This is a genomic window from Demequina maris, from assembly GCF_000971155.1.
In the GTDB taxonomy this organism is placed as follows: domain Bacteria; phylum Actinomycetota; class Actinomycetes; order Actinomycetales; family Demequinaceae; genus Demequina; species Demequina maris.
Genome location: NZ_BBLX01000007.1, coordinates 1 through 112,274 on the forward strand (window position 1 = coordinate 1; position 112,274 = coordinate 112,274).

The window sequence follows — 112,274 nt, forward strand, 5'->3', positions numbered from 1 at the left end:
TGTCTGGTGTCACGACATCGTTCACTGATGTGTCGCGACATCGTTCACAGGCCTGGTGCTTCGACGATGGGCCATGGCGGATGCAGACAAGAACCGGGTCATCGTGCTGGCGGTCATCGAGGGCGGTCTGTCCGTCGCCGAGGCGGCGCAGCGGTTCAAGGTCTCCAGACGGTGGATCTACACCCTCGTGGCCCGGTACCGCGTCGAGGGTGCTGGCGGTCTTGAACCGCGCTCACGCGCCCCACGCACGTCGCCACAGGCCACGCCCGCACCGGTGCGGGCACGGATCCTGGAGCTGCGCGACGAGCTCACAGCCGAAGGACTCGATGCTGGGGCGGAGTCCATCGCGGACCGGCTCACACGCGAGGACCTGACGGTTCCGGCGACGTCGACGATCTGGCGGATCCTGCGCGGCGGCGAACGCGTCACGGCGCAGCCACGCAAGCGTCCCCGCTCGTCGTGGGCCCGCTTCGAAGCCGCCGCCCCCAACGGCTGCTGGCAGTCCGACATGACCCACTGGCACCTGGCCGACGCCACCGAGGTCGAGATCATCTCCTGGCTCGACGACCACTCCCGGTTCCTGCTGCACATCTCCGTCCATGCGGTCGTGACCGCGCCGATCGTGACCACCACGTTCCTGACCACCGCACGTGAGCACGGTCTACCAGCGTCGACGCTGACGGACAACGGGCTGATCTACACCACCCGGTTCGCCAACTACAAAGGCGGCCCCAACCACTTCGAGCACGTCATCGCATCCCTGGGCATCAAGCAGAAGAACGGCCACCCCGGCCACCCCCAGACCCAAGGCAAGATCGAACGCTTCCACCAGACCCTGAAGAAATGGCTCACGGCCAGGCCCGACGCCGACACGATCGACGCGATGCAACACGTGTTGCACACCTTCCAGCACGTCTACAACCACGAACGCCCTCACCGGTCGCTTGCCCGGCGCACCCCCGCGGAGGCCTACACCGCGCTACCCAAGGACCAGCCCTCGATCGAGCTCCTCGAGCGCCACTGGCGCGTCCGCCACGACATCGTCGACCCCGGCGGCACCATCACCGTGCGCTGGGCCGGGAACCTACGCCACCTCGGCATCGGACGCGCCCACCGCGGAACCGACATCGTGCTCCTCATGGCCGGCCGCGACACCCTCGTCATCGACCGCACCACCGGCGAGATCATCGCCGAACACCACCTCGACGAAACCCGCGACTACCAGCCCAAGAAACACCAAAGGCCCCTCCCGAAGGAGGGGCCTTTGTGAACGATGACCCGAGACATCTGTGAACGATGTCCCGACACATCACATGCGAGCGGGTGACGGGAATCGAACCCGCGCTATCAGCTTGGGAAGCTGAAGTTCTACCATTGAACTACACCCGCGAGCACCGCTCGGCGGCGGTGCGTCACCCCATTCTAGGGGGTCGCCGCAGCCTCCTCGCCCACGGCGCGCGGCGCATCGTCCCGCACGACCCGGTCCTCGCGCAGCCCCTCCCGATGGCCGAGCGCCTCGAGCCAGCGCACCAGCTGCAGGTGCACCTGCTCGGCGCCGCGCAGCCGTCCGTGCTCGAGAAGCGACGCGTCGAGCGACCAGTCCGACGGGTAGACCAGCAGCGGCCGCGTCTGCCATCCGCCCAGACCGCCGTGGCAGCCCACCAGCTCCTCGAAGGCCGCGACCTCGTCGAGGCCGGGCTCGTGCAGCGAGTTGACGTAGATGTCCGGCGCCTCGGGGAACGAGGCGACGCGCGCCATGTCGGTCGCGGCACCCGGGCCGAACGGCGCGAGCGGATCCTCGCCCTCGACCTCGCCCGTCGACAGCCGGTGCAGCCCGCGCGGGCCGATCGCCACGGGGCCCGAGGCCGCACGCACGACGATGAAACCGATGCCCGGGTGGGTGGCGAGCGTCTCCACGAGGCCCGGATGCTCCGCCTCGAGGTCCGCGAGCGCGAGCGGCTCCGGGGAGTCGGTGAACCAGACGCCGCCGAGGTTGCCGCTGCCGACGACCGCGAGCGCCGGCCCGCCGTCGCCCGCCGGGGACGATGCGGCGGCGCCCGCCTCGCGCCGCCTCAGCGCGCGCCTGGCCGCGCGGCCCGACACCGACTCCTGCGCCGCGGCCTCGCTTACGAGCAGCCGCACCCGGCCCCAGGTCTCCTCGTCGTGCGACGTGTCGAGCGCGCGTCCGCCGGTGTGCGCCGCCACGAGCTCCTCGAGCGTCATGCCGTAGCGCTGCAGGAACGTCGCCCCCTGGCTCTGGCCGTGGTCGGACACCAGGACGATGCGGTACTCGCGGGGAGTGATCCCGGCCTGTGCGACCTGCTCGAGCGTGCGGAGGACCCCGTCGAGGCCGTAGAGCGACGCGAGCGACTCGGGGCGCGTGACGCCCGCGTGGTGGGCGATCTCGTCGTAGTCGACGAAGTCCACGTAGATGGATCGCGCGCCCTCCATCATCGCCTCGATGACGAGGGCGACGTTGAGGTCCCTCAGGAGCACGTTGGTGATGCCGCGCAGCGCGACGTACGAGCCGCCGCGATGCACGCGCGGCTCGACCCCGCGCCACTCCTGGCGGCGTGCCTGCCACACCTCCTTCGCCATCTCGCCGAGCGTGCGCGTCAACGCGCGGGCGAAGCCCGCGGGGTGGGTGAAGAACGCCGCGTAGGAGCGCGAGGGTCCGAGCGACCGCTCGCCGCCGCGCATGCCGCTCATCGTGAGGAACGAGCGCTCCGCATCGCCGGAGAACAGGTTGGAGATCGACACGCCCTGGTCCGCGAGCAGGCCGCGGCCGTCGCTCACCCGCTCCTCGATGAGCGCCGCATCGTCGGGGCGGTTCGCGACGACCATGCGCCCGAGCGCGCGATCCCACCACCGGAAGGCGGGGATGCCGCGCGACGAGCCGTGGAGGATCCCCGCCTGGCTCACGGGCGTGGTCGACGGCACCCGCGCGGTCCACTCGGTCCAGGTGTGCGTGCCGCCACGGATCCAGCGCGCGATCGTCGGCAGGTTGCCCGCGCGCAGCTCCTGCTCGAGCAGGGGCGCGGACACCCCGTCGAGCTGCACGAACACCACGCCCGGCAGCCCGTCGGGCTCGGGGCGGTCGTCGTGCAGTGCCATGCGGGTCGCGTGCACGAGCAGGTAGTCGTGGGTGCTCACCGAGAACAGCCAGGACACCAGCGTCATGAGGACCGTCAGGATCCACGAGGCGACGAGCGCCCATCCCGGGCTCGCGACGTCGACGCCGGGAGCGAGCCACAGCGCCAGCCCGACGGTCGTGGCGTTGGCGAGCAGCGCGGCCACGAGCGCGCCCGCCCAGCCGAACCGGCTCGCGATCCGCAGCCACACGGGCTGCAGGACCCACGTGACGAGGGCGATCGCCACGGCCGCCAGCAGCGCCGCGATCCACCCGTCCGCAGTCACCCCGGGCGTGAGCGCGATGGCGGCCGCGACCACCACGGTCTGCACGGCCAGCTCGGCGGCGCGGGCCGCCCGCGCGCGCATCGTGCGCCGCTGCGCGCCCACGGCCTCCGCGAGCTCACGCTCGCGCTCCCCCTGGAACCACCGGCCCGCGCCGGGGGTCCAGGCGAGCGCCAGCGTGAGGCCCGCGCCCGCGGCGACGACGATGGCGGCGGGCAGGGAGCCGTCCGGCGTGGTCGCCTGGTGGATCGCCTCGAGCACGCGCAGTCCCGCGAGCGCGGACAGGACGATGCGCGCGCCGTTGGAGCCCCGCCACAGCGCGACGGCGGCGGCGATGAGGCCCGCGCCGAGCAGGCCGAGCGCGACGATGGTCGCGGTGGACGCCTCCGCGCGCCCGGTGCCGCCCGCGAGGGCGATGGTGCTGATGGCTAGGTCGAGCGCGCCGCCGAGCGCGGTGAGGGCGGCGAGCACGATCACGCCTGGTGGACGGCGTGCACGCGTCACGGACGGTCGCATGGGTCCATCATCGTCGTCGTCGGGCGCTGAGGGCCGAGGCCGGGCCCGCGCGCCGGGTCAGCGGTTCTGCAGCGCGTCGAGCCCCACCGCGACCGCGTGGATCAGCCGCGGGTCGTAGCGGTCGTCCTCGACGGTCACGCGGTAGGTGTCGCGCACGCCCCACTTGCGGACGATCGTCATGACGGGGGACCCGGCATCCTCGGTGGCGAACAGGAAGTCGTACGGCAGCAGGTCGAAGCCGATGCGCCGCAGGACCGCGTAGAGCGAGGACGTCTCCTGCCCCAGCACGCGCGGCAGGCCCTCCTGCTCCATGTACCAGGTGGTGAGGAGGAGCGACCGCCGGAAGTCCTTGCGGAAGCCGCCGAGGACCGTGCCGGCCTCGTCCCGCACGTCGACCACCGAGCTGAGGTCGAGGACGTTGCGCGCCTGGAGGGTGAAACGCACGTGCGCCTTCGAGTCGTCCGCGTAGAACGGCACCTCCTCGCGCAGCCGGCCGCGCTTCTGCTGGGCGAACGCGAGCTGCTCGACCGGGTTCCACGCCTCGTCCGCCCGCCAGACCTCGTAGCGGTTCACCATGAGGGTGATGCGCTGCCGCACGAGGTAGTGGACCGTCATGACCTCACCCTAGGAGCGCGCCGGAGGGGCCACAATGGCGGCATGCCCGCTCCCTCCGTGTTCCGCCTCGCCGCCGCGGCGGTCCTGGCGGTGCTGCCGCTCGCCGCCTGCGCCGGCGCGCCCGAGTACCCGATCGTGGCGACCGCGGCCGCGGCGGAGGTGCCGGACGCGTCGCTCGCGATGCGCTCGGTGGAGATCACCCTCGAGTCGGTGGGCGCGCAGGACGTCGTGGTCACCGGCGGCACCGTGTTCTCGCCGTACTTCGACCGGCTCGACGCCGTCGGGCTCAACATCGCCGTGCCCGCCGGCGGGGAGGTGACGGTGCGTCTCCCGCTCGGGATCGCCACGTGCCCGGCAGGCGAGGGCGGGTCCAGCGCGCAGCTGGTGCTGGAGTCGGGCGGGGAGGAGCTGCTCCAGTCGGTCGTCCTGAGGGACCGCCAGCTCGCCCGCCTCAACAAGAAGACCTGCGCGTTCCGGATCGACGACGAGGGCCTCTGAGCCGGATCCCTATTCCCGGTCGGCGAGATTAGCATCGTGCCTGGTAGATGGCCACTTTTTGCGGATCGCCCGGCGGGTGGCCGCGCATCGTCCCTGGAAGATCGACGTTGCACCTGTCGGCGGGCTCGCGCTCAGGCGCCCCTCGGCCGGATCTCCCGGCGGAGCGGACCGGTCCGCCGGAGAGCAGGGGAGGACATCAGCATGGCACTCGGTTCCGGCATCTTCCTGATCGTCGTCGGCGCGATCGCCGCGTTCGCGGTGGACGACGCGATCGACGGCGTGAACCTCGCGATGATCGGCTACATCTGCATGGCCGCAGGCGTGGTCGCGATCGTGGTCTCGCTCATCGCCAACGCGCAGCGCTCGCGCACCACGCACACCGAGGTGCGCGACGAGCACGTCGACCACCACCGCGTCGAGGGCTGAGCGCGACGCACCGCCCGGCCCCGACGGGCCGGGCGGTGCGACCGGCCTGGTACGCCGCCCTTGCGGCGCGGCCGCTTGACCCTCCCGTGAGGGGACGGTTCATGCTGACGGCATGCATCCGGGAGAGCTTCTCAGCATCGGTGAGTTCGCCGCGCTGACCCGTCTGACCGTCAAGGCGCTGCGGCACTACGACGAGCAGGGACTCCTCACCCCCGTGCGGGTCGACCCCTTCAGCTCGTACCGCTACTACGCGCCGGACCAGGTCCGCCGCGCGACCCTCATCGGCACCATGCGCCGCATGGATGCGCCGCTCGCCGTCGTCCGCGAGGTGCTCGACCTCGCCGACGGCCCCGAGCAGGCGGCGGAGGCGTTCTCCGCCTGGTGGGCCGCACAGGAGCGCCACCACGAGCAGCGTCGGGACATCGGCCGCTACCTCACCCGCTACCTGCGAAGCCAAGGAGCCGCCATGAATATCCGCACCCGCGCTGTGCCCGAGCGCACGCTCGCCGTCATGAGCCGCGAGCTCTATCAGCCGGAGCTCGAGCCGTTCATCATGGAGGCGTTCTCGACCCTGTTCGACCATGCGGTCGCGCACCCCGGCCTCCGGGACCTCGACACCACGGTCGAGCAGCCCACGTACGTGATCTATCACGGCTCGGTGACGCCGGACTCGAGCGCGCTCGTCGAGGCCTGCGTAGTCGTGAGCCCCGATGCGCGCCCCGCCGAGGGCATCTCGATCCGCCTCGAGCCCGCGCATGAGGAGGCGTACGCCTCGCTCACCCGCGACCAGGTGGTCTTCCCCGACATCCTCGACGCCTACGACGCCGTGGCGACCTGGGTGATGGCCCACGGCGCCGCCCACGACGACCTCCCCCCGCGGGAGGTGTACATCGCCGACGTGATGAGGGCAGACGCCGAGGACCTCGTCTGCGACGTCGTGTTCCCCTTCGTGCCCCGCTGACCGCGCGCATCGTCGCCGCCGGCCGTAGCCTGACGGGGACCGCTCAACCCGGGAGCATCCATGGCCACCGTCTCGACGTACCTCAACTTCGACGGCACCTGCGAGGAGGCCTTCGCGTTCTACCGCGAGGTCTTCGGCGGCGACTACGTCGGACCCGTCCAGCGGATCGGCGAGGTGCCGCAGCCGCCGGGCATGCCGGCGCTGACCGAGGAGGAGGGCGCGCGCATCATGCACGTCGCCCTCGAGACGGTCGCCGGGCACGTGATCCATGGCACGGACATCGTGCCGTCCATGGGGCACGTGCTCACGAACGGCAACGCGATGTCGATCAACCTCGAGCTCGACGATGAGGACGAGCTGCGCGACCTGTGGACCCGGCTGTCGGCGGGCGCGGACATCGAGATGGAGCCCACACCCATGTTCTGGGGTCAGCTGTTCGCCTCGTTCGAGGACCGGTTCGGCATCCGCTGGATGATGGTCGCGCCGCTCACCGAGGGCACCGGGCTGGCCTGACGGCCCGCGGGCAGGGCGTCAGCCCTCGTCGCCGTAGGTCTCCTCGATCGCGTCGAAGAACGCGTCGGACAGCATCTGGAAGTTGTCGCGGTCCAGCACGATCGGATCGCCCTCGTCGATCTCGAGCACGGTGGTGTCCGCGTCGAGCCCCGAGCCCTCGGGCGGCTCGAAGCGGCCGCCGTTGCCGTTGAGCGACTCCACGACGGCGCGCATCTCCTGCAGCGGTCCCGGGTCGTCGCCCTCGGCGTCGCGGCTTCGGTCCGAGAACATGCCCTCGAGCTGGCTCGCGACCGCGACGAAGTACTCGTCCTCGATCGCCTGGATCGCCGAGTCCATGGAGCCGTCGCCGGGCGCCTGCCCGCGGAGCAGGTCGAACGCCGCGACCTCGGCCTCGATGCGCCAGCGGCACGAGTCGATGTAGTCGCCGCTGTACTCGGTCACGTCATCCATGGCTCCACCTCCTGCGCATCGTATGACGCTCAGTATGGTGCGCCCGAACTGCCAACGCACAGAGGAGCCCCGGCGCTTCACGCCTGGTGCGCCTCGGGTCGCGCCCGGCCGCGGCGGGACGATGCGGGATCAGGGCTGCTCGGAGCGGTCCGCGAGCTGCTGGGCGAGGATGTCCTCGGCGGCCTGGGCGCGGCGCTCGCGCTCGGCCTCCTCGGCGGTGGGGTAGCGCACCCGCACGAAGGGCCGCGAGAGCTGGTAGCTCACGGTGAGGCGCGCGTCGCGCACGACCCACGCGGCCGCGCCCACCGCCACGATCAGGGCTCCGATCGCGCCCACGCCGATCGACCAGCGCGGGCCGAAGGTCTCCCCGATCCATCCCACGATGGGGGAGCCGATCGGGGTGCCTCCCAGGAAGATCATCATGTACAGCGCCATCACGCGCCCGCGCATGTGCGGCGTCGTCGTGGTCTGCACGGCGGCGTTCGCGGACGTGATCATCGTGAGCGCGGTGAAGCCCACCGGCACGCACGTGAGCACGTACAGGGGGTAGGTGGGCGCGAGCGCCATCATCGTGAGCGCGATCCCGAAGGCGAAGGCGGCGCCCACCACGAGGCGCAGGCGCGGGCGCTTGCGCCGTGCCGCGAGCAGCGCCCCGGACAGCGAGCCGATCGCCGTGACCGAGCCGAGGATGCCGTACTCGCCGGGACCCTTGTCGAACTCGGTGGCCGCCATCATCGCGCTCGTGAGCTGGAAGTTCAGGCCCAGCGCGGCGACGGTGCCGACGACCACGAGGATCACGACGATGTCGGGTCTGCGGCGGATGTAGCGGATGCCCTCGCGGACCTGACCCCGGCCGCGTGCCGCGCGCTCCTGGTGGTGCAGCTCGGAGGCGCGCATCATCGCGAGCGCCGCGATGGTGGCGCCGAACGTCGCCGCGTTGATGAGGAACACCCACCCGGTGCCGACCACCGCGATCAGCAGGCCCGCGACGCCCGGACCGATGAGCCGCGCGGCGTTGAACGACGCGCTGTTGAGCGCGACGGCGTTCGGCAGCGAGGACGACGGCACGAGGTCCGAGACGAAGGTCTGGCGGGCCGGCGCGTCGATCGCGGACACGACGCCGAGGCCGAGCGCGAACGCGTAGACGTGCCACAGCTCGACGTGCCCCAGGACGGTGAGGAGGCCCAGCCCGAGCCCCAGCACGCCCTGCCCGACCTGCGTCCAGATGAGCAGCTTGCGGTGGTCGACGCGGTCGGCGAGCACGCCTGCCCACGCCGACAGGAACAGGAACGGCGCGAACTGCAGCGCGGTGGTGACGCCGACCGCGACGCCCGACTCGTCGGTCAGCGCGGTCAGCACCAGCCAGTCCTGCGCGACGCGCTGCATCCACGTGCCCACGTTCGACACGAGGGCGCCGGCGAACCACAGCCGGTAGTTGAAGATGCGCAGGGACGCGAAGGTCTGTGACATGTCACCTAGGGGAACCGGCTGACGCGGGCGGTTCTTCCGCGGCGTCGCGTCGGCACGTGCGCCTCCGCCACCCTACGCCCGTCGGCCGACCCCGCCTCGCCCCCTCCGGACGCTCGGGACGGGGCGGGCCTGGCGCGCGGACGATGCGCAGCGTACGGTGGTGCGGGCGCGCCGCGAGGGTCGGCGCCGAGGAGGAACGTTGGAGCTCTAGGGACGCCGGACCACGAGTCTGGCCACGGTCATGCACCTTCCAGACCCCCCGCGGAGCTCCCTATGCACGCCCTCTCCCTCTCCCACGTCTCGTTCGCGTGGCCCGACGGCCGCGCGCTCTTCACCGACCTCACCCTTACGCTGCCCGCCGGGCTGACCGCGCTCGTCGGACGCAACGGCATCGGCAAGTCGACGCTCGTGCGGCTCGCGCTCGGCGAGCTCACGGCCGTCTCCGGCACGGTCGCCGTCCCGCCCGCGACGGCGTACGTCCCCCAGGGCGTCGCGCTCGCCACCGCCGCGACCGTGGCCGACGTCCTCGGCATCGGCGAGCGGGTGGCCGCCTTGCGGGCGATCGAGGCCGGGTCGACCGACCCGTCCGACTACGAGGCGCTCGCGGACGACTGGACGGTGGAGGAACGTGCCGTCGCCATGCTCGGGTCGCTCGGCCTGCCCGCCGGGCTCGACAGGCCCGTGGGCCGCACGAGCGGCGGCGAGGCGATGTTGCTCGCGGTCGCCGCCGCGATGCTCGACGCCCCGGACCTCCTCGTCCTCGACGAGCCGACGAACAACCTCGACGCCGAGGCGCGCGCGGCGCTCGCGGACGCCTTGTCCTCGCGGGACGGGACCACGCTCGTCGTGAGCCACGACCGCGACCTGCTCGCACGCGTCGACCGCATCGCGGAGCTGCGCGAGCGCGACGACCGCACCGTGGCGCTGCGCTGGTTCGGCGGCGCGCTCGACGCCTTCGAGGAGGCGCGTGCGACCGAGGGCGCCGCGGCGGCCCAGGCGGTCACGACCGCCACGGCCGCCGTCGCGCGTCACTCGCGCGCGCTCACGGCGCACGCGGACGGCGCGGGCCGCAAGCGGCGCGCGGGCGAGAAGGCGCGCGCCCAGCGGCGCGTGGTGGGGCTCGCCGCCGACGCGAAGCAGGGTCAGGCCGAGCGCACCGACGCACGCGTGCGCCGCGTGCACGAGGAACGGCTGGCGGCGGCCCGCGCCGGCCTCGCCGAGGCGCGGGCGGCGATCCCCCGCGACCGGACGATCCGGGTGGACCTGCCGGGGACCGCGGTGCCCGCCCGACGCCTCGTGCTCGAGACGGAGGGGCTCGTCACCCGCAACGGGGTGCGCCTCGATGCGATCGTCAGGGGACCCGAGCGCATCCATGTCCGTGGTCGCAACGGCTCCGGCAAGTCGACCCTGGTGGCGACGCTGCTCGGCGACCTGCCCGCCGTCACGGGGACCGCGCGCATCGGTGTCCCCGCCGGCGTGCTCCCGCAACGGCTGACGGGGCTCGACGAGGCGGCCTCCGTCGTCGCCAACGTGCGCCGCCGCGCCCCCGGCGCGGATCCGCAGGAGGTGCGCGACCTGCTCGGCCGGTTCCGCTTCCGTGGCGCCAGCGCCGAGGCGCGGCTCGGCGACCTGTCCGGTGGCGAGCGCTTCCGCGCCTACCTCGCGTGCGTGCTGCTCGCGCGGCCCGAGCCCCAGCTGCTGGTGCTCGACGAGCCCACGAACAGCCTCGACCTCGACTCCCAGGCCCAGCTGATCGACGCGCTCGCCGGCTACCGCGGCTCGCTGCTGGTCGCCAGCCACGACCAGGCGTTCGTCGAGGCGATCGGGCCGACGCGGGAGTGGGTCGTCGAGCCCGGCAGCGCGGTCCGTGACCGTCCGTTCGCGTGAAGCGCGCCTTCCCCGGCGCTACGCCTCGGTGCTACGCCCCGGCGTTCTGCAGCACGTCGAGCTGCTCGAGGCTGAGCTCGACGTCGACCGCCTCGACGCATTCCAGGTACTGGTCGAAGGTGCGCGCGCCGATGATCGGGATCATCGACGGCCAGTGCCGGGACATCATCCAGGCGAGCACCACCTGGTTGCCCGTCGCGCCGGTCTGCGCCGCGACGTCGTCGACGGCGCGGAGACGCGCGTCCGAGTCCGGGCCCGCGTAGCTGTGCATCGCCCAGAAGTGCCGGTCGCGCCTCGCATGGTCGCTGTAGAGGCCCTTGAGCACGGGAGAGTAGGCGACGAGCTGCAGGTCCGGGTAGGTGCGCAGGTAGTCGAGGTGCTCGGTGGTGACGATGCCCGGGTGGTGCAGGTCCGCCCGCGGCCGCAGGTAGCTGTGCTGCTGCTGGAACGCGACGGGCTGCGTCCAGCCATGCGTGTCGCACAAGGCGCGGATCTGCGCGAGGCGCCACGACGCGGCGTTCGACCAGCCGTACGCGCCGATCAGGCCCGCGTCGACCGCGCTCGCGAGGAAGCCGAGGGTCTCCTCGAGCGGGGTCGACCGGTCGTCGACGTGCACGTAGTACAGGTCGACGCTGTCGAGGCCCAGCCGGTCGAGCGACGCGGCGAGCGCCAGTCTCAGGGTGTCGGCCTCGGCGCCGACGTACAGCTTGCGCGCGAGGTCCCAGTTCGCGACGCCGTCCTCGAACACGTCCTCGACGGAGCTGAGCATCCCCGACCCCTTGGTGGCCATGAGCACGCTCGGGCGCGCGCCGGATCGCTCGAGCCAGCGCCCGAGCAGGGCCTCCGAGTGGCCGCCCAGCGACCCGGGGTCCTCCCACCAGCAGTAGCAGTCGGCGGTGTCGATCATCCCGGGCACGGCCGAGCCGTCGGGCGCGGCGAAGCGCGGCACCACCTCCGTCACGAAGTGGTCGAGGATGCGGCGCGACTCGTCCTCCGGGGTGCGCGTGCCCATGAGCATCGCGCCGACAGCGATCGGCGCGACGTAGGTGTCGGTGAGCCCGAGCCGCCGCGCGGCCGCGGGAGCGGGTCCGTCGGTCATGGTTCGACGCTACGTCCGTGCGAGCCGCGCCGCGCGGTGGGACGATGCTCGGGTGGGGTCGGCGGGGACCCCCGGGGGAGGTGCGTGATGCGGTACCTGCTGCTCGTGTGCGTCGAGGAGATCGCGGATCCCGTGGACGAGCCGTACGACGACGCCGCGGAGATCGAGCGCTGGGTCGCGGCCCACGACGGCAGCGGCGCGCGGGTGTGGGGCGATCGGCTCGCGGACGCGTCCGAGTCCCGCGTGGTCCGGATCCGGGCGGGCGGCACCACGGTCGAGCCTGGCCCGCTGCATCCCGCGCACGCCGCGATCGCCGGCCTCGACATCCTCGAGTGCGGCTCGCTGGACGAGGCGGTCGCGATCGCGCTCGACCATCCGATGGCGCGCGGCGGCGTCCTCGAGGTCCGCCCGTTCTACGACTGGACCGCCGGGTCCTGACGCCCGGCGCGGGCAGCGCATCGTCCCGCTAGCCTGGCCGTATGCCTTCGCTCCTCATCCTCGGCGGGACCGCCTGGCTCGGCCGCGAGATCGCGGCGCAGGCCGTCGCGCGCGGCTGGGACGTCACGTGCCTCGCGCGCGGCGTCTCCGGCGTGGTGGCCCCGGGCGCCGAGCTCGTCGTCGCCGATCGCGACGCGTCCGGCTGCTACGCGGAGGTCGCCGACCGCGACTGGGACGCCGTCGTCGAGGTGAGCTGGCAGCCGCGGCACGTGCGCGAGGCCGCCGAGGCGCTCGAGGGCCGGGCGCTGCACTGGACGTACATCTCGTCCGTGGCGGTGTACGCACCGACCCGCGCGGTGGTCGCCGAGGACGCGCCGCTGCGCGAGCCCGTGCTGCCCGACGTCGCGGTCGACGGCTCGCAGTACGACGCCGCGAAGGTGCGCTGCGAGCTCGAGACCGTGCGTGCGCAGCCCGACGCGTTGCTCGTGCGGGCCGGCGTCATCGTGGGCCCGGGCGACCCGACCGAGCGCTTCGCGTACTGGCCGCGCCGCGCGGCGCTCGCGGGCGAGGGGCCGATGCTCGTGCCCGCGCCGCCCGCATACCCGCTGCAGCTCATCGACGTGCGCGACCTGGTCGCGTGGCACCTCGTCGCGATCGAGGCGGGCCTGTCGGGCCCGGTCAACGCCGTCGGTGAGCAGCGCGCGGGCCTCGACCTGATCGAGCTCGTCCGCGAGGTCGCGGGCGCGCACGGCCCGCTCGTGAGGCCCGATGCCGCGTGGCTGCTCGAGCGCGGCGTGCGGCCGTGGAAGGGCGAGGGCTCGCTCCCGCTGTGGGTGCCGGACGACGGCGGGCCCGCGCGCACGGGGTTCCACGACGGGTCGCGCTTCCGCGACACGGGCGGGGTCCGCCGGCCGCTCATCGAGACGGTCCGCGACGTGCTCACGGAGGAGCGGTCGCTGGGCGTCGACCGGCCCGGCCTCGCGGGCCTGTCGCGCGAGCGCGAGCTCGCGCTGATCGCGGAGTTCGAGCGCGGCTGACGCCTACGCGGGCTCCCGACCGTCCGCGGCGACCGCCGCATCGTCCACCGTCGGGACCGCGCCCGTGGCGGGCTGCCGCGGCGGGCCCAGGTAGAGGATCGTCGACCCCTTCGGGGGGATGAACCGCTGGTCCGGGGAGAGCAGCCGCAGCCCTCCCGACGCGTCGACCGCGCCCAGCGGGATGGCCCCGGAGCCGCCGCCGACCTTGTCCGCGAGCTCGCGCAGCCCGTACTGGCGGGTGAGGTGCGTCGCGTGGACCCGCCAGCCCTCGGCGACGCGGTCGTCGAGCGTCGCGAGGTCCGTGAACCCGTCGAACGCGTAGGACGCGCGGCGCTCGAAAGTCAGCGCCCTGCGCTCCCCGGTGCCCTCGGCGGGCGCGATCTGGAACGACCGGTGGAAGCCGAACTCCGTGCCGAGGCTGCGCGCGACGAGCGCGTTGTAGTAGTCGTTGTCGGTCGCCGCGAGGACATGGCTGACGCCGGCCTCCTCGAGCCTCTCGTCGGCGTGCTCGGACAGCACCTCGCCGAAGTACGTGGGGACCCCCGCCATGCGCATCGGCTGGAGGCTCTGGTAGCGCCCGTCGGCGACGAGGACCGCCGCGCCCTGGCGTCGCACCGCCTCGGCGAGCGCGAGCCCGAAGCGGGACGCGCCCACCAGCAGCAGCCCGTTGCGGGCGCCGGTGGTGAGGCCCAAGCGGCGCGCGAGCGGCGCCAGCGTGAAGCCGTGCGCGACCACCGTCACGAGGATCACGAGGAAGACCGTCGGCACGAGCTGCGCGCCGTCCGGGTAGCCCGCGTCGACCATCGCCGGGCCGAACGAGCCCGCGGTCGCCGCCGCGACGATGCCGCGCGGCGCGATCCAGCCCAGCAGGATGCGGTCGGGCTTGGGCACGTCCGAGCGCAGCGTCACGAGGAGGATGGTCAGCGGCCGCACGACGACCATGAGCGCCAGGACGAACGCGCCGATGCGCCAGTCGAGCTCGCGGATGTCGCCCGCGTCGAGCGTCGCGGGGATGACGATGAAGAGCGAGCTCACGAGCACGACCGTGAGGCCCTCCTTGAAGTGCAGGAGCTGCTCGCGCTCGGGCAGGCGCATGTTGCCCAGCACCAGGCCCATCGCCGTGACCGCGAGCAGCCCGGTCTCGTCCTGGAGGCGGTTGCCCACGCCCGCGACCAGCAGCACCGTGACGAGGAGGAGCGGCGACTTGAGGTGCGCCGGCACCCAGCCGCGGCGGAACGAGACGCCGATGAGCGCGCCGACGACGGCGCCCATGCCGCCGCCCACGACCACGGCGAAGAGGAGGCCGGTGAGGACCGAGCCGACGCCGTCGTCCGACAGCGCGAACAGCTGGAAGGTCAGGAACGCGAGCGTGACGCCGATGGGGTCGTTGACGATCCCCTCCCACTTGAGCAGCGCCGCCGAGTCGCGCCGTAGGCCGGCCTGGCGCAGCAGCGGCGCGATGACCGTGGGGCCCGTCACCACGAGGATCGCGCCGAGCACCAGCGCGACGGGCCAGTCGAAGCCGCCGATCCAGTGCGCGGCCGCGGCGGTCAGCGCCATCGCGACGGGCGGGCCGAGGATGGTGAGCCGGCCGATGCCGCGACCGACCCGCCTGAACTCGGAGAAGCGCAGGCTCATGCCGCCCTCGAACAGGATGACGGCGACGCCGATGCCGATGAGCTCCGAGAGGTCGTCGTCGGGGATGTCGACCGTGACCAGGCCCGTGAAGGGGCCGAGCGTGAGGCCCACGGCGATGAGGATCACGATCGCGGGCACGCGCAGTCGCGCGGCGAGGAGCTGGGAGACCATCCCGGCCACGAGGACCAGGACGATCGATGCGGCGAGCGTCACGGTTCGAGACTAGGGCCGCGGCGGCGCCGCCGGGCGGTGGGGGTGGCGTGGGGGAGGCGTGTCACCGCACGTGTCGCGCGTCGACGTGCGCGGTGCGGGGACGGTTCGCGGCCAGGGTTGCCGTCCCGAGACCGGCCATCAGCGCGGCGAGCACGGTGAGGAGGCCGACGCGGTCGGCGCCGGTCGACGACAGCGCCGCGGTGTCCGCCGCATCGTCCGTCCCGTCTCCCGTCGAGCCGGTGGTGGTGGGCGTCGCGCTCGCGGCGCTCGTCGGCTCCGACGTGACCACCGCGGACTCGACCTCGGACGCGGTGGTGCCGCCGGTCTCGTCGACGCCCGTCGCGACCGGGCCGGCGGCGATCACCACCGGCGCGGCGGTGATCGCGGCCGGGTTGAGCCCCGCCATCGTCGGCCGCAGCGTCGCCGCGTAGGTGAGGCTGCCCCGCGCCTCGTCCGCCGCCCCGGCCACGTAGGTGGCCGTGACGGTGAGCGAGTCGCCGGATGGCAGCACCGCCCCGGCGGGCAGGAGCGAGCCCAGCGTGAGGTCCGCGCCGCCGTCCTCGGTCACGGTGGCGACCAGGTCGGGCAGCGACAGCGGGCTGTCGTTGCGCACGGTGAGCCGGTAGGTGACGGTCTCGCCGGCGTTGGCGAGCCCGTCGCCGTTGGTGTCCGCGAGGGTCCCGGTGACCGCGAAGCCGAGCGCGGGCGTCGCATCGTCCACGGGGATCGTCGGGAGCGACAGCGTCGCCGGCAGCCATGCGCCGCCGTAGAGCACCTCGCCGGTCACGCCGGCGAGGGGGAGGGCGCCGGCGGCGAGGGCCGCGAGCGTGACGGGCATCGGGGCGGAGTCCGCGCACACGCCGGCGTCACCACGCGCGAGCGCGACCGCGGCGCCGTCGCACGCGAGCGGCGCCCCGAGCAGGCGGAAGCCGTCGATGGGCACGTCGCTCGCGTTGGTGGCCGTGATGCCGGACAGCACCACCAGGTCGTCGACGACCGGCCAGGTCACCGGGGTGCCGCCCGCGGCGGCGAGGAAGCCCGCCGAGGCGTTGACCGTGAGCGCGAACGCGGGCGTCGCCGCCGCGACCGCGGGGGCGGAGGCGGTGGTGGTCGCGGATGCGCCCGACTCGCCGGCCGCGGTCACCTCGATCGCGCGCGCCGGCACCTCGCCGGCCACGACCTCCGCGGCGGTGACGGTGTGGCTGCCCACCGCGAACGGCGCGGAGGAGCCGCCGACGGCGAGGACGCCCGCGCCGGCACCGGCCATCCCGGCCGAGGTTGCGGCGAGCGACCCGACGGGCTCGGTCCCGGCGTTCATGACCGCGACGGAGTAGTCGACCCGGTCGCCGGCCGTCGCGAGGCCGTCGGTGGTGTCGCCGACGAGCTCGACGAGCGTCGCGGAGCCGGTCGCGGTGATCGCGGTCACGGGCGCGGGGTCGGCAAGGTCGACGGCGCTCGCGGTGACGCTGCCGGTCAGCACGACGTGGACCGGGGGCTCGTCCGTGATCAGGTCGAAGGTGGGCGCGAAGCCGGTGCCGTCGGCGCCCGCCGGGAGGACGGCGCGGCCGGTCACGGTGAACGTCGTGGTGTTGCTGCCGGACACGCGCATGCCGTGGGGCGCGTCGACGGTGTCGATCGCGAGGTCGGTGGAGGTGAGCGACGTGATCTCGGTGGTGCTGGTGCCGCCCGTGGTGGTGAGCGTGAACGTGTAGGTCAGCAGGTCGTCCCAGTCGCGCAGGCCGTTGCCGTTGTCGTCGCTGTACCCGGTGTAGGTCGCGGCGACGGTCAGCTTCGAGATCGTCGCGCTGCCGGCCGCGAGCGGCACGATCGCGACGGCGAGCACGCCCGCGGTGATGGCCGCCGTGCGCAGGCGCGGCAGCATTGCCTTCTTGCCCATCAGGTCGTCCCCCTCAGCCCCTCAGCCAGTCGGACCCTCGTGTAACGCCGTTATCGACACGAATGGGACCGGGCTTGAGCGGGGACGAGGCGTCAGTCCCAGAAGCCGCGGTGCGGCGCGGCGGCCTCCTCCTCGAGCAGCGGGCCGGTGACCTCGATCGCGCGCGAGCCGGCGCCCAGCACGTCCCGGCAGGGCAGGGCGAGGGTGGGGTTCTCGTCGTGCGCGCCGGTCATGGCGAGCAGGCCCGTCTCGGCGAGGCCGTAGACGACCGCGCCGATGCCGGACCAGTAGATCGCTCCCGAGCACATGGCGCACGGCTCGCAGCTGGTGACGAGCGTGCAGGCGGCCAGCTCGTCGGGGTCCAGCTGGTTGCTGGCGAGGCGGACGAGGTTGGTCTCGGCGTGGCCCGTCGCGTCGCGGTGGGTCACCACCGTGTTCTCGGCCTCGAGGACGATGCACCCCTCGCCGTCGACGAGCACGGCGCCGAACGGGTGGTTGCCGTGGTCCCGCGCGGCCTGGGAGACCGCGATCGCGCGGCGGAGGTGGTCGAGGTGGGCGGTCATGGGGTCAGCCTACGAACGGGCAGCCGGGTGCGCCCGCCACCTCTCAGGACGTGCGGGAGCGGCGTCAGACCCGTGCGAAGGCGTCGATGTCCTCCTCGAACTCGCCGACCACCTGCTCAGACACGGTCGCGCGCGTCGCGGACACCGCCGCGAGGTAGTGCGCTGTCGTGGGCCCGCCGCCGTCGCCGCCGTCCACCGCCGACTCGAGCGCCGCCTGGTTGGCGCGCCTCGCCGCGAACTCGATGTCGGCCGGCGTGAAGCCCGCCGAGGCGTCCACGACCGCCGCGACGTCGACATCCGCGGCAGCGGGCGGGATGAACCGCCCCCAGATCGCGGCGCGCGCCTCGGCGTCCGGCAACCCGATCGGGATGACGTAGTCGAAGCGGCCGTGGCGCAGGAACGCGGAGTCGAGCGAGCGGATGAAGTTGGTCGCGCACACGAGGAGGCGGTCGGGGCGCTCGCGGAACGCCGGGATGAGCTTGAGGAGCTCGTTGGTCACGCCCTGCAGCGGCGACGGCGGGTCCCCGCGTCGGTGCGACGCGATCTCCTCGACTTCGTCGATGAGCACCACCGCGTGCTCGAGCTCCGCGATCTGGTGGAACGTGTCCCGCAGCGCCCCGGCGAGGCCGGCCGGGTCCGCCGCGAGGCGCGACGGGAACACCTCGACGAAGGACCAGTCCAGCCGCGACGCGATCGCCTTCGCGAACGTGGTCTTGCCCGTGCCGGGCGGTCCGAACATCACGACCGCGCGCGGCGGCGCGACGCCGAAGCGGTCCGCGAGCGCGGGCTCCGCGAGCGGCAGCACCAGCCGCTTCTCGATCAGCGCCTTCTCGTGCCGCATGCCGGCGACGCCGTCCCACAGGCCGCGCGGCAGCACGCGGCCGCCGAGCTCCTCCAGCAGCGCCATCTCCTCGCGCTGCACGCGGATGCGTCGCTCCAGGTAGCGGACGGCCTTCTTCTCCGCGAAGCCGGCGTCGCGGAACGCATCGAGGTGGGTCTGCTCGGCCGGCACCAGCGCCGACAGGGTGCTCGGCCCCGCCTCGGCGACGCGGGTCTCGACGGCGGAGAGCAGGCCCGGTCCGATGCCCCGGCCGTGCCACGCATCATCCACCCCGTGGAACACGATCCACGCCTGGTTGTGCGCGCGCCGCGCGACGGCGGCGCCGACGATCTCCTCCTGCACGGTCGCCACGACCGCGATGTCCTCGGCGGCGGAGGTGAGCACCTCCGCGAGCGCGTAGACCGGCTCGACGCCGGCCGCGCGCGACTGCTCCCAGAGCCTCACCACGGACTCGAGGTCCTCGGCGTGGGCGTCACGGATGCGCCATGTGGGCATGGCCTCCTCCTTGCACGTCGTCGTACCGGGGACGCTCCGACGCTACCCCAGGGGGGTATGCGCGGGCGAGGGGCCGGCGCCCCTTGCGCTCAGCGCCGCCGTAGGCTGGTCGGGTTCGTCCGCCACCGTAAGGAGCCACCATGACGCTGCCCACGATCACCCGAGACGCGAACGGCGCGCCCAGCATCGACTTCGCCGGCGCCGAGAAGCCCGAGGGCCTCGTCGTCGAGGTCCACGAGGCCGGCGACGGTCCCGCCGTCGCCGAGGGCCAGCACATCACGGTCCACTACAGCGGATGGCTGTGGGACGGCGCGAAGTTCGACTCGTCGTGGGACCGCGGCGAGTCCATCTCCTTCCCCATCGCCTACGGCTCGCTCATCGACGGCTGGGTCGACGGCATCGTCGGGCAGCCCGTCGGCTCGAAGCTGCTGCTCGTCGTGCCGCCGGAGTCCGGCTACGGCTTCCGTCCCATGGGCCCGATCCCTGCCGGGTCGACGCTCGTCTTCACGGTGGACGTGCTCGAGGCCCGCTGACGGCGAGCCCGCCGTCCACGTCCGGGACGCTCCGCCCCCGCGATCGCGTCGGGGGCCGAGCGTCCCGATTCGTTCCCGGGGGTTGCGCGCCACCCTTGCCGGGGTTAACGTACAACCAAATGGTTGTAGAAACTAACCTGTCGGACGCCGAGGTCGACCGGATCTTCCGGGCCCTGGCGGACGCGACGCGCCGCGACATCGTCGAGCGCGTCCTCACCGGGGAGCAGTCCGTCAGCGCTCTCGCGGATCGGTACGACATGTCCTTCGCGGCCGTGCAGAAGCACGTCGCGGTGCTCGAGAGGGCGGGACTCGTGACCAAGCAGAACCGCGGCCGCGAGCGGCTGGTCCGCGGCAACCCCGATGCGATCCGCAGGGTCCAGGCCCTGCTCGACCGGTACGAGCGCCTGTGGCGCGCTCGCATCGACCGGCTCGACGCGCTCCTCGCGGAGCCCGAGCCCCCGTCCCCGCCGGCTCCAGGACAGGAGTAGCCATGCCCATCACGTCCGTCTCCAAGGACCCCGAGGCCCTCACCATGACGGTGACCGCCGACTTCGCGGTCCCCGTCCAGCGCCTGTGGGACGCCTATGCGGACCCCCGCCAGATCGAGCGCTTCTGGGGCCCGCCCGTGTACCCCGCGACCTTCCTCCGCCACGACATGGCGGCCGGCGGCCGTTCGCAGTACGAGATGCACGGCCCCGACGGCGACGTCTCCGCGGGCTACTGGGAGTTCCTCGCGGTCGACGCCCCGCGGTCGTTCGAGGTCGTGGACGGCTTCGCGCTCCCTGACGGCTCGCCCAACACCGAGATGCCGCACATGCGCATGACGTTCGACTTCAGCGAGACGCCCGACGGCTCGCGCCTGGTCACCACCACGTACTTCAACTCCGCGGACGAGCTCGAGCAGCTCATCGGCATGGGGATGGAGGAGGGCATGCGTCAGGCCATGGGTCAGATCGACGCCGTGCTCGAAGACCTCGAGGCCTTCGCCGCCGGCCGCGGCACCGTCTCGCAGATCCTCTCCGACACCCAGGTGCGGGTGTCCCGCGTCATCCGCGGCACGGTCGAGCAGGTGTGGCGCGCGCACCACGAGCCCGAGCTCATGAAGCGCTGGCTGCTGGGCCCGGAGGGCTGGACGATGCCGACCGCCGAGATCGCGCAGGCCGTGGGCGACCCGTACCGCTACGAGTGGGCGCCCGTGCCCGGCGGCCCCGCGGACGGCGCGCCGCCGTTCGGCTTCGAGGGCGAGCTGCTCGCCTCCGAGCCGCCGTACCGCGAGGTCACGTCCGAGCGCATGATCGGCATGGAGGGCCCGGGCACCACCAACGAGCTCACCCTCACGGCGCGCGAGGACGGCGGCACGCTCCTCACCCTCGTCATCACCTACCCGTCGCTCGAGCTCCGCGACATGATCCTCGGCACGGGCATGACCGACGGCATGGAGACCAGCTACGCCCGCCTCGAGGCCGAGCTCGTCGGGGTCTAGCGCCGCGCCACCACCACGGTCGCGCCGAGGTCCTCGTCCCGAGCGACCTCCGCCGCGAGGCCCGCGTCGCCGGCGGCCCTCGCGGTGAGCGCCACGAGCGCCTCGCTCGTCTCCACCACCGCGACCCCGCCGGGTCGGAGCAGCCGGGACGATGCGGCGAGCACCCCGCGCTGGAGCGCGGCGCCGTCCGCGCCCCCGTCGAGCGCGAGCGCGGGCTCGTGCTCGCGGGCCTCCCGCGGCATCAGCGGGATCTGCGCGGTGGGCACGTAGGGCGGGCACGAGGCGACCACGTCCACCGTGCCCGCCAGCCCGCCGAGCGCGGCGTCCAGGTCCGAGACCAGGGACGATGCGCCGAGCGGGGCGAGCGTGCGGGCCGCCAGCGCGACCGCGGCCGGATCGATGTCCGCGGCGACGACGCGCAGGTCGGGCCGGGCGTGGGCGACGGCGGCCGCGATCGCGCCGGCGCCGCAGCACAGGTCGACGACGAGCCCGCCCGCGGGTGCGAGGTCCGCGGCGAGCCGGGCGACCAGCTCGGTGCGTCGCCGCGGCACGAAGACGCCCGGCGCGACAGCGATCCGCAGCTCGGCGAAGGCCGCCCAGCCCAGCACGTGCTCGAGCGGCTCACCCGCGATCCGGCGGGCGAGGAGGCGTTCGCCGGCGGCGGGATCCGCCCCCGCGGCCTCGGCGATCAGCCGCGCCTCGTCCTCCGCGAACACGCAGCCCGCGGCCCGCAGCCGCGCCACCGCATCGTGCTCCGTCACGCTCGCACGCTACCGCTCGGGTGGCGGTCCGGGCGCGAGCGTGGACACTGGAGGGATGGACCCAGACCAGATCGACCCCGCCGGCGAGGGGCGCGTCCTCTCGCCGGACGATGGGGACTACCTGCGCTTCGAGCGCACGGTCGCGCAGCCGCCCGCCGAGGTGTGGGCGGCCCTCACGGACCCCGACCGCACCGCGGCGTGGGCGTTCCGCACCAGCTTCGAGCCGCGCGCGGGCGGCACGGTGACGATGTCCGACGGCGGCGCGGGCGAGGTGCTCGCGTGGGACGAGCCGCACTCGCTCGAGTACGCCTGGGACGGCTACGGCGGGCGGTGGCAGGTGCGCATCGCGATCGCCGAGCACGGCGACGGCGCGTACCTCACGTTCGACCACGTCGCACCCGACCCCAACAGCCCCGACATCGCCGCGGGCTGGCACTGGCACCTCGACCGGCTCGAGCACCACCTCGCGGGCGGCACGCCCGAGGCGGTCGAGTCCGACGCGCACTTCGAGGAGCTGCAGCGGCTCTACGCGCACGCCGAGGGCTGACGGTCAGTCCAGCGTCGCGCGCGCGAAGGCCCGCACCGACGCCCACGACGCGACCGCCGCGAAGGCCGCCGCGAGCACGAGGGACGCCGGGCCGATCGCCGCGGCCTCCTCGGGGCCGCCCGCGCCGGCCCACATCGCGGGCGCGATGTACGGCACCCAGGCGCCGGCCCCGACCATCGCGAGGATCTGGCTCGCGGCGGTCACCCCGACGATGGCGCCGGCCGCCCCGAGGTAGCCGCGCGACCTCACCGCGACCCACGCGAACGGCAGCGCCAGCGCGGCCATGAGCAGCCCCGCGACCCACACGCGCGCGAGCTGACCGGCCACCGCGGCGGTGAGCGACGCGGGGTCGACGGCGGCCAGGGTCGCCGCCGTGAGCGCCATCGCGAGCGTGAGGCACGCGCCGGCCCATGCAGCGATCACCAGGAGCTTCGCCCGCGCCACCGTCGCGCGCGGCACGGGCAGCGCGAACAGGGACCCGACCGTGCGGTCCGCCCATTCGCGACCCACGAGCCACGCGACGGCGAAGCCGACGCCGATCAGCGCGACCACCGAGACCACCTGGCCCGCGAGGCCCGCGACGGTCTCGCCGAACGGCCCCTCCCGGTACGGGGCGAGCTTGGCCGCCGAGGGCCCCGCCGCATCGGCCGCCCGCGCGAGCGCGACCATGCCGACCGACATGAGCGGCGGGAAGACGACCAGCAGCACGGTCGCGAGGCGCGCGGTGAGCGACCGCGAGAAGGTCGCGACCTGCAGGGCGAGCGCGGTCCTCATGCCAGCGCCCCCTGTCGGGAGTGTGCATCCTCGCGGTGATCCTCGTCCCACGCGCGCACCATCTCGAAGAACCGGTGCTCGAGGTCCGCCTGTCCGGGCTCGAGAGTGCCGACCACCCGGCCCGCGTGGACCACCGTGATCCGGTGCGCGATGCGCGAGACCTCGTCGAGGTGGTGGCTGGACACGAGGACGCCGGCGCCGCGGCCGGCGGCGGCGACGATCACGTCGCGCAGCAGGAGCACGCCGGCCGGGTCGAGCGCGTTCGTGGGCTCGTCGAGGATCAGCAGGTCGGGCGCGTGGGCGGCGACGCACGCGAGCCCGAGGCGTTGGCGGTTGCCCAGCGACAGGCCCCGCGCACGCCGGGCCGCCCACGGCCCCAGCTCGAGCCGTGCGATCCAGGACGATGCGGCGGCCGCGGCGGCATTCATGGGCAGGCCGTGCAGGCGTGCCGCGTGGACGATGTTCTCGCGCACCGACAGCTCCGGGTAGCCGAACGGCTGGTCGATCACGAAGCCGAGGCGGGCGAGCGTGGCGGGGCCGGCCGAGGCGGCCGGGGTGTCGAAGAGCCGCACCTCGCCCGCGTCGAGCCGGGTCTGCCCGACGACCGCCTTCATCGCGGTGGTCTTGCCCGCGCCGTTGAGGCCGATGATCGCGTGGATCTCGCCCGGCTCGACCGTGAGCGTCAGCCCGTCGAGCGCGCGCAGGTCGCCGTACGCGCGCACCGCGTCGCGGATCTCGAGCGCGGTCACGGCGTCGCTCCCGCGAACGCGGGGACGGGGGTCTCGGCGAGCGACGGCACCACGGTCGTGACCGCCTCCGCGACGAGCGCGCCGATGGTGCGGCTCGTGCCCTCGAGTGCCCACGAGAACAGCACGGTCGTGATCGCGGCGAGGCACGCGGCCGCGGCGATCCGCATCCCGGTCCCGCCGCCGGGGGGTGCGGCGGCCTCGACGATCGCGGCCTCGGTCGCGGCGGTGTTGGCCGCCATGCCGGCCTGCAGCTCGGGCTCGCGCGCGGCGATGGCGATCCCGCGACGGGCGGACGCGGTGGGCTCCTGGTCGAGCAGCGGCACGAGCGACAGGAGGCCGCGCGCGACCCGCTCGATCGCGGGGAGGTCGACCGGCTGGGCGGCCACGGCCGCGGCGATGACGGGGTCGAACGGGTCGTCGAGGAGCACCCGCTCCTTGGTGGGGAAGTGGCGGAAGAACGTCATGTGGCTGACGCCCGCGGCGGCCGCGATCTCCTCGACTGTGACCGCGCGGTAGCCGCGGGCCTCGAACAGGTCGAGCGCGGCGGACTGGAGACGGGCACGGGTGGCCTCGGCGCGAGTGGTCATGCCATTAGTGTTAGTCACTAACATCTAGTGCGCAACCGGTGCGGGCGCTACGGTGCCCGGATGGGTGACTACCAGGTGCTGGAGATGGGCGCGCTCGACGAGTGGCGCGGCCACCACGGCGGCTTCCAGCCGCACACGCTCCGCGACGGCCGCCGCGTCGTCGACCACGAGCTGACGATGCAGTACATCGGGATGACCGCGAACGCCTTCGTCCCCGGCGAGGAGGCCGGCTACTGGCACACGCATCGCGACATCGAGGAGCTCTACGTGTTCCTCGCGGGGCACGGGCAGATGGCGCTCGACGACGAGGTGGTCGACGTGGGACCCGGCACCGCGGTGCGCGTGGGCCAGGGGGTGTGGCGCACGTGGAGATGCGTGCCCGACAGCCCCGAGCCGATGCGGTGGTTCTGCATCCGCGCGGGCGGCGGCGAGCTGCCGCATCTGCCCGACGACGCGACGCGCGACGAGGGCCGCCCGTCGCCCTGGTGACGACGGACGGCCCTGCCGGGACGATGCGGCCGGTCAGGCCGCGGCGAGAGCCGGGGCCGGCGCGGTGTCCGCGGCCGGCGCCGTCCCGAGCTCCACGCGACGCGAGGGCAGGAGCGTGGCGACCGCGGTGGTGACGGCGAGGATGGCCGCGCCCCACAGGACGGCGGTCTGCGCCGCGTCGGTGTAGCCAGTGGGGGTGAGCTCGCCGCCCACGCCGGTGAACACCGCGGTCAGCACGGCGATGCCGAGCGCGACGCCGATCTCGCGGACGGTGGCGTTGGTGCCGGACGCCTTGGCGTGGTCCTCGTCCCGCATGTGCGCGAGCACGGCCGTGGCGAGCGGGGCGAACACGAGCCCCATGCCCACGCCGCAGGCCACGAAGCCGGGCACGAGCTCCCCGTACGCGACCGCCGGGTCGAGCGTGAGGCCGATCCACGCGAGGCCCGCGGACTGGAGCGCGACGCCCGCGGTGACGAGCGTGCGGGTGCCGACGCGGGGCGCGACGATGCCGGTGAGCGGGGCCACGAACAGCGGCGCCATGGTCCACGGCATGGTCATCGCGCCGGCCTCGAGGGGCGACTTGCCCTGCACCACCTGCAGGAACTGGATCAGGATGAAGACCGCCCCGAAGATCCCGATGGAGAACATCAGGCCCACCGCGTTCGCGACCGAGAACGACCGGTCGCGGAACAGGCCGAGCGGCAGCAGCGGGTCGCGCGTGCGGGCCTCCCACGCGAGGAAGCCGAGCAGCAGCACCGCGCCGCCGACGAGGCCCGAGAGCACCTGCGGCGAGGTCCAGCCCGCATCGTTCCCGCGCACGATCCCGAAGACCAGGCCGAACACCGCCGTCATGCCCAGCCCGAGTCCGACGAGGTCGAGGCGCACGCGGTCGCCGCGGGTCTCCGTGAGGAACGCGCGGATGAGCACCAGCGCGAGGACGCCCACGGGGACGTTGAGCCAGAAGATCGCGTGCCAGGTGAGGCCCTCGACCACGGCGCCGCCGATGAGCGGGCCCACCGCGACGCCGAGGCCGGCGACGCCGCCCCAGATGCCGATCGCGAGCGGGCGCATCCGCGCGGAGACGTTGGTCGACAGGATCGCCAGGGACAGCGGCATGAGGGCCGCCCCGCCGATGCCCTGGAGCACGCGGGCGGCGATGAGCGCCTCCGCGGTGGGGGCGAGCGCGCACAGGATCGAGGCGATCGTGAACAGCGCGACGCCGCCGGAGAAGACCCGGCGGCGGCCGAAGCGGTCGCCGAGCGCGACCGCCATGAGGATCATGCTCGCGAACGCGAGCGAGTAGCCGTTGATGAACCACTGCAGCTGCTCGAGCGTGGCGTCGAGGTCGGTCGCGAGGACCGGCAGCGCGTTGGTGACGACGAGGTTGTCGAGGCTCGCCATGAAGGCGGGGATCGACGCCGCGAGGACCACGAGGCCCACGGGCGTCCGGCGTGACGTGGTTGACATGTTCCCTCCCAAGGGTGGCGGTTCCGCCTGATGAGTAATCAATTGATTACTACATTCGACACGCTAGTAATCGCTTGATAACCTGTCAACATGAGCACCGCAGAAGGCCGCCTGACCAGCGACGACAGGCGCGAGCAGATCCTCGCCGCCGCCACCGTGGTGTTCGGGGAACGTGGCTACGCCGGCGGTACGACCGACGCGATCGCGCGGCAGGCGGGCATCTCGCAGGCCTACGTCGTGCGCATGTTCGGCTCCAAGGAGAAGCTCTTCCTCGAGGTGGCGCAGCGCGCGACCGGCCGCCTGCGGGCGGCGTTCCGCGAGATCATCGCCGGGTTCACGGGCGCCGAGTCGAACCTCGAGCGCCAGGTGCTGCTCGGGCGCGCGTACGGGGAGCTGGTCGCGGACCGCGGGACCCTGCTGACCCTGCTGCACCTGTTCGGTCTGGGCCAGGACCCCGTGTTCGGGCCCGAGGCGCGCGAGAGCTTCCTCGACGTCTACCGGATCATCCGCGACGAGGCGGGGTTCTCGGCCGAGGAGGCCACCCAGTTCTTCGCACGCGGGATGCTCAACACGATCCTGCTCGCGCTGCGCATGCCGGACGTCAAGGACGACCCGCGGGCCTTCGAGCTCCTCAGCTCCTCGATGGGCGAGCAGTGCGAGACGATCCTCGCGAGCTTCGAGGCGCAGGCCTCACTCGGCGCCTGACGCCGCCACCTCCGCGGCGGCCGCCGGCAGGCTGATCCGCACCGTGGTGCCGTCGCCCTCGATCGACTCGACCGCGAGCGTCCCGCCGTGCACGGCGACGATCGCCGCGGTGATCGCGAGCCCGAGCCCCGATCCGCCGGTGGCGCGGGCGCGGGAGTGGTCCCCGCGCACGAAGCGCTCGGTCGCACGCTCGGCGACCTCGGGCGCCATGCCCGGGCCGTCGTCGACGACCTCGACCAGGGCGGTGCCGTCGTCCTCCCGCACGCGCACGGTGACGTGATCGCCGCCGTGGACCGCGGCGTTCGTGACCACGTTGATGATGGCCTGACGGAGCCGGTCCGGGTCGCCCTCGATGGTGACGGGAACGGGGGCGTCGAGCGCGAAGACCACGCCCTCGCGGGCCGCGGTCGCGTCGCGCACGACCTCCTCGCACACCCGCGAGACGTCGAGCCTGATGGGAGACAGCTGCGGCTCCGCGTCGTAGCGCGCGAGCTCGAGCATGTCCTCGACGAGGCGGCGCATGCGGCCGGCCTCGGCCTCGGTCCGCGTCCACGCGTCGGCCACGTCCTCGTCGCGCGCGAGCGCGCCGCGGCGGTACAGCTCGGCGTAGCCCAGGACGGTCGTGAGCGGGGTGCGCAGCTCGTGGGAGGCGTCCGCCACGAACTCGCGCAGCCGCTCCTCCGAGCGGCGGCGCTCGTCGATCGCGTCGGTGAGCGTGTCGACCATCGTGTTGAGCGAGGACGCGAGCTCCGCCGACTCGCTCCCGCGGCCCGCGCCCTCGAGGCGCACGTCGAGGTCGCCGTCCGCGATCTGCTTGGACGCGTCGACCATGCGCCGCATCGGGGCGATGCCGAGGCTGATGACCCACCAGCCGACGACCGCCAGGCCCGCGAGGATCGCCACGAGGCCCAGCCCCTCGATCAGGACGAGGCGGCGGGTGGTGGCCTCCACCGAGTCGAGCGAGATCGCGGTGATGTCGGTGCCGAAGCTGGTGGCCTTGGCGAGCACGCGGTACTCGCCGTCGCCCTCCGACGCGGGCACGGTGACGTACAGCGAGCCGCTCGTCGGCAGCGTGACGCCGTCGAGCGAGGGGTACGAGTCGTCCGCGTCCGCGAGGTTGGGCGCGTAGAAGATGAAGAAGCGTCCCGAGCTGTCGACCGCGCCGCGCAGGACGTCGGACGGGCGCGACGCCTCGTCCACCTCGTCGGCGTTGTCGCCGTCGCCCGCCAGGCGCGGCTCGCTGCGGGACGCGACCGGCCCGGAGGAGGACGCGAGGCGCTCGTCGAGCTGGTTCACCAGGAACGAGTGGGTGACGATCGTGACGACGAGCGCGATCGCGACCGCGATCGCGGCGATGGCACCCAGCCCGATGAGCACGCGCGAGCGGAGGGTGAGGCCCTGCGGACGGGTCACGGCAGCCTCAGCGTGTAGCCCACCCCACGGATCGTGTGGATGAGCTTGGGGTCGACCGTGTCGACCTTGCGGCGCACGTAGCCGATGTAGGTCTCGACGACGCCCGGGTCGTCGTCGCGCGAGTAGCCCCACACGCCCTCGAGGAGCTGGCCGCGCGACAGCACGCGCCCGGTGTTCTGCATGAGGTGGCGCAGGAGGTTGTACTCGGTCGGGGACAGCTGGATCTCCACGCCGGCGCGGGTGACGCGGTGGGCGACGTCGTCGAGCTCGAGGTCGGCGACGCGGTAGACGTCCGAGGCGCTCGGCGCGCGCTCGACGCGGCGCGAGACGGCCTCGACGCGGGCGACGAGCTCGTCCAGGTTGAACGGCTTCTCGAGGTAGTCGTCGCCGCCGATGGTGAGGCCCTCGACCTTGTCCTTCGCGCTGTCGCGCGCGGTGAGGAAGATGATGGGCGTGCGGTCCCCGGACTCGCGCAGGCGGCGCGTCACCGCGAAGCCGTCAAGCCCCGGCATCATCACGTCGAGCACGATGAGGTCCGGGCGCTGCTCGCGTACGGCCTTGAGGCCGGCCTGCCCGTCGCTCGCGTCGGACACCTCGTAGCCCTCGTAGCGCAGCGCGGCGCAGAGCATCATGCGGAGGTTGTCCTCGTCGTCGACCACGAGGATGCGTCGTTCAGCCATGGCCCCAGTATCCCCGCACAACCTCACGGTTTGCTGGGAGGACCCTGGGCGTGGGCCCGGAGCGCCGTCCCCAGGAACCCCCGGGCTCCCTCTCAGCGTCCTCCCAGGTCCCGTCGGTTAACTCGAGGTGAACATCGGCCAAGGACGCCGATCCGACGCCCCAGAACCGAGAGGTCACCATGCCCTACTACGCCTTCATCGCCGCCGACCTGATCGCGGTCGCGGTCCTCGTCTTCGGCCTGTACTTCCCGCGCCACCGGCGCCGCGACCTCATCGTCGCGTTCCTGTCGATCAACGTCGGCGTCATGGGCGTCACGTACGCGATGACGAACGCCGACATCTCGCTCGGCTTCGGCATGGGCATCTTCGCGGTGCTGTCGATCATCCGCCTCCGCTCGACCGAGATGGACCACGCGGAGATCGCCTACTACTTCACCGCCATCGCGCTGGGCCTCCTCGGCGGCTTCCCCGCGCTGTCGCCCACGCTGAGCTTCACCCTCATGGCGGTGCTCCTGGGCGTCATCCTCGTCGGCGACCACCCGCGCCTGTTCTCGCGCAGCCGCCAGCAGCAGATGGTCCTCGACCAGGCCTTCACGACGGAGGAGGACGCGCGCAACCACCTCGCGCTCCTCCTGGGCGCCCGCATCGACCGCGTCGCCATCCGCAAGGTCGACCTGCTCAACGAGTCCACCGTGGTCGACGTCCGCTACACGCTCGACGCGGCCGCCGACGCCCCGCTCGACGACCGCATCGTCGCCCACGGCGCGCACGCCGAGGTGACGCGATGATCACCTGGGAGGAGCGCCTCGCGGCGCTGCCGGCCGTGAGCCTGGCCGAGCTCGAGACCGAGGCCGCCCTGCTCACCCGGGTCGACCGCAAGTACATCGTGTCGCCCGCGGTGTGGGCCGACGTCCTCGCCTCCGTCGACGGGCTCCGCACCCTCGAGATCAACGGCGAGCGGGCCTTCGGCTACGCGTCCGTCTACTACGACACCCCCGAGCTGGAGTCGTTCCGCGACGCCGCACGGCGCCGGCCGTCCCGCTACAAGGTCCGCACCCGCGAGTACCTCGACACCGGCGGCCGCGCGATCGAGGTCAAGCTCCGCTCCGCGAAGGGCGAGACCGTCAAGCACCGCGAGTGGATCGGCGCCGACGTGGCCCGCGGGCGCGGCCTGGACGCCGAGGCGCGCGACTTCGTGGCCTCGTTCCCCGAGGTCGGCGAGGCCGTGGACCGGCTGGCCCCGGTCCTCACGACCCGCTACCGCCGGTCGACCCTCGTCGCCGACGGCGCCCGCGTGACGATCGACCGCGACGTGGTCGGCATCGACACCGACGGCGATCGGATCGGCTTCGGCGGCGCGCTCATCGTCGAGACCAAGTCCTCCCTGCGGGCGGGCGACGTCGACCGTGCCCTGTGGGCGCGCGGCGTGCGCCCCAGCCGCGTCTCCAAGTACTGCACCACGCTCGCCGCGCTGCAGCCCGGGCTCCCGGCGAACCGCTGGTCCCGCACGCTGCGCCGGCACCTGACCCACGCTGCCGCGATCGCGGCCTGACCCGAGAGGCGTTCCCCATGCGCAAGCCCACCACCGCCCTGGCCGGCATCCTCGCCGGCACCCTGCTCCTCGCCGGGTGCTCGACGTCGACCGGCACGGGCTCCGACACGACGACCACCACCTCCGACGACACCACGACGTCGACCACGACCACCACCACCTCGGCCACCTCGAGCGAGCTCACCGAGGTCTCGTACGAGGACCTCGACGTCAAGGACGTCGACCTCTCGATCGACACCGCGGGCGCGACCGCGATCACGCTGTCCGACTCCGGCTCGACCGGCGGCGACGGCGTGGCCGTCGACGGCGACACCGTGACGATCACCGCGGGCGGCACGTACGTGCTGTCCGGCTCCCTGTCCGCCGGCCAGGTCGTGGTCGACACCGACGACGAGGACGTCAACCTCGTGCTCGACGGCGTCGACATCACCTCCGCCGACACGGCGGCCATCGACATCGAGAACGCCGACGAGGTCGTGATCTGGCTCGAGGCGGGCTCGACCAACACGCTCGCCGACGCGGCGGACGCCACCGCCGCGACGGACGAGGAGTCCGACGCCCCGAACGCGACGCTGTACTCGACCGCCGACCTGTGGATCGCCGGCGAGGGCACCCTCACCGTCGACGCCGTGGCCGAGGACGGCATCGCCTCCAAGGACGGCCTCGTGATCGAGTCCGGCACCCTCGACGTGACCGCGGCGGACGACGGCATCCGCGGCAAGGACTTCCTCGTCATCAAGGACGGCGACATCACGGTCGACGCCGACGGCGACGCTCTCAAGTCCACCAACGAGTCCCTCGACGAGGAGACCGCGGTGGGCGTGGTGTGGATCTCGGGCGGCACGCTCGACCTCACCTCGGGCGTCGACGGCATCGACGCGGTCAACCAGGTCACCGTCGAGGGAGGCGAGCTCGCGATCGCGGCCGGCGATGACGGCATCACCACCGACGGCGTGCTCCGCGTCGCGGACGGCACCGTCGACATCTCGACCTCGGTCGAGGGCCTCGAAGGCGGCGTCATCCTGCTCTCCGGCGGCACCGGCACCATCAAGTCCAGCGACGACGGGCTCAACGTGAGCTCCGGCTCGTCGACCTCCGGCTCCGCCGGCCAGGACGCGGGCACCATGGGCGGCGGCCAGATGGGCGACGGCACGATGCCCGAGCGTCCGAGCGGTGACATGGGCGGCCGCGGCGGCCCGGGCTCCTCGACCGACGGCACCACCACGGACACGACCACGGACACGACCGGCACCACCGACGCCACGAGCGCCTCGGTGACCACCGCGGACTACTCGACCGACGCATCGTCCACCGACGCCACCGTGACCACCGTCGCGGGCGGCGGCGGCATGGGCGGCGGCATGGATCAGGCGGAGGACGGCCGCTACCTCGAGATCTCGGGCGGCACCTGGTACATCGACGCGGACGGCGACGGCATCGACTCGAACGGCACCGCGACCATGACCGGCGGCACCGTCGTGGTCGACGGGCCCACCAACAGCGGCAACGGTGCGATCGACGTCAACGGCGAGTTCACCATCACCGGCGGCACCCTCGCGGCGTCGGGCTCCTCGGGCATGCTCGAGGCCCCGACCGCGAGCGGTGACCAGGGCGTGCTCACCGTCACCTTCGCCTCGGCGATCGCGGACGGCACGGCCATCACCGTGACCGACGCGGACGGCGACCAGGTGGCGACGTTCACCACCGGCAAGATCTCGCAGTCGCTGGTGCTGTCGACGGACGGCATCGTGTCGGGCGACACGTACACGATCTCGACCGGCGGCACCGTGAGCGGCACCGCGGTGGCCGGCGGGCTCGTGCTCGGCGATGCCGCCTCGGGCGGCAGCGACCTCGGCACCCTGAAGGCCGACTGACCCGGCTCACGCGTCCCGACGCGATGCCGAGCGCTCCTCCACACGGAGCCCCCGTGGACCCGCACGATTCGATCGTGTTCCCGTTCACACCAGGGGATTCGTGTGGAGGAGCGCTTCGCGCGTGTGGAGGGGTGCACGGGCCGGGGACTCCCCGAGACCTCCCGCCTCGCTCCCAGGGTTCTCCCAGCATCCGACGGTTGTATGGATACCAGGAGCCCAGCCCCCCAGGGCTCTGAGCCGAGAGGCGCCCATGGTCGCCGGCTCCGCCGTCCTCCCCGTGCCGACGGTCCTCGACACCTCCCCGAGGACCGCGGCGGGACGGTGGCCGGTGAGCTCCGGATCTGATGACCGGTCCGCCGGGCCGGAGCGAGGCCGTGGACGCCTCTCGGCTCCCCCCCGGGGCGACGGCTGCCAACGCCGCCCCGACCGAACACGCGAGGCCCTGGTGACTGCCACACCGGGGCCTCGCGGTCGTCTACAGGCCGGTCACCAGCAGGCTCGCGAACGCCTCCGCCGCGGGCGCGGCGTCCCGAGGCAGCGCGAGGAAGATGTCGCGGTACGTCTCCGGACGCGTGGGCACCGCGACGATGCCCGGGATGGCCGGGCTGGCATCCAGCGCCATGCGCGTGAGGAGCGCGACCCCCAGGCCCTCCGCGATGAGGCGCTGCGCCGCGATGTAGTCCTCCGTCACGAACGCGATGTTCGGCACGAAGCCCGCCTCCTCCGCGTGCGAGACGAGGTGCGTGCGGCAGCGGATGCAGCCCGAGATCCAGCGCTCGTCGGCGAGCGCGCTCATCTCCACCACCGCGCGCGACGCCAGCGGGTGCCCCTCGGGCAGGATCGCGAGGTACTCGTCGCGGCCGAGCGGCACGGTGGGGAAGTCCTCGGGCGGCGGGGTCGCGGAGTCGGAGAACCCGATGACGAGGTCCGCGGCGCCCTCGCGCAGCAGGTCGAGCGCCGGGTCCGTCTCGGTCTCCTCGAGGCCGATCTCGACGCCGGGGTACGTCCGTGCGAACTGCGCGAGCGGGCGCGGCAGCACCGTCGCGCAGAACGACGTGAAGGCGGCGATGCGCAGGTGCCCGACCTGCAGGTCCGAGTGGCGGTGCAGGCAGCGCTCCGCGTCCTCGAGGCTCGCCGCGATCGAGTCCGCGTGCTGGAGCAGCGCGACCCCGGTCGGAGTGAGGCGCGTGACGCGGCCGGCGCGCATCGTCAGCGGCACCCCCGCCCGGCGCTCAAGCGCGCGCAGGTGGTGAGCGACGGTGGGCTCGCTCAGCTGGAGGGCCCGCGCGGCGGCCGCCTTGGAGCCGTGGCGGGAGACCTCGCGGAGGATGAGGAGGCGTTCGACATCGATCACGGGACCATCATCTCATCGAGGTCTAGATGTCGATAGTGCCATCTTGTGGGGGTAATGCGGCGCGGCGACCATGGACCCATGCTCGAGATCGCGTCCTCCTTCCGCCGGGTGCCCGGCTACCTGGACACCCCGTCGTACGGCCTGCCGGCCCGTGCCACCGCGACGGCACTCCGCCGCGCCGCCCGCGCGTGGGAGCAGGGCGTGCTCGACCCGGCCGCGCTCGACGGCTCGGTCGACCGCATGCGCGCGGCCTACGCGTCCCTCGTCGGCGCGGAGCCCGAGGACGTCGCGCTCGCCTCCGCCACCTCGCAGGTGGTCGGCATGGTCGCGGCCTCGCTGCCGGACGGCGCGCGCGTGCTGGTCGCGCGGGGCGACTTCGCCTCGGTCCCGCTGCCCTTCGTCCACGACCCCCGCCTCGACGTGCGCGTGGTGCCGCTGGACCGCATCGTCGCCGAGACCGCGCGCGGCGCGGACCTCGTCGCGGTGAGCGCCGTGCAGTCCTCCGACGGGACGGTCCTGGACCTCGCCGCGCTCGCGATGGCGGCGCGGGTGGCCGGCGTCCGCACGCTCGTGGACGTGAGCCACGCCGTGGGCTGGATGCCGCTGGTCGCGCGCGACTTCGACGTCGTGGTGGCCAGCGCCTACAAGTGGCTCGGCACCCCGCGCGGCATCGCGCTCGCGGCGGTGCGCCCCGAGGCCTCGTGGGTGCGCCCGGTGAGCGCGAGCTGGTACGGCTCCGACGCGCCGTGGCAGTCGCTCTACGGGCACGACGTCGAGCTCAGCGCCGCATCGCGACGCCTCGACATCTCGCCGCCGTGGCAACTGGTCGAGGCCGGTGCCGTCGCCCTCGAGCTGCTCGCGGCCCAGGGTGCCGAGGCGATCGGACGCCACAGCGTGGGCCTCGCCAACGAGTTCCGGGCCCGGGTGGGCCTGCCCGCGGGCGAGTCGCCCATCGTCGCGATCGACGGCGTCGACCCGGCCGCCCTCGCGCGCGCAGGGGTCAAGGCCGCCGCCCGAGGAGGCCGCGCCCGCCTGGGCTTCTACGTCTACAACGACGAGCGGGACGTCGAGGCCGCGGCCTCCGCGGTCAGGGTCGCGCAGCCGGCCTGACGCGCGCCTCGCGCCCTCGGATGTGACGCTCGGCGGATCAACGGCGCTCCGTCGGGTGTCGCTGACCCCTCGCGGGCGACCGCGGGTCCGCCGATGACGTCAACCCGCCAGCTGCGCGCCGAGCTCCTTGGACCGCGCGACCGCGGCGTTGGCGCCGGCGGAGATCACGCCCTGCAGCCCGGCGTGCTCCATCGCCTCGAGCGCGGCGAGCGTGACGCCTCGCGGCGAGCTCACCCGTCGGCGCAGCTCCTGCGGGGTGTCGCCGGACTCCGCGAGCAGCTGCGCGGCGCCCGTGAAGGTCTGCTGGGCCAGCAGCGACGACATCTCGCGGTCGAGGCCGTGCATGACGCCGGCCTCGGTGATCGCCTCGACCACCGCGAAGAAGTACGCGGGCGCCGAGCCCGCGACCACCGTGACCGCCTCGATGAGGTCCTCCGGGACCCGCACCACGAGGCCCGTCGCCCGCAGGATCCGCTCCGCGAGCAGGAGGTGCTCCTCCTCGGCGTGCGCGCCCGGCGAGATGGACGTCGCGCCGCGGCCGACGACCGACGGGGTGTTGGGCATGACGCGCACCACCGGGGTGCCCGCCGGCAGGCGCTCCTCGTAGAACGATGCGGGCAGCGCGGCGGCGACGGTGAGGACGACCACGCCCGGCTCGAGCGACCCGACCAGGCTGTCGAGCACCTCCGCCATCTGCTGCGGCTTGACCGCGAGGATCACTACGTCGGCGCCCGTGACGGCCTCGGCGGCGTCCGCGGTGCCCACGATGCCGTGCGCCTCGACGAGCGCCGCGCGACGCTCGTCGCCGCGGTTGGCGACCGTGATCGACGGGCCGGGCCAGCCGGCGACGCGCATCGCGGAGATGAGGGTCCCGCCGATCACCCCGCCGCCGATGACGGCGACGGTGGGCAGGCCGGACTCGGGCTCGGAGACGTGGGTGCTCATGAGCCCAACCTATCGCGCAGGGCCGGAGCCCTCGCGGGGAGGGGCGTCGCCGGCCGAGGGGCCCCGCGCCGGGTCAGGAGGCGCCGAGGTCGCCGTCGATGTAGCGCTGGAGCGTGGGCGCGTATAGCGGCACCAGGTCGTCGGCCGATGCGCGGGAGACCTGCGGCATGCGCACGACGTAGCGCGCCATCGCCAGCCCGACGAGCTGCGAGCCGCAGGCCTCGGCCCGGAGCCGCGCATCGTCCTCCCGCACGAGCCGGCCCAGGATGTCGCGCAGCATGACGTCCGCGAGGGCGTGGCCGAGCTCGCCCGCCGCGGCCACCGACGCGAGCACGGCGCGCAGGCGCTGGGCCATCTCCGGCTCGTCCCAGACCCCGAGGAAGAACCGCAGCAGCGCCTCGCCGAGCCCGTCGCGTGGGGTCGCGGCGAGCGCGAGGAGGCGCGGGTCGTCCGCCCGGACAGGCCTGATCGCCTCGACGAACAGCTCCCGCTTGGACGGGAAGTAGTGGCGCACGAGGGCCGGGTCGACGTCCGCGCGTCGCGCGATCTCCCGGACGGAGGCCGCGCCGTAGCCCTTGTCTCCGAACACCTCGGCGGCCGCGGTGAGGATGTCGCCGCGCGTGTCCGCGTCGCCGCCGCGCGGCCCCCGGCTGCGGGGCCTGCCCGCCGCGGGCACGGTCATAGCCCGAGCGTGTCCACGAACGGCTCCACCTCGCCTGCGGGTCCGGTGGCCTCGAAGAAGGCGCTGCCGTTCGTCCACATCACGGTGGTGCCGTCCTCCGACTCGACGACCGCGCGCCGGCCGACGGCCTCGCCGGCGACCGTCGCATCGGTGAGCTCGACGCCCTTGCCCGCCGCGCGCGTGAGCGCCTTCTGGGCGTCCGCCTCGGAGTAGAGCTGGCGGGCCTTGAGCGTGATCTCGGACGTGCCGTCGCCGTAGGTGAGCACCTGGACCTCGGTGACCCGGTCGGGCAGCGCCTGGTCGTTCTCAGGGTTGGGGCTGCGGACGGCGGTGAGGGACCACAGCCCGGACGTCGTGGGCATGGCGGCGAGGAACGGCGTCGGGTCCTCGACCACGATCGGGTCGAGCGCACGCTCGACCGGCGGCACCAGCACCTTCTGCCCCGGGATCTCGATCGTGTCCGCGCGCAGGAGGTACCAGGCTGCGCCCGCGAGGAGCCCGCCGAGCACCAGGAGCCCGACGAGGATCAGCGGCCAGGCGCGGTCGCGCGGTGGACGGTCCGCGGGAGGGGCCGCGGAGGCGGGATCCGTCCCGTGGTCGTCGCTGCCCGGCGCGGCGACCGGTGCCTCGGCCCCGGCCGCGCCTGCGTCCACGGCGGGGAAGGCCGTCGCGATGACGCGGGGCCGGTACAGCGGCGGGTCCTGCGTCGCGCCGGACGATGCGGCGGTGGGGTGCTGCGCGAGCGCCAGCCAGGCGGGCGGCTCGGCCGCGCGGGGGTCGTCCTCGTCCTGCGCTTCGGGCGCGGCGGCCGCGCGCGTCCCGGCGGTGCCGGTCACGGGAGCGAACGTGGGGACGAACGCGGGCGCGTCGTGAGCGAGGTCGTGGTCGGCTCCGGCGGCGCCGGCCTCCACGCGCGGCACGCCGCCGAGCGGGGTGGGCGCGCCGGACGCGTGCAGCGCCGCGTTGGCGGCCGCGGCCGCGGCGAGCCGCTCGTACGAGCTGGGGGTGCGCCGCTGGGCGGTCGCGGCCTCGGCGACCGGGGCGGCGTCGAGCGGGGAGCGGGGCTCCGGCAGCACCTCGTGCGCGTCCGGGCCCGGCGTGGGGGCGGCCACGTCGAAGTGGTCGAGGTCGACATCGACGGGCACGGGGGCGGGCGCCTCCACGGTGGCCCGGGGCGCGACCGGCTTCGACGGGGCGACCCCGAGGATCGTGCCCGACTCGCGGTCGTGCGCGGGCGTGCCCCTGCCCGCCTGTTCACGCGTCATGGGGCACAGCCTAGGGGCGGGTTCCGACAGCATCGTGCCCCCGCGCCCGTGTCCCCCCGCATCGGCCCGCTGTCGGAGGCCGCCGGTAGCGTGGGCGCATGGCCACCACCACCCGCAAGGCATCGCCCGGCTACCGCTGCACCGAGTGCGGCTGGACCGCCGTGAAGTGGGTGGGCAGGTGCGGAGAGTGCCAGGCGTGGGGCACCGTGATCGAGGCCGGGGCGTCGCCCGCCGGCCCCGCGACCAAGGCCACCGCCGTGACCATGCCGGCGACGCCGATCCCGGAGGTCTCCGCAGCGGCCGCGGCCCGGTCGGCCACCGGCGTGACCGAGTTCGACCGCGTGCTCGGCGGCGGCCTCGTGCCCGGCGCGGTGATCCTGCTCGCGGGCGAGCCGGGCGTGGGCAAGTCGACGCTGCTGCTGGACGTCGCGGCGCGCACCGCGCGCTCGGGCGGCCGCGTCCTGTACGTCACCGGCGAGGAGAGCGCCGGCCAGGTGCGGCTGCGCGCCGAGCGGATCGGCGCGCTCGAGCAGGACGTGCTGCTGGCCGCGGAGACGGACCTGGGCGCGGTGCTCGCGCACCTCGCGGACGCCGAGCCGGCCCTCGTGATGATCGACTCGATCCAGACCATCGCGTCCGCGGAGGTCGAGGGCACGCCCGGAGGCGTCGGCCAGGTGCGGGAGGTGTCGTCCGCGCTGATCCAGGCCGCGAAGACCCGCGGCGTCCCCATGGTGCTGGTCGGCCACGTGACCAAGGAGGGCTCGGTCGCGGGACCGCGCATCGTGGAGCACCTGGTGGACGTCGTGTGCCACTTCGAGGGCGACCAGCACAGCCCGCTGCGGCTGCTGCGCGCGCTCAAGAACCGCTTCGGCTCGGTGGACGAGGTGGGCTGCTTCCAGCTCGTCGACGCCGGGATCGAGTCCGTGTCGGACCCGTCCGGCCTGTTCCTGTCGCGCGAGACCGAGGCCGTGCCGGGCACCTGCCCCACCATCACGATCGACGGGAAGCGGCCCCTGCCCGCGGAGATCCAGGCGCTCGTGGCGCCGAGCGCGCTGTCGAACCCGCGCCGCGCCACGTCGGGCGTCGACGGCCCGCGCGTCGCGATGCTGCTCGCGGTGCTGCACCGGCGGGTGGGGCTCGCGGTGGCGGCGGACGACGTCTACGTCTCCACGGTCGGCGGCGCCCGCGTCACGGAGCCCGCGGCGGACGTCGCGCTGGCGCTCGCGCTCGCCTCGGCGCGCGCCGACCGGCCGCTGCGGCAGGGGTGGGCCGCCGTGGGCGAGGTCGCGCTGTCGGGGGCGGTGCGGCCCGTGTCGGCGGTCGCGCAGCGCGTGGCCGAGGCGGCGCGCCTGGGCTTCACGGATGTGATCGTGCCCGCGGCGGCGGGTCCGGGCAAGGTCCCCGCGGGCGTGCGCGTGCATCCCGTGGGCTCGGTGGGTCAGGCCGTCGCGCTGGCGCTGCCCACGCGCGACTGAGGGGGCCTACTCCAGCACGAACGGGACGGCGTCGGCCTTCACCCCGGCGACGGTGACGGTGGCCCAGTAGGTGCCCGCGCCGGGCGCCTGGTCGACCGCGGCACAGCCCTCGGCGCTGCGGATGCGCGGCCACGCGACCTGGACATCCTTCGTGTCGCCCGCGTCGAGCAGCCACGACTTGCCGATGAGCGCCTCCTCGGCGGGGCAGTCGTTCGAGCTCCAGATGCGGTCGTCGCCCGAGGTGATGACCAGCTTGGTGTCCTTGCCGGTGGCGTCGATCACGCACGGCACGTCGCCGTCCTGCTCGATGGTGACGTCGAACCGCGGCTGCTTGTCCGCGGGCACGCTCGCCGGGTTGGGCGCGACGGACACGGAGATCGCGCCGTCCACGCACGCGGTGACGTCGTCGGACGCGGCCGACTCCGACTGCGAGACCGACGGCGATGGGGAGGTCGACGAGGTCGGCGCGGTGCTGGTCGTGGGCGTCGAGGACGCGGTCGGCTCGGCGCCGTCCGACGACAGGGCGCTGACGATGAGCCATCCCAGCGCGACGATCACGGCGAGGGCGACCAGCAGGACGATGCGGCGGCGCCAGTACACCTCCGACGGCTGGTTCCCCACGGGTGCGCGAAGACCCTTCATCGTTCCTCCCAACGCTCGCCATCCACGGTAGGCGTCGCTCGCACTGGGATGATGGAGCCATGCCGACCGCAGCGAAGAACGCGCCCGTGCGCCCGCCCGCCGTGTCGGCGCCCGCCGTCGACGACGGCTCGGCGGCGATGGTCGACGCGGTCCGCGCGTGGTTCCGCGACGCCGGCCGCGAACTGCCATGGAGGGGCCGCACGAGCCCCTGGGGCGTCCTCGTGAGCGAGATCATGCTCCAGCAGACCCCGGTGGTGCGGGTCGAGCCGGTGTGGCACGCGTGGATGGAGCGGTGGCCCACGCCCGCCGCGCTCGCCGCCGCGACGCAGGCCGACGCGATTCGCGCTTGGGGCCGCCTGGGCTACCCGCGCCGCGCCAAGCGCCTGTGGGAGTGCGCCGTCGCGCTCGTCGAGTGGCACGGCGGCGAGGTCCCGTCCGACCTCGACGAGCTGCGCGCCCTGCCCGGGATCGGCGACTACACGGCCGCGGCCGTGGTGTCGTTCGCGTTCGGTGGCCGCGCGCTCGTGCTCGACACCAACGTGCGCCGGGTCATCGGTCGCGCGTGGCACGGCGAGCCCCTGCCCGCCGCGCACCAGACGGTCGGCGAGCGCGCCCACGCGGCGGCGCTCATGCCCGCGGACGACGCCGGGGCCGCCGAGTGGGCGGTCGCCTCGATGGAGCTGGGCGCGCTGGTGTGCACGGCGCGCGTCGCGCGCTGCGACGCGTGCCCCCTCGCGTCGTCGTGCGCGTGGTTCCAGGCGGGGTGCCCGGGCCTGGACGCTGCGCCCCGGCGCACCCAGCCGTGGCACGGGACCGACCGCCAGGTCCGCGGAAGGATCATGGCGCTGCTGCGCGCCGCATCGTCCCCGCTGAACGTCTCAGGCCACGCGGCGCTCGCGGACGTCGAGCCCGGCCAGCTCGACCGGTGCCTCGAGGGCCTGCTCGCCGACGGGCTGGCGACCCGCGACGAGGCGACGGGGCGCTGCTCGCTCTAGGCGCGCATCGTCCCCGCGCCGGTCACGCGTAGGCCGGTCACGCGTAGTACGTGCCGTGCACCGCGTGCGGCTCGATCGCGGCGATCTCCTCGTCGGTGAGGTCGGGGAAGCCGAGCGCCTCGACGTTGGCGCGCAGCTGGCTCACGGAGGACGCCCCCACCAGGGCGGACGTGACCCGGCGCCCGCGCAGCACCCACTGGAGGGCGAGCTGGGCGAGGGTCTGGCCGCGGTCCTGCGCGATCCCGTTGAGCGCGCTGGTGCGCTCGAGGTACTGCGCCGTGATCTGCTCCTCGCGCAGGAACTGCGAGTGCGTGATGCGGGAGCCGTCTGGCACGCCGCCCAGGTAGCGGTCCGTGAGCATGCCCTGCGCGAGCGGGGAGAAGACGATCGAGCCAGCGCCGGCGTCGTCGAGCGCGTCGAGGAGCCCGTCCTCGGGGGTGCGCTCGTACATCGAGTACTTGAACTGGTGGATCAGCAGCGGCGTGCCGAGGTCCTCGAGGATCGCGGCGGCCTCGCGGGTCTCCGCGGGCCCGTAGTTCGAGATGCCGGCGTAGAGCGCCTTGCCGGAGCGGACCGCCTGGTCGAGGGCCATCATCGACTCGCCGATGGGCGTGTCGGGGTCCGGGCGGTGGTGGTAGAACACGTCGACGTAGTCGAGGCCCATGCGGGTCAGCGACGCGTCGAGGCTGCTGAGCAGGTACTTCCGCGAGCCCCAGTCGCCGTACGGGCCGGGGTGCATGTAGTAGCCGGCCTTGGTCGAGATGATCAGCTCGTCGCGGTACGGCTTGAGGTCGCGCGCGAGGAAGCCGCCGAAGTTGGTCTCGGCGCTGCCGGGCGGCGGGCCGTAGTTGTTGGCGAGGTCGAAGTGCGTGATGCCCATGTCGAAGGCGGCGAGGAGGATCGCGCGCTGGGCGTCGAGGGCGTGGTGGCCGCCGAAGTTGTGCCACAGCCCCAGGCTGATCGCCGGGAGCACGAGCCCCGACTGCCCCGAGCGGCGGTAGTCCATGGTGTCGTAGCGGGCGGCGTCGGCCACATACGGATCGTGGGTCATGGGTTCAGCCTAGGGTGGTCGGCCGCGGGGTGCGCAGCGCGCCCGCCGCGCCCCGTGCCGCCGCAACCGGCGTACACACGGGCGCTCGCGCGCATCGTGCCTGGTCGCGCGGGCCGGGCGCGCGCTCGTACGCCGGTTCGTGCGGTCGGAAGGGGTCCGGCGGGGGTCCGGGGACAGCAGAAGGACCGGCCCCCGAGGGGAGCCGGGCCTTCCGGTGACGGTCGGGCCGCCTAGTCCTTCTTGGTCGTGACCTCGGGGTCCTCGCCGATCGGCTCGCCCACGACCTCGTCGCGGTCGATGCCCTCGAACGTGAACTCGCCGAGGATGCCCTCGCCCTGCGCGTCCACCCGGATGATCTGGCCCGAGGTGACCTCGCCGAAGAGGATCTTCTCCGACAGCGGGTCCTCGATCTCGCGCTGGAGGGCGCGGCGCAGCGGTCGCGCACCAAGGACGGGGTCGTAGCCCTTCTCCGCGAGCAGCTGCTTGGCCGCCGTGGTGAGCTCGATGCCCATGTCCTTGTCCTTCATGCGCTCGTCGAGGCGGGCGACCATGAGGTCCACGATCTGGATGATCTCGGCCTGCGTGAGCTGCGGGAACACCACCACGTTGTCGACGCGGTTGAGGAACTCCGGCTTGAAGTGCTCCTTCAGCTTGCCGTTGACCAGCTTGACCATGTCCTCGTAGGTGTGGCCGCCCTCCTTGATCGCGGAGAAGCCCGTGGCCTGACGACGCGAGATCGCGTCGGCACCGAGGTTGGTGGTCATGATGATGATCGTGTTCTTGAAGTTGACCTCGCGACCCTGCGCATCCGTCAGCTTGCCGTCCTCCAGGATCTGGAGCAGCGAGTTGAAGATGTCGGGGTGGGCCTTCTCGACCTCGTCGAAGAGCACGACGGAGAACGGCTTGCGACGCACCTTCTCGGTGAGCTGGCCGCCCTCCTCGAAGCCGACGTAGCCGGGAGGCGCACCGAAGAGGCGGGCCACCGTGTGCTTCTCGCCGTACTCGGACATGTCGAGCGAGATCAGCGCCTCCTCGTCCCCGAAGAGGAACTCGGCGAGCGCCTTGGCGAGCTCGGTCTTACCCACACCGGTCGGGCCGGCGAAGATGAACGAGCCGCCGGGACGCTTCGGGTCCTTCAGGCCGGCACGGGTGCGGCGGATCGACTGCGACAGGACCTTGATGGCCTGCTCCTGGCCGATGATGCGCTTGTGCAGCTCCGACTCCATGTGGAGCAGGCGCGAGGACTCGTCGGACGACACGCGCGTGACGGGCACGCCGGTCGACATCGAGAGCACCTCGGCGATCAGGTCCTCGTCCACGACCGCGGCCACGTCGAGGTCGCCCGACTTCCAGGCCTCCTCCTTGCGCGAGCGCTCCTCGGAGAGGCGGCGCTCCACGTCGCGGAGGTTCGCGGCCTTCTCGAAGTCCTGCTCGTCGATCGCGGACTCCTTGTCGCGGCGCACGCCCGCGATCTTGTCGTCCAGCTCCTTGAGCTCTGGCGGCGACGTCATGCGACGGATGCGCAGGCGCGCGCCCGCCTCGTCGATGAGGTCGATCGCCTTGTCCGGAAGGAAGCGGTCGGAGATGTAGCGGTCCGCCATGGTCGCGGCGGCCACGATCGCGTCGTCCGTGATGGTGACGCGGTGGAACGCCTCGTAGCGGTCGCGCAGACCCTTGAGGATCTCGATGGCGTGCGACAGCTCCGGCTCCGGCACCTGGATGGGCTGGAAGCGGCGCTCGAGCGCGGGGTCCTTCTCGACGTGCTTGCGGTACTCGTCGAGCGTGGTCGCGCCGATGGTCTGCAGCTCGCCGCGCGCGAGCATCGGCTTGAGGATCGAGGCCGCGTCGATCGCGCCCTCGGCCGCGCCGGCACCCACGAGCGTGTGGATCTCGTCGATGAACAGGATGATGTCGCCGCGCGTGCGGATCTCCTTGAGCACCTTCTTGAGGCGCTCCTCGAAGTCACCGCGGTAGCGGGAGCCCGCGACCAGCGAGCCGAGGTCCAGCGTGTAGAGGTGCTTGTCCTTGAGGGTCTCGGGCACGTCGCCGCGCACGATCGCCTGGGCCAGGCCCTCGACCACGGCAGTCTTGCCGACGCCGGGCTCGCCGATGAGGACGGGGTTGTTCTTGGTGCGGCGCGACAGGACCTGCATCACGCGCTCCATGATGAGCTCGCGGCCCACGACGGGGTCGAGCTTGCCCTCGCGCGCGGCCTGCGTGAAGTTGCGGCCGAACTGGTCGAGCACGGTCGAGCCCGCGGGCTGACCCTCCTGGGGGCCGCCGCCGGACGTCACCGGCTCCTTGCCCTCGTAGCCCGACAGCAGCTGGATGACCTGCTGGCGCACGCCGCCGAGGTCCGCGCCCAGCTTGCCCAGCACCTGCGCCGCCACGCCCTCGCCCTCACGGATGAGGCCGAGCAGGATGTGCTCGGTGCCGATGTAGTTGTGGCCCAGCTGCAGCGCCTCGCGCAGGGACAGCTCGAGGACCTTCTTCGCGCGCGGGGTGAAGGGGATGTGCCCGGACGGGGCGTGCGAGCCCTCGCCGATGATCTCCTGCACCTGCTCGCGGACGCCGTTGAGGGAGATGTCCATCGCCTCGAGGGCCTTCGCGGCCACGCCTTCGCCCTCGCGCACCAGGCCGAGCAGGATGTGCTCGGTGCCGATGTAGTTGTGGTTGAGCATGCGCGCCTCTTCCTGGGCGAGCACCACCACGCGACGGGCTCGATCGGTGAACCGTTCGAACATGTCAGCCTCCCTTGATTCGTCCGGCCGGGGCCGGGGTCGCGGCGGTCGCCCACCGCGGGTGCTTCCAGGCTAACCGCGGGCCCCCCGCCCGAATGCCCGTGTTCGCCAGGGGCGTGACGCTTGTTACCGGCCCGAAACAGGGGCCGCGGGGACGATGCGGCGGGCGGGCGGCGGAGGGTCAGGCCTCGAGGAGGATCGTGATGGGGCCGTCGTTGACGAGCGCGACGTCCATGTGCGCGCCGAACACCCCGGTACCGACGGACAGCCCGCGCGCCCGCAGCGCCTCGACCACGGACTCCACGAGCGGCTCCGCGACCGGGCCAGGTGCGGCGCCGTTCCACGACGGCCGGCGGCCCTTCCTGGTGTCCGCGTACAGGGTGAACTGCGAGACTACGATGACGGGCGCGTCCACGTCGGACACGCTCTTCTCGTCCGCCAGTATGCGCAGCTCCGCGATCTTGCGGGCGATGGTCTGCACCTGCTCGGGGCCGTCGCCGTGGGTGACGCCCACGAGCGCGACGATGCCCTGCCGGTCGAACGAGGCCGTGACGGCGCCGTCGACCGTCACCGACGCGCTCGAGGCGCGCTGGAGGACCGCCTTCACCCGCGGGTCACCAGCCGCCGGTGGAACGGCCGCGCTGGCCGCCGCCGGAGCCGTAGCCGCCGCCGAGCTTGGGGCGCACGTCCACGAAGTAGACGATGACCCCGACGATCGCGGCGATGCCGAGAATGCCGCCGACGCCCCCGCCGGTGCCCAGCGGCCAGGGGAGCGACACGAACGCGATGATCGTGGCGACGCCGAGGATGACGAGCCAGATGGTCTTCGACCACTTGCCCGCGGCGGTGAACGCGCCCTCGGGGCGGCGGAAGGCGTCGATGAGGCCCCACACGGCGCCGACGAACGCGGCGAGCGAGATGAGCAGCACCACGGTGTTCTGCAGGAAGCCGAACATGCGGGATTACCTCCGAAGGATCGATCGGGCACCTACGCTAGCGCAGCGCGGTGCGCGGGCATCAGCCGGGCAGGTCGCCGCCGTCGGCGGCGCAGCCCTTGCCCATCAGCAGGCCCTTCATGGTCGGGCCGGGCTTGGGCGGGCGGTCGGCGGAGAAGCCGTCCGCGTTCACGACGAGCTCCTGGGCCGCCGCGACGGGGCCGCCGTCGGTGGGGACGGTGAGGGTCGCCGCGGGATCCGTCGAGCGCTTGAGGACCGCCAGCGCGATCGGGCCGAGCTCGTGGTGGCGCGCCACGGACGTGACGCGGCCCGCGACGGCGCCGTCCGCGAGGTGCACGTCGACGCCGGGCTCGGGCAGCTCGTGGCCGGAGCCGTCGAGGTGGAGCATCGTGAGGCGGCGCGGCGGGCGGCCCACGTTGTGGACCTTCGCGACGGTCTCCTGCCCGCGGTAGCAGCCCTTGTGCAGGTGGACCGCGGTGCGCAGCCAGTCGAGCTCGTGGGGGAGCGAGTGGTCGTCGATCTCGCGGCCGGCGCGGGGACGATGCGCGGCGATCCGGACCGCCTCGGTCGCCCACGTGCCCACGAGGGTCCAGCCGGCGTCGACGCGCGCCTGGACCTCGGCGTCGAGCGACGCGCGGGGCACGAGCACGAGGCGCCAGGGGCGCACCGCGTCGGACAGCGCGGACGGGTCGGCGGAGTAGGACGTGCCGCCGGCGGTGACGCCGGGCCACGGGTCGACCCAGGTGACGGGCTCGCCGTCGGCCGCGGGACGGGAGACGGCCTCGCCGATCGCCGCCCACTCGGCCGTCGCATCGTGCACCTCGACGCGCAGCATGAAGCGCATGCGGTCGAGGAACGCGGCCAGCGTCGGCGCGGTCTCGGAGATCAGCCACGCGGTGGTGCCGTCGTCGACCAGGCCGGCCACGTGCTCGACGCGGCCCTGGGGCGACAGGATCATCAGCTCGGCGGACTCGCCGGGCGCCAGGCTCGCGACCTGCTGCGTGCACAGCGAGTCGAGCCACGTGAGCCGGTCGGGGCCGGTGACGGTGACGATGCCGAGCTGGGACTGGTCGGCGACGGCGCGGCCGGCCTCGAGGGCGCGCTGCTCCGCGGTCGGGTCGCCGTAGTGCCAGGCGACGCCCGCGTCGGGGCCGACGCCCACGACGGCGCCGTGGCGGTCGAGAAGAGGGGAGGTCATGTTCCGTGAACGCGCGGGCGCGGCGTCAGGATTCCGTGTCGGGCGCGATGGTCTCGGCGCCGTCGGGAACCTCGGGCCCCTCGACGCGCGACAGGCGGCCGCTCGCGTACGACTGGAGGTCCTGTCCGAAGGCCTTGAGGTCCCACGCCCACATGAGCTCGCCGCCGACGTTGCCGTACATGCGGGTCGCGGCGCGCACGTCGGGGCCGGACTCGGTGGCGGCGGCGAAGCGGCTCGCGAGGTCGATGCGGCCGTTGCCGACCGCGCCGAAGAACGCGGTGAGCAGTCCCGAGGCGTCCGCGAGGACCACCTCGAGCGGGTGCTGGTTCTCGCCGAGCTCGACGCCCTCGGGGGCGGTCGGCGCGACGCGCCAGAAGCCCGACTCGGTGGACCACACCTGGCCCACCTCGCCGTCGGGACCCATGAGCGTGATGGTGGCCGTATAGGAGAGGTACGGGCCGCCGTCGTGGTCGAACACCACGCGCTGGCGGAAGTCCGCGGTCTCGATCCCCGGGTACTCGAGGACGCCGTGGCCCTCCCAGGTGCCCACCACCCACGCGAGCGGGTAGAGCTCGGGGGCGAGGTCGGACGGGATGACGAACGTCACCGCTTGGGGCCCTTTACCAGGCGGAAGGCGACGATGCCGGAGATCCAGGCGGTCGCGCCGAACGCGAGGACGGCGAGCACGGTGAAGGTGACCTCGAGAGCAGTCATGACCCGAGTCTATGCCGGGACCGAGGTCCCGATCCACGCCCCGCGCGGACGATGCGCACGCTCAGTAGACGAGCGCGGTCGCCTCGGGGGCGGTGGCCTCGGCGACGAAGGCCGCGGCGCCGGCGATCCGTGCCCCGGGCAGCAGGTCGGCCTCCGTGATCTCGCGGCGCGCGGCGCACTGCGCGCACACGGTCAGCGTGCCGCCGCTCGCGAGGACGGAGTCGCGCAGCGCGGACAGAGGCGGCGAGTGGGGGATCACCACGTCCTCGGCGCCGAGCAGCGCATGCAGGGTCGCGTCGCCGGTGAGCCACACGCTGACGTCCAGCCCGGACGCGGCGCCGGTGGCCGCGACCGTGAAGGCCTGCATGAGCGTCTCCGTGCGCTCGGTGCCGCACGTGACCTTGACGACGAGCGCGGCCATGTCAGGCGGCGGTGCGGGTGGTGGCGCGCTTGAACAGCAGGTAGATCTCGCAGCCCAGGCACAGGTTGAACACGCTGTTGAGGAACGAGGCGAACGTCACGAAGCCGGTGAAGATGAAGAAGCCGGTGTCGAAGCCCAGCAGGCCCGAGGCCACGGCGAGGATGGAGAACGTGGTGCCCATCTGCTGCGCGAAGCGCGGCGGGCGGAACGACTCGGTCTCCGTGGGCGGGTCGAGGCGGGGGCGCACGGCCTTGCGGAACACCCAACCCTGGAGCGTCGCCTGCGGGCCGATGATCGCGCCCGGGATGAACAGCAGCAGCAGCACGGCCATGATGGTGATGCCTACGGCGTTGGCGCCCGCGAGCAGCGCCGAGACCGAGAATGCGAGCTGCCAGAACGCGCTGAACCGGGGTCCGCGCGGGTCGATCTGGATGTCCTTCATGGGGGCTCCCTCCCTCGTGCTGAAGTCTACGGCCACCGGCCGTCGGCCCCGCTAGATCGTGTAGTCGGTGCCCGTGCGCGGCACGCCGGCGAGCGCGTCCCTCGCCTGCTGCTCGCTCGGGGCGCCGGAGATCCGCGAGACCACCACGCCGTCGCCGTCGAGCAGCAGGATCGTGGGCGTGCGCATGATCTCGAGCTCGCGCGCGAGGTCGAGCCGCTCGGCGGCGTCGATCTCGATGTGGACCACGCGCGGGTCCTCCTCCGCGATGCGGCGCAGCAGCTGGGCCGTGGGCGGGCACTTGGCGCACATGGGTGTCGAGAACTGCACGAAGGTGGCGTGGTAGCCGCGCTTGGCTCCCAGCGTGGCGGAGGACAGCGCGCCCGCGCGCTCGACCTCACGGACGACGCCCTGACGTTGCCGCCACCACAGCGCGGCGCCGGTCGCCACCGCGAGGATCGCGACGACGATGATGATGCGGAGCAGCACGGGGACCTCCGGTTGACCTCAGCCGACGAGCAGTCGTCCGCCAATGTAGACGAGCGCGCCCGCTCCGAGAACAGGGGCGACCGCCGAGGAGATTCCCGGAAGCCAGCCCTTGAGCTTCGGCTCGCGGCGACGGAGCTCCTGGAGGAGGGTCACGATCGCGGCGCACAGCAGGCCGACGCCGCCGCCCGCCCACCACGGCAGCTCGGGGAACAGCGCGCCGGTGCCGATGCCGGACAGGGTGCCGAGCGTGAGCGCGAGGATCGAGTTGACGCCCGAGCTGCGGGTCATGACGGAGACGATCGCGGACACGGCGAGCGCGACGCCGCCCGTGACGACGAGGTCCTCCGCGCCGTGGGTGCGCGAGGCCGCCACCCAGGCCGCCCCCGAGGCCACCACGATCGCGCCCGCGCACGTGGCCGCGACCGACGTCACGGCGCGTCCGCGCGAGCTGGGCCAGAACACCTCGGCCACGAGCGCGGCGATCACCATGAGCGCCACCGCGATCACCATGTGGCGCAGGTGCGGGGCGGTGCGGCCGACCACGACGGCCACGAGCGCGAGCACGCCGCCGGCGATGAGGATCACCGAGGCGGTGCGCTTCCGGGAGGCGCGCAGGAGCGAGGGCCAACCCATCGCGAGCAGCACCGTCAGGCCGAGGACCACGACCGCCAGATAGCGCGTGCCGAGGAAGCCGCCGACGGCGACGAACGCGGCTGCGGCGGCGCTGATGGTCGCCCTGGTCGTGGGAAGCATGGGCGTTAGTGTCTCAGACCTGGCACCGCTAGAGTGAAGCGCAATCGGAGGTGGCGATGGCAGACCTGCTCGTGCTCACGCCGTCGGGAGACGGCGCGGCCGACGTCCTGCCTGCCCTCGCGCTCCTGTCGCATCGGACCCGTGTGGTCGCCCCCGAGCCGTCCGCGATGCTCGACGCGATGGACGCGGATGTGCTGGTCGTCGACGCCCGCACGGACCTCGTCGAGGCGCGCAACAACTGCAACCTGGTCCAGGTGACCGGCGTCGCGGTGCCGCTGCTGCTGGTCCTCCGCGAGGGCGGCATGTCGATCGTCAACGCCGACTGGGGCGCCGCGGACGTGGTCCTCGCCGACGCGTCCCCCGCGGAGGTCGAGGCCCGCATCCGCCTGCTGATCGGCCGCGCGAACGCCGCGGACCCGCTCGACCGGGTCGCCGAGTTCTCCTCGGGCGACCTCACCGTCGACGTGGGCGGCTACACCGCCCGCCTCAAGGGCGTGCCGCTGGACCTCACGTACAAGGAGTTCGAGCTCCTCAAGTACCTCATGCAGCACCCGGGCCGCGTCTACACGCGCGACCAGCTGCTGCAGGAGGTGTGGGGCTTCGACTACTACGGCGGCACCCGCACGGTCGACGTCCACGTGCGTCGCCTGCGCGCCAAGCTCGGCGCCGAGCACGAGCAGCTCATCGGCACCGTGCGCAACGTCGGCTACCGCTTCGACCCGCCGCAGCCGCAGCGCACCGGCGTCCAGGAGACCGTCTAGTCGCTCGGGCCGCACCGATAGGATTGGGCGCGTCCCCGCCTCGTCCCGATCAGGAGCGTCATGACGTCCAAGCCCGCCTCCCGTCTCTTCTCCCGGCTGACGCCGTCGACGGAGCGCACGCTCGTCGACGTGCTGCGCACGGAGCGGGCCGGCGGCATCCTCCTGCTCATCGGCACGGTGGCGGCGCTGATCTTCGCGAACACCGGCCTGCAGGGCTTCTACGAGAACCTCAGCGAGTTCACGATCGGCCCGCACGCGCTGCACCTCGACCTGTCGATCGCGGACTGGGCGAAGGACGGCCTGCTCGCGATCTTCTTCTTCGTGGTGGGCCTCGAGCTCAAGCGCGAGATCGTCGCGGGCGAGCTGCGCAAGCCGTCGACCGCCATCGTCCCGATCGTCGCCGCGGTGGGCGGAATGGCCGTCCCCGCGCTGCTCTACGTGCTGTCCAACCTCGGCCCCGACGGCTCGCTGCAGGGCTGGGCCGTCCCGACCGCGACCGACATCGCGTTCGCGATCGCGGTGCTCGCGGTCGTCGGCAAGTGGCTGCCGAACGCGCTGCGCGCGTTCCTGCTCACGCTCGCGGTGGTCGACGACCTCCTCGCGATCATCATCATCGCGGTCTTCTTCTCGTCGGACCTCAACTTCCTGTGGCTCGGCGCGGCCATCCTGTGCATCGTCGCCTTCGGCCTGCTCATCCGGAAGGGCTGGGCCAGCCCGTTCCTGCTGTTCCCGATCGCGTTCGCCGCGTGGGCGTTCATGCACGCCTCGGGCATCCACGCCACCATCGCGGGCGTCGCGCTCGGCATGATGGTCCCGGCCGTGGCCCGGGCCGGCGAGCGCACCTCGCTCGCCGAGCACTGGGAGCACGTGTGGCGCCCGGTGTCCGCCGCCGTCGCGGTGCCGATCTTCGCGTTCTTCGCGGCCGGCGTCACCATCAACGCGGACGCCGTCTCGGAGCTCGTCACGAGCCCCGTCGCGCACGGCGTGATCCTCGGCCTCGTCGTGGGCAAGCCGCTCGGCATCGTGCTCGCGACGTGGCTCGTGGCGACGTTCACGCGCGCCCAGCTCGACCGCGGCCTGTCGTGGCTCGACGTCACCGGCATGGGCATGCTCGCGGGCATCGGCTTCACGGTGTCGCTGCTCATCGGCGACCTCGCCTTCGGCGGGGAGAACGCCGAGGTGGTCAAGCTGTCCGTGCTCACGGCCTCGGTGCTCGCCGCGGCGCTCGGCGCGGGCCTGCTCGGCGCGCGCGACCGCTTCTACCGCAAGCTGTACGAGCGTCGCTCGACGCCGGTGCCGCTCCCGGCGAACCGCATGGCCAAGCCGCACGAGCTCGGCAAGACCGTGGGCGTCGACCCCGACGAGGTCGGCATCGAGGAGTCGCCGGAGGAGCTCGAGAAGGGTCACTGACCCCCGCATCGTCCCCGCGGCCTCCCGCTGCGGGGAAGTGAGCGACGGTTCTGCGAGGTTCTGGACTCCTGCGGGGAGCTGAGCGACGTCCCCGCTAGTCGCCCCGCACCTTCGCGCCCGGCGCGGTCGGGCACAGCGCGGCGATCTCGCAGCTGCCGCAGTCGGGCTTGCGTGCCATGCAGCGCCGACGCCCGTGGAAGATCACGCGGTGCGACCACAGCGTCCACTCGCGCCGCTCGATGAGCGCCATGAGGTCGCGCTCGACCACCACGGGGTCGTCGTTGACGGTCAGCCCGAGGCGTCGCGCGAGCCGGCCCATGTGGGTGTCGACGGTGATGCCGGGGACGTCGAACGCGTTGCCGAGCACCACGTTGGCGGTCTTGCGGCCCACGCCGCGCAGCGTCACGAGGTCGCGCTGGCGGCCCGGCACATCGCCGTCGTAGCGCTCGACGAGGTCGCGGCTGAGCCCCAGGAGCGACTCCGCCTTCGCCCGGAAGAACCCCGTGGGGCGGATGAGCGCCTCGAGCTCGTCGCGGTCGGCGCCCGCCATGGCCGCCGCGTCGGGGTAGCGCGCGAACAGCGCGGGCGTGACCTGGTTGACCCGCACGTCCGTGCACTGCGCGCTCAGCACCGTCGCCACGAGCAGCTCGAAGGGGTCGCGGTAGTCCAGCTCGCAGTGCGCGTCCGGGTACACCTCGGCGAGCGCGCGGTTGACCGCGCGGGCGCGTCGCACCAGCGCCACCGGGGGCGTCTCCTGGGTGGACGATGCGACGGTCAGGGGGGTGCGGCCGGCCATGAGCCACACCCTAGCGATCGCTCAAGCGGCGCGGCCCCGGCGCCGATAGACGGGGGGACAGGCGCACGGGATGCGCGCGGATCGAGGGAGGTGCGAGTGACGACAGCGATCGCTGCGAACGCCATCGCCGATCTCCGGCAGCGACGCAGGGACATGCGCCGCGAGCTGGCCCGCGTCCGCTGGTGGCGCCGCCTGGTCCATGCCCGTCGCGACCTGGCCGTCGCGCTGCTCGCGCAGCCCGAGCAGCACACGTCCGCCGGGCTCGACCTCTCCTGGGAGGCGCTCGCCGCGGGCGCCCCGACCTCGACCGAGCTGGCGGCCGCCGTATGGCCCGATGCGCGGGCCTTCTCCGCCGGGTCCCTGACGGAACTGGATGAATTGGACGCGCGGCTCGGTGAGTACGAGTCCCGTGTGGCCGCCACCCTTGATAATGTGACGGCCCAGATGGTGCGTGCGCTGGCGCAGGCGCACCGTGCGGAGTCGGCGACGAAGGAGGGTTGACATGCCCGAGGCGGCCCGCGAGGAGCAGCTGCTCCGTTCGTCGCCGCTTTTCGGCGGCATGGACGCCGTGACCGCGCGTTCCCTGATCTCCCAGATGCGCCGCCGCGAGCTCTCGCGCGGCGAGAACATCTTCGTCGAGGGGGACGACGGCCACGCGTTGTACGTCGTGGTCAAGGGCAAGGTCAAGCTCGCCCGGACCGCGCGCGACGGCCGCGAGAACCTGCTCGCGCTCGTCGGCGTCGGCGACATGCTCGGCGAGCTGTCCGTCTTCGACCCGGGCCCGCGCCTGTCGCGCGCCCACACCGTCGAGGACACCGTGGTCTACGAGCTGCCCAAGCAGGTCCTGGACGTCTGGCTCGACGACCACCTGGAGATGTCGCGGCACATGCTGCGCGCGCTCGCGCAGCGCATCCGCCGCCAGTCCAACACGATGGCCGACCTGGTCTTCTCGGACGTGCCGGGCCGTGTCGCCAAGGCGATCCTGGATCTCGGCCACCGCTTCGGCCGCATGGAGCGCGGCCACGTGACCGTGCGTCACGGCCTCACGCAGGAGGAGCTCGCCCAGCTGGTGGGCGCCTCGCGCGAGACCGTGAACAAGGCGCTCGCGGACTTCGCGTCGCGCGGCTGGATCGACGTCCACATCGGCGCCGTCGAGGTCTACGAGCCCGAGCGCCTGCGCGCCCGCTCCCGCTGACCCGCCCGGGACTGCTAGTCCGACAGCCACAACGGAATCGGGGACGACACGCCGGCTGAACCGGCGCATCGTCCCCTCACGCGCGGCGTGTCGCGGCGCGTTCCGTTCGCAGTGTCGCGGGAGGCGGCTAGAGCGACCGCAGCGCGACGGTGATCTCCACCTCGACCGGCGCGCCGAGCGGCAGCGCCGCGACGCCGACGGCGGAGCGCGCGTGACGGCCGGCCTCGCCGAAGACCTCGACCATCAGGCTCGAGGCGCCGTTGAGGACCGCGGGCTGCGCGGTGAAGCCCGGCGCGGAGGCGACGAAGCCCGTCACCTTCACCACGGACTCGATGCTGTCGAGCCCGCCGGCGGCCTGCGCGGCCGCGGCGAGCGCGTTGAGGGCGCACTGGCGCGCGCATTCGACGGCGCGCTCCGGGGTCACGTCGCCGGCGCGCTGGCCCACGACGCCGACGGCGAGCAGGTCGCCGTCCGCGAGCGGCAGCTGGCCGGAGGTGTGGACCAGGTCGCCGTGGCGGCGCGCCGGCACGTAGGTGCCGACGGGCGTCGCCACCTCGGGCAGCGAGAGGCCGAGCGCGGCGAGGCGCTGGCTCGCGGACACCTCTACTTCTCCCCGGTCGGGCGCTTGAGGTAGGCGACGAGGCCGCCGGTGGGGCCGGTCACGACCTGCACGAGCTCCCAGCCGTCCTCGCCCCACTGGTCGAGGATCTGCTTGGTGACGTGGTCGATGAGCGGAACGGTCGCGTATTCCCAGGTGGTCATGCCGCCGAGCCTAGCCCGGACGGGCGGTCCCGGGAGGGCCTGGGCCGGGCTCTCAGGTGGCTCCTTTACCATTGCTCCATGCCTCGGTCCTCCTCGCGCCCCCGCACGAAGGTGACGTTCGTCCAGCTGCTCACCGCGCTGTCCCTGTTCGTCGCCCTGTCGATCATGGGCGGCTTCCTGGTCGCCGGCCTCGCTCTACCTGCGGTGACGGTCGCCGGCTCGGCCGCGAGCGGCTCCGCCGAGCTGTTCGAGGAGCTCCCCGAGGAGCTGTCCGCGGTGACGCTGCCGCAGCAGTCCAACATCTACGACCGCACCGGCAAGCACCTGCTGGCGACGTTCTACGAGCAGAACCGCGTCGTGGTCCCGCTCGAGGACATCTCGCCGTGGCTGCAGAACGCGGTGGTGTCGATCGAGGACAAGCGCTTCTGGCTCCACCACGGTGTCGACGGCGAGGGCCTCCTGCGCGCGGCCTACGTCAACCTCACGTCGCCGGACTCGCCCGGCGCCTCGACGCTCACGCAGCAGCTCGTGAAGAACACGCTGCTCCAGAAGGCGATCCTGTCGGACGACGAGGACGCGCAGGACGCCGCCACCGAGGTGTCGCTGTCCCGCAAGATCCGCGAGTGGCGCCTCGCGCTCGCGCTCGAGGAGAACCTCGACCGCGAGTACGGCGTCGAGTGCGACGAGACGAACCCCAAGGTCGACTGCGGCAAGGAGCAGGTGCTCGAGCAGTACCTCAACATCGCGCAGTTCGGCGCGAACACGTACGGTGCGGAGGCCGCGTCGCAGCTGTACTTCTCGAAGTCCGCGAAGAACCTCAACGCGATCGAGGCCGCGACCATCGCCGGCATCACGCAGAACCCGTCCAAGTGGGACCCGATCCGCTACCCGGAGAACGCGAAGGCCCGCCGCGACACCGTGCTGTTCCAGATGTACCAGCAGGAGTTCATCACCGCGGAGGAGTACGACGAGTACAGCTCGACCCCGGTGGAGGAGACCCTCAAGGTCTCCAACCCCAAGTTCTCGTGCGTGGCCGCGCAGGACGCGCCGTTCTTCTGCGACTACGTGACGAAGATCATCCGCCGCGACGACGTGTTCAACAAGGACGGCGCGGAGCTCACCGGCGCCGAGCTGCTGAGCCGCGGTGGCCTCGACGTCATCACGACGCTCGACCTCAAGAAGCAGAAGGCCGCGAACAGCGCGCTCGCGGACGCGCTTCCCGCGGACGACCCGAGCGGCTGGGCGATGGCGCTCGTCTCGCTCGACCCGGACACCGGCCAGATCCTCGCGATGGCGCAGTCGAAGACGTTCGACCCGTCTGCCGAGGAGGACGGCTCGACCGCGATCAACTACTCGGTCGACCGCGAGTGGGGCGGCTCGCGAGGCTTCTCCCCGGGCTCGACCTTCAAGCCGATCATCCTCACGGAGTGGCTCGAGAGCGGCCACTCGCTCATGCAGAACGTGAGCGGCGCCCAGAAGGCGTACACGGGTGACTCCTGGAACGCCTCGTGCCTGGGCAACCCGACCTTCTACTACGGCACGTGGTCGCCGGGCAACGTCGAGAACGCGTTCACCTACACGCAGACGGTGCTCAAGGCCACCGCGAACTCGGTCAACACCGCGTACGTCAACATGGCCAACCAGCTCGACCTGTGCGACATCCGCGACACGGCCGAGAAGCTCGGCTTCCAGCGTGCTGACGGCAACGACATCGAGGTGGTCCCCTCGATCGCGCTGGGCACCCAGAACGCGTCCCCGCTGACGATGGCGCAGGTCGCCCAGGTGTTCGCGAACGAGGGCGTGCGCTGCGACCCGATCGCGCTGCTGTCGGTCACGGACGCGGAGGGCAAGGAGCTCGAGGTCCCGCAGCAGAGCTGCGAGCGGGTCATCGACAAGGAGGTCGCCGACGGTGTCGCGTACGCGATGCAGGAGGTCATGAAGAGCGGCTCCGGCAAGTACGTCAACCTCGCCGACGGTCGCCCCGCGGCCGGCAAGACGGGCACCGCGAACAACAACACGCACACGTGGTTCATGGGCTACACCCCGAACCTCGTGGCGACGGTGTGGCTCGGCAACCCGAACGAGGACGAGCCGGGCCAGGGCATCACCCTCAACGGCACGTACTACAGCTACCTGTACGGCTCGTCGCTCGCGGCGCCCACGTGGAAGGCGTACATGGACGCCGCCACCGCGGACCTGCCCGTCAAGGGCTTCGACGACGCGGGCACCGACGTCCTCTACGGCAAGCCGGTCCCGGTGCCGTCGATCATCGGCATGACGCCGGAGGCGGCGAGCAGCGTGGTCTCGGCCGCGGGCTTCAACCTCGTGGACTCGGGCACGGAGGTCTACTCGACCGAGTACGCGCCGGGCACCATCGTGTCGCAGTCGCCGAGCGCCTACTGGAAGGCGGTGCCCGGCTCGTCGGTCAGCTACTCGGTCGCGACCGACCAGCAGCCCAAGCCGGAGCGCGACACGAACAACAACAACAACGACGGCAACAACAACAGCAACAACGGCGGCAACAACCGCGGACGGGGCAACTGACGGTGGCGCGTCGCGCGGCGGTCGCCCTGGCCGCGGCGGCGGGCGCCGGCCTCGCGTGGTCCCTCGCGGAGGCGCGCGCCTACACGCTGCGCCGCCACGAGGTGCCGATCCTGCCGCCGGGCAGCCGCCCGGTACGCGTGCTGCACCTGTCGGACCTGCACCTCACGCCCGCGCAGCGCGGCAAGGTCGCGTGGCTGCGTCGCCTCGCCCAGGAGCCGGTCGACGCGGTCATCACGACCGGTGACAACCTCGCCCACCCGGGCGCGGTGCCGACGGTCCTCGAGGCGCTCGAGCCCCTGCTGACCAAGCCCGGCGCGTTCGTGTTCGGCTCGAACGACTATCACGGGCCACTGCCCAAGAATCCGCTCGCGTACTTCGCGGGACCCTCGCGCCTGCAGGAGCGTCAGGCGCAGCTGCCCACCGAGGACCTGCGCGCGGGTCTCGCGGCCGGCGGCTGGGCGGACCTCAACAACGCGCGCGGTTCGCTCGCGGCGGCCGGGTCGGTGCTCGACCTCGTCGGTGTCGATGACCCGCACATCGGCCTGGACGTCATGCCCGCGCCAGCGGAGCGCGTCGCGGACGCGGCGGTCCGCATCGGCGTCGCCCACGCGCCGTACAAGCGCGTGCTCGACGAGATGGCGGCCGACGGCGCGGAGCTGATCCTCGCCGGCCACACGCACGGCGGCCAGGTGTGCGTGCCGTTCTACGGCGCGCTCGTCACCAACTGCGACCTCGACACGAGCCGCGCCAGCGGCCTGCACGGCTGGCCGGGCGTGCGCCCGGACTCGGGCGGCACCGGTGCCTACGTGCACGTGTCGGCGGGCCTGGGCACCTCGCCGTATACGCCGATCCGCTTCGCGTGCCGGCCGGAGGCGACGATCCTCACGCTCGTGCCGCGGGCGTGAGCGACGCCCGGCCGGAGCCGGGTGGGGCCGATTTCGTGTTTCGGCCTGCAGTCCGATATTCTTAGCGGGCTCAAAAAACGGGGTGTGGCGCAGCTTGGTAGCGCGCGTCGTTCGGGACGACGAGGCCGCAGGTTCAAATCCTGTCACCCCGACCATTGAGAGAAGGGCCGGATCCGTATGGATCCGGCCCTTCCTGCGTCTCCGGGGACGATGCGGCGGCGGGCTAGCCGCAGTCGATCTCCGACAGCGACCAGTCGACCTTCGGCACCCCGTCGACGATGGTGAAGTGGCCGCGCTCGTGGATCTTCACGTCGCCGTAGAAGTCGTGGAACGTCAGCGTGTGCTCGAAGACCCCGCCCGGGGTGAGCCGGTACGTGATGTTCTCGGTGAGGCGCCCGGTGACGTCCTCCATCGCCGGGTTCACGTAGTCCGTCGCGTAGGTGACGACGGCGAGGTAGTGGTAGTTCCACGCGTCGTCGCCGAGCGGCCGGAACGTCTCGTGGAAGGTCTTCACGGTGTAGGTCGTGGTGTTCGGCTCGGTGCTGCACGCATCGTCCTCGTAGTCCTCGCTGAACACGTAGCCGTGGACGACCTCGGTGCCGTTGTCCGCCGCCGCTGGCGCGGCGAACCCTAGTCCGAGGCCCACGGCGGCGATGAGCGGGAGCATCCCCCGCGCGGCTGTGATGTGCATGAGCGTCTCCTCGTCAGGTGTGCCGGGCCGGTGCGCCACGACCCGTCGAGCGTCGCGCGGGGAGGTATGCGGACGGTATCCGGCACAACCTTGTGCGGCTCCCGGGTGTTGTCCCTCCAGCGGCCCCGGCACCCGGGCCCGCCTCAAGGGGGAGGTATCACGATGAGGACACGCATGCTCACCCGCGCGGTGACGACCGTGGCGGCCATCGGCGCGCTGACGCTCGCGACCGCTGCGCCCGGCCAGGCGAGGCCGCATCATCAGCGGGACACGCTCGAGGTCGACGTGGCGATCGCGCAGTTCTACGACAACGTCGTGACCGGCGACGGCCCCGACTACATCGTCTTCTCGGGGGCCTCGGCGGCCGACTGGTGCGCGGCGGGTCCCGAGGGCGACCCCGGGGGCGCGCCGGCGACGCTCCGGGTGACCACCCGGGGCACGCTGCCCGAGCCGGGCTCGAGCGACCGCTACCGGTTGAAGGCCCGCGTCCCTGTCGAGGTGTACGCCTTCGACGAAGGCGACATCTTCCAGTTCCTCGACGCCAGCTGCGGCGACCTGCCGGAGCCCTACGCGGCGGGCATGGGCACGGCGCGGTGGCGCGGGACCACGCAGTACGACGGCGACACCGCGGCGCGCCAGGACTACAACAGCGTCCGCGCGTGGCTGCGGACCGGCGACGGCACGCGCGTGCGGGTGACCGCCTCGTCCGTGAGCACGATCGCGATCACGGATCCGTTCACGGAGGACGAGGCCGGGGAGCAGACCCCAACCGACGTGCGCGTCAAGGTCAAGGTCGTCGGGCGGGGTCGCTGCTGACCGCCGGCCGATGCGCGACGGGGCCGCCCCGGGGACGCACCCCGGGGCGGCCTCGTACGTCCGTTCCGGCGCATCGGCACAACCTCCGCGGCCTCCCGCCTGTCCTTGGTGCGGCGGGCCCACGCCGGGGTCCGCATGAACAGGGGAGGTTCACGATGGAGACTCGGATGAGGACGCGCGTGGTCGCGACGGTCGCGGCCGTCGCCGCGCTCGCGGTGGCGGTCGCGGCACCGGCCTCGGCCCACCGGGGTCATGGGGGTCATGGCGTCGACCGGGTGACGTACCCGGTCGAGCTGATCTACGACAACGACGTCACGGAGGGGAGGCAGGACTACGTGATGTTCGTCGGGGCCCCGGCCGAGGACCTGTGCGGAGACGACCGCAGCATCGAGCCGATCACCATGAAGGTGAAGGCGCGTGGCTCGACGGACCGCTACTGGCTGAACGCGCGGGTCGCGGCGGAGGTCTACACGTACACGGACGGCGGGATCTTCGACTTCCTGGAGGAGTACTGCGGCGGGGAGTTCCCCGAGCCGTACGCCACCGGGACGGGCCGGCTCAAGGTGCGAGGCACGTCGGAGTACTTCACCGACGGCTTCGACCGCGGTCCCGACGGCTGGTACCAGGACAGCTTCGATCCCACCTACGGCCCCGACGACTTCGACCGCGCCGAGCGGAACTGGTTCCGGGGATCGCTGCGCACCGCGGGCGGTGCCCGGGTCAAGGTCGCGGCGTACGCGGACGTGCCGAGCATCTTCGGCATGCCGGCCACGGTGTCGATCGACGTGCGGAAGGGACGCTGCTAGCGCGCGGCCGGTCGCCCGCCGACGGCCTCCCCGGTGCCGATCGCGCCGGGGAGGCCGTCTCGCGCTAGCGTGAACCAGGGACGTTGTCGACGACGGGAGGGTCGTTGATGGACACGCTGCTGGCGGCGCTGCCGATCATCGTGGTGCTCGTGCTCATGATCGGCCTCAAGTGGTCGGCGATCTGGGCCGGCGCGACGGCCGCCGCGGTCGCCCTCCTCATCGCCCTGTTCTCGTTCGACTTCGGCACGGCGACGGACTTCGGCGCCGGCGAGGGCGTGACCGGCGTGCTCGCGAGCGCCGCGTGGACCGCGCTGACCGTGATGCTGATCATCGGCCCCGCCCTCGGCGTCCACCATCTCCAGCAGCGCACGGGCGCGACGGCGGCGATCGAGGCGGGCCTGGCCCGCATCACGCCGGACCCGCGCGTCGCCGCGCTGCTCATCGCATGGTTCTTCACGCTGCTCATCGAGGGCGCCGCGGGCTTCGGCACGCCGGTGGCGCTCGCGGCGCCGTTCCTCGTGGCGGCGGGCTTCAAGCCGCTCACCGCGGTCGTGGCCGCGATGGCGGGCCACGCCTCGGCGGTGCCGTTCGCGGCGGTGGGCACCCCCACGCTCGCGCAGCTCGCGATCGTGGACGTCGACCCGCTCGACCTGTCCTCGGCGATCGCGCCCTTCATGCTCGTCGTCGGCGCGGTGCTCGCGTTCACCGTGGCGAAGATCGTGGGCACGCTGGTGCCCACCGCCGGACCGCCGTGGAAGTGGATGGCGGTCGCCTACGTCGCCTTCTTCGGCCCATACCTGCTGCTGGCCCTGTTCGTGGGCCCCGAGCTGCCGTCGCTGCTCGGCTCGATCGTGGGCGCCGGCATCTTCATCGCCGTCGTGCGCCTCGTGCTCGCCCGGCGGGCGCGCGCCAAGGCCCTCACCGCGCCCGAGCAGGCGGCCGAGGAGGAGGTGCTCCACGCCGCCGACGAGGCGGAGGCGACCGAGGCCCACCACATGGGCATGCTCGCCGCCACCGCGCCGTACGCGGTGCTCGTGGTCCTCGTGATGCTCACGCGCCTCGTGCCGCCCATCAAGGAGGCCTCGCAGGCGTGGGAGGTCCGGTGGAGCCTCTTCGACCACTTCGGCGACGGCATCCAGCCGCTGTACCACCCGGGCCCGCTGCTGCTCGTGGCGTTCCTCGCGGGGGCGCTGTGGCAGCGCGCGACCCGGCAGGAGGTCGCCGGCGCGTTCGTGGTCGCGACCAGGCAGGTGCTCCCCGTCTTCGTGGCGCTGCTCGCCATGGTGACGGTGGCCTACACGATGTCCGAGTCCGGCATGACGAACCAGCTCGCGGTGGCCGCGGCGGGCACGGGCGCGGTGTGGCCGCTGCTGTCGCCCTTCGTCGGCGCGCTCGGCACGTTCATGACGGGCTCCGCGACGTCCTCGAACATCCTCTTCACGGACTTCCAGAACAGCACCGCGATCGAGGCGGGGCTCGAGCCGGTGCCGCTGCTCGGCTCGCAGGCCGCGGGCGCGGCGGTGGGCAACATCATCTGCCCGCACAACGTCATCGCCGCGGCGGCGACCGTCGGCCTGGCGGGACGCGAGGGCGAGGTGCTCAAGCGCGCGCTGCCGCCCGCGGCGATCTGCCTCGTGCTCGTGGGCGGGATGGCGCTGCTCTTCGCGTAGGCGGCCGCCGCATCGTCCCGCCGCTGCCGCCGCCGACCCCGGCCCCGGCCCGCCGACGCAACCGGCGTACGGATCCGGCTCGCCCGCGCATCGTCCCTGGTCCTCGGGAGTGCGGTGAGAGGCGTACGCCGGTTCGGTGCGGCCGGGATACGCCGAAGGCCGGCCTCCCCACGGGGAGACCGGCCCTCGGGACGATGCGGCGGAGGCCTAGGCGGAGGCCTTCAGCCTGGCCGCGACGAGCTCGGCGATCTGCACGGCGTTGAGCGCCGCGCCCTTGCGCAGGTTGTCGCCCGACACGAACAGCACGAGCCCGCGCGTGCCCTCGAGGGACTGGTCCTGGCGGATGCGGCCCACGAGCGACACGTCGCCGCCGGCGGCCGCGAGCGGCGTCGGCACCTCGGCCACCTGGACGCCCGGCGCAGAGCCGAGGATCTCGTACGCGTCCTCGGGCGTGATGCCGCGCTCGAACTCCGCGTTGATCGACAGCGAGTGGCCGGTGAACACGGGCACGCGCACGCACGTGCCGGACACCATGAGCTCGGGCAGGCCGAGGATCTTGCGGGACTCGTTGCGGAGCTTCTGCTCCTCGTCGGTCTCGTTGGAGCCGTCGTCGACCACGGAGCCCGCCATCGGCACGACGTTGAACGCGATCGGCGCGACGTACTTGACCGGCGCGGGGAACTCGACGGCCGAGCCGTCGTGCGCGAGCAGGTCCGCCTCGTCGACCACGGCCTTCGCCTGCGAGTGCAGCTCCTCGACGCCCGCGAGGCCCGAGCCCGACACCGCCTGGTACGAGCACACGACCATGCGCTCGAGGCCCGCGGCCTCGTGCAGCGGCTTGAGGACCGGCATCGCGGCCATCGTGGTGCAGTTCGGGTTCGCGACGATGCCCTTGGGGATCGAGTCGAGCGCCTCGGGGTTGACCTCCGAGACGACCAGCGGCACCTCGGGGTCCTTGCGCCAGGCCGACGAGTTGTCGATCACGACGGCGCCCGCCTCGGCGAACTTGGGCGCGGACTCCTTCGACGCGCCGCCGCCGGCCGAGAACAGCGCGATGTCGATGCCCGCGTAGTCGCCGGACGCGACGTCCTCGACCACGATCTCCTGGCCGAGGTGGCCGAGCACCTTGCCCGCCGAGCGCGCGGACGCGAAGAAGCGCACCGTCGCCTCGGGGAAGCGCTCCGCGACCAGCTCGCGCATGACGGCGCCCACCTGACCGGTGGCGCCCACGACTGCGATGGTGAGGCTCATCGTCCCGTCCCTCCGTACACCACGGCCTCGCCCTCGGTGGAGTCGAGGTCGAACGCCGTGTGGACCGCCTTGACCGCCTTCTCGAGGTCCACGTCGCGCGTGACCACGGAGATGCGGATGTCCGAGGTGGTGATCATCTCGATGTTGACGCCCGCGTCGCGCAGCGCCGCGAAGAACTTCGCGGAGACGCCCGACGAGGAGCGCATGCCGGCGCCGATGAGCGACACCTTGCCGATCGACTCGTCGGTGGTGAGCTCGGCGAAGCCGATGGCCTCGTGGTCGGCCTCGATCGCGGCGAGGGCCGACGGTACCGAGGCGCCGGGAAGCGTGAAGGAGATGTCCGTGACGCCGGTGTTCGTCGCCGACACGTTCTGCACGATCATGTCGATGTTGACGTCGGCGCGCGCGACGGCCTCGAACAGGCGCGCGGCGGATCCGGGCACGTCCGGGACGCCCGTGACGGTGATCTTCGCCTCGGACCTGTCGTGCGCGACTCCCGCGATGATCGGGTCTTCCATCTCGTCTCCTTCTTCAGTCTCCCCCACGACCCACGTCCCCTCCAGGCCGGAGAAGGACGAGCGCACGTGGATGGGCACGTTGAAACGGCGCGCGTACTCGACGCAGCGGGGCATGAGCACCTTCGCGCCGGAGGCGGCCATGTCGAGCATCTCCTCGTAGGTGATGCGGGCGAGCTTGCGGGCGGCGGGGACGATGCGCGGGTCGGCGGAGAACACGCCGTCCACGTCCGTGTAGATCTCGCACACGTCCGCGCCGAGCGCCGCCGCGAGGGCGACGGCGGTGGTGTCGGAGCCGCCGCGGCCGAGCGTGGTGACGTCCTGCGTCTCCTGGTTGAGGCCCTGGAAGCCGGCGACGATCGCGACCTTGCCCTGCTGCAGCGCGCGCTGCAGGCGGCCCGGCGCGACGTCGATGATGCGCGCGCGGCCGTGGTGCTCGGTGGTGATGACGCCCGCCTGCGGGCCGGTGAAGGCCTGCGCGGGCACGCCCTCGGAGTCGATCGCCATCGCGAGCAGAGCCATCGAGATGCGCTCGCCCGCGGTGAGCAGGATGTCCATCTCGCGCGGGTCGGGGGAGCCCGTCACCGAGTTGGCGAGGTCGATCAGCTCGTCCGTCGTGTCGCCCATCGCGGACACCGTGACGACCACGTCGTGGCCCTCGCGCACCGTGTCGGCCACGCGCCGCGCGACGCGCTTGAGCGCGGCGGCGTCGGAGACGGACGAACCGCCGTACTTCTGCACCACAAGGGACATGCAAGACTCCAGGAGGAATGGGGGTCCGTGACCGCAGGGCGGACACGGTGTCTCATTCTAGGGGCACGCGCGCGTACCGCGCGGGCCCCCGGTCCGGGGCACGATGCGCGGGGCCGTTGGGTAGGGTGGCGCCGTGATCGCGCGCGCACCCGGGTCAGGGCACGGCTCGCCGGGCGCGCCGGTGCGGCTGCTGGTGGTGCTCGGCGCCCTCGCGACCCTGATCGTCCTCAACGTGGTGCAGCTCGTCGCCATCGACGCGTCCACGCCGTCCACCTTCGCGGTGTTCGAGGAGCGGCCGCATGCCGGCATCGTGGAGCTGTCGATGGTGGACGGCTCGAACGCCGCCTCCCGGTACGCGATGACCCTCGCGCTCGGCCACCTCGCGCCGGGATCCACCGTGATCATCACCGACGACGGCGAGGGCCTCGTCGACCGGGTCGACGAGCGCCTGTACGGCTACGGCCGCGCCGACCAGGTGCGCGAGGTCGGCGACGACATCGCGGCGGAGCTGGCCGACCTCGGCGCCCACGCCTACGTGGCGGCGAGCGGACCCGCGGGCAGCCGCGGACCCGCGTGGCGCATCGTGCTCGACGACCGCAACCCTCCGGTCCTCGCCGAGGACGACGAGGGCGCCGTGATCGACGCGATCCGCGCCGGGGACGCGGACGACATCGCGGCCGGCCCGGCGCGCGAGCTCGCGCTCGTGGCGGTCGCCGCGGGCGATCCCGCCTACGCCGGAGAGCCCGAGAACGTGCTCGTCGAGACCTCGCTGCTCGCGGGTTGGGACCCGGGGGACGCGCCGTGATCCTCGAGACGACGATGGCGCTCGCCCTGCTGGTCGGCGGCGGCGCGACGATGCGTGCGGCCGGGATGCGCGGCTGGGGCGTGCTGCCGTGGGGCCTCCTGGCGGGACTCGGGATGTACGTCGTCGCGGGCTCGCTGCTGGTGCTCCTGGGTGCGCCGGCGGCACCCGCGCTCGCGCTCGCGGCGACGGCCCTCGGCGGGGCGGGCCTCTGGGTGTGGCGTTGGCGCGCGGGCGCCGACGTGCGGATGCGCGGCGCCGCGGTCGTCGGCGGCCTCGCCGGGACGGCGGCGGCGACCGTGCTGCTGCGCGCCTCGGGCCTCGTCACGTGGCACGTCGACTCGCTCGTCTACACCAACCTCGGTCAGGCCATCGCGGCAGGGCACTACGTCGACTCGGTCGGCTCGTACTCGCTGTCGAAGCGGCTCCTCACCGTCCCGCTCGTGCATGCTCCCGCCTACTACCAGGGCGAGTACTACGTGCGGTCGATCACGCCGCTCATCGCGCTCGCGACGGCCGGCGTGCTCGCGTGGGTGGTGGTGCGCGCGTGCCCGCCGGAGTGGCGCCGGTGGTCCGGGCTCGTGGGCGCGGGCGCCGCGGTGCTGCTGCTGACCGTGCCCCGGATGATGCTCCACGCGTTCTACGTCAACGGCCACCTCGTCACCGGCACCGCGGTGATGGCGGCGACCGGGGCCACGTGGCTCCTTGCGACGCGACGTGAGGTGCCGCGCACCGCGCTGATCGTGGCGGTCGCGCTCCTGCTGCCGGTGGTGGTGCTCACCCGCGCGGAGGGGGCGATCCTCGCCGGCATCGTGGCGCTGCCGTGGCTGGTGCTCGAGGGCACCCGCCGCCGCGACCGGGTGATCGTGCTCGCGGCCATCGGCGTGCCGGCGACCGCGTACTACGCGTTCGCGGCGCTCGAGCTCCTCGGCGAGCATCCGATCGAGGAGGGCGGGCAGGGCGGCCCCGCGGCGTACGCGATCGGGCTCGCCATCGGCCTGGCCGCGCTCGTCGCCGCGGCGGTCGCGACGCGTGTCGACGCGCCCTCGTGGCTGCGGTGGACGCCGCAGGTCGGCGAGATCGGCGCCTGGCTGCTGCTCGTCGCGCTCGTCGCCCTCAAGGGCACGGAGGTGCTCGTCGCGAGCGCCGAGGCGGCGTTCTGGTCGGTCGACCCCGTGCACGGCGCCTGGGGGGCGACCATCGGCATCCTCGCCGCGGCGGGCATCGTCCTCTGGGCCGCGGCCCGGATCCCCATCGTGACCGTCCTGCGCTACTCCGTGACGACCTTCGTGCCGCTGGCGCTGCTGCTGGCATACGGGCGCGACGGCGCGTACCGGATGGATCCCGCCGACTCGCTGCACCGGATGATCGCGCAGATCGTGCCGACGCTGGTCCTCGCGGTCGTGGTCGCGGCGTGCGTCGCCGTCCCGCGATGGCGGGCGCGCGTGGGACCAGCGGTACCGGCAGACGCGCAGACCTCCTCCTAGGCTGGGCCCGTGAGCACTGTCGCCCCCGTGGTCTGGACCGCCGCCGGCGCCGTGAGCGGCGCCTGGCGCGAGCATCGTTCCGCCGACGGCTCCACGAGCCGCGCCGCGATCTTCCTCGGGATCCCCTACGGGGAGCCGCCCGTCGGGGAGCGCCGCTTCCTTGCGCCGGTGCCGCGCGCGCCGTGGGACGGCGTGCGTCCCGCGGTGCTGCACGGCGCGACTCCTCAGCGGCGATCGCCCTACGGCGACGACCCGTTCGTCCCGGAGCCCTCGATCCCCGGCGACGACCTGCTCACCCTCGACGTCGGCACGCCGGATCCCTCGCCCGACGCCGGGCTGCCGGTGCTCGTCTACCTCCACGGCGGCGGGTTCATCGGCGGGTCGCACGCGAGCCCTTGGTACGGCGGGCAGGCCTTCCACCGCGACGGCGTGGTCACCGTGGCCCCGACGTACCGCCTGGGCTTCGACGGCTTCGGCTGGATCGACGGGGCGCCCCTGAACCGCGGCGTGCTCGACTGGATGGCCGCGCTGCTGTGGGTGCGGGAGAACATCCGCGCGTTCGGCGGGGACCCCGACAAGGTCACGATCGCGGGGCAGTCGGCGGGAGGCGCGGCCGTCATGCGGCTGCTGACGCTGCCGGCGGCGCAGGGGCTGTTCCGCGCGGTGCTCGCGCTGTCCCCCGCCGACATGCCGGTCACGGCGGATCGCGCGCGCCAGGTGACGCTCGAGGAGGCCGCGCGCCTGGGTGTCGCGCCGGACCTCGCGGGCCTGCGGTCGCTCTCCGAGGCGCGGATCCTCGCGGCGCAGGCGGACGCGATGCGCGAGGACCACGATCCGCTGCCGACGATGCTCGACGAGAGCGGCCTCCCGTTCTCGCCGGTGATCGACGGGGACCTCGTGCCGGGCACGGTGGAGGAATGCCTCCGCGACGGGGTGGGCGCGGACGTCCCCCTCCTCATCGGAGCGACCGCCCACGAGTTCGACCTCGCGGTCGGCGACGCCGCGCCCCGCCTCGCCGGGCTGGACGCGAGGGAGGCGCTCGCGCGGATGCGCATCGAGGGCGGCGTCGCGCACGAGCTCATCGCGCGGTCGCGAACCGACGACCCGGTCGACGTCGTGGGTCACGCGGTCACCGACATCACCTTCCGTCGCCACGTCGCGCGCTGGGCCGGCATCCGCGCCCGCGGGGCGGCCTCGCCCCGAACCTGGGCCTACGACTTCCGGTGGACGAGCCCCGTGGACGGGATCGCGGGCCACTGCCTCGACCTGCCGTTCGGCTTCGACATCCTGCGCGAGCCGACGGTCGTGCGCCGCGCGGGCGCCGGCGCGCCGCAGGCGCTCGCCGACGCGGTGCACGGCGACTGGCTCGCCCTGATCCGCGACGGCCGCGTGGACGCGCCCGTCCACGCGGAGGCGCGGTCCACGATCGTCTACGGCGAGCCGCTCCGGGACGTGCGGCCGGGCTACGCGGCAGAGGAGCGCTTCGCCGACGCGACGGCGCCCGAGGAGGCGATCGCGGGCGCCGACGGCGAGGGCTGACCCCTCCGGGGCGCGGTCAGGGCGACCGGGTCTGCGCGATCCAGCGGCCGAGGTGGGCCGCCTCCCGCTCGAGCGGCGCGGGGTCGTCCAGCGCATGGGCGAGGGTCGCCGCGCCCTCGAGGCCGGTGACGAGGTGCGTGGCGCGCGCCCGCGCGGCCTCGGGGCCGAATCCCATCGCGGCGAACTGGGCGGCGACCCAGGAGACCAGCGTCGCGATGATGTCCGCCGCGTCGGTCGCGAGCGGGTCGCCGCTCCTGCGCAGCTCGGCGCACACGGCCGCGACCGGGCTCCCGTGGGCCTGGAGGTCGTCGGCGGTGGCGACGTGGTGGGTGATGCAGGCCGCGAGCCGTGCGCGCGGATCCTCCTCCGCCTCCCAAGAGGCCATCAGGTCGCGTTGGCGCGCGTGGAGCGCCTCGACGACGGCGCTCCCGACGTCCTCCCTGGTCTTGAAGTAGTAGTAGACGCTGCCCGACGGGACGCCGGCCTCCTCGGCGAGCGCGCCGAGCGTGGTGCCGGCGAGGCCCCGGGTGGTGGCGAGCCGCACCGCAGCGACGGTCAGGCGTTCCCTCTTGTCGCTCGCCGGTCGCGCCATCCGCGCCTCCCCTCCTTGATAGTGAGCACGCTAACTAGGAATTCGCGCGGGTGTCAAGGGGTGGGCCGTGCGGGCGGTCGCCGCGCCGTCGGGCGCGGTGACCCGGACGATTTCCAGGGTGAATATCCGGGGTGTCCCTGATGGGCGGGCGGGCACGCGTGTGGGAGTGTGAGCACACGGCGCGCGGCGAGGGGCCCGCGGCGGAGGGAAGCTGGGGGATCGCCCATGACGGCGACAGACACGATCGTGGCCACGTCCGCGATCAGCGCGCACGGCGTGGCACGCGCGTTCGGATCGGTGCAGGCGGTGGCCGACGCGACGCTCGAGGTGCGCCCGGGCACGGTGACGGCGCTCATCGGACCGAACGGGTGCGGCAAGACCACGCTCATGCTCATGCTCGCGGGGCTGCTGAGGCCCGACGCGGGGGAGATCCGCGTCGCGGGCGCGGACCCGCGCCACGACTCCGCGGCGGTGCGCGCGGCGATCGGGTGGATGCCCGACCAGCTCGGCTCGTGGGACAACCTCACGTGCCTGCAGACGCTGACCCTCATGGGGCGCGGCTACCGCCTTCACAAGCACGAGGCGCGCGAGAGGGGCGTCGGGCTGCTGGGCATGGTGCACCTCTCCGAGTTCGCCGACCGGCCCACGCGTGTGCTGTCGCGCGGCCAGAAGCAGCGGCTCTCGCTCGCGCGGGCGCTCATGAACGACCCCCAGGTGCTGCTGCTCGACGAGCCGGCGAACGGCCTGGACCCGCGGTCCCGCATCGAGCTGCGCACGCTCGTGCGGGAGCTCGCCGCCGACGGCAAGGCCGTGCTGGTCTCTTCGCACGTGCTCGCGGAGCTCGACGAGATGGTCGACGACGCGATCTTCATGTCGAAGGGGCGCACGCTCGGCGACGAGGCCGCCGCCAAGGTGGCCGACGCGAAGCGGCGCTACCGCGTCGCGACCCTCGACGACGCGGCCCTCAGGGAGGTGCTCGCCGAGGGCGGCGTGCCGTTCGACGACGAACCGTCCGGCGTGGTCGTGCGGGTCGGCAGCGAGGAGGAGGCGTTCCAGGCGCTCGCATGGCTGATGTCGCGCGGCGTCAAGGTGCACCGCTTCGGGCCCGCGGGCAGCGCGCTCGAACAGACCTACATGTCGATGGAGGAGGAGCGGCGATGACCCTCGTGGACCAGAACCCGGCGCCCGCCGAGGCGCCCGAGCCCGCGCCCGCATCGTCCGCTCGTCCGGCCATCAGGGGGAACCCGTGGCTGCCGACGCCGCGCGGCGTGTGGCTGGTCACCGGGATCGAGCTCCGCCGTCGCCGGCCCACCGTCAAGGGGTGGATCTTCTACGGGCTTCTCGTCGCGGTGATCCTGGGCCTGGGCATCCTCGTCGCGATGGTCTCGCCGGAGGGACTCACGTCGATCCCGCTCGAGATGGTGCTCGTGCTGGTGCTCGGTGCCGGCATGCTCATCGCGCCCTCGCTCGCGGCCACGTCGATCAACGGCGACTCGTCCGAGGGCGTGCTCGCGCCCCTGCAGATGACCCGGCTCACCGCGGGCGACCTCGCGCTGGGCAAGCTGCTGTCGTCGTGGCTGATCGCCTTCTTCGTGCTGCTCACCATCGCGCCGCTGATGGTCTACGCGTTCGTGCGGTCGGGCTGGCACGGGGACGAGCTCGCGATCGTCTTGGCGGCGATCCTGCTCGTGGTGCTGACCTCGACCGCGATCGGCCTCGCGTGGTCGTCCCTCGCGGCGCGCGCCGTCGCGTCCGTGTCGCTCGCGCACCTCACGACCGGCTTCCTGCTGCTCGGCACCCTGCTCACGTTCGTGTTCACGCAGCCGTTGGTGTCCGAGACGGTCACCGACTCGTCGCGCTACGTCGACTACGAGGCGCTCACGGACGAGCAGCGCGCCGCGTACGACAGCTGGGACTGGTCGGAGGTGGATCCCGCGACGCTGCCCTGCACCACGGACACGGACCCGTGGGAGTACGGCGTGGCGCACACCGAGAGGACCGCGTGGATCGTGCTCGCGAACCCGGTGGTCATGATCGGGGAGATGTCGCCGATCGTGAGCTACGAGACCTGGGAGGAGGACGGGCGCGCGGCCCCCGGTCTCTTCGCGGAGATGCACGCGTCGGTGAGCGGCTGGCGCATCGGCCCGTCGGAGGCGGACCTCGCGGGCCAGCAGTGGGACGAGTGCGCGATGCTGGTCGCCGACGTGAACGGCGAGGACTACTACGGCGGGAGTGGCGGCGACTGGGAGGCCGAGCAGGAGGAGCGCTCGACCTACGACCGCGCGCCGTGGATCGGCCTCGGCGTCCAGGGTGTCCTGCTGCTCGGGTCGATCTGGATCGTCGTCGCCCGCCTGCGGGTGCCGTACAAGAAGCTGCGCCAGGGCTCCCGCGTGGCCTGACCCGTCTCGCACGGTTCGCTCCGCACGGTTCCGCACTCGACACGCCGGTGATCCGGCCCTTCCCGGGCCTGGTCGCCGGCGTGTCGGCGTTCCAGCCGTGCGCAGCGAAGGTGGAGGCGCTAGCTGACCTTGCGGCGGCCCTCGAAGGCGCGGCCGAGCGTGACCTCGTCGGCGTACTCGAGGTCGCCGCCGACGGGCAGGCCCGAGGCGAGCCGCGAGACCGTGACGCCCATGGGGACGAGCATGCGCGTGAGGTACGTCGCGGTCGCCTCGCCCTCGATGTTGGGGTCGGTCGCGATGATGACCTCCTCGATCTTGCCGTCGCCGAGCCGGGTGAGGAGCTCGCGGATGCGGAGGTCGTCGGGGCCGACGCCGTTCATCGGATCGATCGCGCCGCCGAGCACGTGGTACCGGCCGCGGAACTCGCGGGTGCGCTCGATGACGACGACGTCCTTGGGCTCCTCGACGACGCACAGGACGTCCTCGGCGCGGCGCGGGTCGGTGCAGATCCGGCACTGCTCCGACTCGGCGACGTTGCCGCAGATGCTGCAGAAGCGCACCTTCTCCTTGACCGTGGTGATGGCGTCCGCGAGGCGGCGCACGTCGGACGGGTCCGCCGAGAGGATGTGGAAGGCGATGCGCTGGGCGCTCTTGGGGCCGATGCCCGGGAGGTGACCGAGCTCGTCGATGAGGTCCTGAACCGCGCCGTCGTACATGGGGACAAGCGTAGGCCCGGGCGGGGACGCCGACGGTCAGCCGCGGCTCGCTCTTGCACGCAACCGGCGTACGGAACCGCCCTCGACCTCGCGCACCAGGCGCGACGCGCTCCGCGGGTGGGCTCGTACGGCGGTTGCGTCGGAGGCGGTGGTGCGTCGGAGGCGGTGGCGACGGTGGTCAGGCGCGAAGGGCGCCGGCTGGGGCGGAGGGTCAGTCCTCGATGACGGTGCCGCCGAGCTCCTTGGCGAGGATCTCCGCGGCGCTGAGGCCGGAGGAGTCGGCTCGCGCGTCGTCCTCGGAGATCTCCTCCTCGTCGTGGAACGGAGGCTCGTCCTCGGGCGGCGGGACGTCCCACGGCGGCGGGGCCTCGGAGGACGGCGGTGCGGGCGCGGCCACGGGTGCCGGAGCGCTGGCCGGGACCGTCGCGCGCTGCGGCGCGGGCGCGGGTGCGGACACGGGGCGCGCGGCCGGAGCGGCGGCACGGGGCGCGCTCGCCGCGGGGGCGACCGGACCCGCGGTCGCGGTGATGCGCAGCTGCATGCCGAGCGTCTCGCGCAGCGCGAGCTGGAGGTTCTCGGCGTGCTTGCCACCGTCGAGCATCGACACGAGGTTCGGGTTCGACACCGCGAGGTTGAGGACGCCGTCGGCGACGGACGACACCTGGGCGTTCTGGCTCACGAGGGTCCACGTGACGCGCCAGCGCTCGAGGGTGCCGAGCACCTCGGGCCAGCGGCGTCGCACCAGCTCGGTGTCGGCGGTGCCGCCGGCAGGAGCGGACTCGGAGGCCGCGGGCGCGGATGCCACGGGGGCCGGCGCGGACCGCTCCGCGGGTGCGGGGGCTGCCGGCCGGGCGGGCTCGGGTGCGGCGGCGGGGCGCGACTCCGGCGCAGGGGTCGCGGGCTCCTCGACCGGGGGCGCGGGCTTCGCAGGCGCTGCGGCGGCCGGGACCGGCGTCGGAGCAGGAGCAGGAGCGGGCGCAGCCACCGGAGCGGGAGCAGGCGCCGGGGCCGGAGCAGCCACGGCAGGCGCAGCCGCCGGCATCGCGGGGGCGGCGCCGGGATCCGCGGCGAGCAGGCGCGCACACAGCAGCTCGAGGTGGAGGCGAGGCGACGTGGCGCCGACCATGTGCGTGAGCGCGTCGTTCACGAGGTCCGCGGCGGCGGACGCGCGGGCCAGGCCGAGGCGTCGCGCCTGACCCGTCATGCGCTCGAGCTGGTCCTCGGGCATCGCACCGAGCGCACGCACGCCCGCATCGCCCGCGGCGCACAGCACGAGAAGGTCGCGCAGCCGCTCGAGCAGGTCCTCGACGAAGCGGCGCGGCTCGTGCCCCGTGGACATGACGCGCTGGACCACGTCGAAGAGCGAGCCGCCGTCGGCCGCCGCGACCGCGTCCACGGCATCGTCGAGCAGCGTCGCGTCGGTGAAGCCGAGCAGGGCGATCGCGCGGTCGTAGCTCACGCCGGAGTCGTCCGAGCCGGCCATCAGCTGGTCGAGCACCGACAGCGTGTCGCGGACCGAGCCGCCGCCCGCGCGGACCACGAGCGGCAGCACGCCGCCGGCGACGGTCACGCCCTCGGCTTCGCACAGCGTCTCCAGGTAGCCCTGCAGCACCGGCGGCGGGACCAGCCGGAACGGGTAGTGGTGGGTGCGCGAGCGGATGGTGCCGATGACCTTCTCCGGCTCCGTGGTCGCGAAGATGAAGCGCACGTGCGGCGGCGGCTCCTCGACGAGCTTGAGCAGCGCGTTGAAGCCCTGGGGCGTGACCATGTGGGCCTCGTCCAGGATGAAGATCTTGTACCGGTCGCGCGCCGGCGCGAAGGCGGCACGCTCGCGCAGCTCGCGCGCATCGTCCACGCCGTTGTGCGAGGCCGCGTCGATCTCGACGACGTCCACGGACCCGGCGCCGCCGCGGGCGAGCTCGACGCACGAGGGGCACGAGCCGCACGGGGTGTCGGTGGGGCCCTTCTCGCAGTTGAGGCAGCGCGCGAGGATGCGGGCCGACGTGGTCTTGCCGCAGCCGCGCGGTCCCGAGAACAGGTACGCGTGGTTGACGCGGTCGGCGCGCAGCGCCTGCATGAGCGGCGTGGTGACGTGCTCCTGTCCCACGACGTCCGCGAAGGTGTCGGGACGGTAGCGGCGGTACAGAGCGGTGGTCACGGGTACGACTCTAGTGGGGGCCTCGGACAGCGGGGACGGCCTCGTCCACAGCCGCGTGCGGGCATGAAAGGACCCCCCACGCACCCGACAGAGCCCGCTTACCCTTGCTTCATTCCTGACCTGGGGGAGTTGGGCGAGGTATCGCCACGTGAGGGGTCGCGCACCATTCTAGCGGGAGTCGAGGGCCCTCCGGTCCGCCGCGGGGAACGCCGCTGGACCGCCGCGACGCGACCCGACACGGGCCCGGAACCGCCCCCGGGGAGGCGTTTCGACGCATCGTCTCGACACGTGTACCATTGCCGGGCCTGGAGGATTCGCCTAGTGGCCTATGGCGCACGCTTGGAAAGCGTGTTGGGTGCAAGCCCTCAGGGGTTCGAATCCCCTATCCTCCGCCAGTAGTACTGATCAGTGACGGGATGGTGCCTGTGACCGACCGAGCGAACGGACGTCCCGACGCCCGCCGCGCTCAGGTGCGCCGTCACCGCCGTGAGCGCCAGATCGTCGTGTTCGGCGTGCTCCTCATCGCCGTCGCCTTCGCGGGCGTCTTCGCCGCGGGCGTCTACAAGGGCGACGTCGACGGCCCGTTCTCGCAGGAGTTCGTCACGCCCGCCGGCGCCTTCGACAGCGACATCACGCTCGTGTGCCCGCCGGCGAACAAGACCGCGATGCAGCACCGCAACGTGGGCGTCCGCATCCTCAACGGCACGGACACCAACGGCCTCGCGAGCAGCGTCGCGGACGACCTCGACGGCCGCAACTACGTGGTCGTGAGCACCGAGAACTGGGGCCGCACCTACGGCGACTACGTGCGCCTCTACTTCGGCCCCGACGGCGTCCGCCAGGCCTACACCGTCGCGCTGAACTTCGACGGCGAGGTCGACATGGTCCTCGACAACCGCGAGGGCACGCTCGTCGACATCGTGCTCGGCGAGGGCTTCGCGGAGACCGGCGAGCTGCGCTCCACGCTCGCGCCCGAGCTCGACCCCGACGCCGTGCTGTCCGCCAACGCGCAGTGCCTGCCGGTGGCGCTCGTCACCCCGGAGCCCGCGCCGCGCATCCTGCCGGACAACCCGGTGGACAAGAAGAACAAGAAGAAGAACAGCGGCAACTAGCCGCCCGGGCCGCCCGCGACGATGCGGCGGTCCCGCCGGCGCGCTGCTCGAAGCGTCCCGCTGATACGGGCAGGCTCGCACCCGGCGCGGTGCGCACGCGTGCGTATCAACGGAGCGCATCCCCGCGCGGCCGTGCCCGGAGACGATGCGGCGGTCGCCGCGGCCCCCGGACACACGAACGCGCCGCGGAGCCGTGGCCCCGCGGCGCGTCCCCGTCGTCCACGCGCCGCCCTCCCCCCGGATGCGGCGCGCCGGCCGCGTGCCCTCCCGGCGCGGCCCGACGTCCTGGCGCTACCCGCGCATCGTGCCGTGGAACGCGGTCCACGACTCCGGTGCGAGGCGCAGCGTGATGGTGCCCTCGCCGTGCTCCACGGGCAGCGCGTCGACCATGCCGTAGGCCTCGGCCGCCGCCTGGTCGTCGCGCGCGCCCTCGTGGTCCGCGAGCACGGCGGTGCCGCCCTCGATGAGAGTCTCGGCGCCGGGCGTGCGCAGCGTCACGACCTGCTCCTCGGCGGTGCGGTTGGTGACGAACAGCGCGAGCGCGCCGGTCTCCGGGTCGATGGTCGCGGCGGCGGTCACCGTCGGCACGTCGCCGTGCTTCTTGGTGGCCATGGTGTCGCCGTCGATCCTCACCTGCAGCGCATCCCCGACCGCCAGCCGCGCCGCGGTGGCGAAGGGGTGGAACGTGGTCTGCTTCCAGGCCGCGCCGCCGGGCTCGGTCATGATCGGCGCGATGACGTTGACCAGCTGCGCGAGGCAGCCGATCGCCACACGGTCCGCGTGTGAGAGCAGCGACACGATCATGTCGCCGACGACGACCGCGTCGAGGCCCGAGTAGCGGTCCTCGATGATGCGCGGCGCGTCGCGCTGGATGGGCAGGTTCGTCTCGCCGACGAAGCGCGAGAAGAGGTACCAGACGTTCCACTCGTCGAAGCTGATGGTGATCTGCTTGTCGGAGCGCTTCTGGGCGCCGATCGCGTCCGCCGAGGCCGCGACGCGCTCGATGAACGTCGCCATCGCGGTGCCGGAGGCGATGAAGGACGTGCGGTCGCCGTCCATCTCCTCGTAGTAAGCGTGCATCGAGATGTGGTCGACCACGTCGTAGCAGTACGACAGGACGGTGCGCTCCCACTCGCCGAACGTGTCCATCATCATCGAGCTCGAGCCGCACGCGACGAGCTCGATCGACGGGTCCACCTGGCGCATCGCGCGGCCGGTCGAGGCGGCCAGCTTGCCGTACTCGTGGGCGTCCTTGTGGCCGATCTGCCAGGGGCCGTCCATCTCGTTGCCCAGGCACCACAGCTTGACGCCGTAGGGCTTCTCGCGGCCGTTCGCGATGCGCATGTCGGCCCACTTCGTGCCGGCCTCGCCGTTGCAGTACTCGAGCAGCGCGACCGCCGCGTCGACGCCGCGGGTGCCCAGGTTGACGGCCATCATCGGCTCGATGCCCTGACGCTCGCAGTGCTGGAGGAACTCGTCCGTGCCGACGAGGTTCGGCTCGACCGTGCGCCACGCGAGGTCGAGGAACGGCTTGCGCTCCTCGACCGGGCCCACGCCGTCCTCCCACACGTAGTTGGAGACGAAGTTGCCGCCGGGGTACCGCAGCATCGTGACGCCGAGCTCCTTCGTCAGCTCCGCGACGTCGCCGCGGAAGCCGTGGTCGTCGGCGGTCTCGTGGCCGGGCTCGTACACGCCCGTGTAGACGCAGCGGCCCATGTGCTCGACGAACGAGCCGAACACGCGGCGGTCGATGGTGCCCACGCGGAAGTCCGGGTGGAGGGTGATGGTGGTCATGGGTTCTCTCTCTCCGTTGAGCGGGTAGGGACGATGCGGGTACGGGTCAGGCGTCCGAGGCGAGCTCGTCCGCGGTCCACGCGACGGGCCAGCCGTCCTCGGTCCAGCCGAGCTCCCGGATCGCGAGCTGGAAGTCGCCGCCCAGGTCCTCGTCGTAGTAGTGGAAGGCCAGGTAGCCGTCCGAGTAGGACTGGCCGCCGGGTCCGATCATGGTGCCGCGGGTCGACAGCAGCTCGTCGCCGCCGTCGAACATCATCGAGTTGCCCCAGCTGTCGACGTACGGGCCGGTGACCTCGGTGGAGCGGCCCACGGCGATCGAGTAGGTGGAGTCGGTGCCCTGGCAGCACTTGTCGCGCGAGACGAACAGGTAGTAGTAGCCGTCCCGGTACATGAGGTACGGCGCCTCGATCGCGTTGGTCGCGTTGTTGCGGGTCGCGATGGTGACGGGCTCCGCGCCGTCGACCGGCTTGCCGCTCGGCCACTCGAGCTCGACCAGCTGGATGCCGCCCCAGAACGACCCGAACGTCATCCAGGCGGTGCCGTCCTCGGCCGTGATGACACCCGCGTCGATGGCGTTGTAGTTGGTCTCGCCCGGGGCCGAGCGCCAGACCATGCCCTGGTCCGTCCAGCCGTAGTCCGGGCTGTCGACGTCGAGCGTGGGCGAGGTCATCAGCCCGATGACCGAGCCGTTGGTGCCGAAGGTCGACGCCGCGTAGTAGAGGTACCAGGTGCCGTCGTGCTCGACGAGCTCGGGAGCCCAGAAGTTCTGCACGCCCGAGACCTCGTCGTAGACCCAGGCCACGTCGTCCGGCTTGTCCCACGCGGTGCCCACGTACTCCCAGGTCTCGCCGTCGTCGGTCGAGCGGCGGATCTGCGGGGAGCCGAAGCCCTTCTGGACGTCGCCGGTCGAGTAGACGTACCAGTCCTCGCCGTCCTCGCCCACGACCAGCGCGGGGTCGTGGGTGTGGATGTCGCCCGACAGCTCGAGCGCGGTCGCGGCGGCCACGTCCTCGCTCCACGGGCTCCAGGCGACCACGCCGGCGGCGAGGCCGAGCGCGGCGACGGCCGCCACGCCGCCGATGAGGAGCGTGCGCCGCGAGCGGCGGGCGGGGGGCGCGTCGACGGTGGTGTCGGTCACGTCAGGTCCTTCCGACGGGTTCAGCGGGGGTCGAGCGCGACCCAGGCGACGCCGTGCGCGGGCACGGTCGCCAGGAGGGTGGTCGTGTCGACGGCGGCGGGGGACGATGCGGCCCACAGGTCCGTGACGGACACCTCGCCGTGGCCGATCCCGAGGATCGAGGACAGCGCGACGTGGGCCTCGAAGGGCGCCTCGCCGGTCCAGAAGACGGCCGCGTAGACGCGGTCCGACGCGGCGGCGCGGGCCGACCAGACGATCAGCTCGCCTCCCTCGAGGGGCTCGCGGAGCAGCTCGCGGCCGTCGGTCGAGCCCTGGAGGACCTCCGCGACGGCGGGCGTCGCGAGCAGGTCCAGCGTCTCGGGCGTGCTCGTGGGCAGGTCGCCGCCCACCATGAGCGGGGAGCGGCCCATGCACCACAGGGTCATGAGGGTGCGCTGCTCGTCCAGCGTGAGGCGGCAGTCGCGGGGCTCGCCGCGCTCCGCGCGGATGCCGATGCGGCCGAACGGGAGCATGTCCGCGTCGGCCCAGCCGCCGGGCTGCTGGAACGGCGCCCACCGGGCGAGGCGCGCGAACTGCGCGTGCACGTCGTCCCAGCGGTCCCAGAGGTCGTCGGAGATGCGCCACATCTGGGCATGCCCGCGCAGGTGCTCGACGTGCGCGGTCGACAGGTGGGTGCCGGGGGAGAGCGAGAGCGCGATGTCGCGGCCCGAGCGCGCGATCGCGGTCGCGTAGGCCGCGATCTCGCGCTCGTAGTAGGGCGCCTGCATGTCGTCGGCCTTGATGAAGTCGACGCCCCAGGCGGCGAACTGCGCGACCTGCGCGTCGTAGTACGCCTGCGCGCCCGGGTGGTCGTGGTTCAGCCCGTAGTTGTCGGGGTTCCACGCGCACACGTGCTCGAGGTCGGCGACGTCCTTCGCCGTGTAGTCCGTGCCGAGGATCGGCAGGTCGAGCTCGACCGCGCGCCGCGGGATGCCGCGCATGATGTGGAGCCCGAACTTGAGGCCCAGCTCGTGCACCTGGGCCGCGAGCGGCGCGAAGCCCGCGCCGTCGGCGGCCGAGGGGAAGCGGTTCGGCGCCGGCATCTGGCGGCCGTAGGCGTCCAGCTCGAGCGGAGCACCATCGTTGTAACCGTGCGAGCGGGCGGTCGGGTCGTACCACGCGATGTCGACCACGATCGTGTCCCAGCCGCTCGGTAGCAGGCGTTCCGCCATCACGCGGGCGTTCGCGAGGACCTCGTCCTCGGTCACGGTGGTGCCGTAGCTGTCCCAGCTGTTCCAGCCCATCGGAGGCGTCGTGGCGAGCATCTGAGGTGTCTCCCGTCTACATCGTTGTAACGCGATCGTGCCCAAACAGGGCCGCGCGAGTCAAACCGAGGGTACCTGCGGCGGGTCCCGCGCGGGCACCGCCGCGGTCCCAGGAATGGGGGCCGGCGACCGGTTGCTCCACCGGGCCGGCAACATCGTCCCTGGCAGTCGGCCGTATTTCGCATGTGTTTCGTAATCGTGACCTGCTGGACTTGACCAACGGCCTCGCGCCGTGTCATTGTTCCATCGTTGTAAAGGAGCCGGCACGGGGCCGGTCCCACTGAGCCTGGGGTCAACGACGACCAGGATGCGACAGACTCCCCCGCAAGGGATAGTTGTATCCGGGCCGACCTCACTCTTCAACGATGAAAGGGAGGCAGGCAGCATATGCGAAAGATCAAGGCGGCGGCCATCACCGCCACGATGGTGGGCGCACTCACGCTCGCCGCGTGCAGCTCGGGCGGCTCGAGCGGCAACGCCAGCGAGGAGCCCGACACCGCGGGCGGCACCGCGGCGAACCAGCTCACGTTCATGTTCCGCGGCGGCGACTACGACAAGCTGGCCTACCAGGCCGCTATCGACGCCTTCGAGGAGGAGACCGGCGCCGAGGTGAAGATGATCATCACCGACGCGGACCAGTACGCGACCAAGCTGCAGGCGGCCATCGCCGGCAACAAGGTCCCGGACGTCTTCTACATCGAGCCCGGCAAGATGATGGGCTACGTCTACGCGGGCGTCCTCGCGGACCTCACCGACTACGTGGGCCAGGACGTCATCGACAACATCTGGTCGTTCGGTACCGACGCGTACCGCTTCAACACCGAGACCGGTGTCCGCGGCGACTCGGCCGACCCGCTGTACGGCCTGCCCAAGGACGTGGGTCCGTTCGGCTTCGGCTACAACACGGTCCTCTTCGACAAGCTGGGCCTCGAGGCCCCGTCGGCCGACGAGCCGATGACGTTCGACGAGTTCGTGGCGCTCTGCAAGGAGCTCACGGTCGACATGGACAACGACGGCGAGCTCGACCACTGGGGCACCGGCCTCAACGTGGTGTGGAACTCGCAGGCGTTCGTCTGGGGCGCCGGCGCGGACTGGATCTCCGAGGACCAGAAGACCGTCACGGTCGACACCCCGGAGTTCGCGGAGGCGCTGCAGTGGTTCGCCGACCTCGGTCTCGTCGAGGGCGTGACCCCGTCGGTCGAGCAGGCGCAGACGCTCGACACCTACCAGCGCTGGATGGCCGGCGAGCTCGGCTTCTTCCCGGTCGCGCCGTGGGACATCGCCACCTACAACGAGAAGGCGGAGACGGACCCCGAGAACTTCGGCTACGACGTCATCCCCTACCCGGTTGCCAACGAGGGTGACGACTGGTCGACCTGGCTCGGCTCGCTCGGCATCGCCGTTTCGGAGAACTCGGCCAACAAGGAGCTCGCGGCCCAGCTCGCGACCTACCTGTCGACCGACCTCGAGGCGCAGAAGATCCTCGCCGAGAACAAGGTGCAGATCCCGAACCTGATCGACTACGCGACCGGCGAGTGGATCGAGACCGACGCTCCGGCCGCCGGCTGGCCCGCCAACACCAAGGCGTTCCTCGAGATCGCCGAGTCGAAGGGCCGCCCGCTCCCCGGCGTGTGGACCTACACCCCGGAGTGGTACGACAACTTCTGGATCGGCATCGAGAACGTCGTCGACAACGGCTCGCAGACGGCCGCCGACTTCGTGGCCTCGAAGCAGACCGAGATGCAGTCGCTCCTCGACCAGTCCTGGATCTCCGCAGACCAGGCCAAGGTCACCGGCTAAGCAGCAGCAGTGACGAAGGAGAGGGGGGCCGGCGCTCCGCCGGCCCCCCTCTCTCCTCGTAAGGAAGAAGGACGGATCATGGCGACAACGGCTCCCCCCGCCGAGACGACCACCTGGTCGAAGGAGGACGCGAAGGCGGCGAAGAAGCGCAGCCGGCGCATGCACCGCAAGGAGCACGGCTGGGCCGCGGCGTTCATGGCGGCGCCGGTGCTCGGGTGGGTGGCGTTCCTGCTCTTCCCGATGGGCTTCTCGATCTACGCGTCGCTCACCAACTGGAACGGCATCGGCAAGATGACGTTCATCGGGTTCGACAACTACGTGCTGCTCGTCAAGGACCCGTACTTCTGGAAGGCCCTCTGGAACACGGTCTTCTACATGATCGGCATCCCGATCGGTCTCGCGATCTCGCTCGCGCTCGCGCTCGCGCTGAGCCGCAAGATCCGCGGACGCACGTTCTTCCGCACGGTCTACTACATCCCGGTGATCAGCTCGCTCGCGGCGATCGCGATCCTGTGGCAGTGGGCCTACAACGGCGACTTCGGCCTCGTGAACCAGGCGCTCGCGCTGGTGGGCATCGACGGCCCGAACTGGCTCGCCGACTCGACGTGGGCCAAGCCCGCGATCATCATCATGGCGGTCTGGAAGGGCATGGGCTACTCCATGCTGCTCTACCTGGCGGCTGTCCAGGCGGTGCCGCGGTCGCTCTACGAGGCGGCCTCGCTCGATGGCGCGAACGGCTGGAAGAAGTTCACGAAGATCACGTGGCCGATGGTCCAGCCCGTGACGTTCTTCCTCGTGGTCACCAACATCATCGGTGGCTCCATGATCTTCACCGAGATCAACATCATGACGCCGACCGGCGGACCCGAATGGAGCACGGCCTCGCTGGTTTGGTACATCTGGAACAAGGCCTTCCGCAACCTCCAGATGGGCTACGCGACCGCGATGGCGCTGGTGCTGGGAATCCTGGTCCTCATCGTCACGGCGATCCAGTTCCGCATCAACCGTGCCAACGAATTCTCGATCGACTGAGGCGAAGGAGATACTGCGATGAGCCTCAACCAGAACACGGCACGTGCGGCTTCCCGTGCCCTCGCCGGTGCCGGCGAGCCGGACCACGGCAACAAGGCCCCCAAGGTCGGCGTCTTCCAGCGCCGCAAGGGCGCGACCCAGGAGAACCCTGCGGTCAACGTCATCCTGACGATCATCCTGTCGCTCGGCGCCGTCATCATGGCGGCCCCGCTGGTGTGGATGGTCTCGACCTCGCTCAAGACCAAGGATGGCGTCTACGCCCTCCCGCCGGAGTGGATCCCCGACCCGTTCGTCTGGGACAACTACGTCCGCGTCTTCCAGGACACGTACGTCCTGTCCGGTATCAAGAACTCGCTGATCGTGGCCATCTCGGTCACCGTGGTCGGCACCGTGTTCTCGTCGCTCGCGGCCTTCGCCCTCGCGAAGCTCCGCCTGCCGGGCAAGAACGTCATCTTCATCGCGCTGCTGTCGGGCATGATGGTGCCGTTCCCGACGCTGATGATCCCGCAGTTCATCATGTTCTCGCGGATCGGCTGGGTCGACACCCTGCTGCCACTGATCATCCCGGTGATCCTCGGCAACGTCATCATGATCTTCTTCCTCCGCCAGTACCTGCACAACGTGCCGGACTCGCTGGTCGAGGCCGCGAAGATCGACGGCGCCTCCTACCTCAAGATCTTCTGGACGATGATCCTGCCGCTCATGCGACCCGCGATCGCCGCGCAGTTCATCCTGTGGTTCATGGCGGTGTGGAACGACTACCTCGCGCCGATCATCTACCTGAACACGCCTGAGAAGCAGACCCTCCAGGTCGTCATCGCGAACATGAACGTGCAGTACGCCACCCAGCGCGACTACCCGCTCATCATGACCGCGTCGGTGATCTCGGTGGTCCCGATCCTCATCGTGTTCCTCATCTTCCAGCGTCAGATCATCGAGTCGATCGCTCTGACCGGATCGAAGACCTGACATGACAAGCACCTCGCACACGGCCCCGGCAGACGATGCCGGGGCCGTTGCCCCTTCCAGGCCCGAGCCCGCGACCTGGGGCGCGCGCAACGCGCACGACCCGACCGCGGTCCGCGACGAGGACGGCGTCTACTGGCTGTTCTCGACCGACGCCGACGCGAGCGGCCCGCTGCGCGCCGCCGGCGCCCAGATCCGCCGCTCCACCGACCTCGTGAGCTGGGAGTACGTCGGCTGCGCCCTCGACGGCGTGCCCGCGCCCGCCCGCGAGCACGCGGGCGCCGAGGGCCTGTGGGCCCCGGACGTCGTCCGCGTCGACACCGTCGACGGCCACGAGTGGCGCATGTACTACTCGGCGTCGTCGTTCGGCTCGCGCACGTCCGCGATCGGGCTGGCCGTCGCGCCGCACCCGAGCGGGCCGTGGAGCGACCGCGGCATCGTCGTCGCCACCGAGCACGACCGCGACGGCCACAACGCCATCGACGCGCAGCTCGTCGTCGACGGCGCGCGCCATCACCTGGTCTACGGCTCGTTCTTCGGCGGCCTGCATGTCCTCGAGATCGACCCGGCGACCGGCTTCGCGCTGGACGCCCCGGCGCCCGGCGCCCCCGCATCGTCCTTCGGCACGCTCATCGCGCGTCGGCCGCGCTCCGTCGACACCGCGATCGAGGGCCCGTACATCGTGCCGCGGCCCGGCGGCGGCTGGGCGCTCGTGGTGTCGTACGACTCGCTCGTGAACACGTATCACGTGCGCGTCGCCGTGGCGGAGGACCTGTACGGGCCCTACGTGGACCACGAGGGCCGCGAGATGACCGACCTCGAGGCGGACCCGCTCCAGGTGGGTCTCACCGTGCTCGCGAGCCATCGGCTCGAGGGCGCCTCGCGGGGGATCCTCGCGCCGGGTCACGCGTCGGTGCTCACCGAGCCCGGCCACCAGCTCCTGGTGCACCACACGCGCTTCGCGGAGACGCCGCGCGAGCACGAGGTGCAGGTCCGCCGCCTGGTCTGGACGCGCGGCGGCTGGCCGCTCGTGTCCGTCCAGACGTGGGCCGGCGAGCGCGAGACCGACGACGAGTCCACATGGCCCTCGGACGTGTCCGTGCTGGCGGGCGAGTGGGAGATCGTCGACTGGTCGCTGCCCACCGACGTCGTCCAGGAGTCCCGTCGCATCGTCGTGGGCGACGGCGATCTCGTGGGCCTGGCCGCCCACGGGCGCGGCCGCTTCACCCGCGACGGCGAGGCACCGGTCGACGCCGTCGTGTTCCCCGCATGGGACGCGGTGCGCGGTCGTGCGACGCTGTCGTTCGCGGCCATCGGGCCCAAGGGCACGGTGGTCGCCGGGACCCGGGTGGGATGATGGCTGTCGTGACGGAACGGCAGCGGGACGAGCGCGGGGGCAAGAAGCGCCTGCCTCCGATGGAGGGCACGCCCGCCGACGTCGACGAGGTCCCCGGCTGGACCGGGCGCGTCATGGTGTGGCTGCGGGTCGTCGCGCAGTTCGTCGGCATCCAGCTGCTCATGGTCGCCGGTACCGTGCTGGGGCTCGGCGTCCTGGGGCTCGGCCCCGCGACGGCGTCCGGCGCCAGGCTGCTGCGCCGCATCGTCGATGGCGACGCCTCGGACGCGCTCTGGAAGGACTTCTGGGGCGGCTACCGCTCCGACTTCCGCCGCGCCGCCACCGTCACCGCGCCGTTCATCGTGGTCATCGGCCTCGCGTGGTACGAGCTGCTCGTGCTGCTCGCGTACGGCGAGGGCACCATGGCGGCCGTGCTCACGGGCGCGATCCTCGCCCTCGGCTGCTACGCGGTGGCCTGCCTCGCCTACGCGCCGCACGTGCTGCGCCGCTACAGCGACCCGCCGCTCCAGGCGCTGCGCTTCGTCGCGCTGTCGCCGCTGCTGTCGCCCTTCACCGCGCTCGGCTGCATCGTCACCACCGTCGCGATCACGATCGTGCTCCTCAACTGGGTGCCGCTGCTCATCCTCATGGGGATCTCGGTGCCGCTGCTGCTGTCGGGGCTCATCGTCGACCGCTGGCTCGACAAGGTCGACGCGCGCGGCTCGATCGCCTGAGGCGCGCCCGGGGGCCGGGAGCCCACCGGGGAACTGGGCGACGTTTCTGCGAAGTTCGCGACTCCTACGGGGAAGTCAGCGACGGCTGCATGCGGAGAGCGTCGCTGAGCTCCCCGCAGGAGTCGCCCACCGGCGGAATCCGTCGCTGAGCTCCCCGAAGCGAAGCGGGTACGCGGGAGCGAGAGTCCTCAGGCCGCCGTGGACTCGCGCGGGACCACCTCGAAGTCGGTGATGACCCGGCGGTAGGGCGTGTCCTCGCCCGCGATGCGCGCGAGCAGCAGGTCCACCGCCATCGTCGCGATCTCCTCGCGGCCGGGCGAGATGGACGACAGGGTCGGGGACGCGTACGCGGCGTCCTCGATGTCGTCGAAGCCGATCACCGCGATGTCGTCCGGGACGGACACCCCGCGCGCGTGGAGCGTGTGGAGCGCGCCGAGCGCGAGCGCGTCGTTGAGGCCGAAGATCGCGTCCACCTTGACGCCGGCGTCGAGCACGCGCGTGGTGCAGTCGGCGCCGGTGGCGCGGTGCCACAGCCCGCCCTCGACCACGAGATCGGGGTCGAAGGGGATGCCGTTGGCCGCGAGGGCCGCCTGGTAGCCCAGCACGCGTAGCGCGGCCGAGCCCATGGTCTCCCCGGCGTGCGCGCCGATCACCGCGATGCGGCGGCGGCCCTGGTCGATGAGGTGCTGCGTCGCCGCGCGTGCCGCGTCCACGTTGTTCATCGTGACGTGGTCCCAGTCGCCGCCGAAGATGCGCTCGCCGAGCACCACCAGCGGGTAGTCGACCTTGAGGGCGTCCGCGTCGTCGGGGCCGAGCTCGAGCGGCGAGAAGATGAGGCCGTCGGTGAGCTGGCGGCGGTCCGACGTGAGGACGTCGAGCTCGTGCTGGCGGTCCGCGCTCGTCTGCTCGATCAGCACGACCACGCCGCGCGCCTCGGCCGCACGGATGACCGAGTCGGCGAGCTCCGCGAAGTAGGGCAGCGACAGCTCGGGCAGCGCGAGGCCGATGATCCCGGTGCGGCCCTGACGCAGGCTGCGTGCCGACAGGTTCATGCGGTAGCCGAGCTCGTCGATCGCCTGCTGCACCTTCGCCCGCGTGGCGGGGCGGATGTGCGGGTAGTCGTTGACCACGTTGGAGACCGTCTTGATGGACACTCCCGCGCGGGCGGCGACGTCATGCATCGTCACCGTGCCGCGCACGCCCGATCCGTTCACGTGGCCTAGACCTCCTCGTCGATGGGGATCCACACGCGCATCGCGCCGCCTGCGCGGTTCGCCCAGCGGGCGTACGGGATGGCGCGCAGGGCGATCCTGCCAGGAAGCATGCCAGAAGGCGCCGCCGGGCGCGAGGACCGCAGGAGCGCGGTGGTCCGGGGGAAGCCCTCGGAGCTGCGCACGATGCCCTCGGCGAGCACGGTCGCGCCGGCGCGCAACGACCGCAGACCAGGGCCGACGCGGGGCGGGGTGCTCAGATCGATGCGCAGGTCCTCGAGCGCGACGCCGGGCGGCAGGTCGCACTGCTCGAGGCAGAAGACGACCGGTCCCCGGCGCAGCGCGACGCAGCCGCGGACGGCGTCGACGCGCGGGTGCGGCGCGAGGACGTCCACCGGCATGGGCAGGGTGAGGACGATGCGGTGGTCGCCCGGGGCGACGGCGGCGCGGACGTAGCCGTCGGGCCCGGCCGTCGCGTCGACGGGGGCCCCGTCCACCTCGAGCGTCGCCGCCGCGCACCAGCCGGGGATCCGCAGCGCGAGCTCCTCGAGCGGCCCGGACGTCGCGATCTCGACGCGGCCGTCCCACGGGTAGTCGGTGCGGACCGTGAGCGTGGTGGCGCCGAGCCGGACGGTGCCGGCACCGTAGAGGTGCAGCCGGGCGCGCGCCTCGGTGCCGGTCGCGACGTACGCGCCGAGCGACGACACCAGCCGCGCGAGGTTGGGCGGGCAGCACGCGCAGCCGTACCAGTCGAGGCGCTCCGACGGCGCGTCCTCGCTGGCGCCGTCGTGCCCGTCGCGCAGCTGCAGCGGGTTCGAGTAGAAGAATCGGCGTCCGTCGGTCGAGACCCCGGAGGCGATGCCGTTGTAGAGGGCCTGCTCCATCGCGTCGGCGTGACGCGAGCCGCCCGTGGCGAGCAGCATCCGCCAGTTCCACTGGAACGCGGCGATGGCGGCGCAGGTCTCGGCGTAGGCCCGGTCCGGGGGCAGCTCGAACGGGTCGCCGAACGACTCGTCGCGATGGCGCGAGCCCATGCCGCCCGTGACGTACGCCTTGGTGCCGTGCGCCGACACCCAGAGGTCGTCCAGCGCCGAGGCGAGCCCCGGGTCGGCGGTCTCGGCGGCGACGTCCGCGATGCCGGCCGCGAGGTAGAGTTGCCGCACCGCGTGACCCGTCGCCTCGCGCGACTCGCGGACCGGGAGGTGGTCCTGGAAGTAGCCCGACTCGAACGGCCCGGTGCCGAGCGCGCCGGAGCCGCGCCGGTCGAGCATCGCCGCCGCGGTGTCGAGGTACGCGCGCTCGCCGGTGTGCCGGTACAGCTCGACCAGCGCGGTCTCGACCTCGGGGTGGCCGCAATAGCCGTCGATCCGCTCCGCGCCCGGGCCGAACTCGGCGACGGCGAGGTCCGCGAAGCGGCGGGCGACCGTCATGAGGTCGTCGTCCCCGGTGGCGCGCTCGCGCGCGACCGCGGCCTGGATGAGGTGGCCGAGCACGTACAGCTCATGGCCCCAGCGCATGTCGGTCCAGGGCTGCCGCGCCTCGTCGCCCTGGACGTGCGAGTCGAGGTAGCCGTCGTCGCGCTGCGCCCGCGCGAGCAGCGTCGTCGCGGCGCGGGTGAAGGCCTCCCAGGGCTGGTCGGCGGGGACGCGGGCCGCCTCCCACGCGATCGCCTCGAGCGTCTTGTGCAGGTCGGAGTCCGCGAACAGCGGCCCACGGAACGGCGCGTCCGAGTCGCCGACCAGCCGGCGAAGGTTGTCCAGGACACCGGTCGACTCGATCCGCTCGACCACGTGGGGGAGCGTGCGCTCGCGGTTGATGCGCTGCCACGCGCCCAGCTCGCGGGACGCGTCGAGCTGCACGGCGCCGACGGGCAGCGGCGTGAGGTCGTGGGCGGCGACCGCGGACGGCGTCGCCGGAGAGCAGACGTCGTGGGTGCGGACCATGCGCATGGCTCCTCCTTGAGCGGAAGCGATGGGGACGCGATTTTGCAACGATGTAAATCCTAGCGCGCGGATGCCCCTCCGGCCTAGTTCCTGTCGGCAAAGGGGACTAGGGCGAGCGTCGCACGCGGTGCAGGAGCCCCGTGGCCGCCCCCAGCGTCGCGCCGACCGCCGTGTCGAGGACCCGCTCCATCACCACGACCATCGTGGGGTCCTCGCCGCGGGCCGCCCCGGCGAGGATGAGCACCATCGGGGTGATGCACACGAGCGCGAGCGCGTAGTGGCGGACCACGAGCATCTGCGCGCCGAACTGCAGCGCGCCGAGCACCGCCGCCAGTGCGAGCGGCGGCAGCGTCAGTGCTCCGGCCACGGCCACGTACAGCGCGGCGCCGGCGGCCGTGCCGACGATGCGGTGGATCCCGCGCTGCGCCGCGTGGCGCCGGCCGGGGCGCGCGCCGATGACGGCGAGGCCTGCGCCCACCGTCCAGTAGGCGCGCTCGGGGTCCACCAGGACCAGGCTCACCGTGGTCCCGACCACGGCGACGATGAGCACGCGCACGAACAGCTCGGTGGTGACCGCGTCCCACCGCGGCCCGGGCAGCAGCGCACGCAGCGGGGCGACGGGCACCCGGTTCCGCGCGCGGAGGAGCGAGCTCGCCGCGACCAGGCACGCGAACGCCGTGCCTGCCGCGAAGGCGCCGATGACCTCACCCGGCGGCGTGTGCCGGACCCCGTCCTCGAGCACGCTGACGTGGGAGGCGAGCCCGTAGGCGATGAGCGGGAACAGCGGGCCCGGCGGCCCCACCGAGAACGCGTAGACGAGGGCCGCCGCAGCCGCCGCGACCACGATCAGGCCGATGCCCGTGGCGAGCGGCCAGGGACCCGTCGCCGCGCCCGCGGCGGCGCACGCGGTGAGCACCACTGCCACGAGCGGCAGGATGCGGGCCCGCTCGGCGGGCGACCGATGCGCCGCGTAGAGCGTCGTGAACGCGCCGCTCGAGGCGAGCAGCCCGGTGCTCGCGTGGCCGGTGAGCACGCCGACCGCGGCCGGGGTCGCCATCGCCACGGCCGCCTGCAGCGCGACCGGCCAGCGGCGGCCCTCGAACCGCTGCATCGTCCCCAGGCTGGCGACGGCGCGGCCGGCGCCGCCCGCCCAGGCGCGACCGGTGCCCGTCACCCGGTCGCGCGCCCGGGCCGCGCGCGCATCGTCCGCCATGCCGCAGGCCTCCCCCGCCAGGGTGCCACGCAGGCCGCCGAGCCCGCGCATCGTCCCTGCTCCTTTGCGAGGATGGGAGCAGGGGCGGCGATGGCGACCACGGCGATGGACCGGTGGCTGCCCGGCATCCGGGTGGCCCGCGGGTACCACCGCGCCTGGCTGTGGCCGGACGTCCGCGCCGGCATCGTCGTCACGGCCCTCCTGATCCCCGCCGGGATGGGCTACGCGCGGGTCGCGGGGCTGCCGCCGGAGACCGGCCTGTACGCGACGATCGTGCCCCTCGTCGCGTACGCGCTCGTGGGGCCGTCGCGGATCCTCGTGCTCGGCCCGGACTCCGCCCTCGCGCCCATCATCGCCGCCTCGATCCTGCCCCTCGCGGCGGGCGACCCCACCCGCGCGGTCGCGCTCGCGGGCCTGCTGTCGATCCTCGTCGGCGCCTTCATGCTGGTGGGCGGGGTCCTGCGCCTGGGCTTCGTCACGGACCTGCTGTCGAAGCCCGTGAGGGTGGGCTACCTCAACGCGATCGCGCTCGTGGTGATCGCCTCGCAGCTGCCGAAGCTGCTGGGTGTGCCTGTGGAGGACGGCTCGATGTGGGACGAGCTCGCGGCGACCGCGCGCGGGGTCGTCGGCGGCGACGCGGTGCCCGCCGCGGCGGCCGTGGGGCTCGGCTCGCTCGTGGTGATCCTGGTCCTGCGCCGGCTGCGGTCGCCGGTGCCGGGCGTGCTGGTCGCGGTGGTGCTCGCGACGGTCGCGACGTGGGCGCTCGGGCTCGCCGACGAGCTGCCGGTCGTGGGCGCTCTGCCGGCGGGGCTGCCGGCGCCCGCGCTCGGCGGGCTGACCGCCGGCGACGCGTGGTCGCTGCTCGCCCCTGCCGCGGGCATCGCGCTCGTCGCGTTCACGGACAGCGCGGTGCTGTCGCGGTCGCTCGCGGCCCGGCGCGGCGAGACGGTGAGCGGCAGCGCGGAGCTGTCGGGGATCGGCATCGCGAACATCGCGGGGGGAGCACTCGGCGGCTTCCCGGTGTCCGCATCGTCCTCGCGCACTCCGGTCGCGGAGCAGGCCGGGTCGCGCACGCAGCTCACGGGGGTGGTGGGGGCGGCCCTCATCGTCGTGTTCATCCTGCTGGTGCCGGGGCTCACCGCGTACCTGCCCGACGCGAGCCTGGCGGCGGTCGTGGTCGCCGCGGTGCTCGGGCTCATCGACGTGCCGGCGCTCGTGCGGCTGTGGCGGATGAACCGGCTCGACGCGGTGCTGTCGCTCGCGGCCTCCGCCGGCGTGCTCGTCATCGGCGTCCTCGAGGGCATCGTGGTCGCGATCGTGCTGTCGCTGCTCGCGTTCGTCGACCGGTCGTGGCGCCCGTACCGCGCGGAGCTGGGCCGGGTGCGGGGCCTGCGCGGCTACCACGACCTGTCGCGCTACCCCGAGAGCGGCGACCGGATCCCCGGGATCGTGCTCGTGCGATTCGACGCGCCGCTCTTCTTCGCCAACGGTGAGGTCTTCAACGACTGGGTGCGCTCGCGGGTGGACGCGGCGGGCGAGGACATCAGCACCGTGGTCCTCGCGGCGGAGCCGATCACGGGGATCGACACCACGGCGATCGACCAGCTCGTCGAGCTCGACGACTACCTTCACGCACGGGGCGTGCGGCTCGTCTTCGCGGAGATGAAGGACCCCGTGGTCGACCAGCTGCGCCGCTACGGGATGGCGGAGCGCTTCACTCCGGACCGGTTCTGGCCCACCGTCGGGGCGGCGGTCGACGACCTCACCGGCACCCTGCGCGGCGATCTCGAGGGCACCCGGTGGGACGAGGCGGCGGGCGCCGAGGACGACGAGGCCGACCCGGACGGGTGAGCCTGCCGCGCGTCAGCCCAGCGGCTCCGCCAGCGCGACGACCAGCCCCTCCGGGCCGCGCACGTAGCAGAGGCGGTACGCGTCCTCGTAGCGCACGATCTCGCGGACCACCGCGCCGCCGTGCGCGGCCAGGGTGGCCACGGCCGCGTCGATGTCGTCGACCGCGAACATCACGTTGGCCCAGCCGAGCGCGTTGACGGGGGCCGGGTGCGGCGTGGGCGCGGTGCCGGGCGGGCTGTCCCAGCGCGTCAGCTCGAGGCGGCCGTGACCGTCCGGCGTGACCAGGAGCGCGATCTCCGTCCGCGTCCCCTCGAGCCCCGTGACCCGGTCGACCCAGTCGCCCGCGATGGGCGCCCTGCCCTCGACAGTCATCCCGAGCGCCTCGAAGAAGGCGATCGCGGCGTCGAGGTCCCGGACCGCCGCGGTCACGTGGTCCAGCCGGATGATCGCCATGGTCGGACGCCTCCTGGGTCAGCCCACCGGGGCGCGCAGGATGGAGGTCATCCGCTTCCCGCGCGCGACCTCGTCGACCAGCTTGTCCATCCAGCGGATCTGCTGCATCAGCGGGTCCTCGATCTCCTCGACGCGGACGCCGCAGATCACTCCCGTGATGAGGTCCGTGTGCGGGTTCATCGCGGGTGCCTGCGCGAAGAACTCCTCGAGCGTGCGCTCGTCGGCCACGGCGTCCTGGATGCCGGCCTCGTCGTACCCGGTCAGCCAGGTGAGGACGGTGTCGAGCTCCTCGGTCGTGTGGCCCTTGCGCTCGACCTTCTTCACGTACAGCGGGTAGATGGTCGCGAAGGTCATGCGACGGATGCGGTCGTCGGCCATGGCGGTGCTCCTCGGGGACGGTGGTGCTGCGTCCCAGCCTACGAGCGCATCGTCCCGTGGCCCGTACGGCCCCTCGGCCAGCCGTACCGCTCATGGTGCGGAAAGGGCCATGCGCGGCGCTCGCGGTACCGCTGACGGTGCAAGCGCGCGGACGCCTACCGCGTCGTGTCCGCGTGCAGCGCACCCACGTTGCGCAGGAACAGGATGATCCAGGTGAACACCAGCACCCCGGCGACGAGCTCGACCGCGGTCAGCGCCCAGTAGCCCACCGCGAAGAAGACCGCCGTCACGACGATCACCGCGACGAACGTCCATCCGACGGGGAGGAACGCGCGCGAGATGCCCGGCACCCAGGCACGCAGGCGGAAGGTGAGCACGCCGAAGGCGACGGCCATGCCGCTGGCGACGAACGTGTGGATCCAGAAGTGCGTGTCGACGTGGAAGACGCCGACCAGCCCCAGGAAGATGCCCACCACGATGAGCGACAGCCGGACCCGGCGCACGCCCTGCTCGGTCGCGGTGGGGATGTCGCGGGTGGCGACGCGCGCGAGGATCGTCACCAGGAACCCGGCGACGATGAGCGTGAGGTTGAAGGCCAGAGCCGAGACGTCGTGCGAGACGCCGAGCGCGCTGAGGTGGATCTTCCACCAGTCGGGATCGCTGGCGGTCAGCATGCTGGCGAGGACGCCCTCGACCAGGAACACGGCGAGCACGATCGCGAGGAGCTGCGAGTCCATGTGCGCGGCGGACAGGAACGCGACGTAGGCGGACACGGCCGCGGTCGCGCCGCTGAGGGCGACGATCGGGAGCCAGAACACGGTAGCGCCGATGAACGCGTCCGAGAGGATCACCGCCGTCAGCGTCCAGCTGAGGAACGCGATGACGCCGTGCGCGAAGGCGACTGCCGCCACGTCCACCACGTCGAGCGCCCCGGAGATCCGGGGTCGCCCCTGCGTGTGGAGAACGTACCGGCCGGCGGCGAACGCGAGCATCGCCGCGACCGCCGAGGCGAGCGCCGCGTACTGCCCGATGGAGTCCGGGCCGGCGATCGGCGCGGGGTCGAAGCCGAAGACCGGGAGGGCGATGAGGGCGACCACGCCGAAGGCGAGGGCGCCGAGCCCGGTGGCGGTGAGCTCGAGGGTGGTCTGAGCCCGGTCCCGCAACGGGATCCGCGGGTCGTCGTCGGTCATGCGCGCTCCCGTCCGCGTCGTCGATGCTTCGGAGCGTACCTGCGCGGACGCGGCGGAGGGCGGGGGACGATGCGCGCGTCCCCCGCCCTCTGCCCGTGCGGCTACGCCCGCGCGGTCCTCGCGAACGCGAGCGTGGCCAGGGCGGCCGCCTGGTCGCCCAGCACCGCGTCGTCGAAGAGCACGCGCGGGGAGTGGTTGAACTCGGCGGTGGCCGGGTCGATGTCCGGCGGCGAGGCCATGAGCATGAGGAACGTGCCCGGAACCTCGTCGAGCACGAAGGAGAAGTCCTCCGAGCCCATGACCGGCGCCGGCATGGTCATGACGCGCTGCTCGCCGAAGACGCCGGCCAGCGTCTCGACGGTGAACGCGGTCTCCGCGGCATCGTTCACCGTCGCCGGGTAGTAGGCCTCGAAGCGGACGTCCGCGGTGAGGCCGTGCGTGGACGCGACGCCCTCGATCACGCGGGGCAGTCGCGCCTGGAGCCTCTCGAGCGACGCCGCGGACATGAAGCGGACCGTCGCGCCGAGCTCGACCTGCTCGGGGATGACGTTGATGGCGCCGTCGCCGGTGCTCATGCGGGTCACGGTGAGCACCACCGGGTCGAAGGCGTCGAAGCTGCGGGTGACGAAGCTCTGGAGAGCGAGCACGGTCTCCGCCGCGACGGGGACCGGGTCGAGCGCGTGCTGCGGCTGCGAGCCGTGGCCACCGCGGCCCCGCACGGTGACGTGCAGCATCGCCGCTCCCGCCATGACCGGCCCCGGGCGGGTTCCGAAGACGCCGCGCGGCCCCGGGGCCATGTGGATCGCGTAGGCGCCGACGGGCCTGTCCCCGGCGGCGTCGAGGAGACCCTCGTCGATCATGATCCTCGCGCCGCCGTCGCCCTCCTCGCCGGGCTGGAACATGAAGATGACCGAGCCGGCGAGCCGGTCACGGTGGGCCGCGAGCAGCCGCGCGGCCCCGACGAGGCCCGCGGTGTGGAGATCGTGACCGCACGCGTGCATCGCGCCGTTGGTCGAGGCGTAGTCGAGGCCGGTCGCCTCGTCCAGCGGCAGGGCGTCCATGTCGCCGCGGAGCAGCACGGCGGGGCCGGGGAGGGCGCCGCGGAGCACCGCGACCACCGAGGTGGTCGCGGTGCCCGTGGTGATCTCGAGCGGCAGGCCCTCGAGGGCCGCGAGCACCTTCGCCTGCGTGCGCGGCAGGTCGAGGCCCAGCTCCGGGTCGGCGTGCAGCGCCCGGCGGAGGGCGACCAGGTCGGGAAGGATCGCGGCGGCGTCGGCGGCGAAGTCGGGTGCCTCGGCGGACCGATCGGTGGTCATCGCGCTGCGCCCTCCAGCTCCTCGGTGCCGGTCTCGCTGGCGACCGGGTCGCCGTCGGCGATGCGCATCGATCCCAGCGCGATCGCGATGACGACGAAGGCGACGGCGGAGAACGTCCAGATCGCCACGTAGCCGCCCAGCGAGGACGCGAGCTCCCCGACGGGGGTGAAGGCCGTCAGGAGGACCGCGAAGACCGCACCCGCAGCGGCACCTCCGAGCGTGCGCAGCGAGTTGTAGATGCCGGCCGCGATGCCCGTCTGATCGCTCGGCGCCGCCTCGGCGATGAGCGCCGGCAGCGCGCCCATGAGGAGGCCCATGCCGATGCCGCCGACGAGCGCGAAGAGGTACATGTGCCACATGGCCGTGTGCATCCCGATCTGGAAGGCCCAGGCGCCCGCGGCGAGCACGGCACCGGCGACCAGGACGGCGCGCATGCCGACCCGGCGTGCGATGGGCGCGAACGCGCCCGCGCCCACGGTGGCCATGATCATCAGCAGGCCCATCACGGCCGAGACGGTGCCGGGCGCGGCCGCGAAGCCGTAGCCGACCTCGGCCGGGTCGGCCGCGAGGAAGGTCGTGATCGGCGTCTGCGTGCCGAAGAGCACCATGCCGAACAGGAAGGCCGCGAGGTAGGCGGGGCCGAGCTTGGGGGAGACGACCATGCGCACGTCGATCGCGGGCGAGTCGGAGCGGCGTTCCCACGCGACCCACGCGGCGAAGATCGCGACGGCGACCGCCAGGGTGATCAGCGTCGAGGGCGCGCCGAATCCGGCGTCGGAGGCAAGGTGGAGCCCGAAGAGGAGGGCGATCATCGCGATGCCGATGCCCGCGAAGCCGATGCCGTCGATGCGGACGCGGGTGCGCTCGGTCGACTCGGGGACCTTGAAGAACGCGGCGTAGACGGCGACCAGGCCGAACACGACGGGGACGAGCAGCGTGGCGGTGAGCGACGGCATGGCGCCGGCGATCAGGCCGCTCGCGACCGTGCCGAGGATCAGGCCGCCGGTCAGGAAGGACACCAGCAGGCCGATCGAGCTGCGCGCGGTGTCGCCCTTGATGCGGTTGTGGATCAGCGCGATCTCGAGCGGGAGCCACGCCGCCTCGGGGGCCGTGAGCAGGCGGCCGATCAGCATCGTCTCGTAATTGGGTGCGAAGGCCGTGAGGAGGCCGCCGACGATGACCGCGACTACGGCGATGCGGAGGATCCGGCGGTGGCCGAACACGTCGCCGAGGCGCGACAGCAGCGGCACGCACACGGCGGCGCCGAGCGTCTGGACCGTGAGGAACCAGGTGATGTCGGCGTCGCTGACGCGCATGTGCTCGGCGATCTCGCCGAGCAGCGGCGGGTAGAAGCCCTGGGCGAAGCCCGAGGCGAGCTCGCAGAGCAGGAGGAAGCCGACGACGACGCGCGGCGAGAGCCGTCGCATCGAGCCGGTTGCGGGCGCGGAGGTCATGTCAGTCCGTTCCTTCGGAGGCGTGGAGCAGTCGGGGAGGGGAGGTGAGGAGCGCGTCGATCAGCGCCAGGTACTGGCGCGGCTCGACGCGGACGCCCTCGATCGCGTGCCGGAGCAGGGTGAGCCCGGAGAGCGCATCGAGGATGACGTCGGGGTCGACGTCGGAGGGGAGCTCGCCGCGGGTGATGGCGCGGTCGAGGATCCGCTCGCCGTGGCGGCGGCGGACCAGGAAGAGGGAGTCCCAGACCAGGGCGAAGACCTCGGGCTCGAGGATCGCGGACATCGCGCGTCCCGCGGCGACCCCCTTGCCCTCCTGGTTGCGCTGGTTCTGGAGCGCATGCTCGAGGAGGTCCTCGCGCGCCGAGCCGGTGTCGGGGCATTCGCCGATCTCGGCGTGGGCGAGCACGATGGCCGCGACCAGGGCGGCCTTGTCGGCGTGGCGGCGGTAGATCGCGGCCTTGCCGCAGCCCGCCGCCTTCGCGACATGCTCGACACGCAGCGCGGCGTAGCCGTGCTCGTGGAGCAGGTCGAGGCCGACGTCGAGGATGCGGCGGCTGAGCTCCTCGTCGGCGGGGCGGCCGGCGGGGGTCGCGGCGTTCGGTGCGGGTGCCATGGCCCGAACATACGGAACGGGCCGTTTCGTAAGTGTTACGGCCGCGTCAATCTTCGGTTGCGGTCCCGCGCCCGGGTCGCAGGAGCCCCCCGCGCATCGTCCCCGGGCACGAGAGAAGCCCTCCCCGAGACTCTCGGGGAGGGCTTCCTCAACGGCGGTGACGGTGGGATTTGAACCCACGGTACGGGGTTACCGTACACAGCATTTCGAGTGCTGCACCTTCGGCCGCTCGGACACGTCACCGCGGAAGAGATTACCGGAGTGTGAACGAAAAAACCTAATCGGGCCGATGCGGGGGTGCGTGCCTCCCCGCCGGATCGGGGGGTGCCGGCGGATGTAGCAGGGCGGTTGCCACCGCCAGGCCTGCACCAAGTGCCGTATCGAGGAGGCGTTCGCCCGTGACGGCCAGGTCGCCGAGCTCGCCGGCGCTCGCGGTCACGATCACGAGCGCCATCGGCGTGACCGCCGTGACCGCGATCGCGTAGTGCCGGGTGATCGCGAGCTCGGTCACGAACTGCAGCGCGCCGAGCGTCAGCGCCAGCGCGAGGGCGGGCATCCCGGAGTACGCGATCGCGAGGTACACGCCCACGCCCAGCACGGTCCCGACGGCACGATGCAGGCCGCGGGTCACCGCCGGACCGCGCCCGGGCACCACGCCCACGACGACCACGCCGGCCGCCACCGTCCAGTAGGCGCGGTCGGGGTCCACGTAGAGCATCGACAGCGCCGTGCCGGCCACCGCGACGATCGCGGTGCGCCACACCAGCTCGCGCGCGCCCCGGTCCCACTCCGGCGGCGCGAGCAGCACGCGCAGCGGCCGCGGTGTCACCTGCCAGTGCACGCGCCTGACCAGGGGTGCGATGCTCGCGACGACGGCCCACGCGCAGCCCGCCGCGACGGCGCCGACCAGCACGAGCGGCGGCACCCCGCCGTTCACCGCGTGACCGGACATGCCGTAGACGAGGATCGGGAACAGCGGGCCCGGCGGTCCCAGGCGGTAGCCGTGCACCGCGATGCCGATGAGGATCGTGACCGCCACCAGCCCCAGCGCGGACCACCACGCGTGCGGCGCGAGCAGCGCGCCGAGGATGCTGGTGAGCACGAGGACCAGCCCCGCGATCGGGCGCAGCCGCAGGCGCTCGAGCCGGGGCAGCGCCGCGAAGTAGGGGACCGTGAACGCGCCGGTCGCGGCGATCAGGCCCAGGTCGATGCGGTCGAAGGCGATGCCCACGAGGATCGGCACGGTGAGCACGATCGACGCCTGCAGCGCGATGGGCCACCGCGGCTCCTTGGCCGGCACGAGAGTGCCCAGGCTCACGACCGCGCGGCGCATCCCGTGGCGCCATACGTCGCGACGACGGGGATCCTCGGCCATCTAGCGCCGGGCCTCGAAGAACTCGGTGAGCAGCTCGGCGCACTCCGCGGCGCGCACCCCGGAGACGACCTCGACCTTGGCGCCGATGCGCGCGTCCCGCACCACGTCCCACTGCGAGCCGGTCGCGCCGGCCTTCTCGTCCCACGCGCCGAGCACGAGCCGCGGGATGCGGGACTGCAGGATCGCGCCGGCGCACATGAGGCACGGCTCCAGCGTCACGACCATGGTGCAGCCGTCGAGGCGCCACGTGCCCAGGGACGATGCGGCGGCCCGGATCGCCTCGACCTCGGCGTGGGCGGAGGGGTCGTGGACGGCCTCGCGCCGGTTGTGCCCGGTGCCGATGATGTCGCCGTCGGGTGAGAGCACCACCGCGCCGACCGGGACGTCGCCCGCCTCGCGCGCCGCGCGCGCCTGGACGAGCGCCTCGCCCATCGCGTCGTCCCACCGGCCTCTCACGAGGTCAGGCTACCGGCGCATCGTCCCGGGCCATCGGCCGCTTCGCGCGATACCCTCGGACCATGCATCTGCACGTCGCCGATCACCCGCTCATCCGTCACAAGGTCACCGTCCTGCGGGACAAGAAGACCCCGTCGCCGACGTTCCGCCTCCTGGTGGACGAGCTGGTGACGCTGCTCGCGTACGAGGCGACCCGCGACGTGCGCGTGGTCGAGTGCGAGGTCGAGACCCCGCTGACCACCACGACCGGCACCAAGATCGCGGACCCGGCGCCCATCATCGTGCCGATCCTGCGCGCGGGCCTGGGCATGCTCGACGGCATGACGCGCCTGCTGCCGAGCGCCGAGGTGGGCTTCCTGGGCCTCAAGCGCGACGAGGAGACCCTCGAGGCGATCACCTACGCGAACCGCCTCCCCGAGGACCTCACGGGTCGCCAGGTGTTCCTCATCGACCCGATGCTCGCGACCGGCGGCTCGCTCGTCATGGCGATCGAGTACGTGCTCGAGCGCGGCGCCACCGACGTCACCTGCGTGTGCCTGCTCGCGGCGCCCGAGGGCATCGCCCACGTCCAGGAGAAGGTGGGCGACCGCGCCGACGTCTCCGTGGTCGTCGCGCAGGTCGACGAGAAGCTCAACGAGGTCGGCTACATCGTGCCGGGCCTCGGCGACGCGGGCGACCGCCTGTACGGCATCGTCGACCTGTAGGTCATCTGCTTGCGCGATCCTGCAAGTTCTTGCATAGTCTTGCGCTATGTCGAAGAGGCTTGCTGAGGTCGCCCGCAAGGTCGGGGTGAGCGAGGCCACCGTGAGCCGCGTGCTCAACGGCAAGCCCGGCGTGTCGGAGGCCACGCGTCAGGCCGTGCTCACGGCGCTCGACGTGCTCGGCTACGAGCGCCCCACCAAGCTGCGCGGCGAGCGCGCGCGGCTCGTCGGCCTCGTGCTGCCGGAGCTGCAGAACCCGATCTTCCCCGCGCTCGCGGAGATCATCGGCGGCGGGCTCATGCAGAGCGGCTACACGCCCCTGCTGTGCACGCAGAACGCGGGCGGTATCACCGAGTCCGACTACGTCGACCTGCTGCTCGCGCAGCAGGTGAGCGGCGTCATCTTCCTCGGCGGCAACTACACCGAGGCGGACGCGCCCCACGGGCACTACGAACGGCTGCGGCAGGTCAACCTGCCCACCGTGCTGGTGAGCGCCCCGGTCGCGGATCTCGGGTTCGCGACGATCTCCACCGACGACGTGTCCGCGGCCGAGCAGGCCGTGCTGCACCTCCACCAGCTCGGCCACCGGCGCATCGGCCTGCTGCTCGGCCCCGCCGGCCACCAGCCGTCGCGCCGCAAGCGCGAGGGCGCCGAACGTGTGCTCGACCGCCTCGGCATCCCGCTCGACCCGTCCCTCCTGGTCCACGGCCTGTACTCGATCGAGTCCGGCCAGGCGGGCGCCACCCGCCTGCTCGCGAACGGCGCCACCGCGATCGTGTGCGCGTCCGACCCGCTCGCGCTCGGCGCGATCCGCGCGGCGCGCCGCGCGGGCCTCGCGGTGCCGCAGGACGTGTCGGTGGTGGGCTACGACGACTCCGCGCTCATGAGCTTCACCGACCCGCCGCTCACCACGGTGCGGCAGCCCATCGACGCGATGGGGCGCGCGATCATCGACCTGCTGCTCGGGCAGATCGCGGGCACCGCACAGCCCGGCGACGAGCTGCTCTTCGAGCCCGAGCTCGTGCTGCGCGGGTCCACGGGCCCGGTCCCCGCCGCGCGCTGAACCCGCGCCGTCGCACGACCGCAAGTCACACCTCTCGCGACACGTGCGCCCCGATCCCCGTTCGCGGCGCTGACCACCTGCCGTCAGCTGTGTGACATGCGCGCGCGGAGCGCTCCCGCTCCCTGCCAGGCGTGACGCCGCCGCGCGCGGATGGACCCGTGCCTCCGTCCCGCCGTGAGCCTCGTTACCGAATCGCAATCTTGCTAGTGATTGTCAAAAACTTGCGCAGTATCGCGTCGAAAGTTACGGTGGTCGCATTCTCGACGACGACGATGCAAGGAGCGATGTGGACAGCGACGTCCTGAGCCCGGCCGACGCGGCCTCCGGCGCATCCGCCGCCGGCAGCCCGGGCGCCTCGCCCGCGCTCCCGCGGCACCAGGCGCCCACCGACCGCCCCGACGCCGGTCATGAGTGGTGGCGCACCGCGGTGATCTACCAGGTCTACGTCCGCTCGTTCGCGGACGCCGACGGCGACGGCACCGGCGACCTCGCCGGCGTGCGCGCCCGGCTGCCCTACCTCGCGGCGCTCGGCGTCGACGCGCTGTGGTTCAACCCCTGGTACCCGAGCCCGCTGGCGGACGGCGGCTACGACGTCGCCGACTACCGCGCGATCCACCCCATGTTCGGGGATCTCGCCGAGGCGGAGGCGCTCATCCGCGAGGCCGGTGAGCTCGGCATCCGGACGATCATCGACATCGTCCCCAACCACATCAGCCACGAGCATGAGTGGTTCCAGGCCGCCCTCGCCGCCGGCCCCGGAAGCCCCGAGCGCGAGCGCTTCTGGTTCCGGCCCGGCCGCGGGGAGCACGGCGACCAGGAGCCCACGGACTGGGTGTCGAGCTTCCAGGGCTCCACGTGGACCCGCACCACGAACCCCGACGGCACGCCCGGCGAGTGGTACCTCCACCTCTTCACGCCGGAGCAGCCCGACCTCAACTGGAACCACCCCGACGTGCGCGCCGAGCACGAGGACGTGCTGCGGTTCTGGTTCGATCGCGGCGTCGCCGGCGTGCGCATCGACTCCGCCGCGCTGCCGGTCAAGGACGAGGCGCTGCCGATGCTGCCGGTCGACCCCGCGCCGGGTCAGCACCCGCATGTCGACCGCGACGAGATCCACGACATCTACCGCGCGTGGCGCGCCGTCGCGGACTCGTACGAGCAGCCGCGCGTGCTCGTCGGCGAGGTGTGGCTCGAGGACGCCGCCCGCTTCGCGCGGTACCTGCGCCCCGACGAGATGCACACCGCGTTCAACTTCGACCTCATGACGCAGCCATGGGACGCGGAGGCCATGCGCCGCTCGATCCGACGCACCCTCGCCGAGCACGCCCCCGTGGGCGCGCCCGCGACCTGGGTGCTGTCCAACCACGACATCACGCGGCCGGTGACCCGGTACGGGCGCGAGGACTCGGGCTTCGCGTTCGACCGCAAGCGCTTCGGCACCCCCACCGACCTCGCGCTCGGCACCCGCCGCGCCCGCGCCGCCGCCCTGCTCACGGCCGCGCTGCCCGGCTGCCTCTACATCTACCAGGGAGACGAGCTGGGCCTGCCCGAGGTCGAGCTGCCCCGAGAGGTCATCGAGGACCCGATGCACTTCCGCTCCGGCGGCGTGGACCCGGGCCGCGACGGCTGCCGCGTCCCGCTGCCGTGGAGCGGCGACGGCGTCTCCCTCGGCTTCGGCCCGGACGATGCGGCGGAGCCGTGGCTCCCGCAGCCCGCCGCCTTCGCGGCGCTCGCCGTCGAGCGCCAGGAGGCCGACGCATCGTCCATGCTCGCGCTGTACCGCGACGCGCTCGCGCTGCGCCGCGACCGCGACGACCTGCGCGAGGGCGACCTCGCGTGGCACGAGCTCGGCGCCGACGTCATCGCGTTCACCCGCGGCGGCACGGTCGCGTCGATCACCAACCTGGGCGGCGCGCCGATCGCGCTGCCCGACCACCGCGGCGTCCTGCTCGCGAGCTCCCCGCTCGCGGCCGGGATGCTGCCCCCGGACTCCACCGTCTGGCTCGCCGTCGAGCCCGCCGGTGACGAGAGCGCCTGAGGGCGCGCATCCCCAAGGAGAAGGAGAAAGACAATGATGTCGATCAGTCGCAGGACCGCGGCGGCGGGCGTGACGCTCGCGGCCGGGGCGATGCTCCTCACCGCGTGCACGTCCAGTGACGGCGCCGAGACCACCAGCTCGTCCGACGGCTCCGCCGGGGGCACGAAGGTCGAGCTGCGCGTCGCCACGTTCCCGCCCGGCGCCGACGCCGCGGCCTACGAGGCGTTCGCCACCCAGGAGGCCCAGTTCGAGGACGCCAACCCCGACATCGACGTGATCGGCGTCGAGTACGAGTGGACCGGCCCGACCTTCGCGGTGCAGCTGGCAGGTGGCAGCCTGCCCGACGTCTTCACCGTCCCGTTCACGGACTCGAAGACCCTCCTCGAGAACGGCCAGCTCATGGACGTGACCGACGAGATCGACGCGCTCGGCTACACGGACTCGTTCAACCCCGTGATCCTTGACGGCGTCACCGGCGCGGACGGCCACATCTACGGCTTCCCCCGCCAGGCGTACGCGATGGGCCTGCACTACAACCGCGACCTGTTCGAGCAGGCCGGGCTCGACCCCGATGACCCGCCGGCGACCTGGGACGAGGTCCGCGAGGCGGCCAAGGCCATCACCGAGGCCACTGGCAAGGCCGGCTACGCGCAGATGGCGATCAACAACACGGGCGGCTGGCAGCTCACCGCGCAGACCGTGTCGCGCGGCGGCCGCACGCAGGTCGACGACGGCGACGGCACCTACACCTCGACCATCAACAACGAGGGCACCAAGGCGACGCTCGAGTTCCTGCACGACCTGCGCTGGGTCGACGACTCGTTCGGCTACAAGGTGGACCTCGACTGGGGAACCATCAACCAGGAGTTCGCCGCGGGCAACGTCGGCATGTTCACCTCCGGCTCGGACGTCTACACGGCGCTCGTGCGCGACTTCGGCATGGAGGCCGGCGACTACGGCCTCACGGTGATGCCGCTCGAGGGCGAGGACCCCGGCACCCTCGGCGGCGGCGACATCGCCGTCGTGAGCCCGACCGTCGACGACGCCACCAAGGCCGCGGCCATCAAGTGGATCGACTGGTACTACATGCAGAAGCTGATGAACGAGGCCGCCGCGGTCGCGGACGCGCAGGCGCTGGCCGACGCGGGCCAGGCCGTCGGCACCCCGGTGCTGCCGGTCCTCAGCCGCGAGCTCTACGAGGAGTCGCAGACCTGGATCGCGGACTACGTCAACGTGCCCGTCGACCAGATGGCGCCGTTCACCGACCGCATCTGGGACCAGACCCCCGTGGGCGAGCCCAAGGGCAAGACGCAGGAGATCTACGCCCTGCTCGACCCGCTCGTCCAGGCCGTCCTCACCGACGAGAACGCGGACATCGACGCCCTGCTCACGCAGGCCGACGCCGACGCCCAGGCCCTTCTCGACCAGTAGCGCCCGCGGTGGGTGCGGGCATCGGCCCGCACCCACCGCCGCGCCGGAGGACTCGCATGACCACCACCTCACCCGCCGCGCCGCCGGAGCGCGCGGCCCGCCGTCGCGGGACGCCGGCGACCTGGCTGCGTTCGGGCGGCCTCTCGCGGCTCGCCTTCGCGCTGCCGATGATCCTCGTCTTCCTCGTCTTCAGCTGGACGCCCATCGTCCGCTCCGTCGTGATGAGCTTCCAGGAGACCAACCTGCTCACCCCCGCGACCTGGGTGGGGATCGACAACTTCGTCGCGGTGCTCAACGACCCGCTGCTCGGCACCGCCGTGCGCAACACCCTGTACTTCGCGGCCCTCGCCCTCGTCATGGGCTTCCCCATCCCGATCCTCATGGCCGTCCTCATGAGCGAGGTCCGTCGAGGCAAGGGCGTCTACTCTGCGCTCGCCTACCTGCCCGTGGTGGTGCCGCCGGTGGTCGCGGTGCTGCTGTGGAAGGTCTTCTACGACGCCTCGCCCAGCGGCGTGTTCAACACCGTCCTGGGTGCGGTGGGGATCTCACCGCAGCCATGGCTGCAGAGCCCCGACACCGCGATGCCCTCGCTCGTCATCGAGGCGACCTGGGCCGCCGCGGGCGGGTCGATCATCATCTACCTCGCCGCGCTGCTCAGCGTGCCGCCCGAGCTCTACGACGCGGCCGAGGTCGACGGCGCGAGCATCTGGCGCAAGGCCTGGCACGTCACGCTGCCGCAGCTGCGCAACGTGATCTTCGTGATGCTCATCCTGCAGATCCTCGCCACCGCGCAGATCTTCCTCGAGCCGTTCCTCTTCACGGGCGGCGGCCCCAACAACGCCACGGTCACGGTGCTGCTGCTCATCTACCGCTACGCGTTCCAGAACTCGCTCGGCGGCAACTACGGGATGGCGACCGCCCTGTCCGTGATGCTCGCGATGTTCCTGGCCGTCCTCAGCTGGGTCTACTTCCGCCTCACCAACCGCTGGAGCACGTCATGACCGCGGACACCGTCACCCCCGCCCCGAGCGCCGCGGCGGCCGCCCCACCGCCGCCCGGGCCCGCATCGTCCCGTCGTGCGGTCCGGACGATGCGGCGCCGGCCCTCCCTCACGGACTCCGACCGCAGCATCGTCTCGGACGCCGACCGGCGCCAGCCGCGCGTGCGCCGCGCGATGGCCGGGGTGCACGTGTTCCTCGCGGTCACGCTGGTGCTCGCCGGCCTCGGCCCGCTGCTGTGGCTCGCCAAGGCGGCCGTCACGCCCACCCAGGACACGCTGCGCCAGCCGTTCGCCCTGTGGCCGAACGGCATCGACTGGGCGAACCTGTCGACCGCCTGGAACGACATCCACATCGACCAGTACTTCTTCAACACGATCGTGATCGCGGCCGGCGCGTGGGCGTTCCAGCTGCTCGTCGCAACCACAGGCGCGTACACGCTGTCGGTGCTGCGGCCGCGCTATGCGCGGGTCCTCAACGGGCTCGTGCTCGCGACGCTGTTCATCCCGTCGGTGGTGCTGCTGGTGCCGCTGTACCTCACGATCGTCGACCCGCCGTTCCTCGGACGGGACCACTCGCTGCTCAACAACTACCTGGCGGTCTGGCTGCCGATGGCGGCGAACGCCTTCAACATCCTGCTGGTGAAGCGCTTCTTCGACGGCCTGCCGCGCGAGGTCATCGAAGCCGCGCAGACCGATGGCGCCGGCCCGTTCCGGCTGTTCTGGTCGATCATCCTGCCGATGTCCCGCCCCATCCTGGGCGTCGTGTCGGTGTTCGCGATCATCGCGGCATGGAAGGACTTCCTGTGGCCGCTGCTGGTGCTGCCCGACCCGGCGGTGCAGCCGCTGTCGGTCCGCCTGCCCGCGGTCCAGTCGCAGACCGAGCTCGACGTGTTCCTCGCCGCGCTCGCCATCGCGACGATCATCCCGATCGCGATGTTCCTCATCTTCCAGCGCGTGTTCCTCCGATCCGCGGGTCTCGGAGGGGCGGTCAAGGGCTGACGCCCCCTTCCTCGTCGGCACCTGACGCGCGGCTGGCAGGGGGAGTCCGCGGGGACGATGCGGCGCTTCCGTGCGCGCGGCGGGTCCCGTTGTCAGACCCCGGTGAGACCCTCGAAGGGTGGTCAGGATCGGCGGTCCCAGAGTGTTCAACAGGCGGTGGCCTGTCGTCCACACGACACGCCGAGGTGTCCACAGGCTTTACACAAGGTTCTCCACAGAACCACAAGATGTAGGGGCGCACATCGCAACATGCCCCAACATCTTGTTGCACACGGGTGTAGTTCGCGTTAGGTTCGGGGGTGCGCCTCGAGCTGACGACGCCGGTGGAACCCCCCGGATCCGCCGCCACCCGAGCGCGATGAAGCACCGATCCGGCACGGTCCCAGGGGAGGGGTCGCCGGGAGCACCTTCGAGGGGAGCATCGTGACGATCACCGAGAACACCGCGTCAGCGCAGACGGGCGGCACCGGCGCCGTGCCCGTCGTCACCAGCGGCATCCAGGTCACCAAGCGCGACGGCACGCGCGAGCCGTACAACGCCGACCGCATCAACAAGGCGATCGAGCGCGCGGCCGAGGGGCTGCCCGACCAGATCTCCATGACCACCCAGATCGCGACCGAGCTCGCGATCACCCTGTTCGACGGCATCACCACCGAGCAGCTCGACGAGGCCGCCATCGGCGTCGCCGTCCAGAACGTCAAGGACGACCCGCAGTTCGACATCGTCGCCTCGCGCCTGCTGCGCAAGGTCATCTACAAGCGGGTGCTCGGCGGCTACGACACCGAGCTTGAGCTCGCGCTGCTCCACCAGGCGCGCTTCCCCGGCTACATCCGCGACGCCGTCGAGGACGGCCTGCTCGACGAGCGCCTCACGGAGCTGTTCGACCTCGACGCGCTGGCCGCGGCGCTCGACCACACGCGCGATGACCTCATGAAGTACATCGGCACCGTCACCATGCGGAACCGCTACATGATCACGGACCGCCACGGCAAGGCGCTCGAGGTGCCCCAGTACTTCTGGATGCGCGTCGCGATGGGCCTGTCGCTCAACGAGGCGAACCCCACCGAGACCGCGCTGTCGTTCTACGACAAGATCTCGCGACTCGATTACCTGCCCGCGGGCTCGACGCTGGTGAACGCCGGCACGTCGTACCCGCAGCTCTCCAACTGCTTCGTCATGCAGATGGAGGACGACATCGAGCACATCGCGAAGTCGGTGCGCGACGTCATGTGGCTCACCAAGGGCACCGGCGGCATCGGGCTGTCCGTGACCAAGCTGCGATCCGAGGGCTCGCCGATCCGCTCGAACAACACGACGTCGACCGGCCCGATCCCGTTCATGCACACCATCGACTCGACGCTGCGCGCGGTCAGCCGCGGCGGCAAGAAGTTCGGCGCCCTGTGCTTCTACATGGAGAACTGGCACCTCGACTTCCACCAGTTCCTCGACCTGCGCCAGAACTCCGGCGACCCCTACCGACGCACCCGCACCGCGAACACGGCCGTGTGGATCTCGGACGAGTTCATGAAGCGCGTCGAGGCGGACGCGGACTGGTACCTCTTCGACCCGGCCGAGACGCCCGACCTCGTCGAGCTCGTCGGCTCGGCGTTCTCGCAGCGCTACGCCGAGTACGTCACCCTCGCCGAGGCCGGCAAGATGCGCGCGTTCAAGAAGATGAAGGCGCGCGAGCAGTACAAGTCGATCCTCATCATGCTGCAGACCACGTCGCACCCCTGGCTGACGTGGAAGGACACCATCAACAATCGCGCCCTCAACACCAACACGGGCACGATCCACCTGTCGAACCTCTGCACGGAGATCTGCCTGCCGCAGGACCGCGACAACATCTCGGTCTGCAACCTCGCGTCGGTCAACCTGCCGCAGCACCTCGTCGACGGCAGGATCGACTGGGATCGGATGAAGGACTCGGTGCGCCTGGCGGTGCGCCAGCTCGACAACCTCGTCGACATCACCCTGTCGTCGGTGCCCGAGTCGGAGTTCGCGAACCGCGAGAACCGCGCGATCGGCCTCGGCGTCATGGGCTTCACCGACATCACCGAGCGCCTCGGCCTCGCGTACGAGTCGGAGGAGTCGTACGACCTCATCGACGAGATCGTCGAGTTCGTCAGCTACCACGCGATCGACGCCTCGGCGGATCTCGCGCGGGAGCGCGGCGCGTACAACAACTTCGCGGGCTCCGGCTGGTCGCAGGGCAAGGTGCCGTTCGACACCATCGCGGAGACCGAGGCGGACCGCGGCGTCCCGATCGAGGTGAACCGCACCACGCGGCAGGACTGGGACTCGCTGCGCGAGAAGGTCCGCGGCGGCATCCGCAACGCCACCCTCATGGCCGTCGCGCCCACCGCCTCCATCGGCCTCGTCGCCGGCGTCACGCCCGGCTTCGACCCGCAGTTCTCGCAGATCTTCTCCCGCGCCACCTCGTCCGGCAAGTTCCTCGAGGTCAACCGCAACCTCGTCAAGGACCTGCAGGAGCTGGGCCTCTGGGAGAGCGTCCGCGACCGCCTGCTCGAGGTGCAGGGCGACCTCTCGCAGATCGACGAGGTCCCGCAGCACCTCAAGGACGTCTACAAGACCTCGTTCCAGCTCTCGCCCTACGCCTTCATCGAGGTGGCGGCGCGCGCCCAGAAGTGGATCGACCAGGCCATCAGCCGGAACATCTACCTCGAGGACCGCGACGTCGAGAACATGATGGACCTGTACGCGGCAGCCTGGAAGCGCGGCGTCAAGACCACCTACTACCTCCACATGAAGCCGCGCCACACGGCCGAGCAGTCGACCGTGCGCGTCAACAAGACGGAGAAGCTCAACTCGACCGGCAACGCGGCGGGACGCCCGTCGACCGGCGGCTCCGCGGGCCCGGCCCGCAAGGGCTTCGGCGCGGCGCGGAAGGGCTTCGGCGCCGCCAAGGCGGCCGCGCCCGCGGCCCCCGTGGCCGATGCGGCGGTCGCCCCGGTCGCGGAGGCGCCCGCGGCACCGGTCCAGCCCGTGGTCGCGGCGCCCGCGCAGCCGGTGGCCGAGGCGCGGCCGGCGACGCGCGGCTTCGGCGCGGTCAAGCCGGCCGAGCCCGCGGCCGTGACCGTTCCGCTCGGCACCGTCGAGGCCGCCCCGACCACCGGCGCTGTCGCGGCGCCGGCGGAGGTGCTCAACGACGTCGCCGCCACCGCGTTCGCGGCCGCCCCGCAGGAGCAGCCCGAGGTGCCCCCGGCGTCGCTGCCCGAGCAGGCGGAGCCCGCCCAGGCCGCCGCGCCGGCGGCCGTCGAGACCGCTGCGGTTGCGCCGCTCGGGGCATCGCTGCTCAATGTGGTGGAGACCGTCGACGGGGACACGGAGATGGTGGGCGGCGTCGCCTGCCCCGTGGATCCCATGGAGCGGCTCCAGTGCGAGTCGTGCCAGTAAGCGAAGCGTCAGAACAGGAGATGTGAGAACGATGGGCATCCTCGGCAGCGGTGTGCAGGACGGCCTCCTGCTCAAGCCGATCACCTACCCCTGGGCCTACGACCTGTACAACCAGGCCGTCGCCAACACGTGGTTCCCCAACGAGATCCAGCTCGGCGAGGACCTCGCGGACTTCAAGAAGATGACCGACGAGGAGAAGCACGCCATCACGTACCTGATGTCGTACTTCAACCCCAACGAGCTGCTGGTCAACAAGGCGCTCGCGTTCGGCGTCTACCCCTACATCAACGCCCCGGAGGGCCACCTCTACCTGGCGAAGCAGATGTGGGAGGAGGCGAACCACTGCATGTCGTTCGAGTACGTCCTCGAGACGTTCCCGATCGACCGCGACGCCGCCTACGAGTCGCACGTCACCGTGCCGTCGATGGCCGCCAAGGAGGAGTTCGAGGTCAAGTTCATCCGTCGCATGACGGAGGAGACCCTCGACATCACGACGACCGAGGGCAAGAAGGACTTCATCCGGAACCTCGTCGCCTACAACATCATCCTCGAGGGCATCTGGTTCTACTCGGGCTTCATGGTCGCGCTGTCGTTCCGCCAGCGGAACCTGCTGCGCAACTTCGGCTCCCTCATGGACTGGATCATCCGCGACGAGTCGCTCCACCTCCAGTTCGGCATCAACCTCATCCTCACCGTGCTCGAGGAGAACGAGGACCTGCAGGACCCCGAGTTCGCGGAGGAGATCCGCCAGATGATCCTCGGCGCCGTCGAGATGGAGGAGCAGTACAACCGCGACCTCCTGCCCAAGGGCATCCTCGGCCTCAACGCCGACTACGTGAACCAGTACGTGAAGTACCTCGCCGACCGGCGGCTCGAGGAGCTCGGCTTCGACGCGCACTACAACGTGTCGAACCCCGCCAAGTGGATGGCGACGGCCAACGACACCCTCCAGCTGGTGAACTTCTTCGAGGCCACCAACACCTCGTACGAGGTCAACGCGCAGGCCACCAAGAAGCAGTGAGAACGCGCTAGACACGTGTCATGCAGCAGTTAGACTGACTGCACTCACATAGACGAGACGCCCGGCGCTGAGCGATCGCTCAGCACCGGGCGTCTCGTCGTGTGCGCACCGCCCCACCCCCTCCTCGCGCCGCCCCAAGCGCGCCCACACGCAGAACGAAGGTCATCCGTGAGCGCCACCGTCACCACCGCGCCCGTCGCCGCCCCGAGCCCCGGGCTCGCGATGCCGCGCAGCCAGAAGCTGCTGTACGTCGTCGTGCTCGGCGCGCTCATCGCGCTCGGCCCGTTCACGATCGACATGTACCTGCCGGCCTTCCCGACGGTGGCGGCCGACCTCGCGGCCTCGGACGCGGCGATCCAGCTCACCCTCACGGCGACCACCGTCGGCTTCGCGCTCGGCCAGCTCGTCGTGGGCCCGCTGAGCGACGCCTTCGGCCGCAAGAAGCCGCTCATCCTCGCGACCATCGTGCACATCCTCGCGTCCGCGTTCGTCGTGTTCGCGCCCACCGTCGAGTGGGTCATGGCGGGCCGCGTGCTCCAGGGCATCGGCGCCGCGGGCGGCGGCGTGGTCGCCATGGCCATGGTGCGCGACCTTTTCGCCGGCCAGGCGCTCATCCGGATGCTCGCGCGCATGGCGCTCGTGGTCGGCCTCGCCCCCGTGGCGGCCCCGGTGATCGGCTCGCAGCTGCTCAACCTCATGGACTGGCGCGGCCTGTTCGTCGTGCTCGCGCTCTACGGCACCGCGGTGGTGCTGGTCGTCGGCGGCGTCATCAAGGAGACGATGCCGGTCGAGCGTCGCGGCGGCGCCTCCCTCAGCGCGACGCGCGCCCGCTACGCGCACCTGCTGGGCGACGCCGCGTTCGTCGGCATCTCGCTCGTCGGCGCGCTCACCTTCGCGGCGCTGTTCTCGTACCTCTCGGCCTCGTCGTTCGTCCTGCAGGACGTCTTCGGCCTGAGCCCGCAGGAGTACGGCATCGTCTTCGCGATGAACTCGATCGGCCTCGTGATCGCGAACCAGGCCTCCGCACGCCTCATGCGCGTGCTGGCGCCTCGCGCCGTCGCGACCGGCGGCCTCATCATCATGCTCACCGGCGCGATCCTCATCATCGCCGGCGACCTCATGGACCTCGGCCTCATCGGCGTGCTGGTGCCGCTGTTCTTCGTGGTCGGCTCGATCGGCATCATCGGCCCCGCGGTCCAGATCACGGCGCTCGGCAACCACGGCGCCGAGGCGGGCACGGCGGCCTCGATGCTCGGCGCGCTCAACTTCGGCATCGCGGGCATCGTGTCGCCGCTCGTCGGCGCGATGGGCGTGTCCGTCATGTCGATGGCCGCGGTCATGGTCGGCTGCCTCGTGGTCGCGAACGCGATCTTCTGGATCGTGGTCCGTCCCCGCATCCAGTCCACGGTCATCGTCTGACGCCGGCAGGCCACGGCCCCGTCGCGGTGGATTCCGCCGCGCGAGGTCTAGCGTGAGGCCATGGCCACCCGCGCGCTGATCCTGCTGTACGACGGCTTCGACCTCATCGACGCCGGTGGACCCTACGAGGTGC

The 112,274-nt window shown here is 72.6% G+C and carries 105 protein-coding genes, 4 tRNA genes and 1 other RNA gene (1 of these 110 running past the window's edge); 53 read left to right on the forward strand and 57 right to left on the reverse strand.

Features of this window, described 5'->3' with window-relative positions; translation table 11 throughout:
* Positions 1-73 precede the first annotated feature (73 nt).
* On the forward strand, positions 74-1,270 hold the full coding sequence (locus tag AOM02_RS09295; RefSeq protein ID WP_062298885.1) for an IS481 family transposase: 1,197 nt from the start codon (positions 74-76) through the stop codon (positions 1,268-1,270).
* A 48-nt stretch (positions 1,271-1,318) separates the two neighbouring features.
* Here the strand turns inward: AOM02_RS09295 and AOM02_RS09300 are convergent.
* From AOM02_RS09300 to AOM02_RS09310, 3 genes are all read right to left on the reverse strand, one after another.
* Positions 1,319-1,389, reverse strand: a tRNA-Gly gene (locus tag AOM02_RS09300).
* Positions 1,390-1,422: 33 nt separating this feature from the next.
* Positions 1,423-3,885, reverse strand: coding sequence for an alkaline phosphatase family protein (locus tag AOM02_RS09305; RefSeq protein WP_169746617.1), 2,463 nt, complete (start codon positions 3,883-3,885; stop codon positions 1,423-1,425).
* Positions 3,886-3,987: 102 nt separating this feature from the next.
* Positions 3,988-4,545, reverse strand: a complete 558-nt coding sequence (locus AOM02_RS09310; RefSeq protein WP_062298887.1) for an LURP-one-related family protein — start codon at positions 4,543-4,545, stop codon at positions 3,988-3,990.
* A 42-nt stretch (positions 4,546-4,587) separates the two neighbouring features.
* Between AOM02_RS09310 and AOM02_RS09315 the strand changes: the two genes are divergently transcribed.
* The 4 genes from AOM02_RS09315 to AOM02_RS09330 all read left to right on the forward strand — a co-directional run bounded on the left by AOM02_RS09315 (position 4,588) and on the right by AOM02_RS09330 (position 6,943).
* The gene (locus AOM02_RS09315) at positions 4,588-5,043 is read left to right on the forward strand and encodes a hypothetical protein (RefSeq protein WP_062298888.1); all 456 of its coding nucleotides are present in this window, start codon (positions 4,588-4,590) and stop codon (positions 5,041-5,043) included.
* A gap of 201 nt (positions 5,044-5,244) precedes the next feature.
* Complete coding sequence (locus tag AOM02_RS09320) at positions 5,245-5,469, forward strand: DUF6458 family protein (RefSeq protein ID WP_062298889.1); 225 nt, start codon at positions 5,245-5,247, stop codon at positions 5,467-5,469.
* A gap of 112 nt (positions 5,470-5,581) precedes the next feature.
* Positions 5,582-6,430 (forward strand): MerR family transcriptional regulator, encoded by an 849-nt coding sequence (locus AOM02_RS09325; RefSeq protein WP_062298890.1) that lies wholly within the window; start codon positions 5,582-5,584, stop codon positions 6,428-6,430.
* A 60-nt stretch (positions 6,431-6,490) separates the two neighbouring features.
* Positions 6,491-6,943, forward strand: coding sequence for a VOC family protein (locus tag AOM02_RS09330; RefSeq protein ID WP_062298891.1), 453 nt, complete (start codon positions 6,491-6,493; stop codon positions 6,941-6,943).
* Between the two features lie 18 nt (positions 6,944-6,961).
* Here AOM02_RS09330 and AOM02_RS09335 read toward each other — a convergent pair whose 3' ends face one another.
* Both AOM02_RS09335 and AOM02_RS09340 read right to left on the reverse strand, forming a co-directional pair.
* A complete protein-coding gene (locus AOM02_RS09335; RefSeq protein ID WP_062298892.1) occupies positions 6,962-7,393 on the reverse strand; it encodes a hypothetical protein in 432 nt (143 codons plus the stop codon).
* 129 nt (positions 7,394-7,522) lie between these two features.
* Positions 7,523-8,863 (reverse strand): MFS transporter, encoded by a 1,341-nt coding sequence (locus AOM02_RS09340; protein ID WP_062298893.1) that lies wholly within the window; start codon positions 8,861-8,863, stop codon positions 7,523-7,525.
* A gap of 273 nt (positions 8,864-9,136) precedes the next feature.
* Here AOM02_RS09340 and AOM02_RS09345 point away from each other — a divergent pair, with 273 nt between their 5' ends.
* Positions 9,137-10,750, forward strand: a complete 1,614-nt coding sequence (locus tag AOM02_RS09345) for an ATP-binding cassette domain-containing protein (protein WP_062298894.1) — start codon at positions 9,137-9,139, stop codon at positions 10,748-10,750.
* A 31-nt stretch (positions 10,751-10,781) separates the two neighbouring features.
* On the opposite strand, the gene AOM02_RS09350 is transcribed toward AOM02_RS09345, so the two are convergent.
* Positions 10,782-11,849, reverse strand: a complete 1,068-nt coding sequence (locus tag AOM02_RS09350; protein ID WP_062298895.1) for an aldo/keto reductase — start codon at positions 11,847-11,849, stop codon at positions 10,782-10,784.
* An 84-nt stretch (positions 11,850-11,933) separates the two neighbouring features.
* Here AOM02_RS09350 and AOM02_RS09355 point away from each other — a divergent pair, with 84 nt between their 5' ends.
* Together AOM02_RS09355 and AOM02_RS09360 are read left to right on the forward strand one after the other, a co-directional pair.
* The gene (locus tag AOM02_RS09355; protein ID WP_439645397.1) at positions 11,934-12,287 is read left to right on the forward strand and encodes a YciI family protein; all 354 of its coding nucleotides are present in this window, start codon (positions 11,934-11,936) and stop codon (positions 12,285-12,287) included.
* A gap of 41 nt (positions 12,288-12,328) precedes the next feature.
* Positions 12,329-13,324, forward strand: coding sequence for an NAD-dependent epimerase/dehydratase family protein (locus tag AOM02_RS09360; protein ID WP_062298897.1), 996 nt, complete (start codon positions 12,329-12,331; stop codon positions 13,322-13,324).
* 3 nt (positions 13,325-13,327) lie between these two features.
* On the opposite strand, the gene AOM02_RS09365 is transcribed toward AOM02_RS09360, so the two are convergent.
* The 4 genes from AOM02_RS09365 to AOM02_RS09380 all read right to left on the reverse strand — a co-directional run bounded on the left by AOM02_RS09365 (position 13,328) and on the right by AOM02_RS09380 (position 18,971).
* On the reverse strand, positions 13,328-15,175 hold the full coding sequence (locus AOM02_RS09365) for a cation:proton antiporter (RefSeq protein ID WP_062298898.1): 1,848 nt from the start codon (positions 15,173-15,175) through the stop codon (positions 13,328-13,330).
* 61 nt (positions 15,176-15,236) lie between these two features.
* Positions 15,237-17,072, reverse strand: a complete 1,836-nt coding sequence (locus tag AOM02_RS09370) for a CLIPPER-2 domain-containing protein (RefSeq protein WP_062298899.1) — start codon at positions 17,070-17,072, stop codon at positions 15,237-15,239.
* A gap of 92 nt (positions 17,073-17,164) precedes the next feature.
* A complete protein-coding gene (locus tag AOM02_RS09375; protein WP_062298900.1) occupies positions 17,165-17,635 on the reverse strand; it encodes a nucleoside deaminase in 471 nt (156 codons plus the stop codon).
* Positions 17,636-17,699: 64 nt separating this feature from the next.
* Positions 17,700-18,971: an ATP-binding protein gene (locus AOM02_RS09380; RefSeq protein ID WP_062298901.1), complete on the reverse strand. Its 1,272-nt coding sequence runs from the start codon at positions 18,969-18,971 to the stop codon at positions 17,700-17,702.
* A gap of 140 nt (positions 18,972-19,111) precedes the next feature.
* On the opposite strand from AOM02_RS09380, the gene AOM02_RS09385 reads away from it, so the two are divergent.
* The 3 genes from AOM02_RS09385 (at position 19,112) to AOM02_RS09395 (ending at position 20,987) form a co-directional block, all read left to right on the forward strand.
* Positions 19,112-19,504, forward strand: a complete 393-nt coding sequence (locus AOM02_RS09385) for an FKBP-type peptidyl-prolyl cis-trans isomerase (protein ID WP_062298902.1) — start codon at positions 19,112-19,114, stop codon at positions 19,502-19,504.
* A 119-nt stretch (positions 19,505-19,623) separates the two neighbouring features.
* Positions 19,624-19,992, forward strand: coding sequence for an ArsR/SmtB family transcription factor (locus AOM02_RS09390; RefSeq protein WP_062298903.1), 369 nt, complete (start codon positions 19,624-19,626; stop codon positions 19,990-19,992).
* Positions 19,993-19,994: 2 nt separating this feature from the next.
* Positions 19,995-20,987 carry an SRPBCC family protein gene (locus tag AOM02_RS09395; protein ID WP_062298904.1) on the forward strand — a complete coding sequence of 331 codons (993 nt, stop codon included), beginning with the start codon at positions 19,995-19,997 and terminating at the stop codon, positions 20,985-20,987.
* On the opposite strand, the gene AOM02_RS09400 is transcribed toward AOM02_RS09395, so the two are convergent.
* Positions 20,984-21,748 (reverse strand): putative protein N(5)-glutamine methyltransferase, encoded by a 765-nt coding sequence (locus tag AOM02_RS09400; RefSeq protein ID WP_062298905.1) that lies wholly within the window; start codon positions 21,746-21,748, stop codon positions 20,984-20,986. The two genes, AOM02_RS09395 and AOM02_RS09400, sit on opposite strands and share 4 nt — an antisense overlap.
* Positions 21,749-21,803: 55 nt before the next feature.
* On the opposite strand from AOM02_RS09400, the gene AOM02_RS09405 reads away from it, so the two are divergent.
* Complete coding sequence (locus AOM02_RS09405; RefSeq protein WP_062298906.1) at positions 21,804-22,295, forward strand: SRPBCC family protein; 492 nt, start codon at positions 21,804-21,806, stop codon at positions 22,293-22,295.
* 3 nt (positions 22,296-22,298) lie between these two features.
* Here AOM02_RS09405 and AOM02_RS09410 read toward each other — a convergent pair whose 3' ends face one another.
* The 3 genes from AOM02_RS09410 to AOM02_RS09420 are packed head-to-tail and all read right to left on the reverse strand — an operon-like array spanning position 22,299 to position 24,405.
* The gene (locus AOM02_RS09410; protein WP_062298907.1) at positions 22,299-23,069 is read right to left on the reverse strand and encodes an ABC transporter permease; all 771 of its coding nucleotides are present in this window, start codon (positions 23,067-23,069) and stop codon (positions 22,299-22,301) included.
* Positions 23,066-23,818: an ABC transporter ATP-binding protein gene (locus AOM02_RS09415; protein WP_062298908.1), complete on the reverse strand. Its 753-nt coding sequence runs from the start codon at positions 23,816-23,818 to the stop codon at positions 23,066-23,068. The genes AOM02_RS09410 and AOM02_RS09415 overlap by 4 nt, the downstream gene beginning before the upstream one ends.
* On the reverse strand, positions 23,815-24,405 hold the full coding sequence (locus AOM02_RS09420; protein ID WP_062298909.1) for a TetR/AcrR family transcriptional regulator: 591 nt from the start codon (positions 24,403-24,405) through the stop codon (positions 23,815-23,817). The genes AOM02_RS09415 and AOM02_RS09420 overlap by 4 nt, the downstream gene beginning before the upstream one ends.
* A 60-nt stretch (positions 24,406-24,465) precedes the next feature.
* On the opposite strand from AOM02_RS09420, the gene AOM02_RS09425 reads away from it, so the two are divergent.
* Positions 24,466-24,894 (forward strand): cupin domain-containing protein, encoded by a 429-nt coding sequence (locus tag AOM02_RS09425; protein WP_062298910.1) that lies wholly within the window; start codon positions 24,466-24,468, stop codon positions 24,892-24,894.
* Between the two features lie 33 nt (positions 24,895-24,927).
* Here AOM02_RS09425 and AOM02_RS09430 read toward each other — a convergent pair whose 3' ends face one another.
* Positions 24,928-26,361 (reverse strand): DHA2 family efflux MFS transporter permease subunit, encoded by a 1,434-nt coding sequence (locus AOM02_RS09430; protein ID WP_082105007.1) that lies wholly within the window; start codon positions 26,359-26,361, stop codon positions 24,928-24,930.
* Between the two features lie 90 nt (positions 26,362-26,451).
* Between AOM02_RS09430 and AOM02_RS09435 the strand changes: the two genes are divergently transcribed.
* The gene (locus AOM02_RS09435; protein ID WP_062298911.1) at positions 26,452-27,066 is read left to right on the forward strand and encodes a TetR/AcrR family transcriptional regulator; all 615 of its coding nucleotides are present in this window, start codon (positions 26,452-26,454) and stop codon (positions 27,064-27,066) included.
* Here AOM02_RS09435 and AOM02_RS09440 read toward each other — a convergent pair.
* Together AOM02_RS09440 and AOM02_RS09445 are read right to left on the reverse strand one after the other, a co-directional pair.
* Positions 27,052-28,479: a sensor histidine kinase gene (locus AOM02_RS09440; protein WP_062298912.1), complete on the reverse strand. Its 1,428-nt coding sequence runs from the start codon at positions 28,477-28,479 to the stop codon at positions 27,052-27,054. The genes AOM02_RS09435 and AOM02_RS09440 overlap by 15 nt on opposite strands.
* On the reverse strand, positions 28,476-29,159 hold the full coding sequence (locus AOM02_RS09445) for a response regulator transcription factor (RefSeq protein ID WP_062298913.1): 684 nt from the start codon (positions 29,157-29,159) through the stop codon (positions 28,476-28,478). The genes AOM02_RS09440 and AOM02_RS09445 overlap by 4 nt, the downstream gene beginning before the upstream one ends.
* Positions 29,160-29,338: 179 nt before the next feature.
* Here AOM02_RS09445 and AOM02_RS09450 point away from each other — a divergent pair, with 179 nt between their 5' ends.
* Genes AOM02_RS09450 through AOM02_RS09460 form a run of 3 tightly spaced genes read left to right on the forward strand, consistent with a single transcriptional unit; the run spans position 29,339 to position 32,585 of the window.
* Positions 29,339-29,947: a DUF4956 domain-containing protein gene (locus tag AOM02_RS09450; protein ID WP_062298914.1), complete on the forward strand. Its 609-nt coding sequence runs from the start codon at positions 29,339-29,341 to the stop codon at positions 29,945-29,947.
* Positions 29,944-30,711: a polyphosphate polymerase domain-containing protein gene (locus AOM02_RS09455; RefSeq protein WP_062298915.1), complete on the forward strand. Its 768-nt coding sequence runs from the start codon at positions 29,944-29,946 to the stop codon at positions 30,709-30,711. Before AOM02_RS09450 ends, AOM02_RS09455 begins: the two co-directional genes overlap by 4 nt.
* A gap of 17 nt (positions 30,712-30,728) precedes the next feature.
* The gene (locus tag AOM02_RS09460) at positions 30,729-32,585 is read left to right on the forward strand and encodes a carbohydrate-binding domain-containing protein (RefSeq protein WP_062298916.1); all 1,857 of its coding nucleotides are present in this window, start codon (positions 30,729-30,731) and stop codon (positions 32,583-32,585) included.
* Positions 32,586-33,060: 475 nt separating this feature from the next.
* On the opposite strand, the gene AOM02_RS09465 is transcribed toward AOM02_RS09460, so the two are convergent.
* The gene (locus AOM02_RS09465) at positions 33,061-33,939 is read right to left on the reverse strand and encodes a LysR family transcriptional regulator (protein ID WP_062298917.1); all 879 of its coding nucleotides are present in this window, start codon (positions 33,937-33,939) and stop codon (positions 33,061-33,063) included.
* A 78-nt stretch (positions 33,940-34,017) separates the two neighbouring features.
* On the opposite strand from AOM02_RS09465, the gene AOM02_RS09470 reads away from it, so the two are divergent.
* Positions 34,018-35,049: an aminotransferase class V-fold PLP-dependent enzyme gene (locus tag AOM02_RS09470; RefSeq protein WP_062298918.1), complete on the forward strand. Its 1,032-nt coding sequence runs from the start codon at positions 34,018-34,020 to the stop codon at positions 35,047-35,049.
* 99 nt (positions 35,050-35,148) lie between these two features.
* Here AOM02_RS09470 and proC read toward each other — a convergent pair whose 3' ends face one another.
* The 3 genes from proC to AOM02_RS09485 form a co-directional block, all read right to left on the reverse strand.
* Entirely contained in the window at positions 35,149-35,994 is an 846-nt protein-coding gene (gene proC, locus AOM02_RS09475) for a pyrroline-5-carboxylate reductase (protein WP_062298919.1), read from the reverse strand.
* A 73-nt stretch (positions 35,995-36,067) separates the two neighbouring features.
* On the reverse strand, positions 36,068-36,676 hold the full coding sequence (locus tag AOM02_RS09480; protein WP_062298920.1) for a TetR/AcrR family transcriptional regulator: 609 nt from the start codon (positions 36,674-36,676) through the stop codon (positions 36,068-36,070).
* Complete coding sequence (locus AOM02_RS09485; RefSeq protein ID WP_062298921.1) at positions 36,673-37,941, reverse strand: hypothetical protein; 1,269 nt, start codon at positions 37,939-37,941, stop codon at positions 36,673-36,675. The genes AOM02_RS09480 and AOM02_RS09485 overlap by 4 nt, the downstream gene beginning before the upstream one ends.
* 98 nt (positions 37,942-38,039) lie before the next feature.
* Between AOM02_RS09485 and radA the strand changes: the two genes are divergently transcribed.
* Positions 38,040-39,416, forward strand: coding sequence for a DNA repair protein RadA (radA, locus tag AOM02_RS09490; RefSeq protein WP_062298922.1), 1,377 nt, complete (start codon positions 38,040-38,042; stop codon positions 39,414-39,416).
* Between the two features lie 6 nt (positions 39,417-39,422).
* Here the strand turns inward: radA and AOM02_RS09495 are convergent, their stop codons facing one another.
* Positions 39,423-40,058 (reverse strand): hypothetical protein, encoded by a 636-nt coding sequence (locus tag AOM02_RS09495; RefSeq protein WP_062298923.1) that lies wholly within the window; start codon positions 40,056-40,058, stop codon positions 39,423-39,425.
* Between the two features lie 59 nt (positions 40,059-40,117).
* Here AOM02_RS09495 and AOM02_RS09500 point away from each other — a divergent pair, with 59 nt between their 5' ends.
* On the forward strand, positions 40,118-41,053 hold the full coding sequence (locus AOM02_RS09500; RefSeq protein ID WP_082105009.1) for an HhH-GPD family protein: 936 nt from the start codon (positions 40,118-40,120) through the stop codon (positions 41,051-41,053).
* A 37-nt stretch (positions 41,054-41,090) separates the two neighbouring features.
* Here AOM02_RS09500 and AOM02_RS09505 read toward each other — a convergent pair whose 3' ends face one another.
* The 10 genes from AOM02_RS09505 to AOM02_RS09550 all read right to left on the reverse strand — a co-directional run bounded on the left by AOM02_RS09505 (position 41,091) and on the right by AOM02_RS09550 (position 49,815).
* Complete coding sequence (locus tag AOM02_RS09505; protein WP_062298924.1) at positions 41,091-42,104, reverse strand: aldo/keto reductase; 1,014 nt, start codon at positions 42,102-42,104, stop codon at positions 41,091-41,093.
* Between the two features lie 230 nt (positions 42,105-42,334).
* The gene (locus tag AOM02_RS09510) at positions 42,335-44,848 is read right to left on the reverse strand and encodes an ATP-dependent Clp protease ATP-binding subunit (protein ID WP_062298925.1); all 2,514 of its coding nucleotides are present in this window, start codon (positions 44,846-44,848) and stop codon (positions 42,335-42,337) included.
* 178 nt (positions 44,849-45,026) lie between these two features.
* Positions 45,027-45,452, reverse strand: coding sequence for a D-aminoacyl-tRNA deacylase (dtd, locus tag AOM02_RS09515; protein WP_062298926.1), 426 nt, complete (start codon positions 45,450-45,452; stop codon positions 45,027-45,029).
* A gap of 7 nt (positions 45,453-45,459) precedes the next feature.
* The gene (locus tag AOM02_RS09520) at positions 45,460-45,801 is read right to left on the reverse strand and encodes a DUF2516 family protein (RefSeq protein WP_062298927.1); all 342 of its coding nucleotides are present in this window, start codon (positions 45,799-45,801) and stop codon (positions 45,460-45,462) included.
* Between the two features lie 61 nt (positions 45,802-45,862).
* Positions 45,863-46,999 carry a CAF17-like 4Fe-4S cluster assembly/insertion protein YgfZ gene (gene ygfZ, locus AOM02_RS09525; RefSeq protein ID WP_062298928.1) on the reverse strand — a complete coding sequence of 379 codons (1,137 nt, stop codon included), beginning with the start codon at positions 46,997-46,999 and terminating at the stop codon, positions 45,863-45,865.
* Between the two features lie 25 nt (positions 47,000-47,024).
* Positions 47,025-47,606, reverse strand: a complete 582-nt coding sequence (locus AOM02_RS09530) for a heme-binding beta-barrel domain-containing protein (protein WP_062298929.1) — start codon at positions 47,604-47,606, stop codon at positions 47,025-47,027.
* Between the two features lie 168 nt (positions 47,607-47,774).
* Complete coding sequence (locus AOM02_RS09535) at positions 47,775-48,134, reverse strand: DsrE family protein (protein ID WP_062298930.1); 360 nt, start codon at positions 48,132-48,134, stop codon at positions 47,775-47,777.
* 1 nt (position 48,135) lies between these two features.
* Positions 48,136-48,576: a DUF4395 domain-containing protein gene (locus AOM02_RS09540; RefSeq protein WP_062298931.1), complete on the reverse strand. Its 441-nt coding sequence runs from the start codon at positions 48,574-48,576 to the stop codon at positions 48,136-48,138.
* A 51-nt stretch (positions 48,577-48,627) separates the two neighbouring features.
* Positions 48,628-49,062 (reverse strand): thioredoxin family protein, encoded by a 435-nt coding sequence (locus AOM02_RS09545; protein ID WP_062298932.1) that lies wholly within the window; start codon positions 49,060-49,062, stop codon positions 48,628-48,630.
* A gap of 18 nt (positions 49,063-49,080) precedes the next feature.
* A complete protein-coding gene (locus tag AOM02_RS09550) occupies positions 49,081-49,815 on the reverse strand; it encodes a hypothetical protein (protein WP_062298933.1) in 735 nt (244 codons plus the stop codon).
* Between the two features lie 56 nt (positions 49,816-49,871).
* Here AOM02_RS09550 and AOM02_RS09555 point away from each other — a divergent pair, with 56 nt between their 5' ends.
* Complete coding sequence (locus tag AOM02_RS09555; protein WP_062298934.1) at positions 49,872-50,576, forward strand: response regulator transcription factor; 705 nt, start codon at positions 49,872-49,874, stop codon at positions 50,574-50,576.
* Between the two features lie 60 nt (positions 50,577-50,636).
* Positions 50,637-51,986, forward strand: coding sequence for a Na+/H+ antiporter NhaA (nhaA, locus tag AOM02_RS09560; RefSeq protein ID WP_082105010.1), 1,350 nt, complete (start codon positions 50,637-50,639; stop codon positions 51,984-51,986).
* A 94-nt stretch (positions 51,987-52,080) separates the two neighbouring features.
* Here the strand turns inward: nhaA and nth are convergent, their stop codons facing one another.
* Positions 52,081-52,782, reverse strand: a complete 702-nt coding sequence (gene nth / locus AOM02_RS09565) for an endonuclease III (RefSeq protein ID WP_062298935.1) — start codon at positions 52,780-52,782, stop codon at positions 52,081-52,083.
* A 96-nt stretch (positions 52,783-52,878) separates the two neighbouring features.
* Here nth and AOM02_RS09570 point away from each other — a divergent pair, with 96 nt between their 5' ends.
* Both AOM02_RS09570 and AOM02_RS09575 read left to right on the forward strand, forming a co-directional pair.
* A complete protein-coding gene (locus AOM02_RS09570; RefSeq protein ID WP_062298936.1) occupies positions 52,879-53,283 on the forward strand; it encodes a hypothetical protein in 405 nt (134 codons plus the stop codon).
* Position 53,284: 1 nt separating this feature from the next.
* Complete coding sequence (locus tag AOM02_RS09575) at positions 53,285-53,977, forward strand: Crp/Fnr family transcriptional regulator (RefSeq protein WP_062298937.1); 693 nt, start codon at positions 53,285-53,287, stop codon at positions 53,975-53,977.
* 127 nt (positions 53,978-54,104) lie between these two features.
* Here AOM02_RS09575 and AOM02_RS09580 read toward each other — a convergent pair whose 3' ends face one another.
* Entirely contained in the window at positions 54,105-54,578 is a 474-nt protein-coding gene (locus tag AOM02_RS09580; protein ID WP_062298938.1) for a RidA family protein, read from the reverse strand.
* A 2-nt stretch (positions 54,579-54,580) separates the two neighbouring features.
* The gene (sp36, locus tag AOM02_RS14330) at positions 54,581-54,739 is read right to left on the reverse strand and encodes a Sp36 family protein (protein WP_074789164.1); all 159 of its coding nucleotides are present in this window, start codon (positions 54,737-54,739) and stop codon (positions 54,581-54,583) included.
* A 78-nt stretch (positions 54,740-54,817) separates the two neighbouring features.
* Here sp36 and AOM02_RS09585 point away from each other — a divergent pair, with 78 nt between their 5' ends.
* The 3 genes from AOM02_RS09585 to AOM02_RS09595 all read left to right on the forward strand — a co-directional run bounded on the left by AOM02_RS09585 (position 54,818) and on the right by AOM02_RS09595 (position 58,343).
* Positions 54,818-57,283 carry a penicillin-binding protein gene (locus tag AOM02_RS09585; RefSeq protein ID WP_082105011.1) on the forward strand — a complete coding sequence of 822 codons (2,466 nt, stop codon included), beginning with the start codon at positions 54,818-54,820 and terminating at the stop codon, positions 57,281-57,283.
* Positions 57,280-58,188, forward strand: a complete 909-nt coding sequence (locus tag AOM02_RS09590) for a metallophosphoesterase (protein ID WP_062299038.1) — start codon at positions 57,280-57,282, stop codon at positions 58,186-58,188. Before AOM02_RS09585 ends, AOM02_RS09590 begins: the two co-directional genes overlap by 4 nt.
* A 78-nt stretch (positions 58,189-58,266) precedes the next feature.
* Positions 58,267-58,343 (forward strand) — tRNA-Pro (locus tag AOM02_RS09595).
* Positions 58,344-58,411: 68 nt separating this feature from the next.
* On the opposite strand, the gene AOM02_RS09600 is transcribed toward AOM02_RS09595, so the two are convergent.
* Positions 58,412-58,879: a hypothetical protein gene (locus AOM02_RS09600; RefSeq protein WP_062298940.1), complete on the reverse strand. Its 468-nt coding sequence runs from the start codon at positions 58,877-58,879 to the stop codon at positions 58,412-58,414.
* 162 nt (positions 58,880-59,041) lie between these two features.
* Here AOM02_RS09600 and AOM02_RS09605 point away from each other — a divergent pair, with 162 nt between their 5' ends.
* The 3 genes from AOM02_RS09605 (at position 59,042) to AOM02_RS09615 (ending at position 62,171) form a co-directional block, all read left to right on the forward strand.
* Positions 59,042-59,695, forward strand: coding sequence for a hypothetical protein (locus AOM02_RS09605; protein ID WP_156156168.1), 654 nt, complete (start codon positions 59,042-59,044; stop codon positions 59,693-59,695).
* A 167-nt stretch (positions 59,696-59,862) separates the two neighbouring features.
* Entirely contained in the window at positions 59,863-60,501 is a 639-nt protein-coding gene (locus AOM02_RS09610) for a hypothetical protein (protein ID WP_062298942.1), read from the forward strand.
* Positions 60,502-60,608: 107 nt separating this feature from the next.
* Entirely contained in the window at positions 60,609-62,171 is a 1,563-nt protein-coding gene (locus tag AOM02_RS09615) for an L-lactate permease (protein WP_062298943.1), read from the forward strand.
* A gap of 207 nt (positions 62,172-62,378) precedes the next feature.
* Here the strand turns inward: AOM02_RS09615 and AOM02_RS09620 are convergent, their stop codons facing one another.
* On the reverse strand, positions 62,379-63,422 hold the full coding sequence (locus AOM02_RS09620) for an aspartate-semialdehyde dehydrogenase (RefSeq protein ID WP_062298944.1): 1,044 nt from the start codon (positions 63,420-63,422) through the stop codon (positions 62,379-62,381).
* Complete coding sequence (locus AOM02_RS09625) at positions 63,419-64,690, reverse strand: aspartate kinase (RefSeq protein ID WP_172655929.1); 1,272 nt, start codon at positions 64,688-64,690, stop codon at positions 63,419-63,421. Before AOM02_RS09625 ends, AOM02_RS09620 begins: the two co-directional genes overlap by 4 nt.
* A gap of 133 nt (positions 64,691-64,823) precedes the next feature.
* Here AOM02_RS09625 and AOM02_RS09630 point away from each other — a divergent pair, with 133 nt between their 5' ends.
* The 3 genes from AOM02_RS09630 to AOM02_RS09640 are packed head-to-tail and all read left to right on the forward strand — an operon-like array spanning position 64,824 to position 68,518.
* Complete coding sequence (locus AOM02_RS09630) at positions 64,824-65,495, forward strand: hypothetical protein (RefSeq protein WP_062298945.1); 672 nt, start codon at positions 64,824-64,826, stop codon at positions 65,493-65,495.
* Entirely contained in the window at positions 65,492-66,979 is a 1,488-nt protein-coding gene (locus AOM02_RS09635; protein WP_062298946.1) for a hypothetical protein, read from the forward strand. Before AOM02_RS09630 ends, AOM02_RS09635 begins: the two co-directional genes overlap by 4 nt.
* Before the next feature lie 9 nt (positions 66,980-66,988).
* Entirely contained in the window at positions 66,989-68,518 is a 1,530-nt protein-coding gene (locus AOM02_RS09640; protein WP_082105012.1) for a carboxylesterase/lipase family protein, read from the forward strand.
* A 16-nt stretch (positions 68,519-68,534) separates the two neighbouring features.
* On the opposite strand, the gene AOM02_RS09645 is transcribed toward AOM02_RS09640, so the two are convergent.
* Positions 68,535-69,110, reverse strand: coding sequence for a TetR/AcrR family transcriptional regulator (locus AOM02_RS09645; protein ID WP_062298948.1), 576 nt, complete (start codon positions 69,108-69,110; stop codon positions 68,535-68,537).
* A 225-nt stretch (positions 69,111-69,335) separates the two neighbouring features.
* Here AOM02_RS09645 and AOM02_RS09650 point away from each other — a divergent pair, with 225 nt between their 5' ends.
* Complete coding sequence (locus tag AOM02_RS09650) at positions 69,336-70,271, forward strand: ABC transporter ATP-binding protein (protein WP_062298949.1); 936 nt, start codon at positions 69,336-69,338, stop codon at positions 70,269-70,271.
* A complete protein-coding gene (locus AOM02_RS09655; RefSeq protein ID WP_062298950.1) occupies positions 70,268-71,509 on the forward strand; it encodes an ABC transporter permease in 1,242 nt (413 codons plus the stop codon). The genes AOM02_RS09650 and AOM02_RS09655 overlap by 4 nt, the downstream gene beginning before the upstream one ends.
* A 119-nt stretch (positions 71,510-71,628) precedes the next feature.
* On the opposite strand, the gene recR is transcribed toward AOM02_RS09655, so the two are convergent.
* The 3 genes from recR to ffs all read right to left on the reverse strand — a co-directional run bounded on the left by recR (position 71,629) and on the right by ffs (position 74,544).
* The gene (recR, locus tag AOM02_RS09660; protein ID WP_062298951.1) at positions 71,629-72,225 is read right to left on the reverse strand and encodes a recombination mediator RecR; all 597 of its coding nucleotides are present in this window, start codon (positions 72,223-72,225) and stop codon (positions 71,629-71,631) included.
* Positions 72,226-72,436: 211 nt separating this feature from the next.
* Positions 72,437-74,383 carry a DNA polymerase III subunit gamma and tau gene (locus tag AOM02_RS09665; protein ID WP_062298952.1) on the reverse strand — a complete coding sequence of 649 codons (1,947 nt, stop codon included), beginning with the start codon at positions 74,381-74,383 and terminating at the stop codon, positions 72,437-72,439.
* A 64-nt stretch (positions 74,384-74,447) separates the two neighbouring features.
* Positions 74,448-74,544: signal recognition particle sRNA small type (gene ffs / locus AOM02_RS09670), an RNA gene on the reverse strand.
* A gap of 146 nt (positions 74,545-74,690) precedes the next feature.
* Between ffs and AOM02_RS09675 the strand changes: the two genes are divergently transcribed.
* Positions 74,691-74,778, forward strand: a tRNA-Ser gene (locus tag AOM02_RS09675).
* A gap of 30 nt (positions 74,779-74,808) precedes the next feature.
* The gene (locus AOM02_RS09680) at positions 74,809-75,495 is read left to right on the forward strand and encodes a LytR C-terminal domain-containing protein (protein WP_062298953.1); all 687 of its coding nucleotides are present in this window, start codon (positions 74,809-74,811) and stop codon (positions 75,493-75,495) included.
* A gap of 291 nt (positions 75,496-75,786) precedes the next feature.
* Here AOM02_RS09680 and arfA read toward each other — a convergent pair whose 3' ends face one another.
* From arfA to AOM02_RS09695, 3 genes are read right to left on the reverse strand one after another with little or no spacing between them, the layout of a single operon-like run.
* Positions 75,787-77,289 carry an arabinosylfuranosidase ArfA gene (arfA, locus tag AOM02_RS09685; protein WP_062298954.1) on the reverse strand — a complete coding sequence of 501 codons (1,503 nt, stop codon included), beginning with the start codon at positions 77,287-77,289 and terminating at the stop codon, positions 75,787-75,789.
* A gap of 46 nt (positions 77,290-77,335) precedes the next feature.
* Entirely contained in the window at positions 77,336-78,427 is a 1,092-nt protein-coding gene (locus AOM02_RS09690) for an arabinan endo-1,5-alpha-L-arabinosidase (protein WP_062298955.1), read from the reverse strand.
* Positions 78,428-78,447: 20 nt separating this feature from the next.
* Positions 78,448-79,731, reverse strand: coding sequence for a glycoside hydrolase family 27 protein (locus AOM02_RS09695; protein ID WP_228373810.1), 1,284 nt, complete (start codon positions 79,729-79,731; stop codon positions 78,448-78,450).
* A 387-nt stretch (positions 79,732-80,118) separates the two neighbouring features.
* On the opposite strand from AOM02_RS09695, the gene AOM02_RS09700 reads away from it, so the two are divergent.
* The 5 genes from AOM02_RS09700 to AOM02_RS09720 all read left to right on the forward strand — a co-directional run bounded on the left by AOM02_RS09700 (position 80,119) and on the right by AOM02_RS09720 (position 85,599).
* Positions 80,119-81,531, forward strand: coding sequence for an ABC transporter substrate-binding protein (locus AOM02_RS09700; protein WP_062298956.1), 1,413 nt, complete (start codon positions 80,119-80,121; stop codon positions 81,529-81,531).
* Positions 81,532-81,609: 78 nt separating this feature from the next.
* Positions 81,610-82,563, forward strand: coding sequence for a carbohydrate ABC transporter permease (locus AOM02_RS09705; protein ID WP_082099471.1), 954 nt, complete (start codon positions 81,610-81,612; stop codon positions 82,561-82,563).
* Between the two features lie 18 nt (positions 82,564-82,581).
* Positions 82,582-83,532, forward strand: coding sequence for a carbohydrate ABC transporter permease (locus AOM02_RS09710; RefSeq protein WP_082099472.1), 951 nt, complete (start codon positions 82,582-82,584; stop codon positions 83,530-83,532).
* Position 83,533: 1 nt separating this feature from the next.
* On the forward strand, positions 83,534-84,886 hold the full coding sequence (locus AOM02_RS09715; RefSeq protein WP_062298957.1) for an arabinan endo-1,5-alpha-L-arabinosidase: 1,353 nt from the start codon (positions 83,534-83,536) through the stop codon (positions 84,884-84,886).
* Positions 84,887-84,894: 8 nt separating this feature from the next.
* Positions 84,895-85,599, forward strand: coding sequence for a YesL family protein (locus AOM02_RS09720; protein WP_169746618.1), 705 nt, complete (start codon positions 84,895-84,897; stop codon positions 85,597-85,599).
* 188 nt (positions 85,600-85,787) lie between these two features.
* On the opposite strand, the gene AOM02_RS09725 is transcribed toward AOM02_RS09720, so the two are convergent.
* The 3 genes from AOM02_RS09725 to AOM02_RS09735 all read right to left on the reverse strand — a co-directional run bounded on the left by AOM02_RS09725 (position 85,788) and on the right by AOM02_RS09735 (position 90,017).
* Entirely contained in the window at positions 85,788-86,780 is a 993-nt protein-coding gene (locus AOM02_RS09725) for a LacI family DNA-binding transcriptional regulator (protein ID WP_062299044.1), read from the reverse strand.
* A 38-nt stretch (positions 86,781-86,818) separates the two neighbouring features.
* Positions 86,819-88,759, reverse strand: coding sequence for a glycoside hydrolase family 127 protein (locus AOM02_RS09730; protein ID WP_082105014.1), 1,941 nt, complete (start codon positions 88,757-88,759; stop codon positions 86,819-86,821).
* 100 nt (positions 88,760-88,859) lie between these two features.
* Positions 88,860-90,017: an FUSC family protein gene (locus tag AOM02_RS09735; protein WP_062298959.1), complete on the reverse strand. Its 1,158-nt coding sequence runs from the start codon at positions 90,015-90,017 to the stop codon at positions 88,860-88,862.
* Between the two features lie 39 nt (positions 90,018-90,056).
* On the opposite strand from AOM02_RS09735, the gene AOM02_RS09740 reads away from it, so the two are divergent.
* A complete protein-coding gene (locus tag AOM02_RS09740) occupies positions 90,057-91,817 on the forward strand; it encodes a SulP family inorganic anion transporter (protein ID WP_062298960.1) in 1,761 nt (586 codons plus the stop codon).
* Between the two features lie 12 nt (positions 91,818-91,829).
* Here AOM02_RS09740 and AOM02_RS09745 read toward each other — a convergent pair whose 3' ends face one another.
* The 9 genes from AOM02_RS09745 to AOM02_RS09785 form a co-directional block, all read right to left on the reverse strand.
* Positions 91,830-92,270 carry a VOC family protein gene (locus AOM02_RS09745; RefSeq protein ID WP_174442421.1) on the reverse strand — a complete coding sequence of 147 codons (441 nt, stop codon included), beginning with the start codon at positions 92,268-92,270 and terminating at the stop codon, positions 91,830-91,832.
* 18 nt (positions 92,271-92,288) lie between these two features.
* Entirely contained in the window at positions 92,289-92,648 is a 360-nt protein-coding gene (locus tag AOM02_RS09750) for a DUF2200 domain-containing protein (RefSeq protein ID WP_062298961.1), read from the reverse strand.
* A 155-nt stretch (positions 92,649-92,803) separates the two neighbouring features.
* Positions 92,804-93,838 carry a DUF998 domain-containing protein gene (locus tag AOM02_RS09755; protein ID WP_062298962.1) on the reverse strand — a complete coding sequence of 345 codons (1,035 nt, stop codon included), beginning with the start codon at positions 93,836-93,838 and terminating at the stop codon, positions 92,804-92,806.
* A gap of 101 nt (positions 93,839-93,939) precedes the next feature.
* The gene (locus AOM02_RS09760; RefSeq protein WP_062298963.1) at positions 93,940-95,154 is read right to left on the reverse strand and encodes a M20 metallopeptidase family protein; all 1,215 of its coding nucleotides are present in this window, start codon (positions 95,152-95,154) and stop codon (positions 93,940-93,942) included.
* Positions 95,151-96,608: an MFS transporter gene (locus AOM02_RS09765; RefSeq protein ID WP_062298964.1), complete on the reverse strand. Its 1,458-nt coding sequence runs from the start codon at positions 96,606-96,608 to the stop codon at positions 95,151-95,153. Before AOM02_RS09765 ends, AOM02_RS09760 begins: the two co-directional genes overlap by 4 nt.
* 1 nt (position 96,609) lies before the next feature.
* Positions 96,610-97,221 carry a TetR-like C-terminal domain-containing protein gene (locus AOM02_RS09770; RefSeq protein WP_062298965.1) on the reverse strand — a complete coding sequence of 204 codons (612 nt, stop codon included), beginning with the start codon at positions 97,219-97,221 and terminating at the stop codon, positions 96,610-96,612.
* 155 nt (positions 97,222-97,376) lie between these two features.
* Positions 97,377-97,464: transfer RNA gene (locus AOM02_RS09775), tRNA-Ser, on the reverse strand.
* A 34-nt stretch (positions 97,465-97,498) separates the two neighbouring features.
* Positions 97,499-98,539 (reverse strand): FUSC family protein, encoded by a 1,041-nt coding sequence (locus tag AOM02_RS09780; protein WP_169746619.1) that lies wholly within the window; start codon positions 98,537-98,539, stop codon positions 97,499-97,501.
* A gap of 57 nt (positions 98,540-98,596) precedes the next feature.
* A complete protein-coding gene (locus AOM02_RS09785; protein WP_367307545.1) occupies positions 98,597-99,052 on the reverse strand; it encodes a nucleoside deaminase in 456 nt (151 codons plus the stop codon).
* A gap of 62 nt (positions 99,053-99,114) precedes the next feature.
* On the opposite strand from AOM02_RS09785, the gene upp reads away from it, so the two are divergent.
* From upp to AOM02_RS09835, 10 genes are all read left to right on the forward strand, one after another.
* Positions 99,115-99,756 (forward strand): uracil phosphoribosyltransferase, encoded by a 642-nt coding sequence (gene upp / locus AOM02_RS09790; RefSeq protein WP_062298968.1) that lies wholly within the window; start codon positions 99,115-99,117, stop codon positions 99,754-99,756.
* A gap of 46 nt (positions 99,757-99,802) precedes the next feature.
* Positions 99,803-100,816, forward strand: a complete 1,014-nt coding sequence (locus tag AOM02_RS09795; RefSeq protein ID WP_062298969.1) for a LacI family DNA-binding transcriptional regulator — start codon at positions 99,803-99,805, stop codon at positions 100,814-100,816.
* A 286-nt stretch (positions 100,817-101,102) separates the two neighbouring features.
* Entirely contained in the window at positions 101,103-102,854 is a 1,752-nt protein-coding gene (locus tag AOM02_RS09800; RefSeq protein WP_082105016.1) for a glycoside hydrolase family 13 protein, read from the forward strand.
* A gap of 33 nt (positions 102,855-102,887) precedes the next feature.
* Positions 102,888-104,285 (forward strand): ABC transporter substrate-binding protein, encoded by a 1,398-nt coding sequence (locus AOM02_RS09805; protein ID WP_062298970.1) that lies wholly within the window; start codon positions 102,888-102,890, stop codon positions 104,283-104,285.
* Between the two features lie 56 nt (positions 104,286-104,341).
* On the forward strand, positions 104,342-105,286 hold the full coding sequence (locus tag AOM02_RS09810; RefSeq protein WP_172657604.1) for a carbohydrate ABC transporter permease: 945 nt from the start codon (positions 104,342-104,344) through the stop codon (positions 105,284-105,286).
* Positions 105,283-106,284, forward strand: coding sequence for a carbohydrate ABC transporter permease (locus AOM02_RS09815; protein WP_062298971.1), 1,002 nt, complete (start codon positions 105,283-105,285; stop codon positions 106,282-106,284). Before AOM02_RS09810 ends, AOM02_RS09815 begins: the two co-directional genes overlap by 4 nt.
* A 474-nt stretch (positions 106,285-106,758) precedes the next feature.
* On the forward strand, positions 106,759-109,701 hold the full coding sequence (locus AOM02_RS09820; protein WP_439645398.1) for a ribonucleoside-diphosphate reductase subunit alpha: 2,943 nt from the start codon (positions 106,759-106,761) through the stop codon (positions 109,699-109,701).
* Between the two features lie 31 nt (positions 109,702-109,732).
* The gene (locus AOM02_RS09825; protein WP_062298972.1) at positions 109,733-110,722 is read left to right on the forward strand and encodes a ribonucleotide-diphosphate reductase subunit beta; all 990 of its coding nucleotides are present in this window, start codon (positions 109,733-109,735) and stop codon (positions 110,720-110,722) included.
* 168 nt (positions 110,723-110,890) lie between these two features.
* Positions 110,891-112,141 (forward strand): multidrug effflux MFS transporter, encoded by a 1,251-nt coding sequence (locus AOM02_RS09830; protein ID WP_369344698.1) that lies wholly within the window; start codon positions 110,891-110,893, stop codon positions 112,139-112,141.
* A gap of 60 nt (positions 112,142-112,201) precedes the next feature.
* On the forward strand, positions 112,202-112,274 hold the 5' portion of the coding sequence (locus AOM02_RS09835) for a DJ-1/PfpI family protein (RefSeq protein WP_062298973.1). Its footprint extends 536 nt past the window's final position; the window shows 73 of its 609 coding nt (coding positions 1-73); it begins with the start codon at positions 112,202-112,204; its stop codon lies off the right edge, out of view.

Bases quoted from the DNA above. Each gene is read 5' to 3' on its own strand.
- AOM02_RS09615 (WP_062298943.1), top strand. From the start codon at position 60,609: ATGGACACGCTGCTGGCGGCGCTGCCGATCATCGTGGTGCTCGTGCTC.
- AOM02_RS09480 (WP_062298920.1), bottom strand. From the start codon at position 36,676: ATGACCGTGCCCGCGGCGGGCAGGCCCCGCAGCCGGGGGCCGCGCGGC.
- AOM02_RS09485 (WP_062298921.1), bottom strand. From the start codon at position 37,941: ATGACGCGTGAACAGGCGGGCAGGGGCACGCCCGCGCACGACCGCGAG.
- AOM02_RS09330 (WP_062298891.1), top strand. From the start codon at position 6,491: ATGGCCACCGTCTCGACGTACCTCAACTTCGACGGCACCTGCGAGGAG.
- AOM02_RS09470 (WP_062298918.1), top strand. From the start codon at position 34,018: ATGCTCGAGATCGCGTCCTCCTTCCGCCGGGTGCCCGGCTACCTGGAC.
- AOM02_RS09795 (WP_062298969.1), top strand. From the start codon at position 99,803: ATGTCGAAGAGGCTTGCTGAGGTCGCCCGCAAGGTCGGGGTGAGCGAG.
- AOM02_RS09495 (WP_062298923.1), bottom strand. From the start codon at position 40,058: ATGAAGGGTCTTCGCGCACCCGTGGGGAACCAGCCGTCGGAGGTGTAC.
- ygfZ (WP_062298928.1), bottom strand. From the start codon at position 46,999: ATGACCTCCCCTCTTCTCGACCGCCACGGCGCCGTCGTGGGCGTCGGC.
- proC (WP_062298919.1), bottom strand. From the start codon at position 35,994: ATGAGCACCCACGTCTCCGAGCCCGAGTCCGGCCTGCCCACCGTCGCC.
- AOM02_RS09520 (WP_062298927.1), bottom strand. From the start codon at position 45,801: ATGTTCGGCTTCCTGCAGAACACCGTGGTGCTGCTCATCTCGCTCGCC.
- AOM02_RS09505 (WP_062298924.1), bottom strand. From the start codon at position 42,104: ATGACCCACGATCCGTATGTGGCCGACGCCGCCCGCTACGACACCATG.
- AOM02_RS09620 (WP_062298944.1), bottom strand. From the start codon at position 63,422: ATGAGCCTCACCATCGCAGTCGTGGGCGCCACCGGTCAGGTGGGCGCC.
- AOM02_RS09420 (WP_062298909.1), bottom strand. From the start codon at position 24,405: ATGACCACTCGCGCCGAGGCCACCCGTGCCCGTCTCCAGTCCGCCGCG.
- AOM02_RS09380 (WP_062298901.1), bottom strand. From the start codon at position 18,971: ATGCCCACATGGCGCATCCGTGACGCCCACGCCGAGGACCTCGAGTCC.
- AOM02_RS09455 (WP_062298915.1), top strand. From the start codon at position 29,944: ATGATCACCTGGGAGGAGCGCCTCGCGGCGCTGCCGGCCGTGAGCCTG.
- AOM02_RS09695 (WP_228373810.1), bottom strand. From the start codon at position 79,731: ATGCTCGCCACGACGCCTCCGATGGGCTGGAACAGCTGGGACAGCTAC.
- AOM02_RS09705 (WP_082099471.1), top strand. From the start codon at position 81,610: ATGGCGACAACGGCTCCCCCCGCCGAGACGACCACCTGGTCGAAGGAG.
- AOM02_RS09805 (WP_062298970.1), top strand. From the start codon at position 102,888: ATGATGTCGATCAGTCGCAGGACCGCGGCGGCGGGCGTGACGCTCGCG.
- AOM02_RS09645 (WP_062298948.1), bottom strand. From the start codon at position 69,110: ATGGCGCGACCGGCGAGCGACAAGAGGGAACGCCTGACCGTCGCTGCG.
- upp (WP_062298968.1), top strand. From the start codon at position 99,115: ATGCATCTGCACGTCGCCGATCACCCGCTCATCCGTCACAAGGTCACC.
- AOM02_RS09700 (WP_062298956.1), top strand. From the start codon at position 80,119: ATGCGAAAGATCAAGGCGGCGGCCATCACCGCCACGATGGTGGGCGCA.
- AOM02_RS09345 (WP_062298894.1), top strand. From the start codon at position 9,137: ATGCACGCCCTCTCCCTCTCCCACGTCTCGTTCGCGTGGCCCGACGGC.
- radA (WP_062298922.1), top strand. From the start codon at position 38,040: ATGGCCACCACCACCCGCAAGGCATCGCCCGGCTACCGCTGCACCGAG.
- AOM02_RS09625 (WP_172655929.1), bottom strand. From the start codon at position 64,690: ATGTCCCTTGTGGTGCAGAAGTACGGCGGTTCGTCCGTCTCCGACGCC.
- AOM02_RS09745 (WP_174442421.1), bottom strand. From the start codon at position 92,270: ATGGCGATCATCCGGCTGGACCACGTGACCGCGGCGGTCCGGGACCTC.
- AOM02_RS09335 (WP_062298892.1), bottom strand. From the start codon at position 7,393: ATGGATGACGTGACCGAGTACAGCGGCGACTACATCGACTCGTGCCGC.
- AOM02_RS09315 (WP_062298888.1), top strand. From the start codon at position 4,588: ATGCCCGCTCCCTCCGTGTTCCGCCTCGCCGCCGCGGCGGTCCTGGCG.
- AOM02_RS09435 (WP_062298911.1), top strand. From the start codon at position 26,452: ATGAGCACCGCAGAAGGCCGCCTGACCAGCGACGACAGGCGCGAGCAG.
- AOM02_RS09370 (WP_062298899.1), bottom strand. From the start codon at position 17,072: ATGGGCAAGAAGGCAATGCTGCCGCGCCTGCGCACGGCGGCCATCACC.
- AOM02_RS09740 (WP_062298960.1), top strand. From the start codon at position 90,057: ATGGCGACCACGGCGATGGACCGGTGGCTGCCCGGCATCCGGGTGGCC.
- AOM02_RS09810 (WP_172657604.1), top strand. From the start codon at position 104,342: ATGACCACCACCTCACCCGCCGCGCCGCCGGAGCGCGCGGCCCGCCGT.
- AOM02_RS09310 (WP_062298887.1), bottom strand. From the start codon at position 4,545: ATGACGGTCCACTACCTCGTGCGGCAGCGCATCACCCTCATGGTGAAC.
- AOM02_RS09555 (WP_062298934.1), top strand. From the start codon at position 49,872: ATGGCAGACCTGCTCGTGCTCACGCCGTCGGGAGACGGCGCGGCCGAC.
- AOM02_RS09770 (WP_062298965.1), bottom strand. From the start codon at position 97,221: ATGGCACCCGCACCGAACGCCGCGACCCCCGCCGGCCGCCCCGCCGAC.
- AOM02_RS09320 (WP_062298889.1), top strand. From the start codon at position 5,245: ATGGCACTCGGTTCCGGCATCTTCCTGATCGTCGTCGGCGCGATCGCC.
- AOM02_RS09385 (WP_062298902.1), top strand. From the start codon at position 19,112: ATGACGCTGCCCACGATCACCCGAGACGCGAACGGCGCGCCCAGCATC.
- AOM02_RS09360 (WP_062298897.1), top strand. From the start codon at position 12,329: ATGCCTTCGCTCCTCATCCTCGGCGGGACCGCCTGGCTCGGCCGCGAG.
- AOM02_RS09550 (WP_062298933.1), bottom strand. From the start codon at position 49,815: ATGCTTCCCACGACCAGGGCGACCATCAGCGCCGCCGCAGCCGCGTTC.
- AOM02_RS09390 (WP_062298903.1), top strand. From the start codon at position 19,624: ATGGTTGTAGAAACTAACCTGTCGGACGCCGAGGTCGACCGGATCTTC.
- AOM02_RS09395 (WP_062298904.1), top strand. From the start codon at position 19,995: ATGCCCATCACGTCCGTCTCCAAGGACCCCGAGGCCCTCACCATGACG.
- AOM02_RS09750 (WP_062298961.1), bottom strand. From the start codon at position 92,648: ATGGCCGACGACCGCATCCGTCGCATGACCTTCGCGACCATCTACCCG.
- AOM02_RS09375 (WP_062298900.1), bottom strand. From the start codon at position 17,635: ATGACCGCCCACCTCGACCACCTCCGCCGCGCGATCGCGGTCTCCCAG.
- sp36 (WP_074789164.1), bottom strand. From the start codon at position 54,739: ATGACCACCTGGGAATACGCGACCGTTCCGCTCATCGACCACGTCACC.
- AOM02_RS09610 (WP_062298942.1), top strand. From the start codon at position 59,863: ATGAGGACGCGCGTGGTCGCGACGGTCGCGGCCGTCGCCGCGCTCGCG.
- AOM02_RS09585 (WP_082105011.1), top strand. From the start codon at position 54,818: ATGCCTCGGTCCTCCTCGCGCCCCCGCACGAAGGTGACGTTCGTCCAG.
- AOM02_RS09450 (WP_062298914.1), top strand. From the start codon at position 29,339: ATGCCCTACTACGCCTTCATCGCCGCCGACCTGATCGCGGTCGCGGTC.
- AOM02_RS09445 (WP_062298913.1), bottom strand. From the start codon at position 29,159: ATGGCTGAACGACGCATCCTCGTGGTCGACGACGAGGACAACCTCCGC.
- nth (WP_062298935.1), bottom strand. From the start codon at position 52,782: ATGGCCGGCCGCACCCCCCTGACCGTCGCATCGTCCACCCAGGAGACG.
- AOM02_RS09430 (WP_082105007.1), bottom strand. From the start codon at position 26,361: ATGTCAACCACGTCACGCCGGACGCCCGTGGGCCTCGTGGTCCTCGCG.
- AOM02_RS09350 (WP_062298895.1), bottom strand. From the start codon at position 11,849: ATGACCGACGGACCCGCTCCCGCGGCCGCGCGGCGGCTCGGGCTCACC.
- AOM02_RS09765 (WP_062298964.1), bottom strand. From the start codon at position 96,608: ATGACCTCCGCGCCCGCAACCGGCTCGATGCGACGGCTCTCGCCGCGC.
- recR (WP_062298951.1), bottom strand. From the start codon at position 72,225: ATGTACGACGGCGCGGTTCAGGACCTCATCGACGAGCTCGGTCACCTC.
- nhaA (WP_082105010.1), top strand. From the start codon at position 50,637: ATGACGTCCAAGCCCGCCTCCCGTCTCTTCTCCCGGCTGACGCCGTCG.
- AOM02_RS09295 (WP_062298885.1), top strand. From the start codon at position 74: ATGGCGGATGCAGACAAGAACCGGGTCATCGTGCTGGCGGTCATCGAG.
- arfA (WP_062298954.1), bottom strand. From the start codon at position 77,289: ATGACCACCATCACCCTCCACCCGGACTTCCGCGTGGGCACCATCGAC.
- AOM02_RS09655 (WP_062298950.1), top strand. From the start codon at position 70,268: ATGACCCTCGTGGACCAGAACCCGGCGCCCGCCGAGGCGCCCGAGCCC.
- AOM02_RS09715 (WP_062298957.1), top strand. From the start codon at position 83,534: ATGACAAGCACCTCGCACACGGCCCCGGCAGACGATGCCGGGGCCGTT.
- AOM02_RS09500 (WP_082105009.1), top strand. From the start codon at position 40,118: ATGCCGACCGCAGCGAAGAACGCGCCCGTGCGCCCGCCCGCCGTGTCG.
- AOM02_RS09510 (WP_062298925.1), bottom strand. From the start codon at position 44,848: ATGTTCGAACGGTTCACCGATCGAGCCCGTCGCGTGGTGGTGCTCGCC.
- AOM02_RS09650 (WP_062298949.1), top strand. From the start codon at position 69,336: ATGACGGCGACAGACACGATCGTGGCCACGTCCGCGATCAGCGCGCAC.
- AOM02_RS09755 (WP_062298962.1), bottom strand. From the start codon at position 93,838: ATGACCGACGACGACCCGCGGATCCCGTTGCGGGACCGGGCTCAGACC.
- AOM02_RS09730 (WP_082105014.1), bottom strand. From the start codon at position 88,759: ATGCGCATGGTCCGCACCCACGACGTCTGCTCTCCGGCGACGCCGTCC.
- AOM02_RS09325 (WP_062298890.1), top strand. From the start codon at position 5,582: ATGCATCCGGGAGAGCTTCTCAGCATCGGTGAGTTCGCCGCGCTGACC.
- AOM02_RS09340 (WP_062298893.1), bottom strand. From the start codon at position 8,863: ATGTCACAGACCTTCGCGTCCCTGCGCATCTTCAACTACCGGCTGTGG.
- AOM02_RS09815 (WP_062298971.1), top strand. From the start codon at position 105,283: ATGACCGCGGACACCGTCACCCCCGCCCCGAGCGCCGCGGCGGCCGCC.
- AOM02_RS09575 (WP_062298937.1), top strand. From the start codon at position 53,285: ATGCCCGAGGCGGCCCGCGAGGAGCAGCTGCTCCGTTCGTCGCCGCTT.
- AOM02_RS09540 (WP_062298931.1), bottom strand. From the start codon at position 48,576: ATGAAGGACATCCAGATCGACCCGCGCGGACCCCGGTTCAGCGCGTTC.
- AOM02_RS09460 (WP_062298916.1), top strand. From the start codon at position 30,729: ATGCGCAAGCCCACCACCGCCCTGGCCGGCATCCTCGCCGGCACCCTG.
- AOM02_RS09405 (WP_062298906.1), top strand. From the start codon at position 21,804: ATGGACCCAGACCAGATCGACCCCGCCGGCGAGGGGCGCGTCCTCTCG.
- AOM02_RS09425 (WP_062298910.1), top strand. From the start codon at position 24,466: ATGGGTGACTACCAGGTGCTGGAGATGGGCGCGCTCGACGAGTGGCGC.
- AOM02_RS09535 (WP_062298930.1), bottom strand. From the start codon at position 48,134: ATGGCCGCGCTCGTCGTCAAGGTCACGTGCGGCACCGAGCGCACGGAG.
- AOM02_RS09710 (WP_082099472.1), top strand. From the start codon at position 82,582: ATGAGCCTCAACCAGAACACGGCACGTGCGGCTTCCCGTGCCCTCGCC.
- AOM02_RS09605 (WP_156156168.1), top strand. From the start codon at position 59,042: ATGAGGACACGCATGCTCACCCGCGCGGTGACGACCGTGGCGGCCATC.
- AOM02_RS09410 (WP_062298907.1), bottom strand. From the start codon at position 23,069: ATGAGGACCGCGCTCGCCCTGCAGGTCGCGACCTTCTCGCGGTCGCTC.
- AOM02_RS09600 (WP_062298940.1), bottom strand. From the start codon at position 58,879: ATGCACATCACAGCCGCGCGGGGGATGCTCCCGCTCATCGCCGCCGTG.
- AOM02_RS09725 (WP_062299044.1), bottom strand. From the start codon at position 86,780: ATGCATGACGTCGCCGCCCGCGCGGGAGTGTCCATCAAGACGGTCTCC.
- AOM02_RS09825 (WP_062298972.1), top strand. From the start codon at position 109,733: ATGGGCATCCTCGGCAGCGGTGTGCAGGACGGCCTCCTGCTCAAGCCG.
- AOM02_RS09760 (WP_062298963.1), bottom strand. From the start codon at position 95,154: ATGACCACCGATCGGTCCGCCGAGGCACCCGACTTCGCCGCCGACGCC.
- AOM02_RS09735 (WP_062298959.1), bottom strand. From the start codon at position 90,017: ATGCGCGGGCTCGGCGGCCTGCGTGGCACCCTGGCGGGGGAGGCCTGC.